Annotated in this window: 114 protein-coding genes and 2 tRNA genes (2 of these 116 running past the window's edge); 60 read left to right on the top strand and 56 right to left on the bottom strand. The window is 69.1% G+C overall.

The genetic code is table 11. The annotated features are described in order from the left end of the window. The 5 genes from G4X40_RS04725 to G4X40_RS04705 all read left to right on the top strand — a co-directional run. On the top strand, positions 1-189 hold the 3' portion of the coding sequence (locus tag G4X40_RS04725; protein WP_277830497.1) for a hypothetical protein. 129 nt of this gene lie to the left of the window's left edge; the window shows 189 of its 318 coding nt (coding positions 130-318); its start codon lies off the left edge, out of view; it ends in the stop codon at positions 187-189. 86 nt (positions 190-275) lie between these two features. Next, a complete protein-coding gene (locus G4X40_RS04720; protein ID WP_277830495.1) occupies positions 276-410 on the top strand; it encodes a hypothetical protein in 135 nt (44 codons plus the stop codon). 209 nt (positions 411-619) lie between these two features. After that, positions 620-754: a hypothetical protein gene (locus tag G4X40_RS04715; RefSeq protein ID WP_277830493.1), complete on the top strand. Its 135-nt coding sequence runs from the start codon at positions 620-622 to the stop codon at positions 752-754. A gap of 177 nt (positions 755-931) precedes the next feature. Beyond that, the gene (locus G4X40_RS04710; protein ID WP_277830492.1) at positions 932-1,333 is read left to right on the top strand and encodes a hypothetical protein; all 402 of its coding nucleotides are present in this window, start codon (positions 932-934) and stop codon (positions 1,331-1,333) included. Between the two features lie 171 nt (positions 1,334-1,504). Further along, positions 1,505-1,903: a YbhB/YbcL family Raf kinase inhibitor-like protein gene (locus G4X40_RS04705; protein ID WP_277830491.1), complete on the top strand. Its 399-nt coding sequence runs from the start codon at positions 1,505-1,507 to the stop codon at positions 1,901-1,903. A gap of 35 nt (positions 1,904-1,938) precedes the next feature. Here G4X40_RS04705 and G4X40_RS04700 read toward each other — a convergent pair whose 3' ends face one another. Then, positions 1,939-2,859 (bottom strand): formylglycine-generating enzyme family protein, encoded by a 921-nt coding sequence (locus G4X40_RS04700; RefSeq protein ID WP_408642136.1) that lies wholly within the window; start codon positions 2,857-2,859, stop codon positions 1,939-1,941. Positions 2,860-2,988: 129 nt separating this feature from the next. Between G4X40_RS04700 and G4X40_RS04695 the strand changes: the two genes are divergently transcribed. Both G4X40_RS04695 and G4X40_RS04690 read left to right on the top strand, forming a co-directional pair. Next, entirely contained in the window at positions 2,989-3,948 is a 960-nt protein-coding gene (locus tag G4X40_RS04695) for an esterase/lipase family protein (protein WP_277830488.1), read from the top strand. A 174-nt stretch (positions 3,949-4,122) separates the two neighbouring features. Next, positions 4,123-5,568 carry a catalase gene (locus tag G4X40_RS04690; protein WP_277830486.1) on the top strand — a complete coding sequence of 482 codons (1,446 nt, stop codon included), beginning with the start codon at positions 4,123-4,125 and terminating at the stop codon, positions 5,566-5,568. A gap of 104 nt (positions 5,569-5,672) precedes the next feature. On the opposite strand, the gene G4X40_RS04685 is transcribed toward G4X40_RS04690, so the two are convergent. The 9 genes from G4X40_RS04685 to G4X40_RS04645 form a co-directional block, all read right to left on the bottom strand. After that, complete coding sequence (locus G4X40_RS04685; protein WP_277830484.1) at positions 5,673-6,758, bottom strand: DUF1214 domain-containing protein; 1,086 nt, start codon at positions 6,756-6,758, stop codon at positions 5,673-5,675. 95 nt (positions 6,759-6,853) lie between these two features. Continuing rightward, the gene (locus G4X40_RS04680; RefSeq protein ID WP_277830483.1) at positions 6,854-7,762 is read right to left on the bottom strand and encodes a sulfite exporter TauE/SafE family protein; all 909 of its coding nucleotides are present in this window, start codon (positions 7,760-7,762) and stop codon (positions 6,854-6,856) included. Positions 7,763-7,832: 70 nt separating this feature from the next. Beyond that, positions 7,833-8,894 (bottom strand): DUF1214 domain-containing protein, encoded by a 1,062-nt coding sequence (locus G4X40_RS04675; RefSeq protein WP_277830481.1) that lies wholly within the window; start codon positions 8,892-8,894, stop codon positions 7,833-7,835. A 35-nt stretch (positions 8,895-8,929) separates the two neighbouring features. Further along, on the bottom strand, positions 8,930-10,075 hold the full coding sequence (locus G4X40_RS04670; protein WP_277830479.1) for a sulfotransferase family protein: 1,146 nt from the start codon (positions 10,073-10,075) through the stop codon (positions 8,930-8,932). A 22-nt stretch (positions 10,076-10,097) separates the two neighbouring features. Beyond that, a complete protein-coding gene (locus G4X40_RS04665) occupies positions 10,098-10,880 on the bottom strand; it encodes an SDR family oxidoreductase (protein ID WP_277831281.1) in 783 nt (260 codons plus the stop codon). Between the two features lie 26 nt (positions 10,881-10,906). Next, positions 10,907-11,266, bottom strand: a complete 360-nt coding sequence (locus tag G4X40_RS04660; protein ID WP_277830477.1) for a nuclear transport factor 2 family protein — start codon at positions 11,264-11,266, stop codon at positions 10,907-10,909. A 45-nt stretch (positions 11,267-11,311) separates the two neighbouring features. Beyond that, positions 11,312-13,213, bottom strand: coding sequence for a sulfate adenylyltransferase subunit CysN (gene cysN, locus G4X40_RS04655; protein WP_277830475.1), 1,902 nt, complete (start codon positions 13,211-13,213; stop codon positions 11,312-11,314). Beyond that, complete coding sequence (cysD, locus tag G4X40_RS04650; RefSeq protein WP_277830474.1) at positions 13,213-14,133, bottom strand: sulfate adenylyltransferase subunit CysD; 921 nt, start codon at positions 14,131-14,133, stop codon at positions 13,213-13,215. Before cysD ends, cysN begins: the two co-directional genes overlap by 1 nt. Continuing rightward, a complete protein-coding gene (locus G4X40_RS04645; RefSeq protein ID WP_277830473.1) occupies positions 14,130-14,921 on the bottom strand; it encodes a 3'(2'),5'-bisphosphate nucleotidase CysQ in 792 nt (263 codons plus the stop codon). Before G4X40_RS04645 ends, cysD begins: the two co-directional genes overlap by 4 nt. A gap of 105 nt (positions 14,922-15,026) precedes the next feature. On the opposite strand from G4X40_RS04645, the gene G4X40_RS04640 reads away from it, so the two are divergent. The 3 genes from G4X40_RS04640 (at position 15,027) to G4X40_RS04630 (ending at position 18,264) form a co-directional block, all read left to right on the top strand. After that, positions 15,027-15,653, top strand: coding sequence for a TetR/AcrR family transcriptional regulator (locus tag G4X40_RS04640; RefSeq protein WP_277830472.1), 627 nt, complete (start codon positions 15,027-15,029; stop codon positions 15,651-15,653). Positions 15,654-15,883: 230 nt separating this feature from the next. Continuing rightward, positions 15,884-17,371 (top strand): MFS transporter, encoded by a 1,488-nt coding sequence (locus G4X40_RS04635; protein ID WP_277830471.1) that lies wholly within the window; start codon positions 15,884-15,886, stop codon positions 17,369-17,371. Between the two features lie 53 nt (positions 17,372-17,424). Further along, positions 17,425-18,264, top strand: coding sequence for a mycofactocin-coupled SDR family oxidoreductase (locus tag G4X40_RS04630; RefSeq protein ID WP_277830469.1), 840 nt, complete (start codon positions 17,425-17,427; stop codon positions 18,262-18,264). Between the two features lie 104 nt (positions 18,265-18,368). Here the strand turns inward: G4X40_RS04630 and G4X40_RS04625 are convergent, their stop codons facing one another. Both G4X40_RS04625 and G4X40_RS04620 read right to left on the bottom strand, forming a co-directional pair. Further along, positions 18,369-19,340 (bottom strand): IclR family transcriptional regulator, encoded by a 972-nt coding sequence (locus G4X40_RS04625; protein ID WP_277830466.1) that lies wholly within the window; start codon positions 19,338-19,340, stop codon positions 18,369-18,371. A 105-nt stretch (positions 19,341-19,445) separates the two neighbouring features. Further along, positions 19,446-20,408 carry an AraC family transcriptional regulator gene (locus G4X40_RS04620; protein WP_277830465.1) on the bottom strand — a complete coding sequence of 321 codons (963 nt, stop codon included), beginning with the start codon at positions 20,406-20,408 and terminating at the stop codon, positions 19,446-19,448. Between the two features lie 116 nt (positions 20,409-20,524). On the opposite strand from G4X40_RS04620, the gene G4X40_RS04615 reads away from it, so the two are divergent. After that, the gene (locus G4X40_RS04615) at positions 20,525-21,007 is read left to right on the top strand and encodes an anthrone oxygenase family protein (protein ID WP_277830463.1); all 483 of its coding nucleotides are present in this window, start codon (positions 20,525-20,527) and stop codon (positions 21,005-21,007) included. Positions 21,008-21,049: 42 nt separating this feature from the next. Here G4X40_RS04615 and G4X40_RS04610 read toward each other — a convergent pair whose 3' ends face one another. After that, positions 21,050-22,672, bottom strand: coding sequence for a GMC oxidoreductase (locus G4X40_RS04610; RefSeq protein ID WP_277830462.1), 1,623 nt, complete (start codon positions 22,670-22,672; stop codon positions 21,050-21,052). 161 nt (positions 22,673-22,833) lie between these two features. On the opposite strand from G4X40_RS04610, the gene G4X40_RS04605 reads away from it, so the two are divergent. Beyond that, on the top strand, positions 22,834-23,298 hold the full coding sequence (locus tag G4X40_RS04605; protein ID WP_277830461.1) for a Fur family transcriptional regulator: 465 nt from the start codon (positions 22,834-22,836) through the stop codon (positions 23,296-23,298). 2 nt (positions 23,299-23,300) lie between these two features. Further along, the gene (locus G4X40_RS04600) at positions 23,301-23,720 is read left to right on the top strand and encodes an organic hydroperoxide resistance protein (protein WP_277831280.1); all 420 of its coding nucleotides are present in this window, start codon (positions 23,301-23,303) and stop codon (positions 23,718-23,720) included. Between the two features lie 51 nt (positions 23,721-23,771). On the opposite strand, the gene G4X40_RS04595 is transcribed toward G4X40_RS04600, so the two are convergent. The 4 genes from G4X40_RS04595 to G4X40_RS04580 are packed head-to-tail and all read right to left on the bottom strand — an operon-like array spanning position 23,772 to position 27,705. Further along, positions 23,772-24,977, bottom strand: coding sequence for an esterase/lipase family protein (locus G4X40_RS04595; protein WP_277830460.1), 1,206 nt, complete (start codon positions 24,975-24,977; stop codon positions 23,772-23,774). Between the two features lie 15 nt (positions 24,978-24,992). Then, a complete protein-coding gene (locus G4X40_RS04590) occupies positions 24,993-25,784 on the bottom strand; it encodes a DUF4097 family beta strand repeat-containing protein (protein WP_277830459.1) in 792 nt (263 codons plus the stop codon). After that, positions 25,781-26,431, bottom strand: a complete 651-nt coding sequence (locus tag G4X40_RS04585; RefSeq protein WP_277830457.1) for a response regulator transcription factor — start codon at positions 26,429-26,431, stop codon at positions 25,781-25,783. Before G4X40_RS04585 ends, G4X40_RS04590 begins: the two co-directional genes overlap by 4 nt. Further along, positions 26,419-27,705: a sensor histidine kinase gene (locus tag G4X40_RS04580; RefSeq protein ID WP_277830455.1), complete on the bottom strand. Its 1,287-nt coding sequence runs from the start codon at positions 27,703-27,705 to the stop codon at positions 26,419-26,421. Before G4X40_RS04580 ends, G4X40_RS04585 begins: the two co-directional genes overlap by 13 nt. 168 nt (positions 27,706-27,873) lie before the next feature. Between G4X40_RS04580 and G4X40_RS04575 the strand changes: the two genes are divergently transcribed. Together G4X40_RS04575 and G4X40_RS04570 are read left to right on the top strand one after the other, a co-directional pair. Beyond that, positions 27,874-28,407, top strand: coding sequence for a hypothetical protein (locus tag G4X40_RS04575; protein WP_277830453.1), 534 nt, complete (start codon positions 27,874-27,876; stop codon positions 28,405-28,407). A 49-nt stretch (positions 28,408-28,456) separates the two neighbouring features. After that, on the top strand, positions 28,457-28,672 hold the full coding sequence (locus G4X40_RS04570; RefSeq protein ID WP_277830451.1) for a dodecin: 216 nt from the start codon (positions 28,457-28,459) through the stop codon (positions 28,670-28,672). 138 nt (positions 28,673-28,810) lie between these two features. On the opposite strand, the gene G4X40_RS04565 is transcribed toward G4X40_RS04570, so the two are convergent. The 4 genes from G4X40_RS04565 to G4X40_RS04550 form a co-directional block, all read right to left on the bottom strand. Continuing rightward, the gene (locus tag G4X40_RS04565) at positions 28,811-29,239 is read right to left on the bottom strand and encodes an SPW repeat protein (RefSeq protein ID WP_277830449.1); all 429 of its coding nucleotides are present in this window, start codon (positions 29,237-29,239) and stop codon (positions 28,811-28,813) included. Positions 29,240-29,352: 113 nt separating this feature from the next. After that, positions 29,353-29,862 carry a DUF2231 domain-containing protein gene (locus tag G4X40_RS04560; RefSeq protein WP_277830448.1) on the bottom strand — a complete coding sequence of 170 codons (510 nt, stop codon included), beginning with the start codon at positions 29,860-29,862 and terminating at the stop codon, positions 29,353-29,355. Between the two features lie 156 nt (positions 29,863-30,018). Then, positions 30,019-30,092: transfer RNA gene (locus tag G4X40_RS04555), tRNA-Pro, on the bottom strand. Between the two features lie 33 nt (positions 30,093-30,125). Next, positions 30,126-31,100, bottom strand: a complete 975-nt coding sequence (locus G4X40_RS04550) for a metallophosphoesterase (RefSeq protein ID WP_277830447.1) — start codon at positions 31,098-31,100, stop codon at positions 30,126-30,128. Positions 31,101-31,240: 140 nt separating this feature from the next. Here G4X40_RS04550 and G4X40_RS04545 point away from each other — a divergent pair, with 140 nt between their 5' ends. Next, positions 31,241-31,753: a GatB/YqeY domain-containing protein gene (locus tag G4X40_RS04545; protein ID WP_277830445.1), complete on the top strand. Its 513-nt coding sequence runs from the start codon at positions 31,241-31,243 to the stop codon at positions 31,751-31,753. A gap of 102 nt (positions 31,754-31,855) precedes the next feature. On the opposite strand, the gene G4X40_RS04540 is transcribed toward G4X40_RS04545, so the two are convergent. Next, entirely contained in the window at positions 31,856-34,282 is a 2,427-nt protein-coding gene (locus tag G4X40_RS04540) for a penicillin-binding protein (RefSeq protein ID WP_408642135.1), read from the bottom strand. Positions 34,283-34,649: 367 nt separating this feature from the next. Between G4X40_RS04540 and G4X40_RS04535 the strand changes: the two genes are divergently transcribed. Then, positions 34,650-35,018: a WhiB family transcriptional regulator gene (locus G4X40_RS04535; protein WP_408642134.1), complete on the top strand. Its 369-nt coding sequence runs from the start codon at positions 34,650-34,652 to the stop codon at positions 35,016-35,018. A gap of 96 nt (positions 35,019-35,114) precedes the next feature. On the opposite strand, the gene G4X40_RS04530 is transcribed toward G4X40_RS04535, so the two are convergent. Further along, complete coding sequence (locus G4X40_RS04530; protein ID WP_277830442.1) at positions 35,115-36,248, bottom strand: ArsA family ATPase; 1,134 nt, start codon at positions 36,246-36,248, stop codon at positions 35,115-35,117. Beyond that, positions 36,245-37,261 carry an ArsA family ATPase gene (locus G4X40_RS04525; protein ID WP_277830441.1) on the bottom strand — a complete coding sequence of 339 codons (1,017 nt, stop codon included), beginning with the start codon at positions 37,259-37,261 and terminating at the stop codon, positions 36,245-36,247. Before G4X40_RS04525 ends, G4X40_RS04530 begins: the two co-directional genes overlap by 4 nt. A 94-nt stretch (positions 37,262-37,355) precedes the next feature. Between G4X40_RS04525 and G4X40_RS04520 the strand changes: the two genes are divergently transcribed. The 4 genes from G4X40_RS04520 (at position 37,356) to G4X40_RS04505 (ending at position 40,097) form a co-directional block, all read left to right on the top strand. After that, positions 37,356-37,517 (top strand): DUF4177 domain-containing protein, encoded by a 162-nt coding sequence (locus tag G4X40_RS04520; protein ID WP_277830440.1) that lies wholly within the window; start codon positions 37,356-37,358, stop codon positions 37,515-37,517. After that, entirely contained in the window at positions 37,514-37,972 is a 459-nt protein-coding gene (locus G4X40_RS04515; RefSeq protein ID WP_277830438.1) for a RidA family protein, read from the top strand. Before G4X40_RS04520 ends, G4X40_RS04515 begins: the two co-directional genes overlap by 4 nt. Positions 37,973-37,985: 13 nt before the next feature. Continuing rightward, positions 37,986-38,810: an MBL fold metallo-hydrolase gene (locus tag G4X40_RS04510; protein WP_277830436.1), complete on the top strand. Its 825-nt coding sequence runs from the start codon at positions 37,986-37,988 to the stop codon at positions 38,808-38,810. Positions 38,811-38,885: 75 nt separating this feature from the next. Next, positions 38,886-40,097: a S1C family serine protease gene (locus tag G4X40_RS04505; RefSeq protein ID WP_277830435.1), complete on the top strand. Its 1,212-nt coding sequence runs from the start codon at positions 38,886-38,888 to the stop codon at positions 40,095-40,097. A 55-nt stretch (positions 40,098-40,152) separates the two neighbouring features. Here the strand turns inward: G4X40_RS04505 and G4X40_RS04500 are convergent, their stop codons facing one another. Beyond that, the gene (locus tag G4X40_RS04500; protein ID WP_277830434.1) at positions 40,153-40,827 is read right to left on the bottom strand and encodes a Crp/Fnr family transcriptional regulator; all 675 of its coding nucleotides are present in this window, start codon (positions 40,825-40,827) and stop codon (positions 40,153-40,155) included. A 237-nt stretch (positions 40,828-41,064) separates the two neighbouring features. Then, entirely contained in the window at positions 41,065-41,331 is a 267-nt protein-coding gene (locus tag G4X40_RS04495; RefSeq protein WP_277830432.1) for a hypothetical protein, read from the bottom strand. A gap of 270 nt (positions 41,332-41,601) precedes the next feature. Here G4X40_RS04495 and nth point away from each other — a divergent pair, with 270 nt between their 5' ends. The 4 genes from nth to marP are packed head-to-tail and all read left to right on the top strand — an operon-like array spanning position 41,602 to position 44,871. Further along, positions 41,602-42,285, top strand: a complete 684-nt coding sequence (gene nth / locus G4X40_RS04490; RefSeq protein ID WP_277831278.1) for an endonuclease III — start codon at positions 41,602-41,604, stop codon at positions 42,283-42,285. A gap of 5 nt (positions 42,286-42,290) precedes the next feature. Further along, positions 42,291-42,965, top strand: a complete 675-nt coding sequence (locus G4X40_RS04485) for a TlpA family protein disulfide reductase (RefSeq protein ID WP_277830430.1) — start codon at positions 42,291-42,293, stop codon at positions 42,963-42,965. Beyond that, on the top strand, positions 42,962-43,684 hold the full coding sequence (locus G4X40_RS04480) for an NUDIX hydrolase (RefSeq protein WP_277830428.1): 723 nt from the start codon (positions 42,962-42,964) through the stop codon (positions 43,682-43,684). The genes G4X40_RS04485 and G4X40_RS04480 overlap by 4 nt, the downstream gene beginning before the upstream one ends. Then, a complete protein-coding gene (gene marP, locus G4X40_RS04475; protein ID WP_277830427.1) occupies positions 43,681-44,871 on the top strand; it encodes an acid resistance serine protease MarP in 1,191 nt (396 codons plus the stop codon). The genes G4X40_RS04480 and marP overlap by 4 nt, the downstream gene beginning before the upstream one ends. A gap of 41 nt (positions 44,872-44,912) precedes the next feature. On the opposite strand, the gene G4X40_RS04470 is transcribed toward marP, so the two are convergent. From G4X40_RS04470 to nhaA, 3 genes are all read right to left on the bottom strand, one after another. Next, positions 44,913-45,839 (bottom strand): alpha/beta fold hydrolase, encoded by a 927-nt coding sequence (locus G4X40_RS04470; protein ID WP_277830426.1) that lies wholly within the window; start codon positions 45,837-45,839, stop codon positions 44,913-44,915. 5 nt (positions 45,840-45,844) lie between these two features. Then, a complete protein-coding gene (locus G4X40_RS04465) occupies positions 45,845-46,387 on the bottom strand; it encodes a phage holin family protein (protein WP_277830424.1) in 543 nt (180 codons plus the stop codon). 111 nt (positions 46,388-46,498) lie between these two features. Then, positions 46,499-47,767 (bottom strand): Na+/H+ antiporter NhaA, encoded by a 1,269-nt coding sequence (gene nhaA / locus G4X40_RS04460; protein ID WP_277830423.1) that lies wholly within the window; start codon positions 47,765-47,767, stop codon positions 46,499-46,501. Positions 47,768-47,960: 193 nt separating this feature from the next. Between nhaA and G4X40_RS04455 the strand changes: the two genes are divergently transcribed. Then, complete coding sequence (locus tag G4X40_RS04455) at positions 47,961-49,355, top strand: MFS transporter (RefSeq protein ID WP_408642113.1); 1,395 nt, start codon at positions 47,961-47,963, stop codon at positions 49,353-49,355. Positions 49,356-49,374: 19 nt separating this feature from the next. Here G4X40_RS04455 and acs read toward each other — a convergent pair whose 3' ends face one another. After that, positions 49,375-51,330 (bottom strand): acetate--CoA ligase, encoded by a 1,956-nt coding sequence (gene acs, locus G4X40_RS04450; RefSeq protein WP_277830422.1) that lies wholly within the window; start codon positions 51,328-51,330, stop codon positions 49,375-49,377. Positions 51,331-51,580: 250 nt separating this feature from the next. Between acs and G4X40_RS04445 the strand changes: the two genes are divergently transcribed. Together G4X40_RS04445 and G4X40_RS04440 are read left to right on the top strand one after the other, a co-directional pair. Further along, positions 51,581-52,339, top strand: coding sequence for a Fic family protein (locus G4X40_RS04445; RefSeq protein ID WP_277831275.1), 759 nt, complete (start codon positions 51,581-51,583; stop codon positions 52,337-52,339). Positions 52,340-52,497: 158 nt separating this feature from the next. Further along, positions 52,498-53,007: a hypothetical protein gene (locus G4X40_RS04440; protein WP_277830420.1), complete on the top strand. Its 510-nt coding sequence runs from the start codon at positions 52,498-52,500 to the stop codon at positions 53,005-53,007. 748 nt (positions 53,008-53,755) lie between these two features. Here the strand turns inward: G4X40_RS04440 and G4X40_RS04435 are convergent. After that, the gene (locus G4X40_RS04435; protein WP_408642112.1) at positions 53,756-54,574 is read right to left on the bottom strand and encodes an HAD family hydrolase; all 819 of its coding nucleotides are present in this window, start codon (positions 54,572-54,574) and stop codon (positions 53,756-53,758) included. Positions 54,575-55,070: 496 nt separating this feature from the next. On the opposite strand from G4X40_RS04435, the gene ssd reads away from it, so the two are divergent. Beyond that, positions 55,071-56,168, top strand: a complete 1,098-nt coding sequence (gene ssd, locus G4X40_RS04430) for a septum site-determining protein Ssd (protein ID WP_277830418.1) — start codon at positions 55,071-55,073, stop codon at positions 56,166-56,168. Further along, positions 56,165-57,223, top strand: a complete 1,059-nt coding sequence (locus G4X40_RS04425; protein WP_277830416.1) for a TadA family conjugal transfer-associated ATPase — start codon at positions 56,165-56,167, stop codon at positions 57,221-57,223. Before ssd ends, G4X40_RS04425 begins: the two co-directional genes overlap by 4 nt. A 257-nt stretch (positions 57,224-57,480) precedes the next feature. Here the strand turns inward: G4X40_RS04425 and G4X40_RS04420 are convergent, their stop codons facing one another. Next, a complete protein-coding gene (locus G4X40_RS04420) occupies positions 57,481-57,777 on the bottom strand; it encodes a putative quinol monooxygenase (RefSeq protein ID WP_277830415.1) in 297 nt (98 codons plus the stop codon). Positions 57,778-58,171: 394 nt separating this feature from the next. On the opposite strand from G4X40_RS04420, the gene G4X40_RS04415 reads away from it, so the two are divergent. The 3 genes from G4X40_RS04415 to G4X40_RS04405 are packed head-to-tail and all read left to right on the top strand — an operon-like array spanning position 58,172 to position 60,272. Continuing rightward, the gene (locus G4X40_RS04415) at positions 58,172-59,272 is read left to right on the top strand and encodes a glutathione-independent formaldehyde dehydrogenase (protein WP_277830413.1); all 1,101 of its coding nucleotides are present in this window, start codon (positions 58,172-58,174) and stop codon (positions 59,270-59,272) included. 29 nt (positions 59,273-59,301) lie between these two features. Next, complete coding sequence (locus tag G4X40_RS04410; RefSeq protein WP_277830411.1) at positions 59,302-59,862, top strand: type 1 glutamine amidotransferase domain-containing protein; 561 nt, start codon at positions 59,302-59,304, stop codon at positions 59,860-59,862. Further along, positions 59,859-60,272, top strand: coding sequence for a GlcG/HbpS family heme-binding protein (locus tag G4X40_RS04405; protein WP_277830409.1), 414 nt, complete (start codon positions 59,859-59,861; stop codon positions 60,270-60,272). Before G4X40_RS04410 ends, G4X40_RS04405 begins: the two co-directional genes overlap by 4 nt. Before the next feature lie 442 nt (positions 60,273-60,714). Here the strand turns inward: G4X40_RS04405 and G4X40_RS04400 are convergent, their stop codons facing one another. The 5 genes from G4X40_RS04400 to G4X40_RS04380 all read right to left on the bottom strand — a co-directional run bounded on the left by G4X40_RS04400 (position 60,715) and on the right by G4X40_RS04380 (position 66,571). Continuing rightward, positions 60,715-60,984 (bottom strand): hypothetical protein, encoded by a 270-nt coding sequence (locus G4X40_RS04400; protein ID WP_277830407.1) that lies wholly within the window; start codon positions 60,982-60,984, stop codon positions 60,715-60,717. A 113-nt stretch (positions 60,985-61,097) separates the two neighbouring features. Next, the gene (locus G4X40_RS04395; protein WP_277830405.1) at positions 61,098-63,341 is read right to left on the bottom strand and encodes a tyrosine-type recombinase/integrase; all 2,244 of its coding nucleotides are present in this window, start codon (positions 63,339-63,341) and stop codon (positions 61,098-61,100) included. Next, positions 63,328-64,530: a tyrosine-type recombinase/integrase gene (locus G4X40_RS04390; protein ID WP_277830404.1), complete on the bottom strand. Its 1,203-nt coding sequence runs from the start codon at positions 64,528-64,530 to the stop codon at positions 63,328-63,330. Before G4X40_RS04390 ends, G4X40_RS04395 begins: the two co-directional genes overlap by 14 nt. Positions 64,531-64,557: 27 nt before the next feature. Beyond that, on the bottom strand, positions 64,558-65,790 hold the full coding sequence (locus G4X40_RS04385; RefSeq protein WP_408642111.1) for an ImmA/IrrE family metallo-endopeptidase: 1,233 nt from the start codon (positions 65,788-65,790) through the stop codon (positions 64,558-64,560). Between the two features lie 58 nt (positions 65,791-65,848). Beyond that, positions 65,849-66,571, bottom strand: a complete 723-nt coding sequence (locus tag G4X40_RS04380) for a hypothetical protein (RefSeq protein WP_277830402.1) — start codon at positions 66,569-66,571, stop codon at positions 65,849-65,851. A gap of 357 nt (positions 66,572-66,928) precedes the next feature. On the opposite strand from G4X40_RS04380, the gene G4X40_RS04375 reads away from it, so the two are divergent. The 5 genes from G4X40_RS04375 (at position 66,929) to G4X40_RS04355 (ending at position 69,559) form a co-directional block, all read left to right on the top strand. Next, on the top strand, positions 66,929-67,765 hold the full coding sequence (locus G4X40_RS04375) for a type II secretion system F family protein (RefSeq protein ID WP_277830401.1): 837 nt from the start codon (positions 66,929-66,931) through the stop codon (positions 67,763-67,765). Then, a complete protein-coding gene (locus G4X40_RS04370) occupies positions 67,765-68,487 on the top strand; it encodes a type II secretion system F family protein (RefSeq protein WP_332520799.1) in 723 nt (240 codons plus the stop codon). The genes G4X40_RS04375 and G4X40_RS04370 overlap by 1 nt, the downstream gene beginning before the upstream one ends. Positions 68,488-68,586: 99 nt before the next feature. Continuing rightward, on the top strand, positions 68,587-68,751 hold the full coding sequence (locus G4X40_RS04365; protein WP_408642133.1) for a DUF4244 domain-containing protein: 165 nt from the start codon (positions 68,587-68,589) through the stop codon (positions 68,749-68,751). Then, positions 68,748-69,191, top strand: coding sequence for a TadE family type IV pilus minor pilin (locus G4X40_RS04360; protein ID WP_332520800.1), 444 nt, complete (start codon positions 68,748-68,750; stop codon positions 69,189-69,191). The genes G4X40_RS04365 and G4X40_RS04360 overlap by 4 nt, the downstream gene beginning before the upstream one ends. Beyond that, positions 69,188-69,559, top strand: a complete 372-nt coding sequence (locus G4X40_RS04355) for an Rv3654c family TadE-like protein (RefSeq protein ID WP_277830398.1) — start codon at positions 69,188-69,190, stop codon at positions 69,557-69,559. Before G4X40_RS04360 ends, G4X40_RS04355 begins: the two co-directional genes overlap by 4 nt. A 46-nt stretch (positions 69,560-69,605) precedes the next feature. Here G4X40_RS04355 and G4X40_RS04350 read toward each other — a convergent pair whose 3' ends face one another. Beyond that, on the bottom strand, positions 69,606-71,990 hold the full coding sequence (locus tag G4X40_RS04350; protein ID WP_277830397.1) for a DEAD/DEAH box helicase: 2,385 nt from the start codon (positions 71,988-71,990) through the stop codon (positions 69,606-69,608). Between the two features lie 400 nt (positions 71,991-72,390). Between G4X40_RS04350 and G4X40_RS04345 the strand changes: the two genes are divergently transcribed. The 3 genes from G4X40_RS04345 to topA all read left to right on the top strand — a co-directional run bounded on the left by G4X40_RS04345 (position 72,391) and on the right by topA (position 76,360). Beyond that, the gene (locus tag G4X40_RS04345) at positions 72,391-72,594 is read left to right on the top strand and encodes a cold-shock protein (protein ID WP_003935252.1); all 204 of its coding nucleotides are present in this window, start codon (positions 72,391-72,393) and stop codon (positions 72,592-72,594) included. Between the two features lie 144 nt (positions 72,595-72,738). Then, a complete protein-coding gene (locus G4X40_RS04340) occupies positions 72,739-73,320 on the top strand; it encodes a hypothetical protein (RefSeq protein ID WP_277830396.1) in 582 nt (193 codons plus the stop codon). A 145-nt stretch (positions 73,321-73,465) separates the two neighbouring features. Further along, entirely contained in the window at positions 73,466-76,360 is a 2,895-nt protein-coding gene (topA, locus tag G4X40_RS04335) for a type I DNA topoisomerase (RefSeq protein ID WP_277830394.1), read from the top strand. A 16-nt stretch (positions 76,361-76,376) separates the two neighbouring features. On the opposite strand, the gene G4X40_RS04330 is transcribed toward topA, so the two are convergent. The 3 genes from G4X40_RS04330 to G4X40_RS04320 all read right to left on the bottom strand — a co-directional run bounded on the left by G4X40_RS04330 (position 76,377) and on the right by G4X40_RS04320 (position 81,063). Beyond that, positions 76,377-77,882: an adenylate/guanylate cyclase domain-containing protein gene (locus G4X40_RS04330; RefSeq protein ID WP_277830392.1), complete on the bottom strand. Its 1,506-nt coding sequence runs from the start codon at positions 77,880-77,882 to the stop codon at positions 76,377-76,379. 40 nt (positions 77,883-77,922) lie between these two features. Further along, positions 77,923-79,461: an adenylate/guanylate cyclase domain-containing protein gene (locus G4X40_RS04325; protein WP_277831271.1), complete on the bottom strand. Its 1,539-nt coding sequence runs from the start codon at positions 79,459-79,461 to the stop codon at positions 77,923-77,925. An 87-nt stretch (positions 79,462-79,548) separates the two neighbouring features. After that, positions 79,549-81,063 carry an adenylate/guanylate cyclase domain-containing protein gene (locus tag G4X40_RS04320; RefSeq protein ID WP_277830391.1) on the bottom strand — a complete coding sequence of 505 codons (1,515 nt, stop codon included), beginning with the start codon at positions 81,061-81,063 and terminating at the stop codon, positions 79,549-79,551. A 63-nt stretch (positions 81,064-81,126) separates the two neighbouring features. Between G4X40_RS04320 and G4X40_RS04315 the strand changes: the two genes are divergently transcribed. Continuing rightward, a complete protein-coding gene (locus G4X40_RS04315) occupies positions 81,127-82,317 on the top strand; it encodes a DNA polymerase III subunit delta' (RefSeq protein ID WP_277830389.1) in 1,191 nt (396 codons plus the stop codon). Positions 82,318-82,404: 87 nt separating this feature from the next. Then, positions 82,405-82,480 (top strand) — tRNA-Thr (locus tag G4X40_RS04310). Positions 82,481-82,601: 121 nt separating this feature from the next. On the opposite strand, the gene G4X40_RS04305 is transcribed toward G4X40_RS04310, so the two are convergent. Continuing rightward, complete coding sequence (locus G4X40_RS04305; protein WP_277830388.1) at positions 82,602-83,762, bottom strand: tyrosine-type recombinase/integrase; 1,161 nt, start codon at positions 83,760-83,762, stop codon at positions 82,602-82,604. A gap of 293 nt (positions 83,763-84,055) precedes the next feature. On the opposite strand from G4X40_RS04305, the gene G4X40_RS04300 reads away from it, so the two are divergent. Further along, positions 84,056-84,244, top strand: a complete 189-nt coding sequence (locus tag G4X40_RS04300; RefSeq protein ID WP_277830386.1) for a DNA-binding protein — start codon at positions 84,056-84,058, stop codon at positions 84,242-84,244. 53 nt (positions 84,245-84,297) lie between these two features. Here G4X40_RS04300 and G4X40_RS04295 read toward each other — a convergent pair whose 3' ends face one another. Beyond that, on the bottom strand, positions 84,298-84,819 hold the full coding sequence (locus tag G4X40_RS04295) for a hypothetical protein (protein WP_277830384.1): 522 nt from the start codon (positions 84,817-84,819) through the stop codon (positions 84,298-84,300). Between the two features lie 14 nt (positions 84,820-84,833). Here G4X40_RS04295 and G4X40_RS04290 point away from each other — a divergent pair, with 14 nt between their 5' ends. From G4X40_RS04290 to G4X40_RS04275, 4 genes are all read left to right on the top strand, one after another. Next, a complete protein-coding gene (locus tag G4X40_RS04290; RefSeq protein ID WP_332844325.1) occupies positions 84,834-85,943 on the top strand; it encodes an AAA family ATPase in 1,110 nt (369 codons plus the stop codon). A 167-nt stretch (positions 85,944-86,110) separates the two neighbouring features. Beyond that, positions 86,111-86,446 carry a hypothetical protein gene (locus tag G4X40_RS04285; RefSeq protein WP_277830382.1) on the top strand — a complete coding sequence of 112 codons (336 nt, stop codon included), beginning with the start codon at positions 86,111-86,113 and terminating at the stop codon, positions 86,444-86,446. Further along, on the top strand, positions 86,443-86,895 hold the full coding sequence (locus G4X40_RS04280) for a helix-turn-helix domain-containing protein (protein ID WP_277830381.1): 453 nt from the start codon (positions 86,443-86,445) through the stop codon (positions 86,893-86,895). Before G4X40_RS04285 ends, G4X40_RS04280 begins: the two co-directional genes overlap by 4 nt. 10 nt (positions 86,896-86,905) lie before the next feature. Then, positions 86,906-87,301 carry a hypothetical protein gene (locus G4X40_RS04275; protein ID WP_277830379.1) on the top strand — a complete coding sequence of 132 codons (396 nt, stop codon included), beginning with the start codon at positions 86,906-86,908 and terminating at the stop codon, positions 87,299-87,301. A gap of 87 nt (positions 87,302-87,388) precedes the next feature. On the opposite strand, the gene G4X40_RS04270 is transcribed toward G4X40_RS04275, so the two are convergent. After that, on the bottom strand, positions 87,389-87,913 hold the full coding sequence (locus G4X40_RS04270; protein ID WP_277830377.1) for a hypothetical protein: 525 nt from the start codon (positions 87,911-87,913) through the stop codon (positions 87,389-87,391). A gap of 696 nt (positions 87,914-88,609) precedes the next feature. On the opposite strand from G4X40_RS04270, the gene G4X40_RS04265 reads away from it, so the two are divergent. Further along, positions 88,610-88,741, top strand: a complete 132-nt coding sequence (locus G4X40_RS04265; RefSeq protein WP_277830375.1) for a hypothetical protein — start codon at positions 88,610-88,612, stop codon at positions 88,739-88,741. Between the two features lie 38 nt (positions 88,742-88,779). Here the strand turns inward: G4X40_RS04265 and G4X40_RS04260 are convergent, their stop codons facing one another. The 4 genes from G4X40_RS04260 to G4X40_RS04245 are packed head-to-tail and all read right to left on the bottom strand — an operon-like array spanning position 88,780 to position 92,596. Continuing rightward, positions 88,780-89,361, bottom strand: coding sequence for a GTP-binding protein (locus G4X40_RS04260; RefSeq protein ID WP_277830373.1), 582 nt, complete (start codon positions 89,359-89,361; stop codon positions 88,780-88,782). 6 nt (positions 89,362-89,367) lie between these two features. After that, the gene (locus G4X40_RS04255; protein WP_277830371.1) at positions 89,368-89,757 is read right to left on the bottom strand and encodes a DUF742 domain-containing protein; all 390 of its coding nucleotides are present in this window, start codon (positions 89,755-89,757) and stop codon (positions 89,368-89,370) included. Between the two features lie 6 nt (positions 89,758-89,763). Further along, the gene (locus G4X40_RS04250; RefSeq protein ID WP_408642110.1) at positions 89,764-90,213 is read right to left on the bottom strand and encodes a roadblock/LC7 domain-containing protein; all 450 of its coding nucleotides are present in this window, start codon (positions 90,211-90,213) and stop codon (positions 89,764-89,766) included. Continuing rightward, positions 90,155-92,596, bottom strand: a complete 2,442-nt coding sequence (locus G4X40_RS04245) for a sensor histidine kinase (RefSeq protein ID WP_277830367.1) — start codon at positions 92,594-92,596, stop codon at positions 90,155-90,157. The genes G4X40_RS04250 and G4X40_RS04245 overlap by 59 nt, the downstream gene beginning before the upstream one ends. 666 nt (positions 92,597-93,262) lie before the next feature. Between G4X40_RS04245 and G4X40_RS04240 the strand changes: the two genes are divergently transcribed. Together G4X40_RS04240 and G4X40_RS04235 are read left to right on the top strand one after the other, a co-directional pair. Beyond that, positions 93,263-93,388, top strand: a complete 126-nt coding sequence (locus G4X40_RS04240; RefSeq protein WP_277830365.1) for a hypothetical protein — start codon at positions 93,263-93,265, stop codon at positions 93,386-93,388. Between the two features lie 257 nt (positions 93,389-93,645). After that, positions 93,646-94,725, top strand: coding sequence for a GmrSD restriction endonuclease domain-containing protein (locus G4X40_RS04235; RefSeq protein ID WP_277830364.1), 1,080 nt, complete (start codon positions 93,646-93,648; stop codon positions 94,723-94,725). Positions 94,726-95,053: 328 nt separating this feature from the next. Here the strand turns inward: G4X40_RS04235 and G4X40_RS04230 are convergent, their stop codons facing one another. After that, complete coding sequence (locus G4X40_RS04230) at positions 95,054-96,085, bottom strand: EamA/RhaT family transporter (protein ID WP_277830362.1); 1,032 nt, start codon at positions 96,083-96,085, stop codon at positions 95,054-95,056. Positions 96,086-96,197: 112 nt separating this feature from the next. Here G4X40_RS04230 and G4X40_RS04225 point away from each other — a divergent pair, with 112 nt between their 5' ends. Then, positions 96,198-97,382, top strand: a complete 1,185-nt coding sequence (locus G4X40_RS04225; RefSeq protein ID WP_277830361.1) for an ATP-grasp domain-containing protein — start codon at positions 96,198-96,200, stop codon at positions 97,380-97,382. Positions 97,383-97,422: 40 nt separating this feature from the next. On the opposite strand, the gene G4X40_RS04220 is transcribed toward G4X40_RS04225, so the two are convergent. Next, positions 97,423-98,310, bottom strand: coding sequence for an alpha/beta fold hydrolase (locus G4X40_RS04220; RefSeq protein WP_277830359.1), 888 nt, complete (start codon positions 98,308-98,310; stop codon positions 97,423-97,425). Positions 98,311-98,688: 378 nt separating this feature from the next. Between G4X40_RS04220 and G4X40_RS04215 the strand changes: the two genes are divergently transcribed. Then, entirely contained in the window at positions 98,689-98,862 is a 174-nt protein-coding gene (locus tag G4X40_RS04215; RefSeq protein WP_277830357.1) for a hypothetical protein, read from the top strand. 15 nt (positions 98,863-98,877) lie between these two features. Here the strand turns inward: G4X40_RS04215 and G4X40_RS04210 are convergent, their stop codons facing one another. Next, positions 98,878-100,308: an amidase gene (locus tag G4X40_RS04210; protein WP_277830355.1), complete on the bottom strand. Its 1,431-nt coding sequence runs from the start codon at positions 100,306-100,308 to the stop codon at positions 98,878-98,880. 205 nt (positions 100,309-100,513) lie between these two features. Here G4X40_RS04210 and G4X40_RS04205 point away from each other — a divergent pair, with 205 nt between their 5' ends. From G4X40_RS04205 to G4X40_RS04180, 6 genes are all read left to right on the top strand, one after another. Next, positions 100,514-101,161, top strand: coding sequence for a GntR family transcriptional regulator (locus G4X40_RS04205; RefSeq protein ID WP_277830353.1), 648 nt, complete (start codon positions 100,514-100,516; stop codon positions 101,159-101,161). Beyond that, complete coding sequence (locus tag G4X40_RS04200) at positions 101,158-102,423, top strand: MFS transporter (RefSeq protein ID WP_277830351.1); 1,266 nt, start codon at positions 101,158-101,160, stop codon at positions 102,421-102,423. The genes G4X40_RS04205 and G4X40_RS04200 overlap by 4 nt, the downstream gene beginning before the upstream one ends. A gap of 124 nt (positions 102,424-102,547) precedes the next feature. Further along, entirely contained in the window at positions 102,548-104,539 is a 1,992-nt protein-coding gene (locus G4X40_RS04195) for a DUF6541 family protein (RefSeq protein ID WP_277830349.1), read from the top strand. A 13-nt stretch (positions 104,540-104,552) separates the two neighbouring features. Continuing rightward, the gene (locus G4X40_RS04190) at positions 104,553-105,485 is read left to right on the top strand and encodes an NAD-dependent epimerase/dehydratase family protein (protein ID WP_277830347.1); all 933 of its coding nucleotides are present in this window, start codon (positions 104,553-104,555) and stop codon (positions 105,483-105,485) included. A 30-nt stretch (positions 105,486-105,515) separates the two neighbouring features. Next, on the top strand, positions 105,516-106,385 hold the full coding sequence (rfbA, locus tag G4X40_RS04185; RefSeq protein ID WP_277830346.1) for a glucose-1-phosphate thymidylyltransferase RfbA: 870 nt from the start codon (positions 105,516-105,518) through the stop codon (positions 106,383-106,385). A gap of 7 nt (positions 106,386-106,392) precedes the next feature. Continuing rightward, positions 106,393-107,013 (top strand): dTDP-4-dehydrorhamnose 3,5-epimerase family protein, encoded by a 621-nt coding sequence (locus G4X40_RS04180; protein WP_277830345.1) that lies wholly within the window; start codon positions 106,393-106,395, stop codon positions 107,011-107,013. 110 nt (positions 107,014-107,123) lie between these two features. On the opposite strand, the gene G4X40_RS04175 is transcribed toward G4X40_RS04180, so the two are convergent. Further along, complete coding sequence (locus G4X40_RS04175) at positions 107,124-107,498, bottom strand: DUF2304 domain-containing protein (protein WP_277830344.1); 375 nt, start codon at positions 107,496-107,498, stop codon at positions 107,124-107,126. Between the two features lie 4 nt (positions 107,499-107,502). Continuing rightward, a complete protein-coding gene (locus G4X40_RS04170) occupies positions 107,503-108,210 on the bottom strand; it encodes a glycosyltransferase family 2 protein (RefSeq protein WP_277831269.1) in 708 nt (235 codons plus the stop codon). Between the two features lie 101 nt (positions 108,211-108,311). Between G4X40_RS04170 and G4X40_RS04165 the strand changes: the two genes are divergently transcribed. Continuing rightward, positions 108,312-109,202: a glycosyltransferase family 2 protein gene (locus tag G4X40_RS04165; protein ID WP_277830342.1), complete on the top strand. Its 891-nt coding sequence runs from the start codon at positions 108,312-108,314 to the stop codon at positions 109,200-109,202. Positions 109,203-109,233: 31 nt separating this feature from the next. Here G4X40_RS04165 and G4X40_RS04160 read toward each other — a convergent pair whose 3' ends face one another. The 3 genes in view from G4X40_RS04160 to G4X40_RS04150 are tightly spaced (at most 56 nt apart) and all read right to left on the bottom strand, a layout consistent with a single transcriptional unit that may run on beyond the window. After that, positions 109,234-110,472 carry a polysaccharide biosynthesis protein gene (locus G4X40_RS04160; protein WP_277831268.1) on the bottom strand — a complete coding sequence of 413 codons (1,239 nt, stop codon included), beginning with the start codon at positions 110,470-110,472 and terminating at the stop codon, positions 109,234-109,236. Between the two features lie 56 nt (positions 110,473-110,528). Continuing rightward, positions 110,529-111,893, bottom strand: a complete 1,365-nt coding sequence (locus G4X40_RS04155) for a M1 family metallopeptidase (RefSeq protein ID WP_277830341.1) — start codon at positions 111,891-111,893, stop codon at positions 110,529-110,531. Beyond that, positions 111,890-112,824, bottom strand: partial view of a Pls/PosA family non-ribosomal peptide synthetase gene (locus G4X40_RS04150; RefSeq protein ID WP_277830340.1) — the 3' portion only. 2,950 nt of this gene lie beyond the right edge of the window; 935 of the gene's 3,885 nt are visible here — the last part of the coding sequence; its start codon lies beyond the right edge, outside the window; it ends in the stop codon at positions 111,890-111,892. The genes G4X40_RS04155 and G4X40_RS04150 overlap by 4 nt, the downstream gene beginning before the upstream one ends.

The following is a 112,824-nucleotide window of genomic DNA, read 5'->3' as shown; positions in this document are numbered from 1 at the left end:
TTGACGCACGACGGGAGTGTCGCCCGCATCCTCATTGCGAAGAACGTCGTGCTGGTCGCGGTCGTCGGAGTGTCGACCCTGCTGCTGACGGCGGTACTCACCGTGGTGATCCAGGAACCCGGCCGCCGCCCGGTTCGTCGCTCGGGCGGCGGGTGTTCCTGTGAAGTCTTTCTCGCTCATGTCAGTTGAATATGACTGTGCAGCAATTGCTTTCACTGCGATCATTCCGCTCGTAGCGTGTTGGATGTCAGATCGAATCGAGCAAGGAGCACATCATGTGGAACGACCCTTTCAACCACTTCCACCACGTCATCAACCAGCACGGCTGGGGCGGAACGGCTTTCCCGCCGGCGCAGCCGGCTCAGGCGCCGGGCCTCGGGTTCGGCTTCGGCAGTTCCGCGAGCGCCTGAGCGCCTGAGCGCCGGCGGCCTCAGCGTCGCGCCGTGCCCCCGGTGGCCGCTCGCGTGACCGGTGCCACAGCGGTGCCGCAGTGTGATGCTGTGAAGTCTTCGCGACAGTTATCAACGCAATATGACTGTGGCGCAGCAGCTTTCAAAGCGACTATTCCGTCGCTACTTTCGAATACGTCAGATCGAATCACTCGAAGGAGCAATCAGATATGTGGAACGACCCGTTCAACCACTTCCACCGCATGTTCGACCACCACGGATTCGGCGGCCCCGTCTACGCCCCCGCCCCGCCGGCTCCGGCCCCGGGCTTCGGCTTCAACCTCGGCAGTTCGGCGAGCGCCTGAGCGTCGAACAGCCCCGTTCTGGTGGTCTACTGCCAGGTCGGTGACAGTCCACACCTAGCTACCGGGCGTGGAATCAGGTGGTACCGACGATCGACCAGCCCATGGCGATGGGTCCGGCGAATCGCCGGCCCGTCGATGCCGGCGGACGCGCGCCGCCGGCAGAGAGGAAGGCTCGAGATGAGGAAGATTTCCGGCATACGGCGCCCCCGGCGCCTCAGTGCGAAGATCGCGGTCGCTTCGGCGCTCGCCGCGGCGCCCATGCTGGCGTTCGCCGCACCGGCGTTCGCCGCAACGGTTCCCGGCACGGTCCAGGCGGACCAGAACTGGCAGGGTATCCAGAACCACCAGAACGATCGCGACCATCACGGCGATCACCAGGGCAACCAGGGTCCGTGGCAGGGCCCGCAGAACAATGGCCCGGCGCAGTGGTGGCAGAACAACCAGGGCGCGCCGTGGCAGAACAACCAGGGCGCGCCGTGGCAGAACAACCAGGGCGCGCCGTGGCAGAACCTGCTCCCGCCGAATCTGCAGCAGCCGTCCACAGGCAATCCGCTCAGCGGGCTGTTCGGCAGCAGTTAGACCGACCGACCCCGGCCAGGTGCACGACCTCGCGTCCTGCACCTGGCCGGGGTCGTTTTCGGGCGGGCCCGAACTCTTCCACGGCGTTGACTCGGCGCGCGTCGTGTACTGCAATGAGTGGGTGATTGCGGCGCGTGCAGTTGCGCCGGCCGTCGAGCGTTGACGGACAGAATGTTTCGTCAGTTGTCCTGGTCGGGTGCGCCCGCCGGTACCGCGGGCTCCGCGGTGAGCGTTTTCGACCGCGACGCCGGCAACGGTCGCGGGTACTGGCATTGGGCGGTCGTGGACATTCCCGCTTCCGTGACCGGACTGCGCTCCGGCGCAGGGGCGCCCGATGGTACGGCGCTACCTCCGGGTGCTCGGCAGCTGCGGGGGAGCAGCGGGGTGGCGGGCAATGTGGGTGCGGCGCCGCCGGCGGGCGCCGGCACGCACCACCACGTCATCACCGTCAGCGCGCTGGATCGGCCGGTGCTTCCGGTCCCGGCGTCGGCTGACGCGGGCGACGTCGAGTCGATCATCCAACAGCACACCGTCGCCCGTGGTGCGATCGTCCCGGTGGCGACGCGCTGACGCTCGCGGTCGTCGATCGGCGTCCGAGCAGGGGATCAGGACCGGTCCCGCACCACGCACCGGAATCCGATGTGACACGTCGAGGTCTCCTCGGTCTCACCCTGGCGTGCGGCCGGACGGTAGCGCAGGCAGTAGTTCGGCGCGCACAGGTGCGAACCGCCCTTGATCACCCGCCGCGGGCGGGGCTCACCCTCGACCACCGACGCGGTCGTCACCCGCGGATTGCGGGGGATACAGCAGGAGTGCGCGGGGGCGATGTTCTTGCCACTGGTGCTGTGGTCGCCGGTGTGGAAGTCGCTCGTCCACTCCCACACGTTGCCGGCCATGTCGTACAGGCCGTATCCGTTGGGCGGAAACTTGCCGACCGGTGCGGTGCCCTCATACCCGTCCAAAGCGAGGTTCTGCCAGGGGAACTCGCCCTGCCAGACGTTGGCGAGGGGGCGTTTGCCCGGGGGCGAGTCGTGATCGCCCCACACGTAGGCCTTGCGGTCGAGCCCGCCGCGGGCGGCGAACTCCCATTCGGCCTCGGTCGCCAGGTCCTTGCCCGCCCACCGGGCATAGGCCAGGGCGTCCGAATAGGACACCTGGGTGACCGGATGATGTTCGCGCCCACCGACATTGCTGTCGGGGCCCTCGGGGTGCCGCCAGTCGGCCCCGGGCACGAACGACCACCACCGGGTGTAGTCGTCGAGCGGGACCCGCCCCGGCGGCGGGGTGAACACCAACGATCCCGGCACCAGCAGCGCCGGATCTGCGCCCGGATAGTCGGCGGGATCGGGCGCGGTCTCCGCGGTGCTGACGTGGCCGGTGTCCTTCACGAACCGGCGGAACTGCGCGACCGTCACCTGGTGGGTGTCGATCCAGAACCCGTCCACGCCCACCTGGTGCACCGGGCGCTCCTCCGGGTAGAAGTCCTCGGACCCCATCCAGAAGGTGTCCCCGTCGATCCGGGTCATGCCCTTGGTGAGGGTGCGGGTGTCGGTCGTCATGCGACCGAGCTTGCCATGCGCCGAACGGTCCCGCGAGACGCGCGTCACTGCTACCTTGGCACCCGTTCAAAACGCACATGTGAGCGCGGGGGATTCATGAGAAGGTCACTGGCCGCCGTCGTCGTGGCCATCGCATCGGCGATGGTCGCACTGATCGCATCGACCGGGGCGGCCGCTGCGCCGCTGCCGGTTCCGCACAACTTCTATGACGGCATCGGGGCGGAGGCCGCCGATCCGGGCGGCTCTCTGCCGGGGTCGAACGACTGGTCCTGCAAGCCGACCGCCGAGCATCCGCAGCCGGTCGTGTTGGTGCACGGGCTGCTCGCCAACCGGCAGAGCAACTGGACCACCTATGTCCCGCTGCTGAAGAACGAGGGGTACTGCGTCTACTCGATCACCTGGGGCACGCTGCCCGGCCTGTCCTGGCCGCTGAGCACCATGGGCGCACTCACGCCGATGGAGGTGGGCGCGCAGCAGCTGTCGGTGTTCGTCGACCGGGTCCTGGCCTCCACCGGCGCCGACAAGGTCGACATCGTCTCGCATTCGACCGGCACGCTGATGCCCGACTACTACGTCAAGTTCCTGGGCGGGGCGCCCAAGGTCGACAAGTACGTCGCGCTCACGCCGCTGTGGCGCGGCAACCACGCGGCGTTCGCGGCCGAGAGTGTGGAGATCACCAAGCGGTTCGGCCTGACCCAGATGCAGCAGCAGACGTTCGGCAAGGTCTGTGCCTCCTGCCTGGAGATGGCCGCGGGCAGCGACTACATCGCCAAGATCAACGAAGGCGGCTCGCCGTACGTGCCGGGCGTGACCTACACGAACATCGCCACCAAGTACGACGAGCTCGTGGTTCCCTACACCGCGGGCTTGGTGCCCGGACCGAACGTCACCAACATCGTCGTCCAGGACCACTGCCCGACCGACTACTCCGAGCACGCCGCGATGGGTGCGTCCCCGGTCGCTGCCGGCTACGTCCTCAACGCGCTCGACCCGCAGCACCCGCGGCCGGTGCCGTGCATGGTGGTCTCGCCGTTCACCGGGACGCCGATCGGCTGACACCCCGCGAACTTCAGTTGAACAACTCAATATCTTGATTCAATCCAGAATGTGTGGTGTTCTGGGTGGGCCACGGCGATCGACTGCACCCGATGGGTATCCGGTGCAGGATGGTCAAGGCGGCCAAGGCCGACCCGGAACTTCCTCGTCAGGCACTACGGAAGGGATCGATTCATGAGTCAGGACGACAAGCTCACCACCGTCGCCGGCGCGCCGGTGCCGGACAACCAAAATGTCGAGACCGCGGGCCCGCGTGGGCCGATGCTGCTGCAGGACGTCTGGTTCCTCGAGAAGCTCGCGCACTTCGATCGTGAAGTGATCCCGGAGCGGCGCATGCACGCCAAGGGATCCGGCGCGTTCGGTACGTTCACGGTCACGAACGACATCACCCGTTACACCAAGGCGAAGATCTTCTCGGAGGTCGGCAAGAAGACCGAGATGTTCGCGCGGTTCTCCACCGTGGCCGGCGAGCGCGGTGCGGCGGACGCCGAACGTGACATCCGCGGCTTCGCGGTGAAGTTCTACACCGAAGAGGGCAACTGGGACCTCGTCGGCAACAACACGCCGGTGTTCTTCTTCCGCGATCCGCTCAAGTTCCCGGACCTCAACCACGCGGTCAAGCGCGATCCGCGCACGAACATGCGCAGCGCCACCAGCAACTGGGACTTCTGGTCCTCGCTGCCCGAGGCCTTGCACCAGGTCACCATCGTGATGAGCGACCGGGGGCTGCCCGACGGCTATCGGCACATGCACGGATTCGGTTCGCACACCTTCAGTTTCGTCAACGCCGAGGGTGAGCGATTCTGGGTCAAGTTCCACCACGTGTGCCAACAGGGCATCAAGAACCTCACCGACGCCGAGGCGGCCGCGGTCGTCGCGGACGACAGGGAGAGTTCGCAGCGCGACCTGTTCGAGGCCATCGAGCGTGGCGACTTCCCGAAGTGGAAGCTGTGCGTGCAGGTCATGCCCGAGGCCGACGCCGCGAAGGTGCCCTACCACCCGTTCGACCTGACCAAGGTGTGGCCGAAGGGCGACTACCCGCTGATCGAGGTCGGCGAGTGGGAACTCAACCGCAACCCCGACAACTACTTCGCCGATGTGGAGCAGGCCGCGTTCACCCCGGCGAATGTCGTTCCGGGAATCGGCTTCTCGCCGGACAAGATGCTGCAGGGCCGGTTGTTCTCCTACGGTGACGCGCAGCGGTACCGCCTCGGTGTGAACCATCACCAGATCCCGGTCAACGCCCCCCGCTGTCCGGTCAACAGCTTCCACCGCGACGGCGCAATGCGTGTCGACGGCAATGCCGGGGCCACCCTCGCCTACGAGCCGAACAGCTACGGCAAGTGGGCCGAGCAGTCGGCCTACCGGGATCCGGCCTTGGCGCTCTCGGGTGCGGCCGACCGCTGGGACGCCCGCGCCGACGACGACAACTACTACGAACAGCCCGGCAACTTGTTCCGCCTGATGTCGCCGGAGCAGCAGCAGGCACTGTTCGACAACACCGCGCGCAACCTCGCCGGGGTGCCGAAGGAGATCCAGCAGCGGCACATCGACCACTGCGCGAAGGCGGACCCCGCGTACGGCGCAGGGGTGGCGAAGGCTATCGAGGCGCTGGGATAGGTCACTCGCGCAACGGTTTTCGATGCACACGAGCCGCCGACCGGTCCATCCGGTCGGCGGCTCGTATCGATTCGATTCGCTTCGAGTTCCTGCGGCGAGGGTCGCTACAGCTTGACCACTTTGCAGGACGGCAGCGGGTGGTTGTCCGCCCCGACCCAGCGCATGAGTGCGGTGCCCTCGTCGTGGAAGGCGGTGGAGATCCAGTTGCCGAAGCCGGGGTCCTTGGCGGCGACGACGATCGTCAGGGTGCCGTCGTCGTTGAGCTCGGCGGTGTGGTTGTTGATGTAGGTGTTCATCCGGTCGTGGTCCAGCGATTCCATCCACCAGTTCTGCAGCACGAAGTTCCAGTATTCGCAGTCGGGCACCTCTGTTTCGATGACCCATGCCTCGTCTTCGGCGAGCTTCCAGTAGCCGTGCAGGTAGAAGATGGTCGGGTCGCCGCCGGCGTTCTGGAAGTGGTCCTGGCCCCAGTCGGGCAGCTCATTGGGCCGCGTCATGAACATCTTCGTCCATTTCGCGAAGGTTGCCGCGGTGCCCTTCACGAAGGCGGTGGTCAGCTTCAGCTGCCGCGCGAAGGCATCGGTGTCGATCGGGGCGGGCTGGGGTGCTTCGTCGATGAGTTCGATCCGGACCTGGGCAGGGATCTCGGTGCTGCGATCCTGGAACGACTGACGGCCGACGAGACCGTTGGTGTCGGCGGCGAGGGGGAGCCAGGCTCCTTCCGCGGGCCGATCCACGCTGGCGATGAAACTGAAGTTGCCGTCCGCGTCGACAGGGATCTCGTCGGTCGAGATTTCGCCGGTCGAGGCCATCGTGCCGTCGAGGTGGTAGCGGCTGGCCTTGGAACCGAACGTGATCAACGGCACGGTGCCTCGGCTACCGCTGATCCGGTAGCGGTGCTTGCCGGAGATTCGCGCGCTCATGTAAATGTTGTCGGGGTTGTCTGCGCCGATCTTGCACTTGACGTTGGGGTCGAGTGCGTAGGTGAATTCCGGGTACATCGGGTCGGAGTACTCGATGTTGTTCAGGGACGAGTAGCGCAGCAGCCGGAGCAGGTAACGGACGCCTTCGTCCTGGGTCAGTGTGTCCTGCGGAGCGGCGGCATCGATCAGCCCCTGGCCGGCCTCACGCAGACGATCGCAGAACTCGTTCCACACCTTGCTGGTGGTCGGCTCGTTGTCGGTGGTCATCTCGGTTCTCCTTCTTGTCGATTACTGTGCGCATTGCGACCGACGAACGGGCGTGGTCGTGGGCGGAATCCGCATCACTTCTCCGCTGAGAATCTCTACTTGTGAAGCACTTCCACGTCTCGCGCCCGCTCTGGCACGGCGACTCGCGGCCTGGAGCGTCGCCAGGCAACAGAGAGCAGAGCCGCCGAAACGCAGACGATCAGCGCATAGGCAAAGCCCGCGATGGCGGCTGGAACGCAGTAGACCGCGAAGAGCTTTTGTGCATTGGTCGCGATGATCACTCCGCCGGCCACGGTGCCCAGTGTCACCGTCGAGACTCGGCTGACCAGCCATGCTGCGATCGGGGCAGCGATCACGCCTCCCACCGAGAGTCCGATCGCCACCGGCAGGTTGTTCCAGAACCCGCGACCCTGATTGAGCATGAATCCGGCGCTGGCCGACACCGCGACCAGAAACTTGGAGGTGTTGACCGAGCCGACGACAGTGCGAGGGTCGACCTTTCCGCACGACAGCAGCGTGCTGGTCGCCACCGGACCCCATCCTCCGCCGCCGGTGGCGTCGAGCAGGCCGCCGAACAACCCGAGCGGGGTGAGCAGCGCCACGGAATGTGACGAGCCCGATGGTGTCCGGGCTTCTGCGGGTCGCAGCGAGGACTTCAGCAGCACATAGATTCCGACGGCGATCAGGGCAGTGGCGGTCACCGGAATTGCCGACTCGGTCGACAGTCTCGACAACGCGCCCGCGCCGAGGACGGCCCCGATCGCGCCGGGCACCCCGAGTTTGAGGACAAGGCCGCAGTCGATGGTGCGAAAGCGCCAGTGCGCGATACCGGATGCCAGCGAAGTCCCGATCTCGGCCAGATGCACGGTGGCGCTGGCATGTGCCGGGCCGACGCCGCTGAGCATCAGCAGTGTTGTCGCAGTGACGCCGAACGCCATGCCGAGAACGCCGCCGACCAACTGGGCGCCCGCACCCACGAGGGCGAAGATCAGCAAGTTGACCACAGAGGGCTCCGGCTTCGAGACGTTGATCAGGATTGGCGCGGCGGCGTCCGGGCGGCGCGGGGCGTTTGCCTTAGATCTTCACGATCTTCGACGTCGGAATCGGGTGCGAGTCCGCCTTGATCCAGCGCATCGCCCACGTCCCCTCCGCGTGCGAATCGGTGTCGATCCAGTTGCCGTAGCCGGGATCCTTGGCCGCCACCACGATCGTCAGGGTGCCGTCGTCGTTGAGCTTCGCGGTGTGGTTGTTGATGTAAATGTTCGTCCGGTTGTAGTCGAGCGATTCCACCCAGAAGTTCTGCAGCACGAAGTTGAAGTACTCGCAGTTCGGGACCTCGGTCTCGATGACCCACGCCTCGTCCTCGGCGAGCTTCCAGTAGCCGTGGAGGTAGAAGATCGTCGGATCGCCGCCCGCCTTCTGGAACTGCTCCTGCCCGCGGTCGAAGATCTCGTTGGGCTGCGGCATGAAGTCGCGCGACCACTCGAGGAACGTGGCCGCCGAGCCCTTCAGCATGCCGATCGAGCGGTCGAGCCGCTGCCCCATCTCGTCCTCGGTCAGCGCAACGAACTCGCCGTCGGGATCGAGGCATTCGATGGACAGCTCGCCGGGCACCTCGGCACGGCGGTCCCCGTAGGTCTGCCGCACGGAGATGAGGTTGCTGTCCGGCGCCAGTGGCAGCCACGCCCCGTCGGCGGGCTCGTCGACGCTCGCGATGAACTGGAAGCGGCCGTTCTCGTCGACCTCGACGTCGTGGATGTGCAGGTCGCCGGTCTGCAGCATGGTGCCGTCGATGTGGTAGCGGTTGACGCGGGAGCCGAAGGTGATCAACGGGATCGTGCCCCGGGTTCCGGTGATCCGGTACGTGAACTTCCCGGAGATGTTGGCGCGCATGTAGATGTTGTCCGGGTTGTCGGCGCCGATCTTCGTCATCATGTTCGGGTTGGGCGCCGAGGTGAACTGCGGCCACCGCGGATCGGTGTACTCGACGCAGTTGATCGTCGCGTAGCGCAGCAGCCGGCTCAGGTACCGGACGCCCTCGGCCTGCGTCAGCGAGTCCTGGGGGACGATGTCGTCCTCGAGGATCTTCCCGACCTCGAGCAGGTCGGTGCAGAACTTCTCCCACGTTGCGCTCATTTGAGTATCCCTGTTCTGGTTGGTGTTTCGAGTGCTCAGACGGTGGCGGCGAACTTCGCATCCACCTCGGCGGTGGTCACCCCGAAGTCCTCGAGCGCATAGGTGTGCGACGGACGGCGATGGTCGGCGAGGCTGGCCTGGTGTGACACCTCCACCGCGGTGCGAGCCGCGTCCGTGAAGGGCATGTCGAACTTCGAATAGATCTGCTCGACGGTGCCGACCGCATCGGAGATGAAGTCCTGGTAGTCGACGTCGATGAACTGATCCGGGTTGTTACGGGCACGGGCCGCGTTGAACTGCGCATTGCCCCGCGACCAGAGATCGAGCTGGGTGCGCCCGATCGCTTCGCGGTCGAATGCCTTCGACATGCCGTGTCCGCCCTGCTCCACAAGGCTGAAGGTGGACGCCATCGACGTCTGCGGATCGCGGAACGTCCGGACGAACAGGGCGTCGGGGAAGACCGTCATGATCTCGTCGATCGCAAAAACGTGGCTGGGGCTCTTGAGCACCCACCGCCGAGCCGGATCGTTCAGTCCGATCAGCTGCAGGTTCTTCTTGTACCGCGCATAGGTGTCGGTCCAGTCCTGCTCCGCCAGCCACCGAGAGTAGCTCGGGAGGTACGCGACGGTCTCGAACGCGGTCGAGAGCATCGTCTGCTGCAGCAGGCGCCAGCATTCCTCGACCTCCTCCGATCCCATGAAGTGCACCTTCATCAGGTTCGCCTCGTCGCGCTGACGGGCTCGGTAGAAGGCGTCAGAGCGCACGAAATCCTTGTTCTCCGACCACTTGTCGCGAGCGGGACGCGGCTGCGGGGTCTCGGCGAGCCACATCTCGGCACCCTGATGTGCCGGGTCGGCGCCGAGCAGCCGGTGCAGCGCGGTGCTACCGGTCCGGGTCAATCCGACCACGAAGATCGGACGTTCGATCGGAACGTCCACATGCTCAGGGTATTTCGCGAACCCGGCCTCGCTCGCCAGGCGCCCCGCGAGCGCTCCGATGATCATCTTGCGGGCGATCACCTTCCCCTGGGGGGTGAGGTCGGCCTCCTGCTCGAACGACTCGAGCAGCACCCGCAGCCCCTCGAGATAGTCGTCACTGCCGAAGTCGTCGTACCCGCTGCGTTTGCGCGCGGCCTGGTGCAGGTCCTCGAGGGAACCGATGCCGTCGTAATCGTGTGTCATCCGTTGTCCTTGTGAGAGTGGATCAGTGGTGCGCGTGACCGCAGTTGACGTCCAGGCACTGCCCGGTGATCGCGCGAGCGAGGTCGGAGGCGAGGAACAGCACCGCGTTCGCGATGTCGTCGGGTTCGGGCAGTCGACGCAGATCGGTGCCGGCCGCGATCTCGGCGTAGACCTCGGACGGGTCGACGCCGCGCTGCGCGGCCTGCTTCTCGACCATCCGTTTGACACGCTCGGCCCAGATATACCCAGGTGCAACCGAATTCACCCGTACTCCCATCGGTCCCATCTCGACCGAGAGGCTGCGGGCGAGGGCGAGCAGCCCGGCCTTCATCATCCGGTAGGCCCCGAAGTGCGGCAGCTGGTTCCGCAACACCATCGAGTTGATCATCACGACCGACCCTTGCGACCGTTCCAGCGCCGGCGCGAGTTTCCGGGTGAGGTTGAGCGACGCCAGCAGGTTGATGTCGAAGCCCTGCCGGACCGTCTCGACCTCGGCGTCGAGCAGCCGCTCGAGCGGTGGCTGCACAAACGCGTTGTGCACCACCGTGTCCACCGTCCCGAACTCGGCCAGCGCCGACTCGACGAGATGGGCCACCGACGCGTCGTCGGTCAGGTCGGTCGGCACCGACAGTGCGGTACCGCCCAGCGCCTTGATCTCCTCGGCGACCTCCGTCAGTCGCGACTCGGTCCGCGCAGCCAGGACGACCCTGGCACCGGCCAACGCGCCGCGGACGGCCACCGAGCGCCCCAGCCCCGTTCCGACCCCGGAGACGACCACGACCTTCCCGTCGAGCAGCGCCGGCATCACCGGCGCTGCTCGGAGGCCCGCCGTCACGCCTGTGCCTGGGGGTCCAGGACGACGCTGAGCGAGACGATCTTGCCGTCCTCGTCGAACTCGAACAGGTCGGTGGACAGGAAGTCGGGCACGCCCTCGAGCTGCACACGGAGCTGCATCGCCGCGAACCGCCCGGTGACGGTGATCGGCGAGTACCGGCTCACCGTGAACGCCACCTTCGCATTCTCGGTGTCGAACCCGCGGATCTCGTCGATGCCGCGGTAGGTCCGCACACCGAGCGGCTCGTGCTGCACCGCGTCGTCCGCGAACAGCGACACCAGTTGATCCACATCGTGGTTTCCGAGGTGCTTCACGTACGACTCCAGCGCCGAACAGATTTCGTCTCGAGTGGGCAAGAAACGCTCCTTCCGTCATGAGTGGGTGGTACTCGGGAAGCGCAGTCAGGCGATGACGCCGCGCTCGCGCAGGTGCTCGATGATCCGCCGGCCGGCCTCGTCGGGAGCGGTCGTCGTCGTGTCGATTCGCAGTTCGGGCTGCTCCGGTGCCTCGTACGGGGAGTCGACGCCGGTGAAGTTGGCGAGCTCTCCGCGACGCGCCTTCTTGTAGAGGCCCTTCGGATCCCGTTGCTCGGCGACATCGATCGGGGTGTCGACGAACACCTCGCAGAACCGGTCGGTCCCGACCAGCTCGCGGGCCGCGTCACGCTCGGCACGGAACGGCGAGATGAACGACGCGATGACGATCAGACCGGCGTCGGCCATCAGTCGGGCGACCTCGGTGACGCGGCGGATGTTCTCCACTCGGTCCGCCTCGGTGAATCCGAGGTCGCGGTTGAGACCGTGCCGGACGTTGTCGCCGTCGAGCAGGTAGGTGTGGCACCCCAGTGCATAGAGTTGCCGCTCGAGTTCGTTGGCGATCGTGGACTTGCCCGAGCCGGAGAGTCCGGTGAACCACAGCACCTGCGGGCGATGACCCTTGAGCGTCGCCCGCGCCTGCTCGTTCACGTCCACGGCTTGCCAGTGGATGTTGTCGGAGCGCCGCAGCGAGTGCGCGATCATGCCGGCGCCGACGGTGGTGTTGGTGAGCCGGTCGATCAGGATGAAGCCGCCGGTGTCCCGGTTGGCGGTGTACGCGTCGAACGGCACCGGCCGGTCGAAGCTGATGTTGCACACGCCGATCTCGTTGAGCGCGAGCGTGTTCGTCGCGGTGTGCTCAAGGGTGTTGACGTTGATCTTGTGCTTGGGCTTGGTGATCCGAGCCTGCACGGTCATCGTGCCGATCTGGCAGAGGTACGGGCGCTCGGGCAGCATCTCGTGCTCGCCCATCCAGACCACGTGTGCCTCGAATTGGTCCGCCACCCCGGGCAACGCGTCCGCCACCGCGAGCACGTCGCCGCGGCTGACATCGATCTCGTCGGCGAGGGTGATCGTCACGGACTGCCCGGCGACGGCCTCGTCCAGGTCGCCGTCCATCGTGACGATCCGCGCGACGGTGGATTCCTTGCCGCTGGGCAGGACTCGCACCCGGTCTCCCGGCCGCACGACGCCGCCGACGATCTGTCCGGAGAAGCCGCGGAAGTCGAGGTCCGGCCGGTTCACCCACTGCACGGGCATCCGGAAGGGGCCGCCGGTGAGTTCCTCGGAGATCTCGACGGTTTCGAGGTGCTCGATCAGCGTCGGGCCCTGGTACCAGGGGGTGTTGGGGCTCCGGTCGGTGAGGTTGTCGCCCATGTACGCGGAAATCGGGATGGCGACGACACTGCCGAGGCCGATCTCGTCCGCGAATCCCGTGTACTCCTCGACGATCTCGTCGAAGACCTGTTGGGAGTAGTCGACCAGGTCGAGCTTGTTCACCGCGAGCACCACGTTACGGATGCCCAGCAGCGAAACCAGGTACGAGTGCCGACGAGTCTGGGTCAGCACACCCTTGCGGGCGTCGATCAGGATCACCGCGAGGTCCGCGGTGGACGCGCCGGTGACCATGTTGCGGGTGTACTGCTCGTGGCCCGGGGTGTCGGCGACGACGAACTTGCGCTGTTCGGTGGAGAAGTAGCGGTAGGCGACGTCGATGGTGATGCCCTGCTCACGCTCGGCGGCCAAGCCGTCGACCAGCAGCGCGAAGTCGAGCCCCTCGCCCTGGGTGCCGCTCTTGCGCGAGTCGGCCTCGAGCGCGGTCAGCTGGTCCTCGAAGACCAGCTTCGACTCGTAGAGCAGCCGGCCGATCAGGGTGGACTTGCCGTCGTCGACGCTGCCGCAGGTGATGAAGCGGAGCATGGACTTGTTCGCATGCCGGGCGAGGTACTGCTCGATGTCGTCGGCAATCAGATTGGACGGGCTTGTCATCAGAAGTAACCCTCCTGCTTCTTCTTCTCCATCGACGCGCTGCTGTCGTGGTCGATCACGCGACCCTGGCGCTCGGAGGTGGTGGTCAGCAACATTTCCTGGATGATGTCGGTCAGCGACTCGGCGGTGGACTCGACCGCACCGGTCAGCGGGTAGCAGCCGAGGGTGCGGAACCGCACGCTCTTGAGCTCGGGCACCTCGCCGGGCAGCAGCGGCATCCGGTCGTCGTCGACCATGATCAGTGCGCCGTCACGCTCGACGACGGGTCGCTTCGCGGCGAAGTAGAGCGGGACGATCGGGATGTTCTCCTGCCGGATGTATTCCCACACATCGAGTTCGGTCCAGTTCGACAGCGGGAAGACGCGCAGGCTCTCGCCGGGCGACTTGCGGACGTTGTACATCCGCCACAGCTCCGGGCGTTGCTGCTTGGGATCCCAGCGGTGCTCGGCCGAGCGGATCGAGAAGACCCGCTCCTTGGCGCGGGATTTCTCCTCGTCGCGCCTGGCCCCACCGAAGGCGGCGTCGAACTTGTAGAGGTCGAGGGCCTGCTTGAGCCCCTCGGTCTTCCACATGTGGGTGTGCGTCGCGGATCCGTGCGTGAACGGGTTGATCCCCTTCTCGATGCATTCGGGGTTCCGGTACACGATCAGGTCGAGGTCGCCCGCGCCCGCGGTCTCCTCGCGCAGCTTGTACATTTCGCGGAACTTCCACGTGGTGTCGACATGGAGCAGCGGGAACGGCAGCTTCGACGGGTAGAAGGCCTTGCGCGCGAGGTGCAGCATCACCGCGCTGTCCTTGCCGACGGAGTACAGCATGACGGGGTTCTCGCTCTCGGCGACAGCCTCCCTCATGATGTGGATGCTTTCCGCCTCGAGCCGTTCGAGGTGGGTCAGTGACTTTGTGGTGGTGGGACTGCTCATCGCCGAAGGGCCTCCAGTGCGTCGTCTGCCAGTTCGGGGCGGCAGATCAGTAGGTCGGGGAGCCAGGGGTTTTCCTGGTTGTAGATGGGTTCGGATCCGTCGATACGTGAAACATGAAGTCCGGCAGCGCGTGCGACGGCGACGGGGGCTGCGGAGTCCCACTCGTACTGTCCGCCGGCATGGGCGTAGATGTCGGCGTCGCCGCGGACCACGGCCATCGCCTTCGCGCCGGCCGAGCCCATTTCGATCAGGTCCGCGCCGAGCGCGGTGGCCATCGCCATCACCGGCTCGGGCCTGCGGGTACGGCTCACGACGACGCGCGGGGTCCGGGGCAGCGGCCGGGCGGGTGCGGTCACCTCCGCGGTCGAGTAGGTGGTGCCGAGCGCAGGCATCGCGACGGCGCCGGCGGTCAGCACTCCGTTCTCGACGAGCGCGACGTGGACAGCCCAGTCGGCACGGCCCGGCTCGCCGAACTCGCGGGTGCCGTCGAGCGGGTCGACGATCCAGACCCGGTCGGCGTCGAGCCGGGCGAGATCGTCGGCGCCTTCCTCGGAGAGCACGGCGTCGCCGGGGAACCGCTCACCGAGGACACCGATGAGGTACTCGTGGCTGAGCCGATCTCCGGCGGCCCGGATCTCGGCGGGATCGACACCTGTGGAGTCGAGCCGGCGACGGTGCTGGAGGAGCAACCGGCCTGCCGCGGTCGCGATTTCGGCAGCTGCCTGGCTGTCGCGATGCGTCGCGGGGATCGGGCGCCGCTCCGGCGAGAGTGCGGTGTCGTTGGTCATGGGAGTGACTGTAGCCACAGAATGAACAATGTTCAATGTCAAATCGAACATTGTTCATTCTGGAGCGGGCGGGCCGGTCCTGAGCTGGACGGATACGGTGACGCAGTGAGCGAATCGAACGGCAAATCGATCTACGGCGATGCGGAGGCGCGGCGCCGCCGCACCTTGGATGCGGCGGCCGCCCTGCTGGACGAGGGGGGCTACTCCGCGCTCACGATCAGATCGGTCGCCCAGCGTTCCGGCACCAGTACGGGCCTGATCTACCAGTACTTCGCGGACAAGCAGGAGATCTTCATCGCGCTGCTCAACGAGAGCCAGGTCGAGTCCGCAGCCTTTGTGGCCGCGCTGCCCCGTGACGGCGGCGTCGCATCGCTGATCGCGGCGGTCATCCCGCACGCGGCGCGGCAGTGGGCGCGCGTCGGGCGCATGACCGCAACCTGGCGTGACATCGAGCGCGGCGCCCGGTCCGAACGCGACTCCGTCCGCGAACTGCGCGTGACCGCGGAGCGGTACAACGCGGAACTGCGCCGGGCCCTTCTGGAGGCCGCGGAGGCGGAGGGCCGGAGGCTGCTCGACGATCCGGCGCTCCTCCGTTTCGTCCTGTCGGGAGTGATGGGCGTGTGCGACACCATCGTCAACAAGTGGGCGCCGGATCTCGATCCGACGGAGTTCGCCGAGTTCTCCGCCACCGTGATCACACGCGGGATCACCGCGCCGGGCGTCGCCGCATAGAGACGCCAAAAATATTGGCGTCCAGGGGAATTGCTGCACAGCTTCGCCGATCGCGACAGCGGTGCCCGGCGGAAAGGGGCCGGGTCCCACTGATCGAGAGTGGCTGCGCTTGTCGCTGGCGGAACGTGATTAGCGTCACGTCCACTTCGACTCCGGTCACCTCGAAGCTCCCCTGCGTGCCCGTCACGTTCGAAACCGTGGCGACGCGCCCCTGCCTCTGAAGGAAGACGATGGCGCTCAACCTCAATCCGGCCCACGGGCCGGTACCCAAGTCCCGGATCATCGCCGTTCTCGCGGTGATCATCCTGCTATCCGAGATCGCGACGTTCGAGTTCATGCTGGTGCTCCCGGACCTGCCGCACCTCGCCCAGCAGTTCCAAACCCTGAATGTCGCCTGGGTGTTCACCATCGTCTCGCTGGTGGGCGCCACCATCCAACCGCTGGTCGGCAAGGCCTCCGACAGGTGGGGCAAGAAGAACACGATCATCGCGCTGGCGGTGATCTTCGTGATCGGCAGCGTCCTCGCTGCCGTCGCCGGCAGTTTCTCGATGCTGCTGGTGGGCCGCGCGCTGCAGGGCTCGCTGGTCGGCATCGTCGGCATCTCCTACGGCCTGGTCCGCGACATCATCCCGCGCGAGACCGTCCCGGTCGCGCTCGGCGCCGTGGTGACCGGCATCGGCATGTCCGCCGTCGCCGGACCGTTCATCGCCGGTTGGCTCATCGACAGTTTCGGCTCGCAGTCGATCTTCTGGTTCATGGCGATCTACGTGATCGTGCTGATGCCCGTGTACATCGCGGTCGTGCCCGAGAGCGACGTGCGCGTCGACCGGCCCGTCGACTACCTGGGCGTCGTCCTGCTCGGCCCCGGGATCGGCGTGCTGCTGCTGGCCCTGACCGAGGGCGCCGACTGGGGCTGGGGGTCCGCCGGCACGCTCGGTCTGTTCGCGCTCGGCGCGGTGATGCTGGTCGGCTTCGTGATCTGGCAGCGGATCACCCCGAACCCCGTCATCGACCTGAAGATCCTGTTCGGCCGCAAGTTCGGTCCGACCGTCCTCGCCGTCGCCTGCGTGTCCTACATGCAGAGTGCCGACGCCGTCATCCGCCCGACCATGCTGGAGATGCCGCACATGCCGGGCATCTCCTACGGCGCCGGACTGTCCGCGATCGACTTCGCGATCTGGACCTTCCCGCTGGGCCTCGTCGGCATGTTCGCCGGCCCGCTCGGCGGCTACCTGTCCAAGAAGATCGGCGCCCGCTACGTGCTGATCACCTCCGCGGTGCTGTTCCTCGGCATCATGTTCGCGATGTCCACACTGCTCACCGTGCAGTGGCAGATCGGCGTGGTCAGCTTCTTTGCCGGCTTCGCGGTCGGCTTCCTCAACTCCTCGAACGGCAACCTCGTGCAGGACGCCCTGCCGAAGCAGCAGGGCGGCATCGGTAACACGATCGCGGGCATGACCGCACTGCTCGCCAGCGGCATCGCCTCCGCCGTCACCGGCGTGGTGATGTCCCAGCACGTGCTCATGGTGGTTCCCACCTCCCACGCGGTGCTGTACAAGGACGCGGCCCTGACCCAGGGGTATTACGTCGCGATCGCCGTCGGTGTGGTCGGCCTGATCGTGGCCGTGCTCATGAGGCACGGCCGCCGGCCCGCCCAGGGCGGCCTGGAAGAGGAGACCACAACCTCGACCCCCGCCGACCACACGATGGCGGCCTAGCCGGGCCACCAAAGCCGAAAGTGTCACCGCATGAATGAACGGAAGGGCAAGTCATGAAGGACGAATTCACCGGCCGGGTAGCGCTGATCACCGGCGGAGCACGAGGCCAGGGCCGCTCCCACGCGGTCGCGTACGCCGAGCGCGGCGCGGACGTGGTGCTCGTCGACCGGTGCGAGGACCGCGAGGTGATCGGCCACCCGATGGCGACCAAGGAGGACTTCGCCGAGACTGTGCGTCTCGTCGAGGCCGCCGGCGGACGCTGCCTGGCGACCCGGGCCGACGTCGCGGACCGGGCGGCGCTGGACGCGGTGGTCGCCCAGGCCACCGCCGAGTTCGGCCGCATCGATATCGCGATCGCCAACGCGGGCGTGTCCGCGGCGGCGCCGGTGCAGGCCACCAGCACCGAGATGTGGAACGAGGTGGTCGGCACCAACCTCACCGGTGTGTTCAACACCCTCGCCGCCGTCGCCCCCGGCATGATCGACCGTGGTTACGGCCGGATCGTGACGATCTCCTCGATGCTCGGCCGCGCGGGGAACACCAACATGGCCGCGTACAGCGCCTCCAAGTGGGGGGTGATCGGTTTGACCAAGAGCGCCGCCCTCGACCTTGCCGGGCACGGGATCACCGTCAACGCGATCGCGCCCGGCAACATCGCCACCGGGATGCTGCACAACGACGCCCTCTACCGGCACCTGCGTCCCGATCTCGACAACCCCGGGCCCGACGACATCGAGCACATCATGCGAGGCCTGCACGCGCAGCCCGTCGCCTGGCTGGACCCGGCCGAGATCACCCGGGCGGTGCTGTTCTTCACCGCCGAGGCCGCGGCGCACGTCAGCGGCACCGTTCTGCCAGTTGATGCGGGCAACGCCGCCCGTGTCACCGCCTGAACCGGAAGGCGCCAGTGCCTCGTGGAACAGCCCGGTGGACGGCGGCGCCTTCCGATCACTTCCAGCGCAGACGGACACGACTGCAGGCCAACGAGGTCGATCAGCTACGTCGCATGAGAAGTATTGCTGATCTTTATGTTCGGGGCGGCCGGCTGATCCGCGTCCTGTGGGTACAGCTCGAGGGACGTCTGCCGGACAGCCTCGACGAGGAGCGGCGCGACGTGCCCGAGGGTCGCATGGCTCGATTCGGGGCAGAGGCAGATCGCCGCCACCGGGCCATCAGATCCACTTATCGCCATTGCGACGCTGGCGAAATTCATGGTGCCGGTGTGGTCGATCGAGAGTCCGCGGCGCCGCCGGATCTGGTCGAGTTCCTTGTGTAGGCCGCCCAGTGTCCAATCGCGCGGGTTGCTGGGCCGTCGCAGATTGTCGTGAACCAACGTGTCGATGTGCTGTGGATCGAGTCCTGCGAGCATCGCGCGTCCGCCGGTGGTGATGTGGGCGGGGTTGCGCCCGCCGACGCGCGAGGCCAGCGACGCCGCGAATCTGCCGCCGATCTTGTCGAGGTAGATCTCGTCTGGGCCGTCCAGAACGGCCAGGTGTACAGCGGCGCCTGTGCGCAGGTGCAACTCGTGCAGGTGCGGCGCGGCGGCCTTGCGGATCTCGCCGATCTCACAGGGCTTGGCGTCGTGCCCGCCCAGGCCGAGCGCGCGCCGGCCCGGGGTGTAGCCGAAAGAGCCGTGGTTGATCCAGTGCAGATATATCAGCTGGTCGAGTATGCGGTGCGTTGTCGACTGCGGAAGCCGGGTCCGATCTGCGATCTGCTTGAGGGTCAGCCGTGTCGAGGGTCGATCGAACGCATCGAGGATCAGCGTCATCCGTTCCAGCATCGACTTGGGAAGATCACGACCCGTAGGGCAGGCCGACAGCGCCGGGGGCGCCACTGAACAGACCGCGGAGGCCGGACCTGTCGTCGCGTGGGTGGCCGCCACATGCTGGTCAGCGGCGTCGGTGGTCATGATGTGACTGTAACCACAGAATGAACGATGTTCAATGAAGCTTTGAACACCCTTCATCCCGTGCGCTCAGCCGCCGGCCGAGATCACCTGCGCGATTACGAACAGCGGACGAGCCGCCGACCGGACAGCCCGGTCGGCGGCTCGCGTGCGTGGAAGCGAACCTCAGGAACTCGCGGGTACGCGGAAATCGTCCAGTCGCGTGGACCGATGTGTCTGCGGGCTGCAGCCGTGATGCCGCTTGAACGCCGTGCTGAACGTGAACGGGCTGCCGTATCCCACCTTTCGGGCGACCGAGGCGACCGTGGCGTTCGGCTCCAACAGCAGATCGGCCGCGAGGGTGAGGCGCCACCCCGTCAGGAAGGCCATCGGCGGCTCGCCGACCAAGGTGCTGAAGCGCCGTGCCAACGCCGCCCGGGAGACGCCGACCTCGCCGGCCAGCGCGGCGACGGTCCACGGTTGCTCGGGGTTGTTCTGCAGCAGGCGCAGCGCGCGTCCGGCGACCGGATCGGCGTGCGCGCGGTACCAGGCGGGGGCATCCGCATCAGGCCGGGAGAGCCAGGCACGCAGCGCCGCGACGACGAGCAGGTCCAGCAACCGGTCGAGCACCGCCTCCTGACCGGGTTCGTCCTTGCCGATCTCGTCGGCGAGCAGTGGGATGACCGGGCAGTCCCACTGGCCGTCACACATCACGATCAGCCGGGGCAGCACGTCGACCAGACGCCGGCTGATCACGCCGTCGCCGGAGTAGGTGCCGGTCAACATGACCGTCGCGCCCTGCGCGGTGTTGCCCCACGTCCGCACACCCTGACTCATCGACTCGGCGACGGTCACGCCCTCGACAGTGGTGCACACCTGCCCGGGACCGATGATCACCTGCGGGGCCGTGTCCGGTGAGTCGGCGACGATGTAGTGGTCCGGTCCGCGCATGATCGCCACATCGCCGGGGTGCAGCGGCCGCGGATCGTCGCCCTCGTAGCGCACCCACGCCGTGCCGCGCACCACTGCTGCGATCGTCAGCGGCGCTTCGTCTTTGATCCACAGGGACCACGGCGGATCCAGTACCGAGCGGAGCAGGAACGCGCCGCGGGCGCGCGGTCCGTCGAGGAAGCCGACCAGTGCGTCCATGCGTAGACGATAACGAATGCTGTTGAGCGCTTCGGCTATGGAGAGTGTTGCCGTGCGCCGGTTGACTCGTTTCCATGACGACGACAACTCGTACCCGACGCGGACGGAGAAGCCCGGTGATCGAGAACTTGTCCCGCGGATTGACGGCCGCCGCAGCGATCGGTGCAGCCCTGAGCGCCGGTGTGTACCTCGCGTTCTCGACGTTCGTCATGCCCGGACTGCGAAAGCAGTCGCCGCCGCAGGCGATCAGCGCGATGAACTCGATCAACAGGGCCGCCCCGAGCAGTCCGCTGTTGATGCTGGTGCTGTTCGGCACCGCCATCGTGTGCGTGCTCGCGATGGTCGCGGGGATCAAGCGCCACGACGCGGCGACCGCATGGCAGATCGCCGGCTGCGTGCTCTACCTGATCAGCGTGCTCATCCTGGTCGGATACCACGTCCCCCACAACGACGAGTTGATGAAGGTCGACCCGGACAGCCCCGGCGCAGGCGCGGTCTGGTCGCACTTCTACTCGGCGTGGATGGCCTGGAACCACGCCCGCACACTGGCCGCGTTCGGTGGTGCGACCGCTCTGGTCCTGGCCCTGCGGGCGCGCTGAGCGCCGCCCCCGACGTCCGCCAGGTGCGGTCGGGCCGGCGGTTCAGCCTCCGGCCGAGATGACCTGCGCGATGTTGCGTTCCGCCAGTGCGGTGATCGTCAGCGACGGGTTGACCGTGCCGGTGCTGCCCGGGATCAGCGCGCCGTCCATGACGTACAGGCCGCGGTAGCCCTTGACCCGGCCGAAGCCGTCGGTCACGTCTCCCAGCACCGCACCACCGAGCGGGTGCGCGGTGAACGAGGTGTTGATGTCCGGTGCCATCGGACCGGCGCCGGGGACGGTGTGCCCGGCCGCGGCCATCCGGTTCTGCATGCGGCGCAGGGCATCCACACCGGCACGCGCCCCAGGCCAGTCGAGCACCACCCGGTCGGTCCGGCGGTCGTAGTGGAACGACCCGCGGGCCGGGTCCATCGTCATGCCCAGCGAGGCGAGCATCGCGATGTCCTTCGACAGCCCGGCCACGAACCAGTTCTCCATGCTCACCGGCAGCCCCGAATCGTCGACGACCCGCGACGCGCACGGTGCGGCCTGGTCACCCAGGAAGTCCTCGTTCGGCGCGAAGCTGCGGACCATCGCGGCGTCGCCGTTGGTGCCCCAGCCGCGCCCGACCCGTTCGTCGAGCGCCGGCAACGAGCCGGTGTCCCGCGCGCGGACCAGCAACTCGGTGGTGCCGATCGAGCCGGCGCCGAGCACCAGGCGGTCGCAGGTGATCGTGGAACTGCGCACCACCGCGCCGGCCGGGTCGCGCTGGTCGACCCGCAGCCAGTACCGTCCGTCGGCCTCACGGCCGATGGCACGCACCGTGTGGCCGTGGCAGATCCGCGCGCGCCCGGTCGCCTCGGCGGCCGGCAGATAGTTCTGGTTCAGGTCGTACTTCGCGCCGTCGGAGTTTCCGAAGTCGCTCTCGCCGGCCAGCGCCGAGCGGCGGGCGCGTCCCGCGGCCTCGTCGCGGACCACGTTCCAGTTCCAGATGCCGTCGACCGCCATCGGCCGGTAGCCGGCGGCCCGCGCATCGGCGTCCCAGCGGCGCGAATGAGCGAACTCCGGCCGGCCGTACAGATCTCCCGGCACCGGACTCAGCCGCAGCTGCGCGCGCACCTTCGGGTACCAACGCGAGGCCATCTCGTCGTAGCCGAGGCGGCCGCCGAAGACCTGCTCGAAGAACCGCCGCTCCGGCGCGATCATCACTCCGGTGAACACGATCGACCCGCCGCCGACGGCGGCGCCGCGCCAGACTGACAGCCCGGGGTAGTCGGTGACGTCGAGGACGCCGGCGAAGTCGTCGCACAGGACCGGGAGTCCGGTCGGGTTGGTGAAGTGGGTGCGGTGATAGAGCGCCCGGCCGTCGGCCAGCATGTCGGTGGTGAAGATCTCCCGCCACGGGCTGCGCGGCCAGCGCAGGCCGCGTTCGAGCACGGTCACCTGCTGACCGGCCTGCGCGAGCCGCAGCGCGGCGGCGGAGGCGCCGAAGCCGGAGCCGACGACGATCACCTCGGAGTGGGCGGGCGGCAGCGGCGGCGGCGCGAACAACTCCGGCACCATCCGGCGGTAACTGTCGATGCCGATCGGCAACGCCTGCGCCGGTCGCGACGACCCGAACGCCTGGGCCAGCGCGGCCGCGGCGACACCGGCGCCGGCGGACTTGAGAAACGCCCGTCGATACACTGCTGAACCACGCTCCCCTCAGTCCGGCGCGCGCCGGTTCTTCCTGCGCGCCTCCCCGTAGGCGCCGAGCCAAGGCATTCTAACCACCCGTGATCATCTCCCGGGCCCCGGATCGGCCGCTTTATCTTGACCGACTCCAGACAAAGCGCATACTGGGAGTCATGCACGACAGCGACGGTGATCCCCGGGTGCTGCTGCGCGCTGCGGGACTGCGGGTGACCGCGCCGCGGCTCGCGGTCCTGAAGGTCGTCGCCGCGCACCCGCATTCGGACGCGGATCGCGTCGCCACCGATGTCCGGCGGGAGCTCGGCTCCGTCTCCACGCAGGCCGTGTACGACGTGCTCAAGGCCTGTGTCGGGGCGGGAATCCTGCGCCGGATCGAGCCGGCCGGGTCGCCGGCCCGGTTCGAGGCCCGCACCGGCGACAACCACCATCACCTGGTCTGCCGGTCCTGCGGCGCCGTCACCGATGTCGACTGCGTCGTCGGGCACGCGCCGTGCCTGGACCCGTCGGACACGCACGGCTACCTCGTGGACGAGGCCGAGGTCGTGTTCTGGGGACTGTGCCCCTCCTGCCGATCCGCTCCGATGAACGTCAACCCAACGAACACAAGGAGTTCCGAATGAGCCTGAATGTCGCGTACACCGCCACGTCGACCTCCACCGGTGACGGCCGCAACGGTCACGTCGCCTCCTCCGACGGTCGCCTGGACTTCGACGTCAAGTTCCCGAAGGAGATGGGCGGCCCGGGCGGTGCGACCAACCCCGAGCAGCTGTTCTCGGCGGGCTGGGCGGCCTGCTTCCACCAGGCGGTGCGCAACGTGGCCAAGGACATGGGCCTGACGCTCTCCGGTGACACCGTGAAGGTGGACGTCGGCATCGGCCAGGACGAGACGGGGAACTTCGGCCTCGCCGGCACCATCACCGGGACGCTGCCCGGACTGACCCAGACTCAGGCCGACGAGGTCATGGAGAAGTCGCACCAGATGTGCCCGTACTCGCGCGCCACCAGCGGCAATGTCGACGTGACCGTCACCGCGACCGTCTGAGTCGCCCGAGCTGTCCTCATGGGCGGGCGGTCTGCTGCGGCAGTCCGCCGCTCACTCGTCGGAGGTCAACTCCCGCAACAACTCTGCGACCCGTCGGTGTTCGAGCAGTCGCAGGTGGCCGGTGTCGGGCAGCACCACGGTCTCGGCGAGCGGACCGCGCGCGCTACGCATGCTCACCAGGCCGTCACCGAGGCGGTCGGCCCACCAGCACTCCGGGTCCTCGGCCAGCGTGGCGACCACGCCGACATGCCGAACCCCTTCCGTCAGCGGTAGGTCGGTGCCGTGGCGTAGGGCATCGTCGACGGTGTGGCGCAGCCCGGCGAACTCGCCCATGGTCCGGCCCTCGGGAGCCATCTTCAACGCCTCGGCCAGTTGCCGGGAGCCCCGGTTCACCGGCGCGCCCAGATGGGGCGTGCCGAGATAGCACGCCGTCCGTACCAGCGGCAGCCACAGGTCGGATTCCGTTGCAGCACAGGCGTGCCGGACCACCAGTCCGCCGATCGAATGCCCGACGAGGTCGATCCGTCGCGGCGGCACGGTCCCCGGACCCGGCCACCCGGCGACCAGTGCGGCGAGCATCCGGGACAGCTCGCGGCCGTTGTCGGCGACCGACCGCGCCGGATCCAGGCGCAGGATCACCGGCGTGCACCCCAGCTCGGCCAGGCCCGCGACCACCGTGCCCGAGCCGCCGGTGCGGTACCACCACGCCTGCTCGGTCGCGCCGAGCGCGTGCACCAGGACCACCGCGTGGTCGGTCACTGGGGCGCCGTCGGTGAGCAGCACCGTCGACGAGCCGAAACGGCGCAGGTGCTGGTGCGTTCCGAGCACGGGCGCGCCCTCTGCCTCTGCCGCCGACTCCGTCTCGGCTTCTGCCTCGTCCTCACTCTCGCTCGGATCGCCGTCGACGACCCCGTGGATCGTGCCGACGATGATCGAACTCTCGGCATCCGCGTAGGACACCGCGTCCTCGGGCAGGACCTCGGCGGCCGTGCTGATCATCCCGGTCAACGCCGTCGCGCCCGCCCGCACCCCGGCGTAGGTGAGTTCGGCGAGGCTGTCGTGCGCGGCGCGTGCCGGCGCGGCCACCGGCCCGAGGCGCCGGAGTGAACCCAGAGCGCCGAACACGCGGTCGGCCAGCGCGCGGTGCGCGTCCTGGACCGGATGGCTGATCAGGTCCACCGCCTGCTCGAACATGCTTGCAGCCGAACGGACCTCGTTGCGGCTCGGATCGTCGTCGGGCCACTGATGAACCGGCATGGGGGCACCTCCTGGTCAGCGGACGCTGACGATGATGTCACCATCGGCGGTCGCCGCGTCGATCGAGCGGGGCGCGGCCGGATCGACGGGGACGGTCACGGTGGCGACACCGCCCTCGGCGTCGGTGCGCACCGCGGACGGCAGGGGGTCGTGGATGCGCACGATCACGTCCCCGCCGCCGGAATGCGCGTCGACGAGGTCGGGCGGGGCGTCGAAGTTCATGTCGACCTCGCCGCTCGCGCTGCGGGCGCGCACCTGGGCCGAGCGGGCGCCGCTGACGGTGATGTTGCCGTTGCCGGTCTCGGCGACCACCGGACCGGTGGGGTCGATGACGGTGACCTCGCCGTCGTCGGTCGCGACGGCCACGTTCGAGCGCAACCCCTCCACGAGGACCGACCCGGTGACCAACTGCACTCGCAGTGCCAGGTCCGGCGGCACGGCGATCTCCAGCCGCACCCGGCACCGGCTCAGCGCGGACTCCGGGCACGAACTCGTGATCAGCGAGTTGCCGTCCGCGAGGTCGACGCGGGGTGGACTGCCGCGGTACCGCCCGCCGGCGTGCACGTGGATCCGTCCGTCGTCCGAGGAGACGAACGTCGCGTCGCCGACCCCACGCAGGCGCAGCACGTCGCCGTGGGGGGTGACGGTGGCGTCGAACAGGAAGGTCCGATGACCGGACAGCAGGACCCCCACGATCAGCCAGACGGCCAGGCCCACCACCACCAGCAGCGCCGGACCGCCGGCGAGCAGCACCCGGTGGCGGGTGGTCTCGAGCGTGGGATGCCGGACGGGATCGGTTTGGCTCACGACTCGGCGCCCAGATACCGCAGCACGGCGTGCACCCGACGGTGCTCGCCGCCCGAGGTGCTCAGTCCGAGCTTCAGGAAGATGTTCGTGATGTGCTTCTCCACGGCCGCCGAGCCGATGCACAGCTCGGATCCGATGCCCGCGTTGGACATTCCGCGGGCCATCGCGGCGAGGACCTCGCGCTCGCGGGGGCTGAGCGTGGCGAGGGGGTCCTGGCGGCGGCTGCGGGCCAGCAGCTGACTGATCACGTCCGGGTCGATCGCGGTGCCCGCGTCGGCGACCCGGGTCACGGCCTCGTAGAACTCCTCGACGTCGGCGACCCGGTCCTTGAGCAGGTAGCCGACGCCCTGCGAGCTGTCGCCGATCAACTCGGTCGCGTAGCGCTCCTCGACGTACTGCGACAGCACCAGCACCCCGATGTCCGGCCACTGCCGCCGGATGACCAGCGCCGCGCGCAGACCCTCGTCGGTGAAGGTCGGCGGCATCCGCACGTCGACGATGCACACGTCCGGCCGATGCTCCGCGACGGACCGCAGCAACTGTTCGCCGTCGCCGACCGCGGCGACCACCTCGGCGCCCTGCTCGATCAGGAGGCTGCGCACCCCCTCGCGCAGCAGCACCGAGTCCTCGGCGATCACGATGCGCACGGCACCTCCACGGTCACCGTCGTCGTCCCCGTCGCCGGGCTGTCGATGTGCAGCGTGCCGTCGATGCCGCTGAGCCGGTCCGCGATGCCGGTCAGCCCGCCGCCGGGAACCGGATGCGCTCCGCCGCGGCCGTCGTCGATGATGACCGCGCGCAGCCGGGCCGGGGTGCGCGTGACGCGGACCCACGCGTGCGAGGCGCCGGCGTGCTTGGCGACGTTCGTGAGTGCCTCGGCGACAACGAAATACACGATCGCCTCGAGGGTCGCCGGGGGACGGTGCTCGCCGGTGAGCTCGGGTGCCACTTCGATCGAGACCGGGATGGGCGCGCGGGCGGCCACCGCGGACAGTGCGGCGTCGAGTCCGCGGTCGGTGAGCACCGGCGGGTGCAGCCCGCGGGTCAGGTCCCGCAGTTCGGTGATCGACGCCTTCGCCTCCCGGTGCGCCTGGTCGACCAGTTCGCGGGTGACCGGATCGGCGTCGGGGCCGAGCCGGGACCGCACCCGGCCCAGCAGCATGGCCAGCGACACCAACCGCTGCTGCGCCCCGTCGTGCAGGTCGCGTTCGATGCGGCGCCGCTCGGCTTCCGCGGAGTCGACCACACGCTGGCGGCTGGTGGTCAGCTCGGCGACCCGCTCGGTGAGGGTCTGCGGCGCCAGCAGCGCACGCGCCGCCACCACGTCGAGGTCGGCGAGCCAGCGGATGAGCACCGGGGTGGCCAGGAACAGGAAGATCAGCGCGCACGCGGCGGCGACCGCCGTACCGAACCAGGTGTGGATGGTCACCGGGCCGAAGTCCGCGGACCGGGTGGGGTAGTTGCGCCAGTAGCCGGGCAACGCGGCCAGCGCGATCGGCCCGGCGAGCAACGCGACCACGCCGCCGACGGTGAGCACGGTCAACGGGATCCGCAGCGCCCAGTACCCGACGCTGCGCCACAGCGTCCGTGCGGTCAGCGCCGTGTGCGCCCGCTCGCGTGCTGAGCCGGCCGTCTCGACCGCGGTGGGCTCGCCGATCTCGGCGCCCAGGGTGATCAGCATGGGCCGACGCTGGAACCGGCTCAGCCGCAGCAGCAGTGCCGCGGACCAGACCGGCAGCGGCAGGCCGATGTACACGAGCGGGTAGAGCAGCAGGGACAGCGCGAACAGCAGCAACAGTGCCAGCCCCGCCAGGCCGGTGACCGCGTCGAAGAGCAGCCCGATCGCGGCCAGCCACAACTCGGACGCGAACGGTGCGCGCGCCGGGTCGGTCGGAATGCGCAGGGACCGGGTGCTGGTCACGTCGTCCACCGCCCTCCGGTCTGCGTCCCATGATGGGTCTCGGGCCCACGATATTGGATCGCGACGTGCCTCCTTGACCGTTGACGGACGACGGGTAGGGAAAACCCTACCCACGGTTGGTGGGTTGGCGGTGCCGACAACGGGGGTCGTCGCCAGCACGATGGAGGCGTGGCTCCTCTCTCCGCCGGTTCCGCCCTGTCCGTGATCGCATCAGGTGGTTCCGCCGTGCGCGAATGGCCGCCGGTCGCGTGGCTGCGCCGGCTCGGGCTCAAGGGGATCGTCGCGCTGATCGCCGGCGGCATGGTGGCCTGGATGCTGCCGTGGGTCGGCTACCTGGGCAACACGCTGCCCTCCATCGCACTGGCGCACAACTGGGCCGCCGCGTGGATCGGGCTCGACCTCGGGATCGCAGCATTTGCCGCAGCCACCGTATGGCTGATCCGGCGCCACGACCCGCGCAGCGCACTGACCGCGGTCGCCGGTGCGGCGCTGCTCGCGATGGACAGCTGGTTCGACATCTGCACCTCCGCGCCGGGCGCCGGCAAGATGCTGGCCATCGGGCTCGGCGTGGGCCTGAACCTGCCGCTCGCGGCGGGTGCGGTGTGGTTCGCGGTGCGCACCCTCGGGCGGGCTCTCGCGGTCGCGCAGAAGGATGTCGGTGCGGCCGGGGACCGGTCGCAAACGCCGGTGCCGACACGCTGATCCGGCGTACGCTCGCGGAATACCCGGCCCTCTCGAGAGAGGATTTGCCATGAGCGATCACGTCTACCGGGTCACCGAGGTCGTCGGCTCCTCGAGCGTCGGCTACGACGACGCCATCCGCAAGGCTGTCTCGCGGGCGGCGGCGACGATCCGCAACTGCGAGTGGTTCGAGGTGGTGCACACCCGCGGCCACGTCGTCGACGGGTCCGTCGCCCACATCCAGGTGACCGTCAAGGTCGGCTTCCGGGTCGACGACGAGGACTGATCGGGCTTTTTTCTGCCGGCCTTCGGACGTGAGTCCCGGGGCAGAACTGAGCGGGGAGGGTAGCCCCGGCACCGTCCCCGCTGTCCTCACACGGTCACCTCACCGGACTTGCCGGCCGGGGCCGTGTGCGACTCGTGCTCACTTGCGCATACGCATCATCCCCATACCCGCGACGCCCATCCCCAGCAGCAGCACGACGGCGCCGCCGACGACGTTCGACCAGATCATTCCGGCGGTCGTGGATACTCCGACGACGACCCACGGGCTGATGATCATCCACACACCCAGTGCCGGCACGGTCCACGCGAGCCCGTGGAACCGGCCGTGCGCCGAACTGAACCCGATCGCCAGCACGGCCACGGCCAGACCTGCGATGAGGTTGCTCATCATCAGGTTCGTCGTGCCGTGGAACCCGATGATCCAGGGCGACACGGCCATGTACAGGCCGGCCAGCAAGGTCAGACCATCGGTGAACTGTCCAACCGGAGTCCCTGCAGCCTGGTCGTAGTGTTCACGAAGCGCGGCGATGTCAGGGTGCTTCTCAATGGGCAGGTTCGCTGTCGACATGATGCACTCACCTCCTTGAGACGGTGAGAGGCGGAACAGACCCTCTCTAATCAATGATATTTCCCAGGTAAAGGGGTTGATTCGTTATCAAAGGCGGTGACCGCGCCTCGGCGTCACCGGGGTGCGGTCGCGGCCGTCGACTGGTCGTGCCAGACGGCCTTCGCGCCGCTGTCGCCGATCCGGTACACCTGCACCACCGACCCGACCGCGACGAGCACGGCGAGAACCGCCACGGTGACGGTCACGCCCCGTCCGGTCACCGCCCGGCGCGCCCACCCGGTCAGCCGTGCACGAAAACGGTCCTGCTGCACCGCCCACGACACGGCGGACACGACGAACACCGCAGCGGACCAGTACAGCAGCGTGTCCCCGAGGTGCGCGTGGGCCCGCACGAGCGGATCCCGCGCGGTGTGGTGCTCGAGCCACTCGCCGGCATGCGTCGTGAGCGGTACGAGGACCAACGCCACCAGCGCGACTGCCGGGGTGAGCACGCCCAGTCGCCTGCGGGCCGCGGGCCAGCACGCGGACAGGATCAGCAGAAGCGCCGCCAGCGGCACGAGCACCACCACGAAGTGGACGAACAGGACATGGGCGGGGAGCCCGTTGACGGTGGTCGGTCCCATAACGTTCGGCGTCTCCTTCGGGGCGGGGATCTCCGAAGGCTATGCAGCACCGCTGTGGCCGCGCTGAGAGCCGACTGGGGGAACGGTCGATGCGTGAAAGGTCGATGAAAAAAGACCGCCTCCGCTCTGAAGATCAGAGCGGAGGCGGTCTGTGTGTCGGGGTGGCGGGATTCGAACCCACGACCTCTTCGTCCCGAACGAAGCGCGCTACCAAGCTGCGCCACACCCCGGTTTCGACCCTTGCGAATCGAACCTTGGCGAGTCTAACGCACGCCTGCCTCAGATCGCGAAACGTGCTGTTCAGCGCCGGTTTCCGGACCGCTTTCGGGGTCCCGATCCTGGTTGGCGACGAGGGTGAGCAGGGTGGCCTCGGGGCGGCAGCAGAACCTGGCCGGCGCATACGGCGACGTTCCGATGCCGGCGGAGACGTGCAGGCGCATGTGCTCGCCCCACTGCGACGCGCCCTTGACCCGTGCCCGGTCGATCTGGCAGTTCGTCACCAGCGCGCCGTAGAACGGCAGGCACAGCTGGCCCCCGTGGGTGTGACCGGCGAGCACGAGATCGTAGCCGTCCTCGGCGAACCGGTCGAGCACGCGCGGTTCCGGCGAGTGCGTCAGGCCGAGCCGCAGGTTCGCCAGCGGATTGGGGCGTCCGGCGACCGTCTCGTAGCGGTCGCGGTGCAGGTGCGGGTCGTCGACCCCGGCGGCGGCGATCCGCACGCCGGCCACCTCGAACTCGCGCCGCACGTGCGTCGCGTCGAGCCAGCCGCGCTCGGTGAACGCCGCCCGCAGGTCCTGCCAGGGCAGCGGCTCGCCGTGCACCCGCTTGTGATTCTTCTTGAAGTACTTGAGCGGGTTCTTCGGTTTCGGCGCGAAGTAGTCGTTGCTGCCGAAGACGAACAGGCCGGGCCGGGCGAGCAGGCCGCCGAGCGACTGCACCACGGCCGGCACCGCCCGCTGGTGCGACAGGTTGTCGCCGGTGTTGACCACCAGGTCAGGGTCCAGCTCGTCCAGCTCGCGCAGCCACGCCTGCTTGAGCCGCTGGTTCGGCATCATGTGCAGGTCGCTCAGGTGCAGCACCCGCAGCGAGGCGGAGCCGGGTTCGAGCACCGGCAGCGTCACTTCCCGCAGGGTGAACGCGTTGCGTTCGATCAGCGTCGCGTAGGCGAGTCCGGCCGCGCCCACACCGGCGGCGGCCACGGCGGAACGGGTGATCTGTTGCTGCGAAAGAGGTGACACGGAGTCCAGGGTACGGCAGCCGGTGCGGCGGGCGACGTCGCGAAGATCCCGCGCGAGCGGCCGGGGTGCGGGATCGGCGCCGGTCGGCGGCGCGACTCGAGGGTGCGTCCGGCACCCCGCGGCGCGTAGCGTCTGTGCCCATGTCCGATCACCCCGATTCCGACCATGACGACCAGGCCCGGCAGGGCTCGAACCTGAAGACCAGGATCCGCGCGGACCTGACCGGGGCCATGAAGGCCAAGGACGCCACCAGGACCGGGACGCTGCGGATGGTGCTGGCCGCGATCCAGACCGAGGAGGTCGCGGGCAAGCAGGCACGCGAACTCGGCGACGACGACGTGCTCAAGGTGCTCACGAAGGAGGCCAAGAAGCGCGCCGAGGCGGCGGCGGTGTTCGCGGAGAACGGTCGCGACGAGCTGGCGGCCAAGGAACGCGCGGAGGGCGAGATCATCGCCGGGTACCTCCCGGCGCAACTCGACGACGACGAGCTGGGCCGGCTGGTGGACAAGGCCGTCGCGGAGGTCGCCGAGCACCTCGGCGAGCAGCCCGGGATGCGGCAGATGGGGCAGATCATGAAGGCCGCGTCCGCGCTGGTGTCCGGGCGGGCCGACGGCAGCCGGGTCTCGGCAGCGGTCAAGGCCCGGCTGGGCTGAACCGATCTGCTGAGCGGCCGACCGGAAAGGCCGACGGAAAAGCGGCTGGCTCGGACACGATGTCCGAGCCAGCCGCTTTTCGGTTGCTGTCGTGCTGCGCGGTCAGTTGCCCGGCGACGGCGACGGCGCCGGCGGCGACAGCGGCGGCAGCTGGATCGGCGGCAGCCCCGGCACCGAGATCGTCGGCGGTGTCACCGGGGTGGTCGGCTTCGGTGCGGGCCTGCGCCCGGTCCCGTCACTGACGTTGATCGTGATGGTCGAGCCCGGTACCGCCGAGCCGCTGGGCGCGGTGCTGACCACGTTGCCGCGCTGGGCCGCGTCGGTCACCGTGACGGCGTTGACCTGGAACCCGACCGCTTGCAGCTCGGCCGTCGCCGCGGACTTGGTCAGCCCCGTGACGTTCGGCACCTGACTGTTCGGCGAACCCTTCACGTACGTCGGGTCCTCCGGTGGCAGCGCCGGCGGCGGGAACTGGCCGATCACACCCTGCATCGCCTGATACCAGGCCGCGGCGGGCTCGTTGCCGCCGTAGACGTTGCCCTCACCGCAGGGCCGCAGCGGCGACGTACAGATCGATCCGGGGTTCGAGCCGTCGTTGTAGACGTACGCGACGCCGGCGTAGGACGGTGTGAAGGCCAGGAACGCCGAGGACCGGTAGGTCTCGGTGGTGCCGGTCTTGGCGGCGACCGGCGCAGTCCAGTGCTCCTTGGCCGCCGAACCGGCCGACGTGCCGCCGGGCAGGTGGTCGTGGCCCATGCCGTTGGCCAATGTGTTCGCCAGGCCGGGGGAGACGACCTGCTCACAGGCGGCCTCGGTGATCGGCACCGGCTTGCCGTTGCGGTCGAAGACACCGGAGATCGGTGTCGGCGGGCACCACTTGCCGCCGGAGGCGAGGGTGGCCGCGACGTTCGAGAGTTCGAGCGGGTTGACCGGGGTCGGGCCGAGCGTGAACGACCCGCGGTTCTCGTCCTTGATGATCTGCGCCATGCTGCGCCCGTCGACCCCGGAACTGCCGGGATCGGCGTACGAGCGCAGCCCCAGGCGCACCGCCATGTCCACCGCCGGACCCACCCCGACCTGCTGGAGCAGCTTGACGAACGCGGTGTTCGGCGAGGTCGCCAGCGCCTGTGTCAGCGACATCTCCGGCGCGTACTTGCCGGCGTTCTTGACGCAGTACGAGTCCGCCGGGCAGCCGACCGCGCCGCCGTGGCCCATGCCCTTGGCGATGTACAGCGGCGGCACCTGCATCGTGGTGTCGAGGCCCAGGCCCTTCTCCATGGCGGCGGACACCGTGAACAGCTTGAAGATCGAGCCCGCGCCGTCGCCCTCCATCGCGAACGGTTCGGGCTGGACGGTCTCGTCCTTCGCGGTGTCGAGTCCGTAGGTGCGGCTGCTGGCCATCGCGAGCACCTTGTGGTTGTCCTGGCCGGGCGCGATGATGTTCATGACCTCGGCGATGCCGTCCAGCGACGGGCTGGCCTGCGTGTCGAGCGCGTTCTTGACGGAGTCCTGGACCGACGGGTCGAGCGTGGTCTTGATCAGGTATCCGCCCTTGTTGATCTGCTCCTGGCTGATGCCGGCGTTCTCGAGATACTTCAGCGCGTAGTCGCAGAAGAAGCCGCGGTTGCCCGCCGCGATGCAGCCGCGCGGCAGCTCGTTCGGCTGCGGCAGCACCCCCAGCGGCTCCTTCATCGCCGCGTCGCCCTGCTGTGGGGTGATGGCCTGCGTCGACACCATCGACTCGAGCACGGCGTTGCGCCGGGTCGTGACCGCGTCGGCGTTCGTGTAGGGGTTCAGCCGCGAGGGGGACTGCACCATGCCGGCGAGCATCGCCGCCTGGGTCAGCGAGAGGTCGGCGGCGTTGACCCCGAAATAGGTCTCGGCCGCGTCCTGGACGCCGTAGGACCCGTTGCCGAACGACACCAGGTTCAGGTACCGGGTGAGGATCTCGTCCTTGGTGAGGGTCTTGTCGAGTGTCAGTGCCATCCGGATCTCGCGCAGCTTGCGGGCGACCGTCGTCTCCACTGCCTTGCGTCGCTCGGCGTCGGTCTGCGCGACGACCAGCAACTGGTAGTTCTTGATGTACTGCTGGTCGATCGTGGACGCGCCCTGTTCGACCTGACCGCTGCCGGTGTTGGTGAGGAACGCGCGGATCGTGCCCTGCCAGTCGACGCCGTGGTGCTGTGCGAAGCGCCGGTCCTCGATGGAGACCTGCGCCAGCTTCATGTAGTTGGAGATCTTGTCGCTGGGGACCTCGAAGCGACGCTGGTCGTAGAGCCATGCGATCGGCTTGCCGTTGGCGTCGACCATGGTCGACACCGCCGGGGCATCGCCCTGGAGAACCTCGGCCGAGACGCTGTCGGCTGTCTCGCTGGCCTTGTTCACGGCGACCCCGAAGCCGCCGACCACGGGAAACAGGATTCCGGCGACCAGCGCGCCGCCGAGTGTCGTGAACCCGGCGAGTTTCCAAAAGGCTTTTGCAGACGGCACGACCCCCAGACTACGCACGGACGGGCCGCGTTCGTCCATCTGTCGGGGGCGTGGCACGGACGTGGCGTGAGCGGGCCGAGGCGTGGCGTGAACGGGGCGCAGACGTGATCGGCCGCTCCTGCTAGCCGGCTGCTAGCCACCGGAGGACGGGTCCGGTTTGTCCAAACGGACAAATGGGAGGTTGCGCCGAGGGCTTTCCGTCGCCTAAGTTCATCGGCAGTGTGATTCAGCTAACAATTGACCCGGAAATGTGACGCGGAGGGCTCGGGAAATGTTGGGGCCATACGTTGATCGTCCCGGGGGTGCCGCACCCGCGGCGTCGACACGAGCAAAGGGGGCATTCTTCATGCGAATGACCGCTCATCAAACAGTTGCTGCACAGACGACCACCCACGGGGCCGGGTTGATGCAGTCCAGCTCGTCCACGGCAGGTTCACCTCCCCATTCGGAAAAGTCGCGCACCGTCGGTACGCCGGCCTTCTCCGTCGACCAGTCCGAGGCGCGCATCGCCTGGGTCTCCCAGGCCAGCTGCCGCGGCATCGACCCCGACCAGCTCTTCGTCCGGGGTGCCGCGCAGCGCAAGGCCGCGACCATCTGCCGGCATTGCCCGGTGCTCATGCAGTGCGCAGCCGATGCACTCGACAACCGGGTCGAGTTCGGTGTGTGGGGCGGCATGACCGAGCGTCAGCGCCGCGCGCTGCTCAAGCAGCACCCCGAGGTCGACTCCCGGGCGGAGTTCTTCGAGCGGCAGCGCGCCCGCCAGCACGCCGTGTGACACCGATTCGGTAGCGGTACAGGGCTCGGCGGTCGCGTGGCGATCGCCGAGCGTGTTTCTCGGGCCGTCGGTTTCTCGGTGTCGGTTTCTCAGGCGTCAGCCCGGAATGCCCACCAGCTGGTCGCCGATGGCGCGCAGCGCGTCGAGGTCGGAGACCTCGAACGGCAGGGACGGCACACCCACGATCGGCACCCGCGGATGGGCGCCGGTGAAGCGGTTCAGCAGCCGCACCTCGCGTTTGGCCGTGACGGCCCGCTCCGCGTGGATGCGCAGGACACCGCCGGTCAGCGCGGCATCCGTCAGGTCGTGATCCCCGGCGGCCAGCTCGTCCAGTTCCTCGGCGCCGGCCAGTGCCCGCTCGGCGGGCAGCGCCGACAGCGTGGGGTGGGTGCGGTTGAGCACCAGTCCGGCGAGCGGCATGGTCTCGGTGGTGAGCCGTTCGACGAAGAACGACGCCTCCCGCAGCGCATCCGGTTCGGCCGCCGCGACCACGAAGAATTCGGTGCCGGGCTGCCGCAGCAGTTCGTAGGTGTGGTTGGCGCGCTCACGGAATCCGCCGAACAGGTCCTCGAACATCTGCACCATCATCGACGCGTCCGCGAGCATGCTGCTCCCGACGACGGTGGACACCGCCTTCATCGCGAGGCCGACCGCGCCGGTCACCACCCGGCGCAGGCCCCGGCCGGGGGCGAGGAACAGCCGGATCATCCGCCCGTCGAGGAACGCACCGAGACGCTGCGGCGCGTCGAGGAAGTCCAACGCGTTGCGCGACGGCGGGGTGTCCACGACGATCAGGTCCCAGTCGCCCTTGGCTGCGAGCTGACCGAGCTTCTCCATCGCCATGTACTCCTGCGTGCCGGAGAACGACGAGGCCACGGTCTGATAGAAGGGGTTGTCCAGGATCTGCTGGGCGCGCTCGGGGGTCGCGTGTTCGAGCACCATGTCGTCGAACGTGCGACGCATGTCGAGCATCATCGCGAAGAGCTTGCCGGTCACCTCGTCGCCGAGTCGGACCGGTTGCGGGGTGTTGCCGAGGTCCTGCACGCCCAGCGCCTGCGCAAGCCGCTTGGCCGGATCGATGGTCAGCACCACGACGGTGCGGCCCATCTCGGCGGCCCGCAGTCCCAGCGCGGCCGCGGTGGTGGTCTTGCCGACCCCGCCCGCACCGCAGCACACGATCACCCGGGTGTTGCGATCCCCGAGGATCGCGCCCACGTCGAGCCTGCTCATCGGACCCCCTGCTCGGTGAGGTGTTCGGCGAGTTCGTACAGGCCGCCCAGGTCGACGCCGTCGACCAGCTTGGGCAACGTCAGCTGCGCCACCTGCAGCTCGTCGAGGCGGTCGGCGCTCTCGCGCTGGGCGGCCAGCCCGATGGCGTGCTCGATGGCCTCGGTGAGCAGGCCGGCGAAGTCGTCGCCGTCGACCTCGAGGCCGATACGGTCGAGATCGCGCCGGATCGCCTCGGAGTCGATGTGTCCCTCGGCCGCCCCGTCCAGCGCGGGGGCGGGAAGGTAGCCGTTCTCGCTGCGGTTGACCACTACCGAACCGATGCGCAGGTCTGCCGCCCTCAGTTCCGCCACCGCGTCGGCGGTCTCCTGCACCGGCAGCGCCTCGAGCAGCGTGACCAGGTGCACCATCGTCCGGTCCGAGTGCAGCAGCCGGATCACGCCCTCGCTCTGCGAGCGGATCGGACCGCCCTTCGCGAGGTCTGCCATGGCGCGGGTGACGTCGAGGAAACTGCCGATCCGGCCGGTCGGCGGCGCGTCGACGACGACGGCGTCATAGACGGGGCGACCGGAGTCGGCGGTGCGGACCGCGCACTCCTTGATCTTGCCGGTGAGCAGCACGTCCCGCAGGCCGGGGGCCAACGTGGTCGCGAACTCGACCGCGCCGATCCGCTTCATCGCCTTCCCGGCGAAGCCCAGGTTGTAGAACATGTCGAGGTATTCGAGGAACGCGGCCTCGATGTCGATGGCCAGTGCGGTGACCACGCCGCCGCCGTCCGCCACCGCGACCCGCGTCTCGGCGTAGGGCAGCGGCGGGACGTCGAAGAGCTGCGCGATGGTCTGCCGCCCCTCCACCTCGACCAGCAGCACCTTGCGGCCCCCGGCGGCCAGCGCGAGTGCGAGCGCGGCGGCGACCGTGGACTTGCCGGTGCCGCCCTTGCCGGTGACGAAGTGCAGTCGCGCGGCCCCGGCCGCAGCGGGCCAGCCGGGTTCGGACGAGGGTGCGGGTGTCGACACGGGGGTGAGCTTATAAGGCCCGCGGATCGGTCCGGTGCCAGTGTCGTGGCGCGCGTCGGGGAGAAGGGTGGTGCGGGCGGATAGGCTTTGCCGCATGAGTGAATCCATCCAGTGGGAGTACGCGACCGTTCCGCTGCTCACGCACGCGACCAAGCAGATCCTCGACCAGTGGGGCAGCGACGGCTGGGAACTGGTGACGGTGCTGCCCGGCCCGACGGGCGAGCAGCACGTCGCCTACCTCAAGCGCGCGAAGTGACGACCACCAGCGCGCGGCTCGCCGAGCTCGGCATCACGCTGCCGTCCGTGGCGGCCCCGTTGGCCGCATACGTGCCGGCCGTGCGCAGCGGGTCGCACGTCTACACCTCCGGACAGCTGCCGTTCGTCGACGGCGCGCTGCCCGCGAGCGGCAAGGTGGGCGGCGCGGTGACCGCCGAACAGGCGAAGGACCTGGCGCGGATCGCCGCGCTGAACGCGCTGGCCGCGATCGACGCACTGGTCGGTATCGACTCGGTGCGCCGCATCGTCAAGGTCGTGGGGTTCGTCGCCTCCGCGGAGGGGTTCACCGGACAGCCCGCCGTGATCAACGGCGCGTCGGAGCTTTTGGGTGAGATCTTCGGCGACGCGGGCAAGCACGCTCGCTCGGCGGTCGGCGTGGCGGAGTTGCCCATCGGCTCGCCCGTCGAGGTCGAGTTGCAGGTCGAGGTCGACTGAGCGGAGGACACCGATGACCGAGCATTCCGGTCTCACCCACCCGGCCTACGGCCGGCTGCGCCAGGTGACGCCGTATGCCGCGGTGATGCTGTGTGAGAACCCTGGACTGTTCGAGCTCGAGGGTACGAACACCTGGATCCTGCGGGCACCAGAGAGTCAGCGGTGCGTCGTGGTCGATCCGGGGCCGGACGACCACGAGCACCTGCGGCGGGTCGCGCAGCAGTGGCCCGTGGAGCTCACACTGATCACCCACCGGCACGGCGACCACACCGGCGGAGTCGATCACTTTCTGGAACTGTCCGGGGCGCCGATCCGGGCGGTCGACCCGCGGTTCCGCCGTGCCGGCATGGACGGACGACCGGGCGACGGCCTGCCGGACGGCGCCGTGATCACCGCCGCGGGACTGCGGATCGAGGTGCTCGCGACGCCGGGGCACACCGCGGATTCGGTGTCGCTGCTGGTCGACGACCCGGCCGGCGGGTCGGGTGTGGTGCTGACCGGGGACACCATCCTGGGCCGGGGCACCACGGTCCTCGACCACACCGACGGCAGCCTCGGCGACTATCTGGCGTCGCTCGAGGTGCTCATCGAGGCAGGGGCGGGCCGCCGGTGCCTGCCGGGACACGGTCCCGAACTACCCGACGTCGCCGAGGTGGCGCAGCAGTACCGCGCGCACCGTCACGAACGGCTCGAACAGGTGCGTGGTGCGCTGCGCGAACTCGGCGACGATGCGACCCCCCGTGCGGTGGTCGAACACGTCTACCAGGATGTCGACGAGTCGCTGTGGCCGGCGGCGGAGATGTCGGTCCGCGTCCAGTTGGACTACCTGCGCAGCTGATCGAAGGGTTGCGCTCGGCGATACGATCAAGTGAGTACCCGAGCGCAAATCGCAAATGAGTAGCCGGAGGCTCTCATGAATCGATCAGTGGGAACCGGTGGGCGCCACGCTCACCACAGGACCGGGCTCAGCACCGCCATCACCGCGCTGCTCATCGCGCTCGCCGTCGTCGCCGGTATGGCGGTCGGCGGTCAGTTCTGGCGGACCGTTCAGGTCTGGAGCGTAACCGACCGGTCCGGCGGACCCGTCGCCGCCGCGCCGCCCGATCCCGCATTGGGTTCCGGATTCCCCGCCGCCCGAACCGAACTCGCCGGCAATGTGAACGGCCTGACCAATGCGGTCGCGCCGTCGGTCGTCGAAATCGTCTCCACCATGGGGGACTCGGGGATGATGGGCGCCGGCACGGGCATGGTGCTGACCGCGGACGGCAACGTGCTCACCAACAATCACGTGATCTCGGGGTCCACCTCGCTGACCGTGACCAGCCTCGCGACCGGCCGCAGCTACCAGGGCGTCGTGGTCGGTTACGACCGCAACCATGACGTCGCGGTCGTCCACATGCAGGGTGCCGCCGGGCTGGCTCCGGCGAATCTCGGGGACTCGGGGACGGTGGCGGTCGGCGATCCGGTGGTCGCGCTCGGCAATGCGGGCGGGCAGGGCCGGTTGATCTCGGCGCCCGGCCAGGTCACCGCGCTGGATCAGACCATCACGGCGAGCAGCGAGGCCGACGGTACGTCGGAGACGCTCACCGGGATGATCGAGATCAACGCCGACGTCCAGCCCGGCGACTCCGGCGGACCACTGATCGACAATGCGGGCCGGGTCGTGGGGATGAACACCGCCGCCGCCGAGGGCTTCTCGATCATCGCCACCGGGAACCGGGCCTACGCCATCCCGATCAACAACGCGGTCGCGACCGCCCGGAACATCGAGGCGGGGCTGGGGTCCGCGGACGTGCACATCGGTGAGACCGCCGCACTCGGCGTGCTGGTGTCCAGGACGGGGCGGCCGTCGCTGGGCCCGCTGCAACTGCCTGGGCCGGTCGGTCCGCAGATCTCAGGGGTGAAGGTCAGCGATGTGGTCGCGGGCGGGCCGGCGCAGCAGGCCGGGCTCGCCGCGGGCGACACGATCACCTCGGTCAACGGCACCAGGGTCGGCAATCTCGGTGAGTTGAGCGCCGTCGTGCAGGGATTCCACCCCGGCGACCACGTGCAGGTCGGCTGGACAGATCAGACAGGCGCCGCGCACACCGCCGACGTGGTGCTCGAGGCCGGACCGGCCGCCTGACCGGTGAGCGGTCCAGGCGGCGCGGTCTCGATCAGGGTGACTCGGCAGGTGTGACTCAGCGTGCGCGGCGGGCCAGCCGCTCGGAATCCGAGATCAGCACGCTCTTGCCCTCGAGGCGCAGCCAGCCGCGGTGCGCGAAGTCGGCGAGCGCCTTGTTCACGGTCTCGCGGGAGGCGCCCACAAGCTGGGCGATCTCTTCCTGGGTGAGGTCGTGCGTGACCCGCAGCGCGCCGGCCTCCTGGGTACCGAAACGCTGCGCGAGCTGCAGCAGCGCCTTGGCCACGCGGCCCGGGACGTCGGTGAAGATCAGGTCGGCCAGGCTGTTGTTGGTGCGGCGCAGACGCCGGGCCAGCACGCGCAGCAGCTGCTCGGCGATCTCCGGACGCTGCGCGATCCAGTTCTTGAGCGCCTCGCGGTCCATGCTCACCGCGTGCACCTCGGTGACCGTGGTGGCGCTGGAGGTACGCGGGCCCGGGTCGAAGATCGAGAGCTCACCGAACATGTCCGACGGGCCCATGATCGTGATCAGGTTCTCGCGGCCGTCGGGCGACCGGCGTCCGATCTTGATCTTGCCGGAGGCGATGATGTACAGACGATCGCCGGGCTCGCCTTCGTTGAAGATGACGTGCCCGCGCGGGAAGTCGACCGGCTGGAGCTGCTTGATCAACGCGGCAACCGCGGATGGCTCAACTCCCTGGAAGATTCCGGCTCTGGCCAGGACCTCGTCCACGTGGGCTCCTCAGTCAATGTCGGCTCGCCGAACTCTGCGGAACGGCGGGCGTGTTGCACTCGTGGCGCCGCGTCGGCGGCACCACCGAAGCAGTCTAGTGTGGCGCTTTTGTAAGCGTGTGATCGAGGCTACAGGTCAACGCGTGTCGCGGTGCCGTCTGTGGCCACGATGGCCGTGACATCGGTGTTCTGGACCGTCACGGCGGTGGGCTTCGCCGGGTGGGCGGCGAGTGTCCGGTCAGCCCGCCTTGCGCCCGTCGACCGTGTCCGATCCCGCCTCGTCGTCGGACTCCTGGGTGCGGCGGCGGCGTTGGAAGCGCGCCAGCGCCTGGGGCATCCCCTGAGTGGCCAGGGCGCCGACGTCGGAGGCGTTGGCCTGCTCCAGGAACTCCTGGACCTCGCTCTCGGGCAGGGACAGCCGACGCAGACGGGTCTCCACCCGCTCCATTGCCAATGCGAACAGCATCAGCAGCACCGGGATGAGCACCACCGCGAGACCTTGCATACCGGAAAGTAAACACGTCGATGGTCTCAGAAGTGAAACGAATCCCGGTCGGCCGATCCGCAGGTGAGATTCCCCACAGCGGGTCGGTGACGTAGGCGGGCTCGACGCACTGGCGGGTCGTCGTCGGCTGTCAGGGTGGATCCGTACCCTGGACGGGTGACTACGGACTCCCGGGGCTCTCGGGCCACTCGCGCCGCCCACCCGGCCGGCGCCGGCGCCGCGGCTCGCGAGGGTGAGTCGCATCTGGCGCTCGTACGCCGGGCCCGCCGGATGGACCGGCGGCTTGCCGAGGCCTTCCCGCACGTCTACTGCGAACTCGACTTCACCACCCCACTCGAGCTGTCCGTGGCCACGATCCTGTCCGCCCAGTGCACGGACGTGCGGGTCAACCAGGTCACCCCCGCGCTGTTTGCGCGCTACCGCACCGCCCGCGACTACGCCGAGGCCGATCGGACCGAACTCGAGGAGTACATCCGCAGCACGGGCTTCTATAGGAACAAGGCGAATTCGCTGATCCGGCTGGGCCAGGCGCTGCTCGAGCAGCACGACGGCGAGGTCCCGCACACGCTGGCGGAACTGGTGAAGCTGCCCGGCTTCGGCCGCAAGACCGCGAACGTCGTGCTGGGCAACGCGTTCGGTGTCCCCGGAATCACTGTGGACACGCATTTCGGCAGGCTGGTGCGCCGCTGGCGCTGGACCGAGGAGACCGATCCGGTCAAGGTCGAGCACGCGGTCGGCGCGCTGATCGAGCGCAAACACTGGACCGACCTGTCGCACCGGGTGATCTTCCACGGCCGTCGGGTCTGCCACGCCCGCAAGCCCGCGTGCGGGGTGTGCGTGCTGGCCAAGGACTGCCCGTCGTTCGGTGCGGGGCCGACCGACAAGGCCGAGGCCGCGAAGCTGGTGAAGGGACCCGAGACGGAGCACCTGCTCGAGTTGGCCGGCCTCCGGTGAGGCGGATGAGCAACTCGGCCCGCTGGGGGCTGGTGATGCTGGTCGTCGTCGTCGGGCTGATCGTGGCGATCTGGCCGCGCGGTGGCGACGTCGGCCCGGGAACCTCGAACACGACCCCGCAGACGTACGGGGAACCGCCCTCCGGACCCCCGGTGGACAAGCGCGGCTCGGATACCGACGCGGCGTTGGCCGGACCGCGGGCGCGGGCGGCACTGCAGCCGTGCCCGACCCCGCAGCCGGGCGTGACGGCGCAGGGACCGCTGGCCGGGGTGACCCTCGAATGTCTCGGCGACGGCAGTCCGGTCGACGTCGGGGCGGCGCTGGCCGGGCGGCCGGCGCTGATCAACATCTGGGCCTATTGGTGCGCACCGTGCGCGGAGGAACTCCCCGCGATGCAGGAGTTCGCGCGGCGGGCCGGTTCGGCGGTACAGGTGCTGACCGTGCACCGCGACCCCGGCGAGGCCAACGCGCTGGACCGGTTGGCCGACCTCGGCGTGCACCTGCCGGGCGTACAGGACGGCGCGGGGCGGGTCGCCGCCGCGGTGCACGCCCCCAGCGTGCTGCCGGTGTCGGTGCTGCTGCGCGCAGACGGGAGCGTCGCGGCCGTGTTGCCCGTACCGTTCACCGATGCCGACCAGATCGCCGCGGCGGTCCGAGACAAGCTGGGAGTGGCCGTATGAGTGTGCCCGAGCACGAACAGGACGGTGCCCCGGACTGGCTCGACGACCTGGCCACCAAGGTGCGCGGCTATCACGGGGAAGGACTGCCGCGCCGGCTGCGGCACCGGCGCGTGCCGCCAGGGGTGCACACCCGCCCGGCCTCGGTGCTGATGCTGATGAGCGGCTCACTCGAGTCGGGGACCGGAGCGCCCCCGGCAGACGCGGACGTGCTGCTGACCCAGCGCGCGACCACCCTCCGCCAGCACAGCGGTCAGGTCGCCTTCCCCGGCGGCGCGGCCGACGCGGGCGAGACCGATCCGGTCGTCACCGCGCTGCGCGAGGCGGAGGAGGAGACCGGCCTGGTCCCCGCCGGGGTGCAACCGCTGGCGGTGATGCCCTCGCTGTACATCCCGCCCTCGGGATTCATGGTCAGCCCCGTGCTGGCCTACTGGCGTGAGCCGAGCCCGGTGCGGGTCGTCGACGAGGGCGAGACCGCACGGGTGGTGCGGGTGCCGCTGCGGTCGCTGGTCGATCCGGCCAACCGCTTCCAGGTGCGCTACCGGATGTTCTTCAAGGGGCCGGCGTTCTCGGTGGAGGGGATGCTGGTGTGGGGCTTCACCGCCGGACTGCTCTCGGCGCTGATCGCCGAGGCCGGGTGGGAACAGCCCTGGGACACGCATGACATCCGCGAATTGAACGCGAGCCTGACCGAGGCCGACGCGGGGGTGCTCGATCGGTGAGCGGTTCCAACTGGATCGACCTCATCGTGGTGGTGCTGGCATTGTTCGCCGCGGCGTCGGGCTGGCGCCAAGGGGCGGTCGCGTCCGCGCTCGCCTTCATCGGCGTGATCCTCGGCGCGGTGGCGGGCATCGTGCTGGTGCCGCACGTGCTCACACACATCGACGACTCGCGCACCCGCGTGGTGGTCGGGGTGGCGGTCATCATCGGGCTGATCATTCTCGGCGAGGTCGCCGGGATGATGGTCGGCCGCGCCGCCCGCGACTGGATGCGCAATCCGGTCGCCCGGTCGGTCGACTCGGTGGTCGGCGCGGTGTTCCAGGCGGTGGCGGTGCTGGTGGCCGCGTGGCTGTTGGCGGTGCCGCTGGCTTCGTCCTCCCAGGTGGACGTGGCCGCCGCCGTTCGCGGGTCATCGGTGTTGAGCAAGGTCAACGCGGTCGCCCCGGCCTGGCTGCGGGGAGTGCCGAACAGGTTCGGGGCGCTGCTCGACACCTCCGGGCTTCCCGACGTGATGGGACCGTTCGGTCGCACCCCGATCGCGAGCGTCGCCCCGCCGGACCCGGCACTCGCGGACGGTCCCGCGGTCGCCCGGGTGCGCCCGAGCGTGCTCGAGATCCGCGGCATCGCCCCGAGCTGTCAGAAGGCGCTCGAGGGTTCGGGATTCGTCGTCGCACCCGGACGGGTGATGACCAACGCGCACGTGGTGGCCGGGACGGCGAAGGTCGCGGTCGAGACCGACTCGGGCGAGCTCCCCGCCAAGGTCGTGCTGTTCGATCCCGAGGTCGACATCGCGATCCTCGCGGTGCCGGGCCTCGACGCGCCGGTCCTGCAGTTCGCGGACAGCCCGGCCCAGCGCGGACAGGACGCGGTCGTGCTCGGCTACCCGGGCGGCGGCCCGTTCACCGCGAGCCCGGCGCGGGTGCGCGAGACCATCAACCTGGACGGGCCGGACATCTATCACGCGGCGACCGTCAAGCGTGAGGTCTACACCGTGCGCGGGCTTGTGCGGCAAGGCAATTCGGGTGGTCCGCTGATCGACGACCAGGGCCGGGTGCTGGGCGTGGTGTTCGGCGCGGCGGTCGACGACCCGGAGACCGGCTTCGTGCTGACCGCGCGCGAGGTGGCGTCCCAGTATGCCCGCGCGCAGAGCCTGTCCTCGACGGTGGACACCGGTAACTGCGTGGCCTGACCGGAGGGGCGCCGAGGGGCGGGCGTGCGGCCGCGGAAGGCTCAGCGCCGCAGGAACTCCAGCAGCGCCGCGTTGACCTGCTGCGGCGACTCCTCGTGCGCGTAGTGCCCGACCGGCAGCGCCAGCGTACGGCGCAGCGGCGCCCACCGTCCGCAGCGGCGGAAGGTCGACGCCAGCACGTACGGGTCCTGCTCGCCGTAGATCTGCAGCACCGGGACGTCCAGCGGCGGCTTCATCGCGGTCCGGAACCGTTTGCCGTCGGGGCGGAACTGGCTGCGGAACGCCCAACGGTGATACTCGAGCGCGCTGTGCGCGGCGCCGGGTACCTGGACGGCAGAGCGGGCGCGGGCCGCGACCTCGGCAAACTCGGCGGATTCCACCCATGCGGGTCCGGACCGTGTGCGCAGCATTTCCTCGGCTGCGGACCCGTCGTCCCGGACCAGGCGCCGCTCGGGACCCCACGGCAACTGGTCCCGCAGCAGCGGGCCGCCGAGAGCCCGGCGCTGGGCGCCGTCGCGCAGCACCGCGCGGCGCAACGACAGCGGGTGCGGAGCCGAGACGGTCGCGATGGAGGACACCTGCCGGGGATGCAACAGCGCGGTCGCCCAGCAGACGAGTCCGCCGTCGGCGTGCCCGATCAGTGCGGCGTCGGCGTGGCCCAGGGCGCGGATCAGCCCTGCGACGTCGCCGGCGAGGGTCCAACCGTCGTACCCGCGCGGCGGCTTGTCGGTGTCGCCGTACCCGCGCAGATCGATGGCGACGCAGCGGCGGCCGGACTCGGCCAGCGCCGGCAACTGGTGGCGCCACGTCCACCAGAAGTCGCCGTAGCCGTGCAGTAACACGGTCAGCGGAGCATGCGGGTCGGCGGGGCCCATCTCGGCCGCGTGTACCCGGATCCCGTTGGCGTGGACGTCGAGATGGCGCCACGGTCCGGGCAGGCGGACGGTCGACGGGTCCGGTGCGACCACAGCGGTCAGCGGGAGTGCCGTCCGCTCGGGGCGGCGGCAGCGGGGAGGTCGACGCGGGCGGCGCCGGACTCGGCGTCGGCGCCCGGTGAGGGCAGCACCGAGGCGAACTCCTTGACCGACTCGATCGTCTTCTTCGGCGCGCGGATCTTGCGGACCCGCAGGTAACCGAGGAAGCCGAGCGCACCCGCGAGCAGCACCTGGACGCCGAACACGATGAGGAACGCGGCCCAGCGCGGCAGCCAGACGTCGAGCAGTTCGGCGAAGAAGAAGAAGAGGAAGAAGGTGCTGAAGAGCAGGACCGTCAGGGCGAGGATGAAGAAGACGCTGCCCTGCAGGCCCTTCTTGATCTCACCGGTTACCTCGGCCTTGGCCAGCTCGACCTCGGCGCGAACCAGCGTGGAGACCTGGGAGGTGGCGTTCTTGACAAGCGCGCCGATCGTCGGCTGGCCGTCGGGGCCGACGTCGAGATCGGTCAGCGGGATCGACGAGACCGTGCTGGGGACGCCGTCGCCGTTGCCACGGCCCGTGTTGCGGTCGGTGAAGCTCACGTCAACCCTCCAGTTGCGATTCTCGGACGCTGCGCTGCAGTGTCTCATCGTGCCACGGACCGGCTCCGGTGCGGGCCGTCGGCCCGCACACCGGTCGGTGTCGGTTGTCGGTCACCCGCCGGTTCGCTTGTCGCCGTCCGCATCGTCGGTGGCGTAGGTGTCGTCGTCCAGATCGTCGAGTTCGGCTGCGGCGCGCCGATCGTGCGCCCGCCCCCGCCGGATCAGCAGCGCCGAGCCCACCAGCGAGGCCACCATCGACGTCAGCAGCACCGCGGCCTTGGCCGTGTCGACCTCGGAGCCGTCGCCCACGTTCTCGAGCGCCAGCTCGGCGACCAGCAGGCTCACGGTGAAGCCGATGCCGCCGAGCACCGAGAGCGCGAACATGTCGCGGTTGCCCAGCTTCCGTGGACGTTCGGCGAACCCCGTTCGGATCGCCAGCCAGCTGGTGCCGAAGATGCCGACGGTCTTGCCGATCAACAGTCCGGCGATGATCCCCAGGGCGATCCGGTCGTCGACGATCGCGTGCAGGGCGCTGCTGTCGAGCGGAACCCCGGCGGCGAAGAACGCGAACAGTGGCACGCAGACCCCGGCCGACCACGGTTGGACCCGGTGCTCGAGCCGGGCGGCGGGCGCCTCGTCCTCACCGGGATCGGGCCGTACCCGGGTGAGCAACCCCATCGCGACACCGGCCAGCGTGGCGTGCACCCCGGCCTGGTGCATCGCCCACCAGGCGACCAGCGCCAGCGGCACGTACAGCCACGGCGAAGTGATCCGGCGATGCTGCGCGTAGGCGTACAGCACCAGGCAGGCGAGCGCGCCCAGCAGCCACAGCACCGAGATGGTGGAGGTGAACACAGCGGCGATGACCAGGATGGCGATCAGGTCGTCGACCACCGCGAGGCTGAGCAGGAACACCCGCGCGCCGGCCGGTAGCCGCGACCCGGTCAGCGCCAGCACACCGAGCGCGAACGCGATGTCGGTGGCGATCGGAATGGCCCAGGCCTGGTCGATGCCCGGTGTGCCCCAGCCGATGGCGAGGGCGATCAGCGCGGGGGCGACGACGCCGCCGACCGCGGCGAGCACCGGCAGCCGCGCCCGTCGCCGATCCGCCAGCTCGCCGATCACCAGTTCCCGTTTGAGCTCGAGGCCCGCGACGAAGAAGAACACGGCCAGCAGGCCGTCCTGTGCCCACTCGCCGAGCGTGAGGTCCAGGTGCAGCGACTGCGGCCCGACCGTGAAGTCGCGCAGTGACAGGTAGCTCGCGCCCCACGGCGAGTTCGCGTAGATCAGTGCGATCGCGGCGGCGATCAGAAGGATTGCGCCACCGACGGTTTCGGTGCGCAGGAAGCGCGCGAACTCGGCCTTGCGGGGTGCGGACATGTGCCTCTTTCGACAGAAAGGAACGGTCGGAACATCATTTTCGCCGACCAGACTTCCCGGCACACCGGAGATCATCTTACCGGTCGCGAATCTGTCGCGCGGTAGGCGGGTGTGCCGGACGTGTGCCGCGGGGCATAGTCTGCATCCCCGTTGTGACCTTCGGTCGAGTTCTGTGATGAGGGAGTCCAGTGCAGTGAGCAGCGACGTTTCCGAATGGGACGAGGCGCGCGGTGGCGCGTCCGACCTCGCCGCGCCCGACACCGCCGACACCATCGGGAGGGCCGAGCGGCGCCGGATCGTGATCGCCTCGATGGTCGGCACCACGATCGAGTTCTACGACTTCTACATCTATGCCACGGCGGCGGTGTCGGTGTTCCCGCTGCTGTTCTTCCCGAAGGGCAACGGCACCACCGCGCTGCTCGCCTCGTTGGCCACCTTCGGTCTGGCGTTCGCGGCGCGTCCGCTCGGGTCGATCCTGTTCGGTCACTTCGGCGACCGCATCGGCCGCAAGGCCACGCTGGTCGGCTCGCTGCTGACGATGGGCATCGCCACCTTCGTGATCGGTCTGCTGCCGACGTATCACGCGGTGGGGGTGCTCGCGCCGGCGTTGCTGGCGTTGATGCGCTTCTGCCAGGGCGTCGGTCTCGGCGGTGAGTGGAGCGGCGCGGCGCTGCTTGCCACCGAGACGGCCGCGAAGGGCAAACGCGCCTGGGCGGCGATGTGGCCGCAACTGGGTGCGCCGATCGGATTCTTTTTCGCCAACGGCGTCTTCCTCATCCTCACGTTGACGATGGGCGACGAGAAGGACACGCACGGAGCCTTCCTCACCTGGGGCTGGCGCGTCCCGTTCCTGATCAGTTCGGTGATCGTGATCCTGGGGTTGTACGTGCGGCTCAAGCTCGAGGAGACGCCGGTGTTCGCCCGTGCGGTCGCGCGCGGCGAGAAGGTCAAGACCCCGCTGACCGTGGTGTTCAAGCACAACTGGCGCCCGCTGCTGATCGGCACCTTCGTGATGCTCGCGACCTACACGCTGTTCTACGTGATGACGACCTGGATCCTGGGCTTCGGGACCGGGAAGGTGACCTCGAAGGGTGCGGATCCGCTGTCGATGTCCTACCGCGACTTCCTTGTGCTGCAGCTGATCTCGGTGCTGTTCTTCGGCGCGGGCATTCCGGTCACCGGCTGGCTGGCGGACCGCTTCGGCCGCCGCAGGGTGCTGATCGTCGTGACGACCGCGATCGCGCTGTTCGGACTCGGCTTCGGCGTCTTCCTGAACCCGGATGTGATGACCGAGCCGTTGATGCTGGCGGTGCTGATCGTCGGCATGCTCCTGATGGGCCTGACCTTCGGCCCGATGAGTGCCGTGCTGCCGGAGCTCTTCCCCACGAACGTGCGCTACACCGGTTCCGGTGTCGCCTACAACGCGGCCAGCATCATCGGCGCCGCGGTCGCACCGTTCATCGCCACCTGGCTGGCCGGGTCGTACGGCGTCGGCTGGGTGGGCGTCTACCTCACGATCGCATCGGTGCTGACGCTGATCGCGCTGTTCGTCATGAAGGAGACCCGGGACGTGTCGCTCGACGGCTGAGCGACACGCCCCGTGCCGGTCACCGCTTGGCGCGCAGCGCCTCCACGACGGCGGGGTCGACGAGCGTCGAGGTGTCGCCGAGCTCGCGGCCTTCGGCGACGTCACGCAGCAGTCGGCGCATGATCTTGCCGCTGCGGGTCTTCGGCAGTTCCGGGACGACGGTGATCTCGCGCGGCTTGGCGATCGGGCTGATGTCCGTGGACACCTGCGCCTTGAGCTCGGAAATGAGTGTGTCTCCTGTGTTTTCGACACCTTCGAGCAGGATGACGAAGGCGACGATGCCCTGACCGGTGGTCTCGTCGCTGGCGCCGACGACCGCCGCCTCGGCCACCGCGGGGTGGCCGACGAGCGCGGACTCGACCTCCGAGGTGGAGATCCGGTGACCGGAGACGTTCATGACGTCGTCGACGCGGCCGAGCACCCACACGTCGCCGTCTTCGTCGTACTTGGCGCCGTCGCCGGCGAAGTACCAGCCCTGCTCGGCATACCGCGACCAGTAGGTCTCGCGGTAGCGGTCCATGTCGCCCCAGATGCCGCGCAGCATCCCCGGCCACGGCTGGTCGAGCACCAGGTAGCCCTGCTCGCCGTGGGGCACGTCGCGGGCGTTGTCGTCGACGACCTTGCAGGAGATCCCGGGCAACGGGGCCATCGCGGAGCCCGGCTTGGTGGCGGTGATGCCGGGTAGTGGGGAGAGCATGATGCCGCCGGTCTCGGTCTGCCACCAGGTGTCGACGATCGGGCACCGGCCGCCGCCGATGACGCCGCGGTACCAGCGCCATGCCTCGGGGTTGATCGGCTCGCCGACGGAGCCGAGCAGACGCAGCGACGACAGGTCGTGCGCGTCGGGGATGTCCCGGCCCCACTTCATGAACGTGCGCACCAGCGTCGGGGCGATGTAGTAGATCGAGACCTTGTACTTCTCGATGACCTCGAAGTGCCGGTGCTCGTCCGGGGTGTTCGGGGTGCCCTCGTAGACGATCTGGGTGGCGCGGTTGGCCAGCGGGCCGTACACGATGTAGGTGTGCCCGGTGACCCAGCCGATGTCGGCGGTGCACCAGTACACGTCCTGACCGGGCTTGTGGTCGAACACGTAATGGTGGGTGTAGGCGGCCTGGGTCAGGTAGCCGCCGCTGGTGTGCACGATGCCCTTCGGCTTGCCGGTCGTGCCCGAGGTGTACAGCAGGAACAGCGGGTGCTCGGCGTCGAACGACTCGCAGGCGTGTTCGGGGGACGCGGTGCCCACGGTCTCGTCCCACCACAGGTCGCGTCCGGTGGTCCACTCGACGTCCAGGCCGGTGCGCCGCACGACCAGCACGTGCTCGACCGACGGGGCCCGGTCCGCGCCGCTGCCGAGGGCCTCGTCGACCGCGAACTTCAGCGGCGCGGCCTGGCCGCGGCGCCACTGCCCGTCGGTGGTGATGACGAGCTTGGCCTCGGCGTCGTCGACACGCGAACGCAGCGCGGCCGCCGAGAACCCGGCGAAGACCACCGAATGAGTGATACCCAGGCGGGCGCACGCCAGCATCGAGACGATCGCCTCGGGGACCATCGGCATGTAGATGGCCACCCGGTCGCCGGCCTTCAACCCCAGCGCGGTCAGCGTGTTGGCGGCCCGGCACACCTCGTCCTTGAGCTGCGCGTACGTGATGTCACGCGAGTCGCCCGGTTCGCCGACCCAGTGGATCGCGACCTGATCGCCGTGACCGGCCTCGACATGCCGGTCGACGCAGTTGTAGGCCACGTTCAGCTTGCCGCCGACGAACCACTTGGCGACCGGCGCGCCGGACCAGTCGAGCACCTCATCGAAGTCCCGGTCCCAGTCCAGACGCCCGGCCTGCTCGGCCCAGAACGCGAGACGGTCGGCGTCGGCGGCGGCCTGCAACTCGGGCCCGGCATTCGCGGTCGCGGTGAACGCCGCGCTCGGCGGGTACGAAGCCTGAGCAGAGTTGGATGTGGTGCCGACGTCGGTCGTCATGTCAGGGGATCCTCTCGATACGTCTGCGGAGGCGGCGCGTCGCACGGGCGCGCGCACCGTCCGCACCTTTCACCACGGGCGCCGGGCCTGCTCGGCCGCGAGCCCCGCGGAACACGTTTGTGAGCGTAGTCACAGTGCGGGTGATGTGCATCGTGGCGGCCCGCCGGGCGGGACGAACGAGGACAGGCCCCGACGCCGAACCGGTGTGGGCGCTCGGCTGTACCCGCGGGTAGCGTCGACCGGCGTGAGCATGCAATCCGGTTCCGATCCGCTCGGCCCGCTGGTCGAGTTGCCCGGTGTGCGCGAGGCCGCCGAGCGCGCCCGCGACGCGCTCGGCGAGGTGCATCGGCATCGGACCAATCGCCGCGGTTGGCCGGGCACGGCGGCGGAGGCCGCGATGCGGGCCGCGCGGGCCTCGGCGGCGCTCGACGGCGCCGGCCTGGACCTGCCGCAGGACGTCGCCGAGGCGGATCCGGTGCTGCGCGGCGCGCTGCGGTTGGGGCAGACCCTCGACGGCGACGCGCTGACGGTCATCACGCCCGTGTGGCAGCGGGCGCCGTTGCAGGCGTTGGCCCGGCTGCACGCACTGGCCGCGGCCGACCTCGTCGAAGACTCGGAACAACTGGGTCGGCCGCGGGTCGATCCCGGGGTGAGCGAGCGGCTCGATGCCCTCGCCCAACTGCTCACCGGCGGCACGTCGGCGCCCGCGCCGGTGGTGGCCGCCATCGTGCACGGCGAGTTGCTCACCCTGCGGCCGTTCGGCACCGCGGACGGCCTGGTCGCGCGCGCGGCATCCCGGTTGGTCGCGGTCGGCACCGGACTCGATCCGCACAATCTCGGGGTGCCGGAGGTCGGCTGGCTCAAGCGGCAGCAGGCCTATCGCAGCGGGGCCGCGGGGTTCGCCTCCGGGACACCCGCCGGTGTCGGCGGCTGGGTCGTCTTCTGCTGCGGCGCGCTCGAGGACGGTGCCCGCGAGGCGCTGTCGATCGCCGAGGCGCAGGCGGGGTGACGCACCGGCCGCTGTCCCGGTCCTGATCCCGACGCGGGGACGCCCGGCGTTTCCTGTGGACGGGCTTTTCGGTCGCTGTTAGCTTCGGTGGGCAGCCGCGCGCGGCGCGTGCGGTCGCACTTCAGTGAAGGTCGGGGCCGGACGAAAGGATCGAGTGGATGACTTCTCCTGCACGAACCGGATTACGGGCGATGGCCGCCGGAGGGGCGAAGGCGATGGTCGCCGGGGCCGCGGTGGCGGGGCTCGCGGCACTGGCTGTGCCCGGGGTTGCCTCGGCCGCCGACGCACCCGCGCCCCCGGCTCCGTCCGCGCCCACCATGATGGCCCAGGCGGTCGGGGACACGGTGTTCGTCGGTGAGATGATCCCGGCCGACAATCCGGCCGGCAACGGATGCCTCGTCGGGCTCTATCCGGCGGGCCTGGACCTGGCGAAGGCCACCGCCGACGAGATGGCGTCGGCGAAGGCGTGGCCGGAGTCCTGGGAGGCTCAGCTCAAGCAGACCTCGCAGCTGCGCACCTACGTGATCACGGGTGTCGCGCCGGGCGACTACACACTGGCGAGTTGGTGTGACTACGGCAAGACGGCGACGCAGAAGGTGACGATCACGAAGTCGCCGGCGGTCGGGCAGATCGCGGTGCCGCTCGCTCAGCAGTTCGGCAGCAGCTAGCCCAGGCCGGGCGGATCGGGGTGACGGCGGGCCGCGGGAGCGTCGCGCTCCCGCGGCCCGCCGCGTCGGTCATGTGGATGCTGCTGGGAAGAAATTCGGAGAATGCTTGTCGCGCAATACTTTTTAAGTCGTGCGCCATTGTGATCAATGGCGGTTCGGCGTAATACGCCCATTCGCCGCAGGTCTCGGCCGGAAATGATGTCGTTGAGGGATCGTTACGACGAAACAGATTGACACGGAACGGCTCTCGTCGTTGTTGACGAGAGCCGAACATGCGAAGCGGGCGGCTTCCGAGAACTCGGTCGCCGCCCGCTAACACGAACCTCCCGGTTACCAAGCGTGCAATGTGGGTTGTGTGGGTCGGCCTCGGCGCTGATCCCGGGTCTGGCGGGTGGCCTCCACCCAAAGAGGTCGGGTCCGTCAGGCGATCGGAATTTCGCAGGCCCACAACACTTGATGTGCCTCCTGCGGCGTGCTCCGCGTGGGTACCTGGTGTTCGTGCTGGGAAATCGCGACCGGGGGGTCGAGCCTTCTCTTCTGATTCGGCCTTTGCCTGCCGTGTTTCCGTACCTCATTTGTACCTTGCGGGGTGCGGTACAGCAAGTGTTCTGAGCAGGAATTCTGCACCGGATCTCGCGACTGTCGGTGTGCCACAAGATCGATGCGCGCGGCAGTGCGATCGGGGTGTGATCACGCGAGTGCGGCGATCGTGTGCGGGGGTCGGCGCCGGGGTGTCGATGCCGGGAGTTCAGCGGCGACGACGCATCAGCCCGTAGGCGAGGGCGCCGGCGGCCACGGCCGACAGTCCGGCTGCGGCGCTCGCCGCGACGGTGGTGCGGGTCGTCGACGGCATGCGGGCGCGCAGGGAGACCGGGTCGGAGAAGGTGAGCACGGGCCAGCCCTGCGCGGCGGCCTCGCGTCGGAGCGGGCGGTCGGGGTTGACCGCGGTGGGGTGCCCGACCGCTTGCAGCATGGGCAGATCGGTGGCCGAATCGGAGTAGGCGTGACAGCGGGTCAGGTCGTAGCCGTGCGCGGCTGCGAGTTCGTTTACGGCGGTGACTTTTCCGTCGCCGTAGCAATAGAACTCGATGTCGCCGGTGTACCGCCCGTCGCGGACCGCCATGCGGGTGCCGACGCTGTGGGTTGCGCCGAGCGCCTGCGCGATGGGGGTGACGATCTCCTCGCCGGACGCGGACACGACCACCACATCGTGCCCGCATGCGATGTGGTCGGCGATCAGGTCGGCTGCCTCGGCGAAGACGAGAGGGTCGACGATGTCGTGCAGGGTCTCTTGCACGATCGTCTTGATCTGGGCCACCTCCCAGCCCTCGCACATCGCGGCAATGTGCTTGCGCATGCGCTCCATCTGATCGTGATCGGCGCCGGAGAGCAGATAGAGGAACTGGGCGTAGCTGCCCTTGAGAACGGCGCGGCGATTGATCAGTCCGCCGTCGAAGAGGGGCCGGCTGAAGGCGAGCGTGCTCGACTTCGCGATCACGGTCTTGTCGAGATCGAAGAACGCGGCGATCCGTTTCGGCGCGTCTGCCGCCGGTGATGTGTCGATCACGAGTCCAGGATAGGCGTCGGGCGTCGGCGCCGACCCGATTCTCGGGAGCGCCGCGTTCTCGCTGGTGAGAGGGGTGTTCCTGGCAGTTGGGCGGTTGACCGATCGGGGCGCTTTGCCGGATTCGCGGCGGGCCGGGCGTGTTGACCGTTGAATTTGCAAACACAACCCGTTCCGGGTGTACTATGAAATCACTCGGGCTTGATCCGAGTGTGTTCAGCCCGACCCCCCGGGGCTGAACACTGACGACCCCCGCCCCCTCCCCCCCTGGCGGGGGTCGTCCTTTATCTCCGGCTCTTCGCCTTCGCGCCCCTGGCCTCATCGCTCGGACAGGCTGCTTCCGGTCGACCTCTCGGCGCGGTCACACGGCTGCCCCCGTTTCGGACTCGCCTCGAACTTTCTGGTACGACCGTACCGAAGGTTTTCCACAACGCCTTCTTTCTCCACAGCCGTCGCGGGGGTGCTGGTGGCGGCCGACGACATCGGCGACGGTGGATTCATGTCAGAGAACCAGGCCGATGTGTCCATCCAGATGTGGGTGGCCGGCGCCCGGCTGCGCGACGAGGTGCTCAGTATCGCCGCGGCGGCCGACCGGCCGCTGGTGGACTGCGCCGCGGAGGCGCCGGTCGGGGGAGCCCGCCGGGGCTGGGAACGGGCGCCGATCGTGGTGGTGGACCGGGACGGCGCGCGCGCCGGGGTCGAGGCCGCCATGCCGCGGCGTCGATGGGTCGTGTTGGTGACCGCGGGCCCCGCGGATCCGGACGACTGGCGGATCGCGGTGGAGATCGGCGCCGAGCACGTCGTTCCCCTGCCCGACGAGGCGGCCCGGCTGGTGGAACTGCTGGGGGCACGCGGAGATTCGCCCGGAGCCGGCCGCGGCGCGGCGATCGGCGTGCTGGGTGGGCGTGGTGGCGCGGGGGCGTCGACCTTCGCCGCCGCACTGGCCCTGACGGCGGCGCGCGGATCAGGTGACGTGCTGCTGGTCGACCTGGACCCCTGGGGCGGCGGCATCGACGTGTTGCTCGGGATCGAGGCCGCGCCGGGCCTGCGCTGGTCGGAGACGACCCTCGAGGGTGGTCGGGTCTCGAGCTCCGCGCTCCGCGCTGCGCTCCCGTCGACAGCGGGGGTGACGGTGCTCTCCGGCTCGCGCAACGCCGCCGAGCCGCCCGTCGAAGCCGTTCGGTCGGTGATCGAATCATTCTGCAGCTCAGGTGGTCTCGTGATCTGCGATGTCGGACGGCAGCGATCGGACACTGCTGTCGCCGCGCTCGAGGCCGCGGACCTCCTCGCGCTCGTTGTGCCCGCCGAGGTGCGGGCCTGCGGCGCCGCCGCGCGGATGGACGACTGGGCGCGCCGGCACTGCGCGCACCGCGGCGTCGTCGTCCGGGGCCCGGCGCCGGGCGGACTGGTCGCCGCGGATGTCGCGGAGTCGATGGGGCTTCCACTGCTGTCGGCGATGCGCCCGGAACCGGGCCTGGCCGAGCGGCTGGAGCGGTCGGGGCTGGCGCTGGGCCGGCGGTCGCCCCTGGCCGACGCCGCACAGGCGGTGCTCGCCCGGGTCGCTGCCCGACCGGCACGAGGGCGGGTGGCGGCGTGAGCGGGGTCGATGCGTCGCTGCTCGACCGGGTGCGGGCACGGCTGGCCGAACTGCCGGACGCGCCGAGCCCGATGACGGTGGCGTCGGCGGTGCGCGCAGAATCGGCCGGCGTGGTGGGCGACACCGACCTGCTCCGCATCGTGCGCGAGTTGCAGACGGAACTGACCGGCGTGGGCCCACTCGAACCGCTGCTCGCGGACCCGACCGTCACCGACATCCTGGTCTGCGGTCCGGACGCCGTGTGGGTGGACCGTGGTGTCGGACTGGAGTGTTCGGAGATCCGCTTCGCCGACGATGCGGCGGTCCGGCGGTTGGCGCAGCGGTTGGCGCTGCTCGCCGGCCGACGTCTCGACGACGCCCAGCCCTGGGTGGACGGCAGACTGCCGGGATCCGGAGGCGACGACTTCGGGGTCCGACTGCACGCCATGCTGGCGCCGGTGTCCGCGCCCGGCAGTTGCATCTCGCTGCGGGTGCTGCGCCCGGCGACGCAGCGGCTCGACTCGCTCGCCGCCTCGGGTGCGATACACCCGCGCGCCCTCGAACTGCTGGAGGCGATCGTCGACACGCGGCTGGCCTTCTTGATCGTCGGAGGTACGGGTGCCGGGAAGACAACACTGCTGGCCGGAATGCTGGCGCGGGTGGCCGAGCGGGAGCGGATCATCTGTGTGGAGGAGGCCGCCGAGCTCGCGCCCGCACACCCGCACGTCGTCCGTCTCATCGCCCGGCCGCAGAACGTGGAAGGCATCGGCGAGATCACCGTTCGGCAACTGGTGCGCCAGGCGCTGCGGATGCGGCCCGACCGGATCGTGGTGGGTGAGGTGCGCGGGGCGGAGGTGGTCGACCTGCTCACCGCGCTCAACACCGGGCATGACGGTGGCGCGGGGACGGTGCACGCGAACTCTCCGCAGGAACTGCCGGCCCGGCTGGAGGCGCTCGCGGCGCTCGGCGGCATGGGCCGCGACGCGCTGCACAGCCAGCTGGCCGCGGCGGTCTTATCTGTAGGTCGCTTGGGGTGTTCCGGACTGTTTCCGGCGAGCAACCTTTCGTTGATCTAGGTTGTGGGTAACGAGTTATCTGGGGGTGTGTTTCCGTCCGTCCATGATGCACCGTGATTCACGGCGCTATTTGGCACGAAATTTCTAACGCTATTTGGCACGGTGCGCGAGTAAGCCGCCCTATGAGGCGTCCGCATATACCCCTGTCATGATGTGCCGAGGAGCGGAGGCCCCGCCCCGACGTCACATCAGAGTTCGGGTGCGTGAGTGACGTGGGTTCTGTCGAGCTTGCGGGCGGGCTGTTTCCAGTCGGTGGTTCAGAGTTTGTTGGCGAGTACGTCGAGCTCGCTGATCTCAGGCGGTGAGGCGAACAATTCGTCGGCCCGCTCGCCGAGGGCCTTGCCGACGGGTCCGCTCAGATGCGTATCACGCGCCGCCGCGTCGGGGAATGCGTCGATGATGCCGAACGTCGAGGGTCCGAACCGGACGGCGAACCATGGTTTGGTGCCGGGTTCCTGCTCGACGAGAGGCAGTGCCGACAGAAGGAATTCCTCGACCGCGTCTTCCTGGCCGGGCTTGGCCTCGAGTCGTACTAGTAGCGCTTTGGTAGCCATGGGCAGTCTCCTCGTCGATGCAGTGGACAGCCACCAGCATCACACCCTCGCGAGGCGATGGGAAGGCCCTGTCCGAGGCTGCGAATCGACACTGATTTCCTCCAGCCCTTCCAATCATGACGTCGAAGGAGCACAGTCGGAAGTGGACGGAGTTCCACGCCTCGACTGGCACCGTCTACTAGAGCGCACAGCGAAACACGTTGGCGCATCGGTGGTTTAGCATCGTTTACTCGCCGTGTCTCGTTCGTCGAGACGCCGCCCGCCTGAACGACTGGTTCGGCTGATGCCTCGCTTTTCACCGTTGCTGTGTGACCGGACGTCATCCGAAATGTTGCTTAGATAGGGAGAATTTGAGATGAAAGCTCTTGTGTATGACGGACCTCGTGAGGTTCATGTGAAGGACGTGCCAGACGCCAAGATCGAGGCGCCGACCGATGTGCTTGTGAAGATCACCACGACCAATATCTGCGGGTCGGATCTACACATGTACGAGGGCCGCACCGATCTCGAGCAGGGCATGGTGCTCGGTCACGAGAATATGGGCATCGTCGCCGAGGTCGGCAATGCGGTAGTCAAGGTATCGCCGGGGGATCGGGTGTGTCTTCCCTTCAACATCGGCTGCGGTTTCTGTCGCAACTGCGAAGAGGGTTTGACCGCCTACTGCCTGACGGTGCATCCGGACCCGAAGATGGCCGGCGCCGCCTACGGGTTCGCCGGGATGGGACCGTTCTCGGGTGGACAGGCCGAGTATCTGCGGGTGCCGTTCGGCGATTTCAACTGTCTACGGTTGCCCGAAGACGCACAGGAGAAGGAAGCCGACTACGTGATGCTGTCGGACATCTTCCCGACCGGATGGCACTGCACCCGGCTGGCCGACATGCAGCCCGGCGATTCGATGGTGGTCTACGGCGCTGGCCCGGTGGGTTTGATGGCCGCGTACTCGGCGATGATCCAGGGTGCGAGCAAGGTGATGATCGTCGACCGGCATCCCGACCGGCTGCGCCTGGCCGAAGAGATCGGCGTCATCCCGATCGACGACTCGAAGGGCGATCCGGTCGAGCAGGTGTTGGAGCAGACCAACGGTAAGGGCGCAGACAAGGGCTGCGAATGCGTCGGCTATCAAGCCCACGATCCGCAGGGAAATGAGGATTCGGCGATGACGATGAACCGGCTGGTCGACTCGGTGCGGTTCACCGGGCACATCGGTGTCGTGGGCATATTTTTGCCGCAGGACGACAACGCGTCGGACAAACTCCAACAGAACGGTCAGATCGCGTTCGACATGGGCAAGTTCTGGTTCAAGGGCCAGAAGATCGGCACCGGGCAGGCCAACGTCAAGCACTACAACCGGCAACTGCGCGACCTCATCCACGAAGGCCGGGCAAAGCCGTCCTGGATCGTCTCCCACGAACTCCCGCTCGCCGAAGCCGAATCCGGATATCAGCACTTCGACGCGCGCGACGACGGCTGGACCAAAGTCCTCCTGCATCCGTGATGCGGCCAGGGAATGAGAGGAGCACAACGATGGCAATGACATTGCAGGGCAAGCGGATCGCGATACTCGCTGCCGACGGGGTCGAAAGAGTCGAACTCGAACAACCCCGCGCCGCGGTGCAACAAGCCGGTGGGCACACGGAGCTGCTGTCGACGAAGACCGGCGAAATCCAGGCACGCAACAACGACCTCGACGCGGCCGGCACGTTCACCGTAGACCGGGCCGTATCCGATGCTGCGGTCGACGACTACGACGCCTTGCTGCTGCCGGGCGGCACGGTGAACCCGGACAAGCTGCGAATCGACGAGGCTGCGGTGTCGTTCGTGCGCGACTTCGTCGGCTCGGGTAAGCCGGTCGGGGTAATCTGCCACGGCCCCTGGACCCTCATCGAGGCCGGTGTGGCCAAAGGTAGAACGCTCACCTCATACCCGAGTCTGCGGACCGACCTGCGCAACGCCGGGGTCGACGTCGTAGACGAAGAGGTCGCGATCGACGGGAATCTGATCTCGAGCCGCTCGCCCGACGACCTGCCCGCGTTCTGTCAGGCCATCGTCGAGCAGTTCGCGAAGCTCGGGGCAGGTGCGTCATGACGATCAACCAGACCTCGGTGTCCCTCGACGATGCGCAGCGGATCATCGCCGCCGGACAGGCCAAAGCATCCGAAATCGAGTCGCCGTCGAACATTGCGGTGGTCGATGCCGGCGGCAACCTCGTCGCCCACGTGCGGATGGACGGTGCCTGGATCGGCAGCATCGACATCTCGATCAACAAGGCGTTCACCGCGCGGGCGCTGGACATCTCGACCGAGGACCTCGCGGCCAACGCGGGTCCGGGCGAGCAGTTCTACGGGATACACGCCTCCAACGGCGGGCGCATCATGATCTTCGCCGGCGGTGTCCCGCTGCGGCACAACGGCCAGGTCGTCGGGGCGGTCGGCGTCAGCGGCGGCACCGGGGAGCAGGACAAGACTGTCGTCGAGGCAGCCGCAACGGCGATGTGAGCAGTGACCTATTTCGACAAGGCGCCGCCGCGGATAAACGCTGAGAGCAGTGCAAACACTCGCCAGGCAACATTGTGAGGGTGACAGTCCGAGCTATTTGCGGCGCTGGTGTGGCCCGCCGTGTTCGCCTCCGACGCCGCCCACCGGCTGGATCGGCGTCGCCCCTGGGCCAGGTTGACCGAGACGTCGTCGCGGTCTGGGGCTGCGGCGGCGTCGAGTAGGTCAGCAGCTGCGGTTGCAGAGCGACCGACCGACGGCCATCCGGGAGGCGGTCCACGGATGCCGCAAGAGCGGTTCCGTGTTCCCTCGGGGTATTTAGGGGCGACAAGTTTTTGCTCGGCGTGTTGATTGAACAGGTGGCCTCACCTGTCTCACATTCGCTGTGCGGGCGCGCGTTCCACCACCCCCACGCACAGCCGCCTGGAGCCGCTGTGTTGAAGCCCTACATCCTCGAATCGAGGCGGCCGTAAAGTCTGGCGATAGTTGAATCGCGCTCGCGCAGTGTGGCGTTGAGTGAACGTATCTCGGCTTCTTTGTGGGTGAGTTGGGCGCGTAGCGCGGCGACGATCGCGTTGTCACCGCCGGAAGCCGACGCCGGTATCGCGGTGGCGGTTCGGGTGTGGGCGCGGATCCTGGCAAGCAGGTCGTGATGTTTGTAGATCGTCTTACGTGACACCTTGGCGCGTTGCGCGATGACGTTGATGTTGATCACCGCGTCCGACTTCTCGAGATCTCGGAGGGCGCGTTCGATGCGTCGGCGGGAGTCGGCGGAGCGGCGACGAGCGTCCTCGCTGAGGGCGCGGATCGCCTGTGGTGACGGCGGGTTCATCGGGGTGACTCCGGGTCGGCCTTGCGCAGCGCTGATTCGTGGCTGCCGCGAGTCCTGATCTGCAACAAGGGTAATCGGTTACTGGTGCCCGCACCGGCCACACTGGTGTCGTCGGTGGGTTCGGAGCTTAGGCGGTCGATGATCGCGTCGAGGGACGCCAGTTCGCGGTGGCGTTCGTGGATCCACACATTGTCGTCTGTGAGCTCGCGTCCGGTTCTGTCGCGGTATTGGCGGCGGCGGACTTCGATCAGCGCGCGGGTTTTGCTGCGTTGATCGAGCAGTTCGTCGAGGTGAGTGGTGTCAGTGGCGAAGTGCCCACACGACAGGCATGCGTTGCCCTTGTCGCAGGTCTTCAACGGTGGAAGCAGACACACCCCGTTGGGTAGCACGCGGTCGGTGCGTGCCGACAGTTGCGTCATGTCGTAGATGTCGGACGGGCTGATACCGATCTCGGTGCCGTGGGCGCCGATCTTCTTGTGCTTGAGGAACTCCGACTCCGCGGTCGCGGCCAGTGTTGCCGCGTACCGCAACGTCATTTCCGGGCTGCGATGGCCGAGGTAGCGCTGCACCACATGGATCGGCACACCGTCGTTGAGTAGTTCGGTGGCGCGGGTGTGTCGCAGCCGGTGGGTCTGGGAGAACCTCAACGGACGACCGGCGGTATCGGTGAGTCCATGGATCGCGTCGAGTCTGCTCAGCGAGGTGCGGTAGCTGGCATAGGAGCGTGGGCGCTGTCCTTGGTGCTGGTGGCGGATTCCGAGGAACAGATACTTCGGTGTCAGGTCCGGGTAACGGTCGCGGCTCCAGTGCTGCTGCTCGGTGATGACGTTGACGATGGCCTGCTCGACGAGGATGGTCGGGACCACGCCGTCGACCTTGGTCTGCTGATAGCGCAGCTTCGCCACGAACGCATCCGGGTCATCGTCATCACCATCGGACACGGTGGGGCGATCCGCACCCGGAATGGGTTGCAGCGGATCGAAATCGAGCATCAGGATCTCCGATGCCCGCCGTCCGGTCAGGGCTTGCAACAACCACACCCGGGCTGCCTGTGGGTCGCCGAGCCCGGCGACGACGGTGATGGTGTCGTCGGGGTGGGTGATGGTGACCTGCTCGCCCGTCTCGGCGGCGAGTACGTCGAGGTAGCACAACATCTGTTGCAGGTCGCCGGTGCTGTACCAGGTCAACTCGCGGGTGCGGTTGCCGCGGCGGGTGCGGTAGGCCGGACCCCACAGCCGGGTGTGGGTGTCGGTGATCTGCGACCAGCGGGGGTTGCCGGTGGCGGCCGCGGCTTCGGGAGCGTGGTCGACCATGAACGTGTAGAACACCTGTGTCTGCGATTGCGTTGCATCGACGGCGCTGGCGGACAACGGCTTGCCCGGGGTGGCGGAGGCGTTCGGTGATCGGAGGTAGGCAGAGAAGTCGGTGAAGATCGTCCGCAGCTCGGCGGGATCGTCGGCGAGGAGTGGATCGGTGTAGCCGTGAGTGTCGACGAACCTGCCGAGATGTCGTGCGGTGTCGCGGGCCCGTTCCACGACCGAGGACCAGCGCAACAGTTCGGTGCTCAGTGCGGTGCGCAGCCAGAACCGCACCCCTTCGCGCAGCCACTCGGGCCCGATCGCGGCGAGGTTCACCGACAGATCGTGGCGTGGTTCGTGTTCGCGCTGCGGAATTCGGGGATCGGCCTGCAGGTCCCAGACGTCGTGGGACCACCACGGTGCGTCGGTGCAGCGCACCGACAGGTACAGGTGCAGTTGCCCGATCATCCGGGTGATGTTGTGGCGCACCCGTTTCGCCGGGAGACGACCGTTGCGCTGCTCGAACCCGACCAGCGCATGCGAGACGATCGAGGCCACCTCCAGATCGGTGATACTCGCCGGCGGCCGGTGATGTCGGTGCCGGTAGTCCGCGCCCGCAGCGGTCAACGCAAGACCGCACCATTTCAGCAGGGACGGCTCGATCTTGCGTTGCCCCTCGTCGGCGCACACCCACACCCACCACGCGATCTCGTCGGCGAACCGCTCCGGAACATCGGCCGGGGTGAAGTCGTGGCTGGCCGATCCGCGGTGGGAGGGGAGGTAGAAACTGTTCCGGAGGAACACCGAATCGGCTGGGGCGGTGTCGATCCGATAGACCGGGGTGCGCCACTGTGCGGGTACCCGCGACCACTGCAGCTCCCACGTCGTCCCGGCCACCGCCACCGGCACCACACTGCGCCGGGTGTTGTCAGGGCTGCCCATCGTGGAGTCCTTTCCATCCGGCGACGAAGTTGCGCCACTGCGCGAGTGTGCGCATCTCGGCGTCCTCGGTCACCCATCCGTAGATCGAGAGAGTGGTCTGGACATCGGCGTGACCGAGTCGCCGCATCACCACATGCTCACGCACACCGGCCAGCAGCAGGGCGGTCGCGTGGGTGTGTCGCAGCCAGTGCGGAGTCCACCCGGCGGGCACCAGTCCTGGCTGTTGCCGTTTGATCGAGCGGACCTTCTCGTAGACCGTTTCCGGGCGGATCGGGCCGTAGCGGGTGCCGCGGGCGAGGTTGACGAACACGAAATGAGTAGCTAGATCGTTCACCGCGACATCGGCGCCCTGGGCGACCAGCTGCCACACGTACTCGCTGTAGAGGGCGGCCAGATCGTCACCGATGTAGATACGACGGGCCCCGGACTTCGCGCGGGCACCGTGCGGGTGATCGTCACGCCCGGCGATCTCGACGAACGGTGTAGCTCCACCACCGATATGGACATCGCTGTGGCGCAACGACAACGCTTCACCCATCCGCATCCCGGTCTCGGCCAGCACCGCGAAGAACAGCCGATCCCGCAACCCCGCAGCACTACCCGACCACCCGTCGTCTCCCTGAACACTGCAGCTGTCGAGGATCGTGTTCACCTGTGTCGGCAACAGAATCGGGGTGTGCGCCGCCGTGGCGGCACGTGAGCGGTAGATCGGTCGATCCGACTGCCGGGTGGGCCCCACCCCGTCGAGGAACCCGCGATACCGGCTGCCGTACCGGCGACCGTGTGAGGTGAACAACCGCTGATACGGGACGTTGAGAAGGTGCGCATCGGCGTGATACCGGTACATCGACAACACCGCCGCCGCCCGCGGCTGGATCGACGACTCCGCCATCCTCCGCTCCGGTTGCCCGATCCGGTTCGTCCCCGGCAGGTCACCGGTCCGCAGATAGATCAGGAACATCCCGAACAGACTTGTGGGGAAGTCATCCCAGTGATCACCGGTGGCTTCGAGCACCGTCCACCACTGGGCCAACCCCTGTGCGTAGGAGCGCACCGTGTGCGGGGATGCGTCGTTCGCGCACAGGAACCGTAGGTACTCCCGAGCAGCAGGAATCGGCAACTCGTCCGCGCCGACCACAAGGAAGGTGTCCGGGCGGTCATCGAAACTGACCCGCTGCGCTCGCGCCACCCCGCACCCCCTTCGTTGCAGCCTCGGTCAGGCCTGCCGCTCACGGCTGCGGTAGCTGGCGAAATCGGTGACCACACCATCGCCCACCGGTGGCCGCCGCGTCGGCGTGTCCTTCGCTGCTCGTGGCGTCGACGCTCGTGCTGTCGACGCGACCCGCTGCCCCTTGGTGATCTCCACGATCAAATCGCCCGGCCAGATCATGTTGTGTACCAACGCGATCTCTTTCGCCGAGCTGGTCCCGTAGATGAACTCGATCCACTTGCTCATCAGTCGGGGGCGCTCCGGTGCCCGATCGTCCCAGCCCGGTTCCGTGCGTCCCCAGGTGAACCCGGTATCGGTGTTGACGCGGGTGTAGAGCTGCTTGCGTAGCATCTCGTACCGGTCGGTACTCATTGCGCCGGACCCGTAGAAGTGCGGTAGAAGTGCGCCCAGCGAGATACCCCACCGGTCCTTGACGGGCAGCAGATTCACCAGCGACGGCTCGCCCCGCACCATCTGTGAGGCCGCAGCGAACGGCGCCAAGAACTCCGAGGCGAATCGTGACGCCTGCCGCTCATGCTCCTCCGACACCTGCCGAATGCCCACATGCAGCATCAGATGGCCCAGTTCATGCGCGACCGTCCAACGGGTACGTTCCCATGAATCCAACTCCCGCAACGCAATCAGTGGGCGTTCCTTGAACTCACCGATCCACGCCGAGCACCCCAGGTGCTTCTCCAACCGGCCGTGGTGATTGTCTTCCAATCCCTGCCCACCGAACCGCTCCCCACGCATCATCACCGGCACACCGTGGCGCTCGAGTAGATGCGTCAGGTCCGTGATCGGTGCATCGGGGCCAATGCCGAACTGCTCGCGGGCCGCGGCCGCGGCCGCGGCCGGATCGAGGTCCGTGCGTGGTGTCAGCCGCAGCGGCGGAAGTTTGTGTTGGGCATCCAACTGCAGCAGAAAATCACCTGACAACGCCATCATCTGCGCCATCCGATTCTTCTCCGACTCCAACGTCGACTTCGGCGCACGGAACGACAGGTCCTCCGGTTCCACCCGTGATACCGGTGCGGTGGTGAAAAACGTTGCCGGAAAAGCGAATATCTCCGACAGACGGCGCAGTTCCTCCATGGTGATCGTGGCCACCTCGGAACGTTCCATCCGAGTCAGCCGCGCACCCTTCCAGCCCATGTCTTCCAGAACCGACTTGGCCGTCAGACGACGAACCAGTCGAGCCTGGCGCACCCTGAGACCGAATACTTCGCACGTAGTCATAGCGTCCCCGATTCAACACCAGCGGCCCCGACCATAGCCAGCCGGTCCGACAGACCGGCTACGCGCTCGGCGAACCGGTACCCTCCTCGCCCTGATCGCCGAAATACCCACCGAAGTCGTCGTCGTGCTCGTCGGCCACAACCTGGGGTCGTGCCTTGCGCGGCAACGGAGTTGACGCCAAGATCACTACTTTCGACGGCGAATCGATGTCCACCACCGCAGCGAGGAACACGTCGGGAACCTGCAGCCCATCTTCGGACAGAGTCCACAGCACGAACCAGTCGAAGTTGTTCGCGGTGCGCGGTAACGTCGCCATCTCCTGAGTCAGCACAGTCTGGCTGGCCTCCGCGGCGTCCGCCGCTGATTCGCCGCGCAACTGCGTGACCACGTCGGCCCCGTCCGGTCGATCCTTCGGATAGCGAATCACCAAACGCTCGCCCCGCTCCGGGAAGAACTCCGCCGGCGCCTTGCGTACCCGGCTGCGCATCCCGCGGCCGTCGCCGATCACCACCGACATGCCCTGCCCGTACCGGGTACGCACCACCCCAGCCGGTGGTTCCTCGTCCGGATTGCATGGACCCCCAACGCGATTGAGCAGCAACACACCTCGCACCGAGGTGCAGTAGAGCATTCCGTGCATATCCGTCGGGTCCGGGAAATGTTCCTCCCACACGCGGGCCACGCCCTTCACTGCCGCCGACACGTCCCGACGAAGCGTGGCGAACTCGTCGTAGAACTGTTCGACCAACTGGTCGCACTGCTCCTGCACCGTGAGTTTCATACCGGAAGAATTTCACATCCGAACCTATGTCGCAATAGGTACACGCCGACATTATTTCTCGCTCTCGTGAGGCAAGGCGGTCTTGATGTACACATGTATCGTACAATAAATGGCCAGTACAGCACACTATTTGCATAGCAACTTCGGTACAAATTACTGATAACACGTGCAGGTGGTCGTGCACGTCGCGCGCGACGACGACGGTCACCGCCGTGTCGCGTCGATCGCGTTGACCCGCAGGGAGGTCGGGGGAGAGGTGACCGTGTCACCGGCGTGGTCGCTGGGGCGCGGGGACGATGTCGGCGCCGATCGCTTGTCCGAGATGATCGACGGTCGCCGGGGCACGGGGCGGCGGCGATGAGCGCGACGGCCGTGACCCTGCTGGCCGCGGCGGTGCTGACCGCCCCCGCGGGCGCTCCTGCACGGCGCTTGCGGGCGCTGCGTGGTGCAGAGGCCGGCGCCGGGTTCGAGGGGGCGGTCCGGAACCCCGCGCTTCGGGCGGGAGCGGTCGCGGCGGTGTCGGCCGCCGCCTGGTTCGTGGCGGGCTGGGCGGGCCCGGTCACCGCGGCGGTCGGGCTTGCGACCGCGCGCCGCCGGCGCCGTGCCGCGGCGCGCGACCGCGGCGAGAGCGACTGTCAGCGCGCGCTGATCGGGGCGCTGGAGGTGATGGTCGGGGAACTCCGGATCGGTGCACATCCCGGTGCCGCCTGCGCGGCGGCCGCGGCGGAATCACGCGGCGCGGTCGCCCGCGTGTTCCGCGAGGCCGCCGCCCGCTCAGCTCTCGGGGGCGGCGTCGCCGACGGGCTGCGGTCGGCGCGGCTCGCAGACGACGCCCCCGCAGAGCTCGGTGCCGCGGAGGGTGGGCCGCTGCAGCGCGTCGCCGACGCCTGGGACATGGCCGAGCGTCACGGCGTCGCGATGGCCGAACTGCTCGACGCGGTGCGCCGCGACCTGAGCGGCCGGCACGGCTTCCGCTCGCGGGTGCGGGCCGGGCTCGCCGGGGCGCGGGCGACCTCGACGGTGCTCGCGCTGCTGCCGCTGCTCGGGGTCGGGCTCGGCGAGCTGATGGGGGCCCATCCGCTGGGGGTGCTGCTCGGCGGCGGGTGGGGCGGCGCACTGCTCGTGGTCGGAACCGTGCTGGTGTGCGCGGGACTGCTGTGGTCCGACCGGATCGCTGCCAAGGTCGTCCGGTGATGTGGGCGGGTGCGGCGCTGTTGGCGATCGCGGCGGTGGTCGCCCCGGGCGGCGGCCGTGCGACGGAGCGGCTCGTGGCGTTCACGGGCACGGGCTCCGGAGACCCACGGCCGGGAACCGAACGAGAAGTGTTGCGCATCGGGGTGTTCGGCGTCGTCGCGGGCACGACGGCGGCGCTGGTGATCCGGGGTCTGCCCGGACTGGCGGTCGGAGTCGCGGTCGGTGTGGCGGTCGTGGTGGTGCTGCGGCGGGCGGGCCGGCGCAGCGAGTCGGCCGATCCGCTGGCCCTGGCCGCGGTGCTGGACCTGCTCGCCGCGTGCCTGCGGTCCGGGCTGCCGCTGGCGACGGCGACGGGTGCGGTAGCCGATTGCGCCCCAGGGGAATTGGGCGGGGCTTTGCGGCGGACGTCGGACCTGCTGCAGCTGGGCGGGGATCCGGGGTCGGTGTGGGACGAGCTCGAGTCCGACCCCGCCACCGAGCCGCTGGCCCGCCTGGCGCGGCGGTCCGCGCGGTCGGGCATCGCGCTGGCCGACGGGGTGGAACAGCTGGCGGCGCGTCTGCGTGACGAGGCCCAGGTGCGCGCCTCGGCGGCGGCGGAGCGCGCGGGTGTCGCCGTCAGCGGCCCGCTGGGACTGTGCTTCCTGCCGGCGTTCGTGTGCCTGGGAATCGTGCCGGTGGTGGTCGGTTTGGCCGGGCGAGTGCTCGGTAACGGGTTGTGGTGACCGGGATTTCGTCGCGGATCGGCCGCGACGACGAGTGAGGGAGGAACTCGGATGAGTGAGAGCAGGAGTGGGTGGCCGGCGCGGGTCGGTGCGCGCGTCATGATGATTCTGGGTGAGGACGACGGGATGTCCACCGCCGAGTACGCGATCGGGACGATTGCGGCGGCGGCCTTCGGCGCCGTCCTTTATTCGGTGGTCACCGGTGGCTCGATCGTGGACGCCCTCACCGGGATCATCGACAAGGCCCTGAAGACCAGCGTGTGACGGTCCGACCGGGGATCGTCACCGACGAGCGCGGCATGGCGACGGTGGAGGCGGCGATCGCGCTGGTGAGTGTGCTGCTGGTCGTGGCGCTGTGTGTGGGCGGGCTCGCCGCGGTGACCATGCAGGTGCGCTGTGTCGACGCAGCACGGGAAGCGGCCCGGTTGGCCGGCCGGGGTGACCGGACGAACGCACAGTCCGCGGCCGCCCGGCTGGCCCCGGCCGGCGCGCGTCTCGAACTGCACGACCAGGACGACCTGGTGGTCGCGACGGTGCGTGCGAACAGTGCGGTGCTGCCGATGCTCACCATCTCGGCGGAATCGGTTGCGGCCAGGGAACCTGAGGCGGCCGATTTCGACAGGGGCGAGGCGGCCGAAGGAGGTGAGGTCCCCGGTGGCCGGGTGGGCGCCGGGGCGACGCCGGATCCGGGGTGGGGTCGGTGAGCGGGTGTCACCCGTCGGGAGGTGCCGGCCGCGATGTCGCGCCGGACGCCGGCGTCGCCACGGTGTTCGCTGCCTTCGGACTGCTCGTCCTGCTGCTCGTCGGCGGTGCGGGCGTGCAGATCGGCGCGGCAGTCGTCGCCCGGCACCGGGTCCAGGCCGCGGCCGACCTGGCGGCCCTGGCGGGGGCCGCGGCAGGAGTCGCGCCGGAAGGTGAGGATCCCTGCACTGCAGCGGGATCCGTCGCTCAGCGTAACCACGGTGCGATGACCGACTGTCGGCTCGACGGCATCGACGTGGTGGTGCGGGTGGAGGCGCCGGTCACGGTGCTCGGAACCGCGGTCGCGCAGGCGCGCGCCGGTCCCGTGTAGCGGCCCTGCAGGGCTGTCGCGGGGGCCCGCAGCGGAGGGCATCGGGTCAGTCGCGGTCGCGGGACAACTCGCGGAGCACGGTGGAGAGCACCCGCACCGCGCCGGGCTTGCTCAGCGGGTCGTTGCCGTTGCCGCACTTGGGCGATTGCACGCACGACGGGCAGCCGTTGCTGCACTCGCACGCGGTCACCGCGTCGCGGGTGGCGCGCAGCCACCCCGCGAGTTCACGGTGGCCGCGGTCGGCGAAACCGGCGCCGCCGCGGTGCCCGTCGTAGACGAACACGGTGGGCAGCCCGGTGTCCGGGTGCAGTGCGGTCGACACCCCGCCGATGTCCGCGCGGTCGCACGTCGCCACCAGCGGCAGCAGCCCGATCGCGGCGTGCTCGGCGGCGTGCAGTGCGCCCGGGAACTGGTCCGACGGGATGCCGGCGGCCTCGAGTGCCTCCGGTGTCACCGTGTACATGACCGCGCGGGTCTGCAGGGTGGCGGCGGGCATGTCCAGCTCGACCGAGTCGAGGACCTCGCCGCCGGGGAGCTTGCGCAGATAGCCGATCACCTGGTGGGTGACGTCCACGGAGACCAGGGCGACGGTGACGGCGCCGTGTTCCGAGCGTTCGTGCACCTCGGTAACGGCGATGTCGGTGATCTCGCGGGCGGCGGTGGTCCAGTCCGGGGCCTCGGGGTGCACCAGCGCAAGACCGTCGTCGAGGTCGAGTTCGTCGACGACGTACGAGTCGCCCTGGTGCAGGTGCACGGCCCCGGGGTGCACGGTCGACGGTGCACGCCCCGAGTCGACCGTGCCGAGCATCCGGCCGGTGGCGGAGTCGACGATGACGACCTGGATGCCGCCGGTGCCGCGCAGGTCCACGTCGGCGTGCGGATGGGTGCCCGCGGTGACGAACCAGCCGTTCGGTCGGCGCCGGATCAACCCCTGCCGGGCCAGGTCGTCGAGCAGTTCACGGGCCCCGAACTGCTCGACCTCGGCATCCGAGAGCGGCAGTTCCATTGCGGCGCAAAGCAAGTGAGGGCCCAACACGTACGGGTTGCCGGGGTCGGTCACCGTGGACTCGACCGGCTTGCCCAGCAACGCCTCCGGGTGGTGCACCAGATAGGTGTCCAGCGGGTCGTCGCGCGCCACCAGCACGACCAGCGATCCCTCGCCGCGGCGTCCGGCGCGCCCGGCCTGTTGCCAGAACGACGCGACGGTGCCCGGGAACCCGGCCACCACCACCGCATCGAGCCCGGCGATGTCGACACCGAGTTCGAGTGCGTTGGTGGTGGCGGCCCCGAGCAATGTGCCGTCGGCCAACGCCGACTCGAGGGCGCGCCGGTCCTCGGCCAGGTAACCGGCGCGGTAGGCCGCCACCCGGCCCGGCAGGTCCGGGTCGACATCGGCCAGGATCCGCTGCGCGCCGAGGGCGGTCAGTTCGGCGCCGCGGCGCGAGCGGACGAAGGCGAGGGTGCGGGCGCCCTCGACCACGAGGTCGGCGAGCATCCGCGCGGCCTCCGATCCGGCCGCCCGTCGCACGGGTGCGCCGTTCTCGCCGGTGAGTTCGGGCAGCAGCGGCGGCTCCCACAGTGCGACGGTGCGCGGGCCGTGCGGCGAGCCGTCCTCGGTCACCGCCGCGCACGGGGCGCCGATCAGTCGCTCCGCCGACGCGGCAGGCTCGGACGTGGTGGCGCTGGCCAGCACGAACACCGGGTCCGCGCCGTAGCGCCGCGCGACCCGCTGCAGCCGCCGCAGCACCAGCGCCACATGCGATCCGAACACACCGCGGTAGGCGTGGCACTCGTCGACCACGACGTACCGCAGGTTCCGGAAGAAGGGTGACCACCGCTGATGTCCCTGCAGCAGGCTCAGGTGCAGCATGTCCGGATTGCTGAACACCCACCGGGCGTTCGACCGCACCCAGGGCCGGATCTCGCCGGGGGTGTCCCCGTCGAACGAGCCCGGGCACACCGTCGACAGCGGCGGAGCGGCAGACGTGAGCGCGGTCGCCGCGCGCAGCTGGTCGGCACCCAGCGCCTTGGTGGGGGACAGATAGAGCGCCGTGGCACGGGGGTCGGTCGCCAGCGCTGTGAGGATCGGCAACTGGTAGCCGAGGGACTTGCCGGAGGCGGTGCCGGTGGCCACCACCACATGCCGTCCCTCGTGGGCGAGGGTCGCGGTCCGTTCCTGGTGGGCCCATGGCCGGGGAATGCCGGACTCCTTCAGCGCGGCGACGACCTCGGGGTGCGCCCAGCCGGGCCAGTCCGCGTAGGTCGACTCACGTGCCGGCAGATCGGCGTGATGGGTGAGCGGTCCGGCCTGCGTGCCGATCGGCGTGTCCGATCCGGCGAGGACGCGGTCGAGCAGACCGCGACCGAAACTGGGGGCCGGGCTGTGGCGGTCGCGGCGCGGAGCCCCCGGCCCAGGCCGCTGTGTCGCCACGAAATCTCCGTTCCTTCACGGCGATGACCTGCATGTTCTCGGGTCCGGACCGCCGCCACCACTGTATCTTCCGGTGGCTTCCCGGCGGTGTGCGGCCTGTCCGGTGTGATGACGAACCGTCCGCGATGTGGAATTTGCCCCGATTCGATCGCATTTCGGGTGTCAAGATCGTCCCGACCGTGGTTGACTTGTCAGCGGTCGCAGCTTCTGTGACCGGATGCGTGAGCAGACGGGCACAGAATCGTTGTTGCGGGCGTGGTATCAGGTGGTTCGGAAGAATGCTGAGCGGGTTTCCCGCCGGTTTCGATTCCGCACACGGTATGGCGGTCGGAACCGGCCCGGTGGGTAGTCAGAAGCCGCTCACCGCATCCGGTGAGTGTTTCAAGAGAAGGATTTAAGCATGGCACAGGGAACTGTGAAGTGGTTCAACGCGGAGAAGGGGTTCGGCTTCATCGCCCCCGAGGACGGCTCCGCTGACGTCTTCGTTCACTACTCCGAGATCCAGGGCAGCGGCTTCCGCACCCTCGAGGAGAACCAGCGCGTCGAGTTCGAGGTCGGCCAGGGCACCAAGGGCCCGCAGGCCACCGGCGTTCGCGCGCTCTGAGAGATTCGTTCGACCCGAACGAAGAGATCCACTCGGCTCCGGCCGCACACGGTTCGTAGCCATCCTCGTCCCCCATCGTGTCCTCGCGGTGGGGGACGAGTGCTGTCGTGGGGGCCAGTGCTGTCGTGCCCTACGCTTCCGCGTGTGAGTCAGCTGTCCTTCTTCTCCGCGGAGACGCAACCGCCCGCCGTGGGCGACCTCGCGGGCCTGCTGGCGGGGCCGGGTCAGGTGGTGCTGTCCGCCGGTGGCCGCGCGCGGATCTCGATGGTCGTCGATGCCGACTGGCGTGCCACCGCGCTGGCGCGGCTGATCCATCAGGCGGGCCTCGGGGCGGAGATCACGCGCTCTGAGGAGGGGCGCCCGCTGGTGCGCACGGCCTCGGTGCCGGAACTGGTGCAGCTGGGCCGGGCGTGGACGAAGGGGGCGGTCAAGGCGGTGCCGGCCGGCTGGACCGTCGGGCCGCGGGGCCTGCGCGCGTGGGCGCTGGCCGCCGGGCGCACCGACGGCGTCCGCTATCTGCTGGGTCTCGACCCGCACGCCCCCGACACCCATGAGCCGCTGGCGGCCGCACTGGCCCGGGTGGGGATCACCTCGACTCCGGTCGGCATCCGGGCCGGCGGTCCCGCGCTGCGGATCAGCGGCCGGCGCCGGTTGCTCCGGCTGCGCGAGAACGTCGGTGAGATGCCCGCCGAGGCGCCGATCGAGGGATTCTGGCCGAATCCGTGATGACCGTCATCGCGCCATGAGCAGAGTGATCCTGTTTGAATATGTCAAGCTGGTGAGGCAGTGCGGTCCGGCGCGATCGATCGAACAGGTGGGATGAGCCCACCGCAGGTGTGCCGGGTGGAGCAGGAAAGGGTGCGAGCATCAGGTGGCAAGCGCGCAGAGCAAGAGCGGCGGCCAGATTCGTCGTCTGGTGATCGTCGAGTCGCCGACCAAGGCGCGCAAGATTGCCTCTTACCTGGGGCCCAACTATGTGGTCGAGTCCTCGCGTGGGCACATCCGGGATCTCCCGCGCGGCGCCGCCGACGTCCCCACCAAATACAAGGGCGAGCCGTGGGCGCGCCTCGGCGTGAACGTCGACCAGGACTTCGAACCGCTCTATGTGGTCAGCCCCGACAAGAAGTCGACGGTCACCGAGCTCAAGAGTCTGCTCAAGGACGTCGACGAGCTCTACCTCGCGACAGACGGTGACCGCGAGGGCGAGGCGATCGCCTGGCACCTGCTCGAGACGCTCAAGCCGAAGGTGCCGGTCCGCCGGATGGTCTTCCACGAGATCACCAAGCCCGCCATCCTCGCCGCGGCCGAGAACCCGCGCGACCTCGACACCGACCTCGTCGACGCGCAGGAGACCCGTCGCATCCTCGACCGGCTGTACGGCTACGAGGTCTCGCCGGTGCTGTGGAAGAAGGTCATGCCGAAGCTCTCGGCGGGCCGTGTGCAGTCGGTCGCGACGCGGATCATCGTGCAGCGCGAACGCGAGCGGATGGCCTTCACCGCGGCCGGCTACTGGGACATCTCGGCCACCCTCGATGCGGGTGAGCAGGCCAGCCCCCGCAGCTTCGGCGCGAAGCTGAATTCCGTCTCGGGCAAGCGGGTGGCGACCGGCCGCGACTTCGGTCCGGACGGCCGGCTCAAGAAGGACGACGTCGTCCTGCTCGACGAGGCCTACGCCCGTTCGCTGACCCAGGGGCTGGTCGGGGCGTCGCTGGCGGTCACCTCCGTCGAGGAGAAGCCGTACACCCGCCGGCCGTACGCGCCGTTCATGACGTCGACGCTGCAGCAGGAGGCCGGCCGCAAGCTGCGGTTCTCCGCCGAGCGGACCATGCGGATCGCGCAGAAGCTGTACGAGAACGGCTACATCACCTACATGCGTACCGACTCGACGACGCTGTCGGAGTCGGCGATCAGCGCGGCCCGCGCGCAGGCCACCGAGTTGTACGGCCCCGAGTACGTGCACCCGACCCCGCGGCAGTACACCCGCAAGGTCAAGAACGCGCAGGAGGCGCACGAGGCGATCCGTCCCGCCGGCGAGGTCTTCCAGACTCCCGGGCAGCTGGCGGCCGCGCTCGACGGCGAGGAGTTCAAGCTCTACGAGCTGATCTGGCAGCGCACGGTCGCCTCGCAGATGGCCGACGCCCGCGGCACCACGCTGAGCCTGCGGATCACCGGGACCGCGAGCAGCGGCGAGGAGTGTGTGTTCTCCTCCTCGGGCCGCACGATCACCTTCCCGGGCTTCCTCAGCGCCTACGTCGAGACGGTCGATTCGCAGGCCGGCGGCGAGGCCGACGACGCCGAGCGCCGACTGCCGAACCTCGTGCAGGGTCAGGCCGTCACCGCGACCGAACTGCAGCCCGAGGGGCACACGACCACCCCGCCTGCCCGCTACACCGAGGCCAGTCTGGTCAAGGCGCTCGAAGACCTCGGCATCGGGCGTCCGTCGACGTATGCGTCGATCATCAACACGATCCAGGGCCGCGGCTACGTCTACAAGCGGGGCAGCGCGCTGGTGCCGTCCTGGGTGGCGTTCGCGGTGATCGGCCTGCTCGAGTCGCACTTCGGTCACCTGGTGGACTTCGACTTCACCGCCACCATGGAGGACGAACTCGACGACATCGCCGAGGGCCGCGAGCGGCGCAGCGACTGGTTGACCGCGTTCTACTTCGGCGATCCGAACGGCGAGGAGCACTCGCTGGCGAAGGAGGGCGGGCTCAAGAAGCTCGTCGGGGTCAACCTCGAGGGCATCGACGCCCGCGAGGTCAACTCGATTCGGTTGTTCGACGACTCCGAGGGCCGTCCGGTGTTCGTGCGGGTGGGCCGGTTCGGGCCGTACCTCGAGCGCACGGTCGTCGACGACAAGCGTGAGGAGACGTCGCAGCGGGCGAACCTCAACGACAATCTGTCGCCCGACGAGCTGACCCCCGAGGTCGCCGAGAAGCTCTTCTCCACCCCGCAGGAGGGTCGCGTGCTGGGCACGGACCCGGTGTCCGGCAACCAGATCGTCGCCAAGGAGGGGCGTTTCGGCCCCTACGTGACCGAGATCCTGCCGGCGCCACCGGAACCCGAGGCCGCTTCGCCCGCGGCTGCGACAGAGACCGACGCGGCCGAGGGCGCCGACTCCGCGGAGCAGGCCCCGGCCAAGAAGGTCGCGAAGAAGGCGGCCAAGAAGGTCGCGAAGAAGGCCGCCGGGCCGAAGCCGCGTACCGGTTCGCTGCTCAAGACGATGGACATCGAGACGGTCACGCTCGAGGACGCGCTGCGACTGCTGTCGCTGCCCCGGGTGGTCGGCACCGATCCGGACACGAACGAGGAGATCACCGCGCAGAACGGCCGCTACGGTCCGTACCTCAAGCGCGGCACCGATTCTCGTTCGCTGGCGACCGAGGGCCAGATGTTCACGGTCACGCTCGACGAGGCGTTGAAGATCTACGCCGAGCCGAAGCGCCGGGGACGTCAGGCGGCCGCGACGCCGCCGCTGCGCGAACTGGGCAACGACACGGCGACCGGCAAGCCGATGGTGATCAAGGACGGCCGCTTCGGCCCGTACGTCACCGACGGCGAGACCAACGCCAGCCTGCGCAAGGGCGACGACGTCGCGACCATCACCGACGAGCGGGCGTCCGAGTTGCTCTCCGAGCGGCGGGCCAAGGGGCCGGTGAAGAAGGCCGCGAAGAAGACCCCGGCGAAGAAGACGGCCGCGAAGAAGGCCACCAAGGCTGCGGCCAAGAAGGCACCGGCGAAGAAGGCCACCGCCAAGAAGGCTTGACGGAAGCTCTTCGCGCTCAGGGGCTCTCGACCGCGCGAGGCCTGGCCAGTCGGGTGGGTGCGGTGCGTCCGCGCAGCAGGGTCGACCCGGTGACCGTCCAGTGTCGGGCCTCGTCGTCACCGGCCAGCCCGACCGTGTCGGCGGCGGCCAGGACCGCACCGGGCGCGCTCTTGGCCAGGTCGGTCAGGCGGGCGGCCTCGTTGACCGGGTCGCCGACCACCGTGTATTCGAATCGTTCCGCGGCGCCGATGTGCCCGGCGAACACCCGCCCGGAGGAGACGCCGATGCCGGCGTCCGCCAGCGCGGCCAGCCGGGTGTGCAGTTCGCGGGCGGCGCGCAGCGCCCCGGTGTACGCGTTGCCGTGTTCGATGGGCGCGCCGAACACCGCGAGCGCGGCGTCGCCCTCGAACTTGTTGACGTAGCCGCCATGGGCGGCGATGACCTCGACCACGACGCGGAAGAACCGGTTGAGCAGCGCGGCGACCGACTCGGCGCCCTGGTGGGCGGCCAGGCCGGTCGACCCGACGAGGTCGACGAACAGCACTGCGACGTTGCGCTCCTCGCCGGACAGCGTGGTGCCCCGCTCGAGTGCGCGCCGGGCCACGTCCTCGCCGACGTAGCGACCGAACAGGTCGCGCAGCCGGTCGCGCTCGGCCAGCCCGGCGACCATGTCGTTGAACCCGGCCTGCAGCGCTCCCAGCTGGCTGGTGTCGTAGACCTTCACCGTCGCGGAGAGGTCGCCGCCGCGGACCCGGCGCACGCCCTCGTGCAGGGACTGGACCGGGTCGGCGACCGCGCCCGCGACCAGCCGGATCGCCAGTAGCCCGAATACCAGCGCCGCGACGCTCAGCGCGATCACCGCGCCGCGGATGTCGGGCTGGTCGTGTCCGCCCGAGCCGAGACCGCGGGACGCCGCGACCAGCAGGATGCCGAGGACCGGAATGCCGGTGCCGAGCCCCCACACCAGCACGATCCGGGTACCCACCTTCGGTGCTGCGACGTGCCCGGGTACGCCCTCGGACAGTGCCGCGGTTGTGATCGGACGCAGGATCCGCTCGCCGAACAGGTAGCTCAGGGTGCAGCTGGCCGCGCCGCCGAGCAGCACCGACACCACCGTGACCACCACCAGCGCGCCGGACGACCGGGCCGCGACCACCGTGAACAGGACGCCGGCGATCAGCCAGACGGCCCCGAGGTACAGGGTCTGCAGCGTCGGCAACCGGATGGCGCGGATGCGGGCGCGCTGCGCGTCGGGTCCGGTGGTGCCCTGCAGCTGCCAGCACAGGATGGGGGCGATCAGCAGTTCGGTGCTCAGGATCGCGACCGCGGTACCCACCAGGACGCTGGCGACGAACAACGGCAGGGTCCGCTCGGCCAGGTCGTTGACCACCGGTGGCAGCGCCAGCCGCAGCAGCAGATAGAGGAAGACCGCGCCCACCACGTTGGCCAGGGTCGTCCCGAGGATGTAGGCCGGCCAAGGGGCGGTTCGCCACCACCGCGCCGGGGTGGGCGTGCGGCGCACGGCTTCACGCTAGCCGATGACGCCGCGCCTGCGGTGGGGTTCAGGCCGGTACGGGACCGCCGCGATCCGTCCTGACGATGGCGATCGGGCGCGCCAGCTGGGTGGGCAGGGCGCGGCCCCGCAGCTGGACGGTCTCGTCGACCTCCCATTGGAAGGCCTCGACATCGCGTGCCGACTGGATCGTCACGGCGGAGGCGAGGACGCCACCGGGCTCGTGCTTGGCCAGTTCGGTCAGGCGGGCGGCCTCGTTGACGGGGTCGCCGATCACGGTGAACTCGAAGCGGGCGGCCGCGCCGACGTGCCCGGCGACCGCGCGGCCGGCGCTCACGCCGATGCCGTACTCGCCCGGGCCGAGCACCACGTCGAGCCGTTCGCGCAGCTCACGTGCCGCTGCGAGCGCCCCGCCGGGCGCGTCGGGGTGCTCGAGCGGGGCGCCGAAGATGGCCAGCGCCGCGTCGCCCAGGAACTTGTTGACGAACCCGCCGTTGCGCCCGACGACGTCGACGATCTCGCGGAAGAAGTCGTTGAGCAGGGCTACCACGGTGTCGGGGGAGTTGGTCGAGGCCAGGTGGGTGGAGCCGACGAGGTCGACGAACAGCACCGCGATCCCGCGTTCCTCGCCGCCGAGTTCGGTGCCGCGTTCGAGGGCCCGGCGGGCGACGTCCTCGCCGACGTAGCGGCCGAACAGGTCGCGCAACTCCTGGCGCTCGCGCAGGTCCCGGACCATGTCGTTGAAGCCGGTCTGCAGCATGCCCAGGTCGCTGGCGTCGTAGACGTGCACGGTGGTGTTCAGGTCGCCCTCGCGGACCTTGCGCTGCGCCTCGGTCAGCGAGCGGATCGGGTCGCCGATCGCGCTGGCGACCAGCTTGATGGCGAGGAACCCGCACAGCAGCGCGCTGAGCGCGAGCGCGATGACCGCATTGCGCAGACTGCCCACGTCTGCGCTGGTCAGGCCCATCTTCTGGGAGGCGACGACGAGCAGCAGCCCGAGCACGGGAATCCCGGTGCCCAGGCTCCAGGCGAGCACGATCCTGGTGCCGGCGGTGCGGACGTGGTGGACCTCCGTCACGCCCTCGGCGAGCGCGGCGGTGGCGACCGGACGCAGGATCCGCTCGGCCTGGAGGTAGCCGATCGAGGTGGTCATGGCCGCACCGAGGGCGACGGCGACGGCGATGGCGAAGGCCAGGACCCCGGAGGTCCGCAGGTTCACCACGACGAAGATGACGCCGCCGACCAGCCACATGCCGACGTGCACGTAGGCCTGCAGCGCCGGCATCCGCAGCGCCCGCACCCGGGCGGCCGCGGCCCGGGGGCCGGTGCCGCCGTGCCGCTGCCACATCAGCACCGGATAGATGAGTTTGAGCGCGACCAGCGCGTCGACGATCACGCTGATGATCAGGTACGCGGCGAACAGTCCCTGGTTGAGCAGGGCCACGTGCTGCATGTCGATGACGTCGCGCACGGACAACCCGTAGCGCAGGAACAGGAAGAGGAACAGTGCGCCGACGAGGTTCGCCTGCACCATCCCGGCCACGTACATGGGCCAAGGGGTCGAAAACAGCCAGCGTGCTGTCTTCATCACTCGGCTCACGTGGCTTCAGGGTAGTCGGTGTTGTGATGCGCGGCATGTGCGCATCCCACTGATCGATCGGTCACCGCTGGCGGGTCAGCCCACGAGGGCCTCGCGGGGCCGGGCGAGCTGGGTGGGGAAGCGGCGTCCACGCAGCTGGACGGTCTCGTCGACCTCCCAGCGGAAGGCCTCGGTATCGCCCGCGAGCTGGACCGCGGCGGCGGAGGCGAGGACCCCGCGGGGTTCGTGCTTGGCCAGTTCGGTCAGGCGGGCGGCCTCGTTGACGGGATCTCCGATGACAGTGAACTCGAAGCGGGCGGCGGCGCCGATGTGGCCGGCGACCGCGCGGCCCGCGCTCACCCCGATGCCGAATTCGCCGGGGCCGAGCACCAGCTCCAGGCGTTGCTCGAGCTCGCGGGCCGCGGCCAGCGCCCCACCGGGCGCGTCCGGGTGCCCGATCGGCGCGCCGAAGATGGCCAGTGCAGCGTCACCCTGGAACTTGTTGACGAACCCGCCGTGCCGGTCGACGACGTCGACGATCTCGCGAAAGAAGTCGTTGAGCAGCGCCACCACGGTCTGCGGCGGATTGGTCGATGCCAGCCGGGTGGAGCCGACGAGGTCGACGAACAGCACCGCGACGTCGCGTTCCTCGCCGCCGAGTTCGGTGCCGCGTTCGAGGGCGCGGCGGGCGACGTCCTCGCCGACGTAGCGGCCGAACAGGTCGCGCAGCTGCTGGCGTTCGGACAGCGCGGCGACCAGGTCGTTGAAGCCGGCCTGCAGGATGCCCAGCTCGCTGCCGTCGAAGATCTGCACGGACGTCTGCAGGTTGCCGCGCTCGACCTCCTGCTGGGCGTGGCGCAGTTGACGGATCGGGTCGCCGATGGCGGCACCGGCGAGCCGGAAGGTCAGGAAGCCGACCGCGAGCGTGATCGCCGCAACGATCAGCACCACCGTCTGCACCCGGTCGGGCGTGCTCACCAGGATGCCCATCTCGTAGCCGGCGACCATCACCACGATCCCCACCACGGGGATGCCGGTGCAGGTGAGCCAGGCCAGCATGATCCGACGGGACACCGACGGCGCGTTGGCGGTCTCCAGCACGCCGTCGCTGAGCGCGGCGGCCGCGATCGGGCGCAGCAGCCGCTCGGCCTGCAGGTAGCCGACCGCGCAGGTGGTGATCCCGCCGAGCACACCGGCGATGCCGATGGTCAGCGCGTAGTTGTTCGGTGCGGGGAGCGCGGCCAGCACGAAGAGCGCGATCCCGACCAGCCACAGCACGCCGTGCAGCACCGCGTGCAGCGCGGGGATCCGCATCGCGCGCAACCGGACCTCGGGCGCGACCGGACCGCCGCGCCGCTGCCAGGCGAGGACAGGGTAGATGAGGAGGACGCCGCCCACACCGCCGACGATCACCCCCACCGCGAGATAGACGGCGAAGATGATGGTGTTCGTGGTGGTGAAGCTGCTCGGCACGTCGATGACGGGCATGAGGATCCGGACGCACACGATCACACCGACGGCGCCGACGACGTTCGCCTGGAGCATGGTCGCCGCGTATGCGGGCCAGCGCGTTCGCAGCAGCCAGCGAACGAACTTCCAGAGACGGCGCACGTCATCACGGTAGTCGGCCGAGTGGCCCGAGCGGTGTCGGCAGCCGCGACTACGCTCCCTGGTGTGTCGCGTGTCTTCGAGCGGTTGGTCGGGCAGCACGAGGTCGAATCCGAACTCGTGGCGGCCGCCCGTGCCGCGCGCCGGGCCGAGCCCGCCGGGTCGGGGATGACCCACGCGTGGCTGTTCACCGGGCCGCCGGGATCGGGGCGCTCGATCGCGGCGGTGTGCTTCGCGGCCGCGCTGCAGTGCACGTCGGACGGCGAGCCCGGCTGCGGCGAGTGCCACGCCTGCACGACGACGATGGCCGGCACCCACGGCGACGTGCGGCGTGTGGTGCCCGAGGGGCTGAGCATCTCGGTGAAGGAGATGCGCGCGATCGTGCAGACAGCGTCTCGGCGGCCGACGACCGGGCAGTGGCAGATCGTGGTGGTCGAGGACGCGGACCGGCTGACCGAGAGCGCCGCGAACGCACTGCTCAAGGTGGTGGAGGAGCCGCCGGATCGCACGGTGTTCCTGCTGTGCGCGCCGTCGGTGGATCCCGAGGACATCGCGGTCACGCTGCGCTCACGCTGCCGGCACGTGGCGCTGCGCACGCCGACCGTCGAATCGATCGCCCAGGTGCTGCGCGAGCGGGACGGTCTGGACGAGCAGACCGCGACGTGGGCCGCGTCGGTCGGGGGCGGGCACGTGGGCCGAGCTCGACGGCTGGCGACGGATCCGGAGGCGCGGGAGCGGCGGCAGCACGCGCTGCGCATCCCGAAGAGCGTGCTGCGGCCCGGCGGCGGGTACGGGCTGGCCGAGGATCTCGTCAAGGCCGCCGAGTCCGAGGCGAAGTCGACGAACGCGGAGCGCGACGAACGCGAGACCGAGGAGCTGAAGACGGCGCTCGGCGGCGGCGGAACCGGCAAGGGGACGGCCGGGGCGCTGCGTGGTTCGGCGGGTGCGCTCAAGGATCTGGAGCGGCGGCAGAAGTCGCGGGCGACACGTTCGCAGCGCGACGCCCTGGACCGCGCGCTGATCGATCTGGCCGGCTTCTACCGGGACGCGCTCGTCGTCAGCTGCGGGTCCGCGGCGCCGCTGACCCATCCCGACCACGCCGACGAGGTGCGGGAACTGGCGTCGCAGACCAGTGCGGAGGCGATGCTCACCTCGATCGAGGCGGTGCTCGACTGCCGCGAGGCGCTCGAGCTCAACGTCAAGCCGAAGATCGCCGTCGACGCGTTGGTGGCCAAGCTCGGCGCGGCGGTCCGGTAGCCGAATCTGCGCAGGTGACGAGCCGGTTTTCGTATCTGCCGGGTGAGCCGTTAGACTCCCTACGGCTCGACTGCAAGGTCGCGCCACGCCGCCTTAGCTCAGTCGGTAGAGCATTTCACTCGTAATGAAAAGGTCGTCGGTTCGATTCCGACAGGCGGCTCCACCAGAAAAGACCAGCTAGAGGGCACCTTCCACAAGTAGGTTGGAAGGTGCCCTGACTGGTTTTTGGAGCCACTGGTTCGCACACAGTTCGCACGCCGCCAGAACCCGCCCCATTTCGATAGTTACCTCACCAGCTCCATGCGGGCGTCGAGAAGGTCGGCGGAGGCGGTCAAGTCGTCCTCAAACAAGCCGATGTACCTACGCATCGTGAACCCAGGGTCGGTGTGGCCCATATTTGCTGACACGACCTCTACTCTCACTCCCGCCTGCGCACTCAGGGAGGCATAGGTGTGGCGCAAATCATGAGGCGTGAGGGGTGTGAGTCCGGCACGTTCGGCAGCCGGGGCCAGCACCCGCTTCGCCCAGTTCGCCCGCCGCAACGGACCGCCACCGGGAGCTGTGAAGGCCACGGCGTCGGTGGCGCGCCCGCCCAGATGCTTTGAAATTGTGAGCCGCAGTGAACGAGGGATCGGCACGCGCCGGGACTTGCCCGACTTTGTGGGGCCGTAGCCGTGTGTCTCGGAGAACGAGCGGCGCACATCGATGACACCCCTGTCGGTGTCCACGTCCGCAACGGTGAGGGCTGCAAACTCGCCGAACCGCAGCCCGGTGTACGCGAGCGTTAGAACCATCAGCGCATTGTCGGGGTCGAGCTCCAATGCGAGCTTCGCCACCTCTGCGTTGCTGAGGAACCGGTCGCGCGGTTCAGCAAGCTTAGGCAGCTTGACTCCCTGTGACGGGTCGGTGCGGATGTGTTCGCCGACGGCGAGTGCGAGGACGCCGCGAAGGCACACGAACGCGCGGCGCACGGTCGCAGCGGACAAGCCGGAGCCGCTGAGATTGGCAACCCAGTCGACTATCTCGGATCTGGTGATACTGGACAGCTCGCGGTCGCCGAACGAGGGGCGCACATGCTTGTTGAGAATCGACGTATGTGATGCGCGGGTTGCGGGAGCCTTGTTTGAGAGGGATCGCAACCATCCGTCGGCGATGTCTTCGAAGCGCGCGCCGGCCGTGTGCGGGTCGCTGTACATGCCGGTATGGATCTCGGCCGTGATCTTTGCGGCGCAGTCGTCAGCGGCGCTGCGCTTGTCAAAGCTGAGCGACTTTTCGCGCCCATTCAGGTCAACCCATCGAACAATCCAGCGCTTGCCTATGGGGGTCGGCTTGCCGTCCTTGCTGGTCGTCCACCGGGTGGTGCGCACCCGGTTTTTGTAGTCGCTGTAGTGACGGTCCTCGACGCGAACGTTGCCGGGGCGTCGGCGGGGCTTGGTAGTGGCCATGATCACAACCGTAGGTGACCGTTTCACCGAATGCGAACCACCTTGCCAAGGTGTGGATTGCGTCACATGGCAAGCCTGTGGGTAGTGCTGTGGACAACCTGTGCGAAGTTGCGGCGCTCGCGCTCCGGTTTGGCTGTAATTCCCTGCGTTGTTGGCTATGCAATTACAGGCAACCTGTCGTTGAATCATGTTGCGCGCCATTGCATCGAGCCAAGTTTGACGAGACGTCCAACATCGCAATGGGTCTACCGTTCGCCCAGTCAATCTCAGTGGTATCGAATGGAGTGGCAGGAATGGCAATCAGCCTGGTCGACGCGAAGTATCTACAGGAGTGCTACGGCATCCCGGTCCAAACCTGGGCCGTGTGGCGGACCAAGCAGATCGGCCCACCCTGGGTGAAACTGAATCGACTGGTGCGCTACGACCTGGCGCTGGTTGATTCGTGGATTGCCGCCAACACGGTCACACCCGCTGACGCGTGATCGCGGCACGGAAATCCCCGGCCGCAGCGGGAACTGCAGCCGGGGCGAAAGACTCAGCACCACACCGAATCCCGATCCATAGCGTACCCGCCGAGGATGTCTTGCCCGGCCCGTCCTGCCTGGACATTGATTTGGTCGCGGTCGCGGCAATGATGCGGGTAGACGCGACGACTGCGCTCGCCGTGTCGTCGCACTTGCGCCCGTCGGACTTCGAACGCGAGGCGGACCGGACGATCGTCGCCGCAGCCCGACGGCTTGCGGCTGAGGGCGTTTCTCCTGACCCAGCGGCCGTTTCGGGGGTGCTCTCCCGCGGCGGTGCTGGCATTGGCGCCAGTGTCGATCTGGTCGCCCGTCGTCTGCTTGACGCTGTGACGGTCACGGCATGGCCCGAAAACCTGCGCGCGTACTCGGAGGACTTGGTCGGGGCAGCATTTCGCCGACGACTGCGAGCGTTCGGAGAAGGGCTCATGCAGGCCGCAGATGAGTTGCCTGAACATGACCTCGCCCCGTACTTGAGTTCCGGCATTCGAGCGATTAGGGAACACCATGCGCGGCTCACTGAGCTGCGTAAGCACGCCGGGAGGCGCAATTGACCGCAACACCAAATATCGTCCAGCTACACACCAGTACCCAAAACCAACCACCACCACCACCACCTCCACCGACGCGGCGGTTGGTTCCGGCGAAGGCGTCCAGCGTTCGGCTCAAGCGCGTCCGCTGGGCAATGGAAGATTGGTTCGTCGTCGGTGGCGTGAACCTGCTTGCTGGCCGCGAGGGCCTCGGTAAGTCCACGATCGCGGTCGACATCGCAGCCAAGTGCACGCGCGGCGAACTCCAGGGTGAATACGAGGGCGTACCCGTCACCGTCATCTATGCCGCCACGGAGGACGACCCCGCTTTCACCGTCGCACCGCGACTCCGCGCGGCCGGCGCCGACCTCGACCGGGTGCTTTTCGTGTCGGTCCACACGCCACTCTCGAACGAAGGCGTGCTGTCACTGCCGGGAGACTTGGCCGAACTTGAACGCGTGATCACTCAGCACGACGTCAAACTGCTGATTCTCGACGCCGCGACATCGGTCATGGACTCGCGGCTGGACGGTCATGACGACCGTAAGGTGCGCCAGTTCCTCGAACCCCTCGCACAATCAGCGGGGCGGCTCGATTACACAGTCATCGGCTTGTGTCACTTCGGCAAACGGGAGTCATCCGACCCCGGCAAGCTGATTCTCGGCTCGCTCGCATGGTCACAGGTAGCACGCTCGGTGGTGTCGGTTGCCCGTGACGACGAGAACGATCGGCTCGTCGTCACGAACACCAAGGGAAACCTTGCGACCCGCACGCGTTCGATGGCGGCGCAGGTGGTGTCCGCGACGGTCGAAACCGACGACGGGCCGACGAGCGTGGGCCGTGTCGAGTGGCTCGGCGAGGCCGACCTCGATGCCCGCGAACTGCTTGGCAGCTCTGCGGCGGAACGCGAGGACGCAGCCGACATCGACAAGTGGCTGGACACCCTGCTGATCGACAATGAGGGTGCACTGCTTGCCAAGGATGTCTTCGCCGCAGCGGACGCCTGCGGCTACTCCCGCGACCAGGTGAAGCGAGCCAAAAAGCGCCGCGGCATTGTCGCCAAAAAGTCAGGAAACAAAGACGGCGCCTGGTTTTGGATGCTTCCGGCCCGATCCGAAGCGGACAACTGACTCCAAGGGAGCAAGGGTGCACACACACATGCGCGCACCCCCTTCGCATCTTCGCAGGTCACAGCGATTACGAACCGCTCCCTTAACCCGAAGGGTGCAAGGCGGCTGATGCACGCGTGCACGCCCCTTGCTCCTCTACCCCACTTGCTACTACCAGGAGAACAACCGTGACAACCTATGAATCGATCGTCGCCGCACGGCTTTCGGACCGAAGCGCCACTGCCCGCATGTTGCGTTGCCAAGCCGAGCAATGGAGTGACGAAACCCTCGAAGCTGTGCTCACTGAGATCGACAACTTTCGCGGTGAACTCGACGTCATCGCGCTCTCGCTCGCCGCGGTGGCCCACCACGCCGAGCAGCTCGAAGATGATGCGCAGCACGAGCTGACCATCGCGCTGACCGCCGTAAATGTGCAGCACGATTTGCTACAGGAACGGGCGGCGAACTTCCGTGTCGTGGCCGATCGCCGCCGTGCCGCCGACGAAGGACCGGCGGCGGCGTGAGCGCTCAGCGCCCAAAAAAGCCCACCAAGGCCCACGAGCTGGCCCCTCGCGTGGCCGAGCTTCACGCCGCAGGCATGAGCGCCTATGCGATTCGTCGCGAGCTGGGCTGTGCGGCGGGCACCGTTCAGCGTGCGGCCCAGGTCGCCGGTGTCACGTTTGCGCGCCCGCCTGCCGCCGCTATCGAGGCCGTAGTGATCGACGCCGCACAGCGCCGCGACCGGCTCGCTGACCGCTGGTTTCGGGCCGCGGGTGCCGCGCTCGACAACCTCGACGGCGCCCTCGCCGACGGGGACCACCAAGCGGCACGCGCCTACGCGATGGTCGCGGGAATCGGCACCGACAAGCTGCTGACGCTGACGCCAGCACACGACCCGGAGAGCGAGGGCCGCACTGCGGCGCTGGCGGCGCTGGGCGAACTGATGGGCGCGATCCGCGCGTCCGACGATTAGGAGATTCACTTTGCAGGAGTACGACCAGACCGCAGTTGCAGGTTTTGCGATGCCGCTGGAGGTGCCCACGACGGCGGCCAACCCGCCGCAGGACGGCGACCTTGCGGTCCACGACAACACGGCCGCGATCGAGGCCGCCCGGGCACGTCATACCGCGCACCGTGGCCCCTACAACCCAGCCCGGGAGGCACGGGCGCAGGATGCAACCCGCGACGGGCGCAACGCGATGTTGGCCGAACGGTCGCGGCGCGAGACTGCGCGGGCGACGCAGGCCCACGCAGCGATGCTGGCGGCGGGCGATCGCACCTTTCGAGAGGGCATCGAGGCCACCCTCGAAGCTGACCGCAAGCGACGCGAGGATGAGCAGGCCCGCCGCGACTTCCTGACGGGACACGGCCGAAGCTAACCACGGCGGACCGAACCGAAGCGCTCCCATCTTTGCAGGGGTGGGAGCGCTTCGCCCTTCTCGGATCACTGCCCGGGTTGGGTTTCGTCAGCTACCGGGCTGGTCGGCGCAGATGGGCTGTGCATCCGTGTTGATGGCGGCGGCATCGCTGAGGGTGATCGGGTGGTGCCAGTTGCTGGTGAACGTGTCGACGAGTTGCGTGTCGACCTGCCCGCTACCCCCGTGAGCATTCATGGTGCAGACAAGGATTGCCGCGGCTGCGGCGTTCTCGATCTGGTCACTCGTGTTGAGCGGGAGGACTGTCGAGACGGCGGTGAAGTAGCTGCCGGCGTTGGGGCCGAGCGCCCATTTGTCTACGGCTTGGGTGAAGGCGGGCGAGTTGGTGTCCACGTCACTGCCTGCGGTTGCCGCGCTGGTCAGGGCGGACGTCGCCGTAGTTGCCGCAGGTGGAGCGTCCAGGGTTGCCGCGGGTGCGGCGACGACTGCGGTGCGGACCCCGCTGTTATCCGGGTGGACCTCCTGGTTGATGAGCGGATAACTGACGACGGCGACTGCGGCGACACCAACCAGCGCCATGGTTGCAGTGATGACAGCGGTCAATGGACGGTTCATCGGGTAGTCGCCTTCGCAGGCTGAGCGCCGGGCTTATTCACGATCAACACAGTATTTCTGCCAATGATCAAGGTGATACTCGATCCCGAAGGACGGTCGTCGTGCTTGTTCCAGACTGTCAGCTGTTGCAGTGATCAACCTCTGCTCGTCGCTGGTTCGCACTCAGTTCGCACGAGGCGATCAATCTCGATCAATAGCAGTACGGCTAGATTCGGTATCTTCCCTGCTAGACGGTAGTTTATGGCCAGGTCAGTCAACCTACATCTACCTTGCTATATGTCGGAGACGATAACTCGTAATGAAAAGGTCGTCGGTTCGATTCCGACAGGCGGCTCCACGGAAAGCCGTTGGCGAAGCCCTGCTTCGCCGACGGCTTTCGTCGTGTCTGGGAGTGATTTCCCCGCGTGGTGCCCCCGTCGGCCGAGGGGGATCGGCCGACGGGGGCTGCGCGGGCCGCCCCGGGGGGTGGGCGGCTGACCGCGCGGGTTGAGCCTCCCGGGCTACAGGGGGTGGCGCCCGGTGCTCGTGTGCCCTGCCGGAATCATCGGAGCGATTGCCGGCGGGACCGGGTGACGATGTACACGCGAATTCGTTGGCAGTGCCCTGCTATCTCGGTGAGCGGGAGTAGAGGTGCGACGGCACTCCGGGGCCGTGTTTCCTCGGTCCGGCACCCAGACCCGACGGAAGGACAGTTCGATGCTCGCGGCCATGGCGCGATTGGTGACATTCGGGATGATGGGCGGGCGCCACGATCCCGAGAGCGCGGAATGGCTCGCCGAACTGCTCGCCGCACCCGAGGCGCCGGGGGACGAGGACAACCGGGGCTGACCGGCCGCCCCTGCCGCACTGCCGGCGAGGGCGCCGGCTCAGGCCACCGGGCTGCCGGCCCGGTCGATGAGGTGCTCGACGAGGGTCACCAGCACGTTCTTGCACGAACTGCGATCACGCGCGTCGCACAGCACGACCGGGATGTGCGCGTCGAGGTCGAGTGCGTCGCGGACCTCGTCGGTGGTGTAGGCGGGGGAACTGTCGAAACAGTTGACCGCGATCGCGAACGAGAGGCCGCGTCGTTCGAAGAAGTCGATGGCGGCGAACGAGTTCTCCAACCGGCGGGTGTCGGCAAGGACGACCGCGCCGAGTGCGCCGCGCGCCAGTTCGTCCCAGAGGAACCAGAAGCGGTCCTGTCCGGGCGTGCCGAACAGGTAGAGCACCAGGGACTCGTCGAGGGTGATGCGGCCGAAGTCCAGCGCCACCGTGGTGGTGGTCTTGCGCTCCACACCCGACAGATCGTCTATGCCGGTGGACAATTCGGTGATCGTTTCCTCGGTGCGCAGCGGGGCGATCTCGCTGATCGCGGACACCATCGTGGTCTTGCCGACGCCGAAGCCACCGGCTACGAGGATCTTGACCGAGGCAGCCAGGGCGGCTGAGGACGCGTTATCAGGCACTGTGGTCTACAGCTTTCGGATTCCGTCGAGCACTGCTCGCAGTATGTTCAGGTCGCCGATTCCGGCGGTGTCGTTGTCAGCGTCGCTGTTGGCGGGAGCCCGGAAGTTCAGCAGTCCGTCGGTGATGAGGTCACCGACGAGGATCTTGGTCACCGCCAACGGCAGGTTCAAATGCGCCGAGACCTCGGCCACCGACTGCGGAGTGCGGCACAACTGCACGATGTCCGCGTACTCCTGTTCGATGTGCCGCAGCCGCGGAAGGGGGGACACGGTGACCACGAGGGTGAGCATGTCCAGGTCATGCGCCGCCCCCATGGTGCGGCCCCGGGTGACGGCGTACGGACGGACCAGGGGGCCGGCCGCATCGTCGAACCACGATTCGCCCATGCGAGTCACGGCAACCTACGCTCCATGCTCGGCCATCCCGCTACGAGGATCGGTGGACAGGTAGCTGCCGACGCGCTGCACGGTCAGGTTCATCTCGTAGGCGACCATGCCGAGGTTGGCGTTGGCATTGGCCTGCAGCGCAATACACGCGTTGCTTCCGGCCGCCGTCACGAACAGCACCGCACTCTCGAGTTCGATGACGGCCTGACGGACGGCACCGCCCTGGAAGCGTTGTCCCGCACTGCGGGCGAGCCCGTACAGGGTTGCCGACATGGCGCCGAAGTGTTCGGCGTCTTCACGGTTCATGGATGTGGACCGGCCCAGCAGCAGACCGTCGGTGGAAAGCACCACTGCGTAGCGCACCCCCGCCAGGCGATCGACCAGATCGTCGAGCAGCCAGTTCAGATCACCTGCGTTGGAAGTAGTCACCTTCACCTGCACCTTCTTGTTCGTCCCGGGCGGCATCCCCGCGCGGAGGTTCCGAATGCCTGGCCTGCCGAGTTCCGTGCACGATGGCGGACATCAGGTCTCGCGCCTGCTCGGCCGACCGGGACTCCTGCTGCACATCCTCGACGGGCTGGGGATCGTGTGCCAACTCGGGGGCCAAGCTCGCCTGCCGGCGCCGGCGGGGCAGCGGCGGGCGATCGTCCCCGTCGGGGCCGGACCCCGTTTGTGGCGCAGCAGGTTCGGTCGCGACCGGGTCGCGCCACACAGGTGCGGCGCTGCGGTCGGCGAACTCCGCGCGCAGGTCCTTGCCCGGACGCTCGAGGTGGGCCCATGCCCGCAGCTCCGGCTCCGGTGCGGGTGGCTCCGGCACTCGCAGCTCCTCGACCCGCGGCTCCTGCGCCGGCGGTTCCGGTGCCGGTGGCGCGGGGGCCGTCGGCACCGCGGGGGGCACAGGCGTTGCCGCACTCGGTGCGGGCAGCGCGAGTTCGGCAGCCTCGAGGGCCGGCATCTCGCCGGTCGGCAGTGACTCGGCGCGGCGGCCGGCGAGCCGGTCGGGCAGGTGGTCGGCGACCGTGGCCTCGGCGGCGACCACCGAGGTCGGCACCAGCACGATGGCGCGGATGCCGCCGTACTCGGATTCTGTCAGCCGGACCGAGATGCCGTGCCGGGCACCCAGCTGGGCGACGACGAACAGGCCCAGGCGCGAGTTCGCCGAGAGCGTCGCGACGCCGAAGTCCGGTGGGTTGGAGAGCATCTCGTTGGCCCGTTCGAGTTCCTCGACGGACATGCCCATGCCCTGGTCGGTGATCTCGATCGCCACGCCCTTGCCGACCACGTTGCCGCTCACCTCGACGCGGGACTGCGGCGGGGAGAACGCGGTCGCGTTGTCGACCAATTCGGCGAGCAGGTGGATGAGGTCGGCGACCACGTTGCCGACGATGAACACCGTCGGCATGCGGCGCGTGCGCACCCGCGCGTAGTCGAGGGTCTCGCCGATGGCGCTGCGCACCAGTTCGACCAGCGGGACCGGGCTGCGCCACTGACGGCCGGGCTCGCCGCCGCCGAGGATGATGAGGTTCTCGGCGTTGCGGCGCTCACGGGTCGCCAGGTGGTCGAGCCGGAAGAAGGTCTCCAGCAACGCCGGGTCCTCCTGTCGCTGCTCGGCCTCGTCGAGGAGTTCGAGTTGCCGGTGCACCACCATCTGGCTCCGGTGGGCGATGTTGAGGAACACCGCGCGCACGCCTTCACGGGTGCGGACCTCAGTGATCGCCGCGGAAACCGCCGCGGTGTGTGCGCGGTTGAACGCCTCTGCCACGGAGCCGATTTCGTCATCGCCGAAGTCGAGGTGCGCGCCGTCGGGATCGACCTGCTCGCCCTCGCGTAGCTTGCGCATGGTCTCGGGCAACTCGACCTCGGCGAGGTCCAGCGTTTCCTTGCGAAGACGCTTGAGTCGCCCGATCAGCCGGTTGGCCAGCCACAGCGACAGCAGGAACGCCACGATCGCGAGCGCGAGAATGCCGGCGCCGGCCCACAGTGAGTTGGAGGCGGTGCGTTTGCCGTCGTCGACGGCGATCTGGTTCGCGTGGTCGTTCAGGCCCAGCCAGGCGGCGGTGACCTCGTCGGCGAGCTGTCCCTGGGCGTTGCGCCACTGGGTGAAGCTCATCGGCGGCGACGGGACGTCGCCGTACTTGTCGGGCGCCGGCCGGTTGATGAGGTAGTCCTCCATCGCGGCCACCTGCTGCCATGCGGGGGAGGCCAGCACCGCCTTGATCTTCTCGGCTGCGGGATCGGCGCCCAGGTCGGTTGCCACCTGCGGCAGTGCCGTGCGGTAGGAGCCGACCAGGTTGCGGTATTCGTTCCGCATCGGGCCGCTCGAGAGCTGGCCTTCCAGTTCGGCGCCGGTCAGTGCGGCGGCGCGGGACATGCCCTCCATCGCATGCAGGACCCGCACGCCGTTGATGAGTTCGACGGCGACCTCGGCGTTGGGCGCCTTGGTGGTGACGATGTTGGTACCGAGCGCAACCGCGTCGAGGATGCGGTTGAAGATGCCGTAGGTCTCGGGGACCGACAGCGCCCGCGCGTCGATCGCGCCGCGGATCTGGGGGAGCTTCGTCCGCAAGGTGTCGAAGCCTCCGGTGTCGTCACCGACGGTGCCCCCCGAGGTGTCCTTCATCTTCTGCTCATATGGGAGCAGTGCCTCGAACGCGGCGTCGAGTTTGTTGCGCGCGGCGGCGAGCGAGGCCGGGTCGCTCTGTTCGCCCGACAGTTGCCACAGCGACAGCATTCGTTCCTGCTCGACCCCGGAGACGACGTCGCGAGCGTGGCTGACAGCGTCCCGGTTGACCGCGGCCCATTGCTCGGACTGCCGGCCCTGCTGCACCAGGTATCCTGCCGTGCCCACGCCGATTCCTAGCAACGCGAGGCTTGGAATCAGTGCGATTGCCAGGACCCGAGCTCGGATGCCGAGGCGCGCTTTCAACATCGGAGCAATATAACCGGTCGGCTCTCGGACTCGTAATTTGGCCTCGGGCAACGGAACTCATGTAGATCTTCACAACTTCTCTGTGGGATTTCACACCGGATCGGCGGCGGCATCGTCCGGTGTGTGCCGGACTCGGTCCCGGCCGACTGCAACCGGGATCGGGTTGCTGCTTCCTACGGTGAACCGTGGCCGCCGCCCACGCCGGCGTGGAAGCTTCCGCCGCCGATATTCCCGCCGCCGCTGATGTAGGGCCGGCCCCTGGAACCTCGAAACCCCCGCCGGCCAAGGGGGGAGTGGCCGGCGGGGGCGTCACGGGCCGTCCGGGGGGGTGAACGGTCCGCACTTTGAGGCGACCGGGCCTCGGGGGTGGCCCGGTGCTCAGCTCCCCCGGCGGAATCGACAGAGCGACTTCACGTCGGGGTGGCGGTGAACGTATGCGCGGCGCACACCCGATGATCATGTCGGTCCCGGTGAGTGGGATCGGATGCGCTCGCCGCAGTGCCGCTGTGGCGCACCGGCGGATGGTCATCGCCTGTTAACCGCAGCGCATCGTGGCCGTCGAATGACGCTCGTAGCGTCGGATGCATGATCCCGCTCACCGGAGTCGCCCGGCTTCCCTTCTTGCTGGCAAGCGCAGTGATCGCCACCACCGCGTCCCGACACTGGGGTGCGTGGGGTGAGGAACTGCGGATCAACCTCAGCCGCGCCTGAGGGCCGTCGCGGTCTCGAAGGCGCTGTGTCCCAACGGACGACGGGGCTGCCACGGCGTCTTCCCGTCTCGTCGCGACCGCGCCGGACTGTCTGCCGTTCAGATGAACCTGTACACCCGCTGTAATACGCCTGTGGGTGTCCGCTGATACAACGTGTGCAGTTCCCCCACGCGAAGGAGTCAGCGCACGGTGTCCGACGAGCAGCCCGGGGCGAGATCGCCCCTGAACCCAACGGAATCTCCGAAGCCGCGTACGAGGATGCCGTGGATCGCCTGGCCCGCCGCGGCCGTGATCGTGACCGCCGGTCTGGCCGGGTGCACCGCGGCGACCAATGCCACGCCCGCCCCCGGGTCCACGACCTCCGCGCCCGCCCCGATGGCGGAGTCCACCCCGCTCGCCACCGGTTCGGCGGCGCAGTCCGCTGCGACGCCCGCCGGTCCGACGGATGTCTCGGCGGCCGCGCTGGCCAAGCTCGGCACCCTGCCGGTCAAGGGGCGCGCACCGAAGACCGGATACTCCCGGGACCAGTTCGGCCAGGCATGGGCCGATGACGTCACGGTGGCCGGCGGACACAACGGATGCGACACCCGCAACGACATCCTGCGACGTGACCTGACGAACGTCACCAGCAAGCCGGGCACGCGCGACTGCATCGTGCTCACCGGCACCCTGCACGACCCGTACACCGGCAAGACCATGGCGTTCACCCGCGGGCAGAACACCTCCAGCGCGGTGCAGATCGACCACGTGGTCGCGTTGTCGAACGCGTGGCAGACCGGCGCCCAGCAGCTCAGTGCGGCGCAGCGGCAGAACCTCGCCAACGACCCGCGCAACCTGCTGGCCGTCGACGGGCCGACGAACACCCAGAAGTCGGACGGCGACGCCGCCACCTGGCTGCCGCCGAACAAGTCGTTCCGATGCCAGTACGTAGCCAAGCAGGTCGACGTGAAATCGCTCTACGGGCTGTGGGTGACCCAGGGTGAGCACGACGCGATCGTGCGTGTGTTGCAGAGTTGCGGCGCTCCGGCACCGGCCGCCGCGGCCCCGCCGATCACGACCGCACCGCCCGTCACGACGCAGGCACCGGTCGCGACGCAGGCACCGGTCGTGACGCAGGCACCGGTCGTGCCGCAGACGTTCGACGCGCCCCCGCCTCCGCCGGTGACCACCGCGCCGCCGGTGCCGGTGGAGCCGGCCGTGGTCGCGCCGAGCGGCGGTGACGTCTATTACAAGAACTGCACGGCGGTCCGGGCGGCCGGTGCCGCTCCGCTGTACCGCGGTGATCCGGGCTACAGCTCGAAGCTCGATCGTGACGGCGACGGTGTCGCCTGCGAGTAGGCGCCCCGCTGAGAGAGGGAGGACGCCGCCGGTGTCGGGGTTCCGGCGGCGTCCTCCCTCATTTCTATCCCGTCGGAGGTCGTCGACGGAAGGGCGAAACCGCAGGATAGGGGCCGGTTAGGGGCCGAGCGCCGGATAGGGGGTCCGCGTTCGCGCGAGTCCGCCGCCAGCCGTCGGAGGCCCGCGCAGATCCGCGCCGGGCTCGCAGCGTCGTGCAGTGCGCTCGTCGGCCTGGTGCTGTGTTTCGTGTTGGAGCCGAACGTCCTCCACTACCAGCACGAGCTCAACGAGCTCGCCGTGCGCGGCCGGCGTCCGTCCCGAATGCCCTTCAGCACGAAGGACATTCGGGCTGAGCAGGTCCTGCCTCGCCCGGATCGTCGCGACCGCGGCGCGCCGGGTCCGGGTGCGGTCGTGGGCCGGACCGCGAACCGAAGCGTCCGCGCAGGCTCCAGCCCCCCGTCGGCGGGGGCTGCTCGTCGAAGTGGTCGGCCTCGTGCGCGCTGTAGAGGGCGACCAGCACCGCGCCGACCACTGCACCGAGGAACCCGACCAATGCCAGCCAGGACAGCCCGGGCTTGGCGTGGTCGCCGAGGAACACCACGCCGATCGTGCCGGGCGCGGCGGTCTCGCCGACCACCAGTACGGCGGTGACGCCGTTGACGTGCCCCACCTGCAGCGCCACCGTCTGCACATAGAAGCCGACGGTGCCGGCCAGCGCGATCGTCCAGGCTGCCGGGTCGGCGATGATCTTCAGCGGCTCGAACGGGCGGATCCCGTCGAGCACGCGGACGCCGACGACGATGACGCCGTACAGGACACCCGCCAGTGCGCCGTAGAGGATGGCGCCACGCCGGCCGAGCTTGTAGACGGCGTACCAGGCGATGAGGCTGAGCGCGCAGGTGGCGGCGAACAGCGTCCAGTGGAACGGCCGGACGTCGCTGTCCACCGCGGTGTGCGTGGACGACACCCCGAGTGCGCACAGTGATGCGATGACCAGGCCGATCGCCACCCACTCACGGGTGAACAGCCGGTTGCCGAGTGTCGCGGTGCCGAGCAGTGCGGTGACCACGAGGTTCGCCGAGACGATGGTCTGGGACAGGAACAGCGGGAGGAACCGGGCCGCGATCGCGCCGCCGATGAACCCGAGCACCAGGAACGCCGTTCCCCACACGAACTCGGACGACCGGAACGTGTCCGCGGTCGAGGTCAGCGACGGACCACCGTGCCCGGTGACCGTGCCCTGTTTCTGGCACTCGCGTTCGTCGATGGCGGCATTGCGGGCCCCGAGTGCCCGCAGCACGGTCGACACGCCGTAGGCGATCGCCGCCGCACTCGCGAAGAACACACCGATGACGAACATCGCGCGGCCTCCGTTCCAGTAGCACGAAGATGGGGAATAGGACCGAGGACTTGAACGTTACTGATACTTACGATATCGAGCGGCCGACAGGCTGCAGTGAGTGGGAGGTCGGATGCCCGTCCGCAGCGGAAAGCGTGTGCTGATCACCTTCGGCAGGTCGTTCCTGTCGCTGGACCTGGCACGGTTGATGGGTGCCGCCGGGCACGAGGTGCTGATCGCGGACTCGGTGCCGTTGCCGATCACGCGGTTCTCCAACGCGGTGTCCAAGACGTTCCGTATCCCGCGCCCGAAGTACGAGCCGCTCGCCTGGGCGCAAGCGGTGGCGCGGATCGCGCGCGAGGAGAAGGTCGATCTGGTCGTCCCGATCCACGAGGAGACGGACATCCTCGCCCAGGCCGTCAAGCAGGACCCGACGCTGTTCCCCGAGGACTGCCGGCTGTTCTTCTCCGACTTCGACCTCGAGGCGCGGCTGCACAACAAGTACGAGTGCCAGGTGGCGCTGGAGGCACTCGGCACACCGACGCTGAAGTTCGCTCTCGTGCGGAACCGTGCGGATCTCGAGGCGCTGGACTTCGACGAGCCGTTCGCGCTCAAACGGGTCTACTCGCGCGGCTCGCAGGAGATCTACAAGGTGCATCCGGGCCGGCTTCCGCAGAACCTGACCTTCGACCCCGACAACCCGTGGCTGGCGCAGGAGTGGGCGAAGGGCGCGAACTACTGCTCGTACTCGATCTGCCACAACGGCCAGGTGAAGGCCCACACCGTGTACCCGGTGCGGTACGCCATCGACGGCACCTCGTGCCTGGACTACGAGGCTGTCGAGCACGAGGGCATCGCCGAGTGGGTTCGTGAGCAGGTCAAGGCCTTCAACTTCACCGGACAGATCGGCTTCGACTTCATCGACGTCCCCGGCCGGGGACTGTTCACCGTCGACTGCAACCCGCGGTCGACCAGCGGCATTCTGCTGTTCGACCCGGAGACGCGGGTCGATCGGGCCTTCTTCGGCGAGAACAGTGAGGTCATCACCCCGTTGCCGGGCGCCCGCAAGATGCTGGGCCCGGGCATGCTGATGTACGGCTGGCGCAAATCGTCCTTGGAGGGCAACACCTTCCGCGGGTTCCTGCGCGACTATCGGCGCACCGAGGAGGTCATCTTCCGGGGTGACGACCCGAAGCCGGGACTGGCGATCCCGCTGGCGCTGGGCAACATCCTCGCCGAGGCCGTCCGCTATCGCGTCGGTATCCCGGAGGCGTTCATGCACGACCACGAGTGGGACGGTAGCGCGCTGCCGGACTGAGTTCGACCGGGTTTCGTCGCTTCCTCGAGCCGGGTCCGGATCAGTCCGGCCGGTGGGTCCGGCAGAAGTCGACGATCCGCGCCGTGCTGTCCCCGGGTGCGGTGAACACGCCGCCGTGACCGGCGCCGTCGATCCGGACGAACTCGGCCCCGGGGATCGACCGCGCAGTCGCCTCGCAGAGAGCCGGCGGGAAGAACAGGTCGTGTTCGAAGGCGAGCACCAGGGTCGGCACGTCGATCGCCGCGAGGTGTTCCGGGGTCGGCTCCGCGGCGGTGATCCACTCGTGGGAGGCCATGAGCTGGCCCTTGAATCCCTCCGGTGCCGCCCACCCGCCGTCGCCCGAGGACATCACCGCGTGCCAGCCGCGCACGGTGGCCGGGTCCTGCAGCATCGCCGGCGACAGCGACGTCATCAACTGCTCGAAGACCAGCACGTCGCGCGGCACCTCGCCGAGTCGCTCGATCAGGGCCAGTTCCATCTCGTCGACCAGCGCGCCCATCGGCGTGGGCTGCAGGCCGGCGAAGAGCACCATCGCGCGCACCAGATCGGGTCGGCGCCGCAGCAGCAGTTGCGCGGTGTAGCACCCCATCGAATAGCCGACGAGGATGACGTCGCGCGCGCCGTGGTGGTCCAGGATCGCCGCCGCGTCGTCGGCGAGGTCGGTCATCGCGTACGGCGCCGGCGGTGCGGACGACGGTTTCTGTCCGCGGGCGTTGTAACTGATCACCTCGAAGCCGGTGTCGGCGAGCGCCGCGGGCAGTCCGCTGATGTTCCACGTGAGGCTGGGCATCCCCAGTCCGCCGAGGAGCAGCACCGTCGGTCCGGTGCCGGCGCGTTGCACCGCGAGCTCGACGCCGGGTCCGGCGGACACGAAGTCGAAGTCGTCGGCAGCGGGGTTGTCCGCGGCGGAGTGAGGGTCGTCGCTCATCGGGTAAGCCTTTCTCCGCGTTCGGCTCTGGGGCAACCGAGGTGCGCCGTGTGAGGCGACTGTAGCAATGCGGCGCCGGCGCCCGGCGGGCATCTTCTGTTGAGCACCACAACACTTCCGTGAGATATGTGAAGCCGGTGGTGCGTGGCGGAGACCGACGCGTACGCTGAGGGAGCACGGAGTCCCGCCACCCTCCCCCCTTGGCGGCCCGTGAAGTCCCCCCGAGCCATATCCCCCCTTGGCTCGGAGGGGGCGCCCTCAAACTTCTCCCGTCTCTCGCGACCCCGAAGAATGTCCGCGCTTCGCCTGTCGACCCGGAAACGTCCCCGCGCGATCGTGCATCGGCCTACCGTGGGGTGATCTACCGGGAGGTGCCGAATGAACTGGGCGGACGTCGGAATCGCCATCGCGATGATCATTGCCATCGGTGCAGCGTCGCTGTTCGTGCTCACCGCGCTGATGCTGTTCATCGTCTCGCTCAAGCCCGATTTCCTGCAGTTCCGCTCGCGCCGCGCCGAGATGCTCCAGCACGATCATCGTCGCGCGGGCTAGGAGAGCGGCGGATTCTCAGCCCGCTGCGGCGTCCTGGATCCGCATGAAGGGACGCGCTTCCTCCACCGCGAAGGCCGCCTCGAGCAACCGCGCTTCCGCACCACTCGGTCCGCCCAGTTGGACGCCGATCGGGGTGCCGTGTGAGTTCAGGCCGAAGGGCAGCGAGATGGCGGGTTCTCCGGTGGCGTTCTGCCACGGCGTGAATCCGACCCAGTCGAGCAGGCGTCCCATCACGACGTCGTATGGCAAGGTCGGATCGAGATGCCCGATCCGAGGCGTGAGGTGGCTGACCGTGGGGGTGAGCACAACGTCGTATCGCTCGTACAGCGAGCGAGAGTGGGCCGCCGACCGGTGCAGTCGGGTGATCGCCACAGGCAGTCGATGCGCGTGCTCCAGGGCGTAGCCGGCGAACCCGCGCGTCAGCGACTCGGTGTCGCGCCAGTCGAATGTGGCGTTGAACGTGTGTTTGCCCGTGGCGTTGAGGAACAGGAACAACAACCCGTAGTAGGTCTTGAAGTCTTCGACGAACGACATCGGCACGGGCGGGGCGATCTCTTCGACGTGGTGTCCCATCGACTCCAGTAGTCGTGCAGCGTCTTCCACCGTCGCCGCTGTTTCCGTGTCGGTGTCTGCGAGGAGCGATTGCAGCACCATGGCGATCCTCAGTCGTCGGCGGCCCGGACCGAGGACCTCGCCGACCGGCCGCAGCCGAGGGTTCGGTCGCAGGCGTTCGGTTTCGCGTAGATACGTCGCGGTGTCACGTACGGACCGCGTCAGCACGCCGTCGGAGACGACCCGCACGGGCATGTGCCGTGTCATCTTGTCCTGCGGAATGCGGCCGCGAGTGGGCTTGAGCCCCACCAGCCCACATGCGGCGGCAGGGATCCGGATCGAACCGCCGCCGTCGTTGCCGTGCGCGAACGGCACCACCCCGCTCGCCACCAGCGCGGCCGAGCCGGCGGAGGAGGCGCCGCTGGAGTACGCCGGATCCCACGGATTCCGGACCACCCGATCCGGGGACTCCGCGCTCGGCGAGATACCGAACTCCGAGAGCCTGCTCTTGCCGAGACCGACCACCCCGAGGCGGAAGAACGTGCGCGCGAAGTCCCCGTCCGCCAGCGCGGGCTGCGCCTGGAACGCGGCCGTTCCGTGCTGCGTCGGCAACCCCGCGACATCGGTGTTGTCCTTGACGAACGTGGGCACTCCGGCGAAGAAGCCGGCCGATCGGTGCTGCGCTGCGCGGCGGGCACGCTCGAAGTCCGCGCAGGCGATCGCACCGAGTGTCGGTTCCACCCGTACCGCGCGCGAGATCGCGGCGTCGACCGCCTCGGTCGGCGAGATCCGACCCGCCCGCAACTCTCCGGCGAGGCCGACCGCGTCGTATTCGCCGAGTGCGTCGTCGCCGAACGCGTGGACACGTCCGTCGGCGGATTCCCGATCGGTCATCGCCGCTCCCTGGGTCTTCCGTGAGTGAGTGGCGGAAGTGTAGGACGCCGCAGTCTCGGTGCGCGTCGGTACGCGACATCCCGGGGCATGGCCGCGGCGCTTCGACACACGACCCGGCAAGGGGCGCCGGCTGTCGGTGACGCTCGCCACTGTGCGCGCTGTTCGTCTGGTCGAACCGGCCGTTCGCGGCGTATAAATACAACTTGTGTCTAAGACGTATTCGGCCGCGGAGCAGGTGTATCGCACGGTCAAGGAGCAGATCCTCACCGGCGTGCTGCCCGGCGGTGAGCTGATCAGTGAGGGTGAGGTCGCCGGACAACTCGGTCTGTCCCGCACCCCGGTGCGTGAGGCGTTCCTGCGCCTGGAGGCCGAGGGGTGGATGCGGCTGTATCCCAAGCGCGGCGCGTTGATCGTGCCGGTCGCCGACGGCGAAGCCGCGCATGTCGTCGAGGCGCGGCAACTACTCGAGGTGCACGCAGCGGCCACGGTAGCCGGGAACGCTGCGGTGTGCGAGGCACTCGTCCCGACGCTGCGGGACAACCTGGAACGACAGCGCCGTATCCATGCCGGCGGCGACCTGGCCGAGTTCTCCGCCGCCGACGCCGAGTTCCACCGGCTGATCGTGGAGGCGGCCGGCAACCCGCTGCTGCTCGACTTCTACGACGCGCTGCGCGACCGTCAGCGCCGGATGACCGCGCGTTCGATCGCCCGCAACCCCGCACAGGTCGAGGCCATCATCGCCGACCACGCCGCGCTGGCCGACCTCGTCGAGGCCGGCGACCCCGCCGGGTTCGGCCACAAGGTCGGCGAGCACATGCGCGTGGTGCACGGATTGACCGGAGGCCGCGCATGACCGCCACGCTCGACCGTCAGCTCGACGCCCGCACCCCCGGCCGTACGCGACCGTGGTGGATCCTGGCCGCCGCGATGTTCGTCATCGCCTGGGGCGGAAACCAGTTCACCCCGCTGCTGTCGATGTATCGGATGCACGAGGGGCTGTCCACGACCACCGTCGACGTGCTGCTGTTCGCCTACGTGCTCGGGATCATCCCGGCGATGCTGCTAGGCGGCCCGCTGTCGGATCGGTTCGGCCGGCGTCCGCTGATGCTGCCGGCCCCGGTCATCGGGATCGTCGGCTCGCTGGTGCTGTCGGTCGGCGCGGCGCACGAGCCGGTTCTGTTCGTCGGCCGTGTGCTCAGCGGCCTGGCCCTGGGGCTCATGATGGCCGTCGGCAGCAGCTGGATGAAGGAACTGTCCGGCGCGCCCTGGGATCCCGATGCCGCCCCCGGTACCGGAGCCCGCCGCGCCGCGATGAGCATGACCGCAGGGTTCGCGATCGGTGCGGTCGTCGCCGGGCTGCTGGCCGAATGGGGACCGTGGCCGGGCACCCTCCCGTACCTGGTGCACGTGGTGCTCAGTGTGCCGGTCGCGGTGGCGCTGCTGCGCACCCCGGAGACCCGGGCCGTCGGCGCCCGCGGTCCGCTGCTGCAGGACCTGCGCATCCCCGCCGCCGCGCACCGCCGGTTCTGGTACGTGGTGATCCCGGTGGCGCCGTGGGTGTTCGGCGCGGCCGGAGCCGCCTACGCGGTGCTGCCCAACATCATGGTCGACCGCGCGGGGGCCCACCCGATCGCGTTCTCGGCGCTGCTGTGCCTGATCGCGCTCGGCTGCGGGTTCGGGATCCAGGCGCTCGGCCGCCGCATCGACACCCCGCGCAGCGCGCGTGCCGTCGCGGTCGCGCTGGGCATCCTCGCCGTCGGCTGCGCGATCGGGGCGGTCGCGGCGCGAGAACTGACCATCCCGCTGGCCGTCGCCGCGGCGGCGGTGCTCGGCGCCGGCTACGGCATGGCGTTGGTGTCGGGTCTGCAGGAGATCCAGCGCATTGCCGGACCGGACGATCTGGCCGGGCTGACCGCCGTGTTCTATTCGCTGAGCTACCTCGGCTTCGGGGCGCCCGCGGTGATGGCGGTGCTGTCGGGCTGGGTCAGCTACCCGGCAATGTTCGGATTCGGCGTGATCGTCGCCGTGGCCAGCCTCGCGCTGGTCGCCTGGAAGTGGGCGGCGCATCTCCCCGAGCCGCAGGGGCCGGCCGTCGTGGAGGACTCGGTCGGGTAGCGGGCGCAGGCGTGACCGCGCGCCTGTCGGACCCCGTCGCGCGCCACTGGTTGAATGAGACCGGAACTCCAGGGAAGGAAACCGGGTCGGGAGCGGATCCGGTGGGGAAAGGATTCGGTCGCCTGTGCACACCTTTGGGCTGGCGACCACCGCGATCGCGCTGACGGTGCTGCCGGGACTCCTGGTCGGCTGGCGGTCGCGGCTTCCCGCCCACGTGGCGGCGGTGTTCTCGGTGCCGATCACCTTCGGCATGGTCGGCATCACCACCTATGTGCTGGGAGCGGCGGGGATCCGCTGGAACCGGCGGTCGGCGCTCGTGGCGTTCGTCGTGTTCTTCCTGCTGGCCTGGGTCTACAGCCGATTGGTCAGGCGCCGGCGCCCTGTCCCGGACTCCCGGCCGCCGAGCTCGCGGCGGCCCCCCTGGGCGGCGGTCCTCGGCGCGGTCACCGGCGTCGCGGTCGGCGCCGGGATCATCGGGTACGTCTGCCTCCGCGCGCTACGGAAGGCGCCCGGCGGCCTGCGCAGCATCCCCAACGGGTGGGACGCGCAGTGGCACGCCAACGTCATCGCGTTCATCGCCGAGACCGGCAAGGCCTCGCCGCTGCAGCTCGGTGTGCTGCGCAACGTCGAAACGCACGCGCAGCTCTATTACCCGAACGCCTGGCACGCGCTGGGTGCGCTGCTGGTGCCCTTCGACCACTCGGTGCTGGTGACCTTCAATGTGTGGTCGATCGTGAGCCTCGCGATCACCGTGCCCGTCGCGGTCGGCTCGCTGGCATGGCGGCTGGTCCGCGACCGGCTCTCGCCGGCCCCCGCCGCGCTCGCGGCCGGTGCGGCCGGGGCGGTGGCCGCGCTGTTCCCGGCACTGCCATACGTCGAGATCCAGGTCAACGCGCTGCCCAACGCGGTCAGCGGTGCGATGGCGTTCACGGTGGCCGCGCTGGTCATCTCCTGTGCGGGCGACCCCGTCCGGATCCCGGTGGCCGCGATCGCGCTGGTCGGGCTGGCCGCCGTGCACCCCTCCGGGGCGCTGGTCGCGGTCGGGGTCACCGCGGTGTGGTGGCTGTGCTGCGGGCTGTGGCGTCCGCGCCGGACCCGCCCGCGCGACCTCGCCGCGCTGGTCGCGGTCGGCGTGACCGCCGGGGTGGTGTTGCTGCCGCAGATCGGCGGGGTGCTGTCGCAGTCGGCCACCATCAGCGGGTTCAAGGCCTTCGAGACCACCGAGCGGGCCGCCTCGTGGGGGATGGCGCTGGGCCTGCAGAACAAGCTCTCCGGCGGTTTCGGGGTCCGGATGGTGCTGCTGGGCCTCGCGGTGCTCGGTGCGGTCGTGCTGCTGGCGATCCGCAGCTGGTGGTGGCTGCCGCTGTGGGTGGCGCTCGTCGTCGCGACGACGAATGCGCTGATGGGATTCCCGGCGCCGTGGTCGAACGTGTTGTTCACGCTGACCAGCTCGTTCTACAACGACCCGCACCGGATCACCTACATCACGTCGATGGTGGTCGCCGCCCTGGCCGGGACGGGTCTGGCGTTGGCGATGTGGGGGCTGCGCAGCGCCGTGGTGCGGTGGACGCCGTGCCCGCGGCCGCTCGCCGCGACCCTGCTCGGCGCCGGGTACCTCGGGGCGCTGGCGGTGATGGGCTGGCACGCGTCGACCTTCGCCGACGAGCTCGGCAGGGCCAGCGCCGACGACCGGACGGGCCGGCTGCTGACCGAGCGCAACCTCGCCGCGTTCGACTTCCTCGCCGCGCAACCGGGGGCGCGGGACACGCTGATCTTCAACGAGCCGGATCAGGGGACCGGCTGGATGCGGGCGCTCAACGGCCTGCACCCGGTGTTCAACCACTACGTGTGGCCCGAGGCCGGCCCGGACACGCTGACGTTGTGGTCGGGGCTGGACCGCGCCGGCTACGACCCCGAGGTCGACGCGGCGCTGCGTGACCTGAACGTGCGGTACGTGATCGTCAGTCCGCCGAGCTACTGGCGTTACCAGACGACGCCACCGGCGCTGACGAACCTGGAGGCCGCTCCGGGACTCACCAAGATTTACGACGACGGAAATGCCAGGATTTACGAGGTCAAGTCCGGGATCGGGACCGGCGGGGCGCATTCGAGGTGAAAGATGGGGGAGCATGCGGACATTGGTGACCGGCGGTGCGGGATTCATCGGTTCGACGCTGGTCGACCGGTTGCTCGGCGAGGGGCACGAGGTCCTCGCGCTCGACGATCTGAGTCGTGGCCGGATGGCCAATCTCGCGGAGGCCGGGCGCCGTGACGGGTTCGCCTTCGTGCGCGCCGATGTCACCACCGCGGATCTCGACGCGCTGCTCGCGGAGAATCGGCCCGAGGTGGTGTTCCACCTGGCGGCCCAGATCGACGTGCGCAGCAGTGTGCAGGACCCGGCCGCCGATGCGGCGGTGAACGTGGTCGGCACGGTGCGACTGGCGGAGGCGGCCCGTAAGGCCGGCGTCCGCAAGGTCGTGTTCATGTCGTCGGGCGGCTCGATCTACGGCTCCCCCGAGCGGTTCCCCGTCGCCGAGGACGCGCCACTGCAGCCGCTGTCCCCGTACGCCGCGGGCAAGATCGGCGGCGAGATCTACCTCGACACGTTCCGTCGGTTGCACGGGCTGGACTGCACCCACATCGCCCCCGCCAACGTGTACGGCCCCCGCCAGGACCCGCACGGGGAGGCCGGGGTCGTCGCGATCTTCTCCGAGTCCCTACTGAAGGGCGAGCCGACACGGATCTTCGGCGACGGCGGCAACACCCGCGACTACGTGTACGTCGAGGACGTCGTGGGTGCGCTGGTCGCCGCCTCCGGCGAGGTCGGCAGCGGGCAGCGCTTCAACATCGGCACCGGGGTCGAGACCACCGACCGCGCGCTGCATTCGTCGGTCGCGGCCGCGGCGGGCGCGGACGACGCCCCGACCGCGCTGCCCGCCCGCCTCGGCGACGTGCGCCGATCGGTCCTGGACCCGACGCTCGCCGGGCAGGTGCTGGGCTGGAAGCCGACCGTGGACCTGACCGAGGGAATCCGCCGCACGGTGGCATACTTCCGGGACTGAACGGCTCGGTCGACGAAAGGAGCGCGCCGGATGCGCGGCATCATCCTGGCCGGAGGCGCCGGCTCACGCCTGCACCCGATCACGCTCGGCCCCAGCAAACAGCTGGTCCCGGTGTACGACAAGCCGATGATCTACTACCCGCTCTCGACGCTGATCCTCGCGGGCATCACCGACATCCTCGTCATCACCACCGAGCACGATGCGAGCCAGTTCCGCCGATTGCTGGGCGACGGTTCGCAATTCGGGATCAACCTGACCTATGCCGTGCAGGCCGAGCCGAACGGTCTGGCCCAGGCGTTCGTGCTCGGCGCCGAGCACATCGGCTCGGATTCGGTCGCGCTGGTCCTCGGCGACAACATCTTCTACGGACCCGGTCTGGGTACCACGCTGACCCGTTTCCACGAGATCGACGGCGGGGCGGTGTTCGCCTACTGGGTCTCCGACCCGTGTGCGTACGGCGTCATCGAGTTCGACGACGACGGCCGGGCGATCTCGTTGGAGGAGAAGCCGACTCGGCCCAAGTCGAACTATGCGGTGCCGGGGCTCTACTTCTACGACAACGACGTCGTCGAGATCGCCCGCGACCTCAAACCGTCCGACCGCGGCGAGTACGAGATCACCGACGTCAACCGCGCCTACCTGGACGCCGGCCGCCTGCAGGTCGAGGTGCTGCCGCGGGGCACCGCGTGGCTGGACACCGGCACCTTCGACTCGCTGCTCGACGCCGCCAACTACGTGCGCACCATCGAGCAGCGCCAGGGGCTCAAGATCGGTGTGCCCGAGGAGGTCGCGTGGCGACGGGGATTCATCAGCGACGAGCAGTTGCGCCGCCGCGCCGAGCCGCTGATGAAATCCGGTTACGGCGCATACCTGTTGGATCTGTTGGCGCGGGGCAAGTGAGGTAGCGGTGGAGTTTCGGCAGTTGCAGGTTCCCGGGGCGTGGGAGATCACCCCGCGGCAGTTCGGCGACCCGCGCGGGGTATTCCTCGAGTGGTTCAGGGACCCGTCCTTCGTGCAGGCGGTCGGGCACCCTCTGAACCTGCAGCAGGCGAACTGCTCGGTGTCGGCGGCCGGCGTGCTGCGCGGCATCCACTATGCGGATGTGCCTCCGGGACAGGCGAAGTACGTGACCTGCGTCCGGGGCGCCGTGCTGGACGTGGTGGTCGACATCCGGGTCGGCTCGCCCACCTTCGGGCACTGGGACAGCGTGTTGCTCGACGACGCAGACCGTCGGGCCATCTACCTCGGCGAGGGGCTCGGGCACGCGTTCCTGTCGCTCGAGGACGACTCGACCGTGGTGTACCTGTGCTCGACCGGCTATGCGCCCGAACGCGAACACGGCATCCATCCGCTCGACGCGGAGGTCGGCATCGACTGGCCGAGCCGCGGTCGCGACGGGGGAGAGCTGGAACTGTTGTTGTCGGACAAGGACATCGCGGCGCCGACGCTGGCGCAGGCGCGTGAGGCCGGTGCGTTGCCGGACTACGCGGCGACGCAGGCGTGGGTCGAGGGGCTGCGCCAGGGCTGAGCGGGCCATCCCCGGGTCCGGCCGGACCTCGCACATCCCGCGTGCACCTCACACGACCCCGGCGGGATGTGAGGTGCACCGGCGCTGAGTGAGGTGCCCGGCGTCCGCGGTCAGCGCTGGGCGCTGGTGTCCGGGCCGGTCGTGGCGGTGTCGGCGCCCGGACGCTCCGCGTTCTGCAGGGCGATCGCCCGGGCCAGCCGGGCGTAGCGCAGTTCGACGTCGCGGAACCGCAGGTAGGTGCCGATGGTGGCGAAGGCGAACGCCACCACCAGCGCGTAGAGCATCAGGTCGGTGCCGCGTCCGACGCCGAGCCAGTGGGCCAGCGTGGTCAGGTCCTCCGGGCGCAGCACGGTGTAGACGGCGAACACCACGAACGCGACGAAGAACAGCTTGACGCCGGCCGACGCCTTGGCGGTGCCGCGCGTGCGCAGCAGGTACATCAGCAGCGCGAGTACCGCCACGATGAGCACGATCTGGATCACCATGGCGCTACCTCCGCAACCGTCCCTGGACCAGGCCGTCGAAGAGGATGTTGACGCCGTTGATCAGCGACTGCCCCTTGGCCATCGAATACTCGCTGTAGATGATCGTCACCGGTTGCTCGGCGATCCGCCACCGGTGCCGGTCGACCAGACGGATGAACTCCGAGGCGTGGCTCATCCCGTTCATGGTCAGGTCCAGCTCGTCGGCGACCCGGCGGTCGAACACGCGCAGGCCGTTGTGCGCGTCGCTGAGCCCCAGCCGCCGTGTGCGCGGGCTGAGCATCACCACGGTGCGCAGCACGATCCGCTTGAGCAGCGGGACCTCGGTGGCGGCCTGGCCGGCGAAACGGGTGCCGACGATCATGTCCACCGGTTCGGTGCGGATCCGCCCGACCATCGCCTGCACGTCCTCGACGCGGTGCTGACCGTCGGCGTCGAAGGTCACGAAGAAGCGGGCACCGGGCTGGGCGCGGGCGTACTCGACACCCGTCTGGATCGCCGCGCCCTGCCCGAGGTTCACGGGGTGGCGCACCAGATGCGCGCCCGCCGCGCGGATCTCCTCGGCCGAGTCGTCCTTGCTGCCGTCGTCGACGCACACGACGTTGGGGAACACGCGACGCGCCTGGGTGACGACCGAGCGGATCACCTGGCCCTCGTTGTAGACCGGGACCACCAGCCAGACATCGGTGTTGGCCGACGGGCCGGCGGTCTGCACTTCGGTCACCTCGGGGCGTGCTCGACGAGTTGTGGACCTGCCGAGCGTAACGGAAACCTGAAGGTAACCTGAGCGCGCAACCGGAAAGGAGACAGCGAGTCGTGGTGATCGACGTGATGCTGCCGTACTACGGCGACGTCGCCCTGTTGCAGCAGGCGGTGCGCAGCGTGCAGGCCCAACGGCACGAGGACTGGCGCCTGGTGGTCGTCGACGACCGGTATCCGGACCCGGAGCCTGCGCGGTGGTTCGCGCAGCTGTCCGACCCGCGCATCCACTACCTGCGTAACGAGACCAACCTCGGGGTCAACGGGAACTTCCGTCGCTGCCTGGAACTGGTGCAGGCGCCCGCGTTCGTGATGCTCGGCTCCGACGACGTGATGCTGCCGAACCATCTCGAGGTGGTCGCGGCGGCCTTCGCGGCGCACCCCGGTGCCGCGGTGGTCGAGACCGGTGTCGAGGTCATCGACGAGCACGGCGCGGTCGTGCGTCCGCTCGGCGACCGGGTCAAGTCGTGGCTGGCGCCGCGCACCGATCCCGCGGCCGCCCGCGTGGTGCTGGGCGGGGAGGCGCTCGCCGCGAGCCTGCTGCGCGGCAACTGGACCTACTTCCCGTCGCTGGCCTTCGACACCGAGGCCGCGACCGCGATCGGGTTCCGGCAGTGCCTGGAGGTGGTGCTGGACCTGGCGCTGCTGCTCGACCTGATCGCGGCCGGCGGGCAGATGGTGCTCGACCCGGCCGTCTCGTTCCGATACCGGCGGCACTCGGCGTCGGTGTCCTCGGTGCGTGCGGTCGACGGCCGCCGGTTCGAGGAGGAGCGGGCGTTCTTCGCGGGGGAGGCGGCGGCCAACCGCGACCGCGGTTGGCCGCGCGCGGCCAGGGCGGCGCGGGCCCACCTGACCTCGCGGTTGAACGCGCTGGCGATGGTGCCCGCCGCACTGCGCGAACGCGACCGGTCCGCCGGCGCGACGCTGCTCACGCACACCCTGCGCTGACCGGCCCGGCGCCGTCCTCCCTGGCTGGGACCTATCCGTTCGGTCCGGGGGGCGAGAAGGCGCGCGCGTTCGTCACCAGCGCGGCCACGTGGATCACCGCGCCGACCACCGGTCCGGCCACCAGCGACAGCGAGACCCGCAGGTCCAGGCCGACGGGCAACAGGAGCAGCAGCACCGACGCGATCGTCGCCGCCCACCAGCCGAGTGCGTAGGCACGGTGCTGCTCGGCGGCCAGCGCCGCGCAACCGGTGACGGTGAGCAACCCGATCATGCAGGCGCCGACGGTCAGCGCGGCGAGCACCGCCGGACCCACCCGGTAGTCGGCGCCGAACGCGATCCGCAGCAGCCACGGGCCGATCCCGGCGGCCAGCGCCGCGCCGATCACCGCGACCGCGGCGAGCACCCCGACCGGCATACGCAGGGCCCGCAGCGGGGTGCGTCGCAAGGTCACCAGGTGTGAGATCAATGCGCCCTGAAAGGTGTTCAGCGGCACCAGCAGCGGGGCCCGGGTCAGCGTGACCGCGAGGATGATCGCGCCGGCCTCGCTGGTCAGCGCGCCCGACGTGGTGGCCTTGAGGATCACCGGGAATCCCATGACCAGTGCGGCGCTCGCGGTGGCGGCGGCCATCGACTGCAGCACCCGGCGCCGGAAGACGCCGACACCGACGTCCGCGGTCAGCGCCAGTGCCTGCCGGGACCGCGGTGACGCGGCGGTCACGATCAGCCAGGCGACCACGCCGGCGACGGTCGCGACCAGGAACCCGCCGACCCGCAGTCCGAGCACCGCGCACGCCAGCGCGACCACCAGTCGCAGGCACGCGTCGAGAATCGTCAACGCGGAGAACTGCGACCACGCCCCGGCGCCCGAGAGCGCTCCGGACAAGGTGGCCTGTGCGCTGAACCCGGCGATGCCGACCGCGAGCAGCAACACCGACAGCAGCCGGTCGGTGCTGAACACCGTGGTGGCCCACAGCGGCGCGGTGACCAGCACGGCCACCGCCAGTGCGACGCCGATGACCGCGCCGGTGCGGATCGGCCGGGCGCGCCGGATCTCGGTGCCGGTGGCAGTTGCAGGCTGTTCGAGTCCGGCGCGCACCGCGCGGGTGGTCTCCTGCATCAGCCCGTTGACGGCGCCGGAGACCAGGCCGAAGGCCGCCCAGAACACCGCGAACACGGCGTAGTCGGCGGGCCCGAGCACCCGTGCCGCGAGGAACAGCACCAGGTAGCCGGACACCGCCGCGACGGCCGTGGCGACGCCGACCTTGGCCATGCCTCGTCGGGTCGTCGCGGGCGCGCCGGCGGTGCCGGTGGGTTGACCCTCGGGGCTCACGGCAGCGGCGGCAGGGCGGGGCTCAGCAGCCATGCGTCCCACAGCGGGTGCAGCGGCTGGTGCGCGTAATGGGCGGCAAGGTCGGTGAAGTCCTCGGTGGTGACGGTGGCGTGCCGGAATTTGCGCGTCCATTCTCGCAGCAGGTCGAAGAACGGGCGGTCACCGATACCCTGGCGCAGCGCGTGCAGCACCAGCGCACCGCGTTTGTAGAGGCGGTCGTCGAACATCAGCTCGGGCCCCGGATCGGCGGGCAGCAGATCTTGGGGCAGCCTCGCCAGGCCGGCATGCGCGGCCGCGGCGAGCTGGTGCGTGGCCGGTCCGCCGGAGCGTTCGGACCACAGCCACTCGGCGTAGCAGGCGAAGCCCTCGTGCAGCCAGATGTCGCGCCAGCGCCGCAGGGTCAGGCTGTTGCCGAACCACTGGTGCGCGAGCTCGTGTGCGACCAGGCGCTCCTCGCGGCCGTGACCGTCGCAGTGGTTGGCGCCGAATACCGAGATGCCCTGCGCCTCGATCGGGATCTCCAACTCGTCCGCGGTGACGACCACCGTGTACGCCGGGAAGGGGTACGGGCCGAACAGGTCGGTGAAGACCTCCATCATCTGCGGCTGCCGCGCGAAGTCGCGGTCGAAGTGCTTGCGCAGCCGCGGCGGCAGCACCGCGGACATCGGCACCCCGGCCCCGGGACCGACACTCCCGGGCACCCTGCTGTCGGGCACCGCGACCCGCTCGTATTCGCCGATCTGGATCGTCGCCAGGTATGCGGCCATCGGTTCGGACTGCTCGTAGGTCCAGGTGGTCTGCGCCGCCCGCACCCGGCGGCCGGTCAGGATCCCGTTGGCCACCGCAAAATACGGTGAATCACAGGTCAGTTCGATGCGATAGCTGGCCTTGGAGCTCGGATGGTCGTCGCACGGGAACCAGGAGGACGCCCCGTTGGGCTGGCTCGCTACCAGCACCCCCTCGGCCAGTTCTTCCCAGCCGACCTCGCCCCACGGGCCGTGGACCGGGACGGGTGCGCCCGCATAGCGGACCGTCACCACCAGTGCGGTGCCGGTCGGTACCGGTTTGGGCATCGTGATCGTCAGCTTGCCGCCGCGATGGGCGAACTTGGGGGCACGCGCCCCGTTGACTGTCACCTTCGCGACCGTCAGTGCGGGGGACAGGTCGAAGGACAGCCGGGCCAGCGGTTCGACGGTGGTCGCGGTGACGGTGGCGCGCCCGGCGAGCCGATTGCTCGCCACGTTGTACTCCAGGTCGAGTTCGTACCGGGAGACGCGGTAGCCGCGGTTGCCGGCCGACGGGAGATAGCTGTCGATCGGCTCGCCCGACGTTACGCCGGTGTGCTTGGCGGGCTTGCTCATCGCGGCCCTCCCGTGGTCCCGGATCTGGCCTCGGGAACGATCGGATTGCCTTGCCAGCGTGACGAATCCGGAACCGAGTCGCCCCGCATGACCAGCGAGGCGGGCCCGACGGTCGCGCCGGCGCCGATCGCGGACGCGGGCAGCGCCACACAGTGCGGGCCCAGGGTCGCGCCGGGCCCGAGCGTGACGGTGTCCATGCTCATGATCCGATCATGGAACAGGTGGGTCTGTACAACACAGCCACGGCTGACCGTGGCGCCGTCGCCCAGGGCGACCAGGTCGGCCTCGGGCAGCCAGTAGGTCTCGCACCAGACGCCGCGGCCGATCCGCGCGCCCATCGCCCGCAGCCACACGTTCAGCACCACGGTGCCGGTGGCGGCCCGGGCGAACCAGGGCGCGGCGACGGTCTCGACGAACGCGTCGGAGACCTCGTTGCGCCAGACGAACGAGCTCCACAGCGGATGCTCGCAGACCTGGATCCGGCCCACCGTCAGCCACTTCGCGGCCGCCGACACCGCGCCGGCGACGGCCCCGGCGACCAGCAGCACGAGGCCGCTCAGCAGGGCTGCGGCGAGGAAACCGAATCGCCCGGCGAGCGCCTGCAGCCCGAACAGGACGCCGAGCCCGATGCCGAAGGTGACGATCACCGGGATCAGCCGGCAGGTCTCGATGACGCCGCGGGCCACCTTGAGCCGGGTAGGCGGCGCGAAGGTGCGGGCGGCGTCGGTGACCGCCGCCGACCGGCGCAGTCGCACCGGCGGGCTGCCCAGCCAGGACGAGCCCGACTTGCCCTTCTTGTCCGGGGTCGCCGAGAGCACCGCGACCAGGCCGTTCTTGGGGACCGTCCGGCCCGGCCCGGTCATCCCGGAGTTGCCCAGGAAGGCGCGCTTGCCGACCTTGGCGCGCTCGATCCGCAGCCAGCCGCCGCCGA

It is taken from the genome of Speluncibacter jeojiensis (genome assembly GCF_029589495.1).
GTDB classification, from domain to species: Bacteria; Actinomycetota; Actinomycetes; order Mycobacteriales; family Mycobacteriaceae; genus Speluncibacter; species Speluncibacter jeojiensis.
The sequence above is the reverse complement of the archived record's forward strand: the minus strand, read 5'-3'. Positions and strand labels throughout refer to the sequence as shown.

Excerpts from the sequence above, each read along its gene's own strand:
- G4X40_RS04720 (WP_277830495.1), top strand. The coding sequence starts at position 276 with ATGTGGAACGACCCTTTCAACCACTTCCACCACGTCATCAACCAGCAC.
- G4X40_RS04715 (WP_277830493.1), top strand. The coding sequence starts at position 620 with ATGTGGAACGACCCGTTCAACCACTTCCACCGCATGTTCGACCACCAC.
- G4X40_RS04710 (WP_277830492.1), top strand. The coding sequence starts at position 932 with ATGAGGAAGATTTCCGGCATACGGCGCCCCCGGCGCCTCAGTGCGAAG.
- G4X40_RS04705 (WP_277830491.1), top strand. The coding sequence starts at position 1,505 with ATGTTTCGTCAGTTGTCCTGGTCGGGTGCGCCCGCCGGTACCGCGGGC.
- G4X40_RS04700 (WP_408642136.1), bottom strand. The coding sequence starts at position 2,859 with ATGACCCGGATCGACGGGGACACCTTCTGGATGGGGTCCGAGGACTTC.
- G4X40_RS04695 (WP_277830488.1), top strand. The coding sequence starts at position 2,989 with ATGAGAAGGTCACTGGCCGCCGTCGTCGTGGCCATCGCATCGGCGATG.
- G4X40_RS04690 (WP_277830486.1), top strand. The coding sequence starts at position 4,123 with ATGAGTCAGGACGACAAGCTCACCACCGTCGCCGGCGCGCCGGTGCCG.
- G4X40_RS04685 (WP_277830484.1), bottom strand. The coding sequence starts at position 6,758 with ATGACCACCGACAACGAGCCGACCACCAGCAAGGTGTGGAACGAGTTC.
- G4X40_RS04675 (WP_277830481.1), bottom strand. The coding sequence starts at position 8,894 with ATGAGCGCAACGTGGGAGAAGTTCTGCACCGACCTGCTCGAGGTCGGG.
- G4X40_RS04670 (WP_277830479.1), bottom strand. The coding sequence starts at position 10,075 with ATGACACACGATTACGACGGCATCGGTTCCCTCGAGGACCTGCACCAG.
- G4X40_RS04665 (WP_277831281.1), bottom strand. The coding sequence starts at position 10,880 with ATGCCGGCGCTGCTCGACGGGAAGGTCGTGGTCGTCTCCGGGGTCGGA.
- cysN (WP_277830475.1), bottom strand. The coding sequence starts at position 13,213 with ATGACAAGCCCGTCCAATCTGATTGCCGACGACATCGAGCAGTACCTC.
- cysD (WP_277830474.1), bottom strand. The coding sequence starts at position 14,133 with ATGAGCAGTCCCACCACCACAAAGTCACTGACCCACCTCGAACGGCTC.
- G4X40_RS04645 (WP_277830473.1), bottom strand. The coding sequence starts at position 14,921 with ATGACCAACGACACCGCACTCTCGCCGGAGCGGCGCCCGATCCCCGCG.
- G4X40_RS04635 (WP_277830471.1), top strand. The coding sequence starts at position 15,884 with ATGGCGCTCAACCTCAATCCGGCCCACGGGCCGGTACCCAAGTCCCGG.
- G4X40_RS04630 (WP_277830469.1), top strand. The coding sequence starts at position 17,425 with ATGAAGGACGAATTCACCGGCCGGGTAGCGCTGATCACCGGCGGAGCA.
- G4X40_RS04625 (WP_277830466.1), bottom strand. The coding sequence starts at position 19,340 with ATGAAGGGTGTTCAAAGCTTCATTGAACATCGTTCATTCTGTGGTTAC.
- G4X40_RS04620 (WP_277830465.1), bottom strand. The coding sequence starts at position 20,408 with ATGGACGCACTGGTCGGCTTCCTCGACGGACCGCGCGCCCGCGGCGCG.
- G4X40_RS04605 (WP_277830461.1), top strand. The coding sequence starts at position 22,834 with ATGCACGACAGCGACGGTGATCCCCGGGTGCTGCTGCGCGCTGCGGGA.
- G4X40_RS04595 (WP_277830460.1), bottom strand. The coding sequence starts at position 24,977 with ATGCCGGTTCATCAGTGGCCCGACGACGATCCGAGCCGCAACGAGGTC.
- G4X40_RS04570 (WP_277830451.1), top strand. The coding sequence starts at position 28,457 with ATGAGCGATCACGTCTACCGGGTCACCGAGGTCGTCGGCTCCTCGAGC.
- G4X40_RS04565 (WP_277830449.1), bottom strand. The coding sequence starts at position 29,239 with ATGTCGACAGCGAACCTGCCCATTGAGAAGCACCCTGACATCGCCGCG.
- G4X40_RS04560 (WP_277830448.1), bottom strand. The coding sequence starts at position 29,862 with ATGGGACCGACCACCGTCAACGGGCTCCCCGCCCATGTCCTGTTCGTC.
- G4X40_RS04545 (WP_277830445.1), top strand. The coding sequence starts at position 31,241 with ATGTCCGATCACCCCGATTCCGACCATGACGACCAGGCCCGGCAGGGC.
- G4X40_RS04540 (WP_408642135.1), bottom strand. The coding sequence starts at position 34,282 with ATGGACGAACGCGGCCCGTCCGTGCGTAGTCTGGGGGTCGTGCCGTCT.
- G4X40_RS04535 (WP_408642134.1), top strand. The coding sequence starts at position 34,650 with ATGCAGTCCAGCTCGTCCACGGCAGGTTCACCTCCCCATTCGGAAAAG.
- G4X40_RS04530 (WP_277830442.1), bottom strand. The coding sequence starts at position 36,248 with ATGAGCAGGCTCGACGTGGGCGCGATCCTCGGGGATCGCAACACCCGG.
- G4X40_RS04520 (WP_277830440.1), top strand. The coding sequence starts at position 37,356 with ATGAGTGAATCCATCCAGTGGGAGTACGCGACCGTTCCGCTGCTCACG.
- G4X40_RS04510 (WP_277830436.1), top strand. The coding sequence starts at position 37,986 with ATGACCGAGCATTCCGGTCTCACCCACCCGGCCTACGGCCGGCTGCGC.
- G4X40_RS04505 (WP_277830435.1), top strand. The coding sequence starts at position 38,886 with ATGAATCGATCAGTGGGAACCGGTGGGCGCCACGCTCACCACAGGACC.
- G4X40_RS04495 (WP_277830432.1), bottom strand. The coding sequence starts at position 41,331 with ATGCAAGGTCTCGCGGTGGTGCTCATCCCGGTGCTGCTGATGCTGTTC.
- nth (WP_277831278.1), top strand. The coding sequence starts at position 41,602 with ATGGACCGGCGGCTTGCCGAGGCCTTCCCGCACGTCTACTGCGAACTC.
- G4X40_RS04485 (WP_277830430.1), top strand. The coding sequence starts at position 42,291 with ATGAGCAACTCGGCCCGCTGGGGGCTGGTGATGCTGGTCGTCGTCGTC.
- G4X40_RS04480 (WP_277830428.1), top strand. The coding sequence starts at position 42,962 with ATGAGTGTGCCCGAGCACGAACAGGACGGTGCCCCGGACTGGCTCGAC.
- nhaA (WP_277830423.1), bottom strand. The coding sequence starts at position 47,767 with ATGTCCGCACCCCGCAAGGCCGAGTTCGCGCGCTTCCTGCGCACCGAA.
- acs (WP_277830422.1), bottom strand. The coding sequence starts at position 51,330 with ATGACGACCGACGTCGGCACCACATCCAACTCTGCTCAGGCTTCGTAC.
- G4X40_RS04445 (WP_277831275.1), top strand. The coding sequence starts at position 51,581 with ATGCAATCCGGTTCCGATCCGCTCGGCCCGCTGGTCGAGTTGCCCGGT.
- G4X40_RS04440 (WP_277830420.1), top strand. The coding sequence starts at position 52,498 with ATGACTTCTCCTGCACGAACCGGATTACGGGCGATGGCCGCCGGAGGG.
- ssd (WP_277830418.1), top strand. The coding sequence starts at position 55,071 with ATGTCAGAGAACCAGGCCGATGTGTCCATCCAGATGTGGGTGGCCGGC.
- G4X40_RS04420 (WP_277830415.1), bottom strand. The coding sequence starts at position 57,777 with ATGGCTACCAAAGCGCTACTAGTACGACTCGAGGCCAAGCCCGGCCAG.
- G4X40_RS04410 (WP_277830411.1), top strand. The coding sequence starts at position 59,302 with ATGGCAATGACATTGCAGGGCAAGCGGATCGCGATACTCGCTGCCGAC.
- G4X40_RS04405 (WP_277830409.1), top strand. The coding sequence starts at position 59,859 with ATGACGATCAACCAGACCTCGGTGTCCCTCGACGATGCGCAGCGGATC.
- G4X40_RS04395 (WP_277830405.1), bottom strand. The coding sequence starts at position 63,341 with ATGGGCAGCCCTGACAACACCCGGCGCAGTGTGGTGCCGGTGGCGGTG.
- G4X40_RS04385 (WP_408642111.1), bottom strand. The coding sequence starts at position 65,790 with ATGACTACGTGCGAAGTATTCGGTCTCAGGGTGCGCCAGGCTCGACTG.
- G4X40_RS04380 (WP_277830402.1), bottom strand. The coding sequence starts at position 66,571 with ATGAAACTCACGGTGCAGGAGCAGTGCGACCAGTTGGTCGAACAGTTC.
- G4X40_RS04375 (WP_277830401.1), top strand. The coding sequence starts at position 66,929 with ATGAGCGCGACGGCCGTGACCCTGCTGGCCGCGGCGGTGCTGACCGCC.
- G4X40_RS04370 (WP_332520799.1), top strand. The coding sequence starts at position 67,765 with ATGTGGGCGGGTGCGGCGCTGTTGGCGATCGCGGCGGTGGTCGCCCCG.
- G4X40_RS04365 (WP_408642133.1), top strand. The coding sequence starts at position 68,587 with ATGATGATTCTGGGTGAGGACGACGGGATGTCCACCGCCGAGTACGCG.
- G4X40_RS04345 (WP_003935252.1), top strand. The coding sequence starts at position 72,391 with ATGGCACAGGGAACTGTGAAGTGGTTCAACGCGGAGAAGGGGTTCGGC.
- G4X40_RS04325 (WP_277831271.1), bottom strand. The coding sequence starts at position 79,461 with ATGAAGACAGCACGCTGGCTGTTTTCGACCCCTTGGCCCATGTACGTG.
- G4X40_RS04305 (WP_277830388.1), bottom strand. The coding sequence starts at position 83,762 with ATGGCCACTACCAAGCCCCGCCGACGCCCCGGCAACGTTCGCGTCGAG.
- G4X40_RS04300 (WP_277830386.1), top strand. The coding sequence starts at position 84,056 with ATGGCAATCAGCCTGGTCGACGCGAAGTATCTACAGGAGTGCTACGGC.
- G4X40_RS04270 (WP_277830377.1), bottom strand. The coding sequence starts at position 87,913 with ATGAACCGTCCATTGACCGCTGTCATCACTGCAACCATGGCGCTGGTT.
- G4X40_RS04265 (WP_277830375.1), top strand. The coding sequence starts at position 88,610 with ATGCTCGCGGCCATGGCGCGATTGGTGACATTCGGGATGATGGGCGGG.
- G4X40_RS04250 (WP_408642110.1), bottom strand. The coding sequence starts at position 90,213 with ATGCCGCCCGGGACGAACAAGAAGGTGCAGGTGAAGGTGACTACTTCC.
- G4X40_RS04240 (WP_277830365.1), top strand. The coding sequence starts at position 93,263 with ATGATCCCGCTCACCGGAGTCGCCCGGCTTCCCTTCTTGCTGGCAAGC.
- G4X40_RS04235 (WP_277830364.1), top strand. The coding sequence starts at position 93,646 with ATGCCGTGGATCGCCTGGCCCGCCGCGGCCGTGATCGTGACCGCCGGT.
- G4X40_RS04230 (WP_277830362.1), bottom strand. The coding sequence starts at position 96,085 with ATGTTCGTCATCGGTGTGTTCTTCGCGAGTGCGGCGGCGATCGCCTAC.
- G4X40_RS04225 (WP_277830361.1), top strand. The coding sequence starts at position 96,198 with ATGCCCGTCCGCAGCGGAAAGCGTGTGCTGATCACCTTCGGCAGGTCG.
- G4X40_RS04220 (WP_277830359.1), bottom strand. The coding sequence starts at position 98,310 with ATGAGCGACGACCCTCACTCCGCCGCGGACAACCCCGCTGCCGACGAC.
- G4X40_RS04215 (WP_277830357.1), top strand. The coding sequence starts at position 98,689 with ATGAACTGGGCGGACGTCGGAATCGCCATCGCGATGATCATTGCCATC.
- G4X40_RS04210 (WP_277830355.1), bottom strand. The coding sequence starts at position 100,308 with ATGACCGATCGGGAATCCGCCGACGGACGTGTCCACGCGTTCGGCGAC.
- G4X40_RS04200 (WP_277830351.1), top strand. The coding sequence starts at position 101,158 with ATGACCGCCACGCTCGACCGTCAGCTCGACGCCCGCACCCCCGGCCGT.
- G4X40_RS04190 (WP_277830347.1), top strand. The coding sequence starts at position 104,553 with ATGCGGACATTGGTGACCGGCGGTGCGGGATTCATCGGTTCGACGCTG.
- rfbA (WP_277830346.1), top strand. The coding sequence starts at position 105,516 with ATGCGCGGCATCATCCTGGCCGGAGGCGCCGGCTCACGCCTGCACCCG.
- G4X40_RS04175 (WP_277830344.1), bottom strand. The coding sequence starts at position 107,498 with ATGGTGATCCAGATCGTGCTCATCGTGGCGGTACTCGCGCTGCTGATG.
- G4X40_RS04160 (WP_277831268.1), bottom strand. The coding sequence starts at position 110,472 with ATGGCCAAGGTCGGCGTCGCCACGGCCGTCGCGGCGGTGTCCGGCTAC.
- G4X40_RS04155 (WP_277830341.1), bottom strand. The coding sequence starts at position 111,893 with ATGAGCAAGCCCGCCAAGCACACCGGCGTAACGTCGGGCGAGCCGATC.